This is a genomic window from Tateyamaria sp. LSS28, from assembly GCF_059611725.1.
In genome coordinates this window covers 56,355-169,143 of sequence record NZ_JCAPFI010000005.1, presented here as the reverse complement: position 1 = coordinate 169,143, position 112,789 = coordinate 56,355, and the positions used below count along the sequence as shown (strand labels likewise).

The 112,789-nt window shown below is 59.2% G+C and carries 118 protein-coding genes (2 of these 118 only partly in view); 50 read left to right on the top strand and 68 right to left on the bottom strand.

Annotated elements, in window-relative coordinates; genetic code table 11:
* The 8 genes from AC53L6_RS16485 to AC53L6_RS16450 all read right to left on the bottom strand — a co-directional run.
* Window positions 1-47 carry the beginning of an FAD-dependent monooxygenase gene (locus AC53L6_RS16485; protein ID WP_496908642.1) on the bottom strand. Its footprint begins 1,129 nt before the window's first position, so only the first 47 of its 1,176 coding nucleotides appear in the window; its start codon is at window positions 45-47; its stop codon lies off the left edge, out of view.
* Entirely contained in the window at window positions 44-1,162 is a 1,119-nt protein-coding gene (locus tag AC53L6_RS16480) for a CaiB/BaiF CoA transferase family protein (RefSeq protein ID WP_299772183.1), read from the bottom strand. The genes AC53L6_RS16485 and AC53L6_RS16480 overlap by 4 nt, the downstream gene beginning before the upstream one ends.
* The gene (locus AC53L6_RS16475) at window positions 1,159-2,397 is read right to left on the bottom strand and encodes a Tm-1-like ATP-binding domain-containing protein (RefSeq protein WP_496908641.1); all 1,239 of its coding nucleotides are present in this window, start codon (window positions 2,395-2,397) and stop codon (window positions 1,159-1,161) included. The genes AC53L6_RS16480 and AC53L6_RS16475 overlap by 4 nt, the downstream gene beginning before the upstream one ends.
* Window positions 2,398-2,580: 183 nt before the next feature.
* Complete coding sequence (locus AC53L6_RS16470; RefSeq protein ID WP_496908640.1) at window positions 2,581-3,585, bottom strand: endonuclease/exonuclease/phosphatase family protein; 1,005 nt, start codon at window positions 3,583-3,585, stop codon at window positions 2,581-2,583.
* Entirely contained in the window at window positions 3,582-4,631 is a 1,050-nt protein-coding gene (locus tag AC53L6_RS16465; protein WP_496908639.1) for an ABC transporter ATP-binding protein, read from the bottom strand. The genes AC53L6_RS16470 and AC53L6_RS16465 overlap by 4 nt, the downstream gene beginning before the upstream one ends.
* 11 nt (window positions 4,632-4,642) lie before the next feature.
* Window positions 4,643-5,515, bottom strand: coding sequence for a sn-glycerol-3-phosphate ABC transporter permease UgpE (ugpE, locus tag AC53L6_RS16460; protein ID WP_496908638.1), 873 nt, complete (start codon window positions 5,513-5,515; stop codon window positions 4,643-4,645).
* A 10-nt stretch (window positions 5,516-5,525) separates the two neighbouring features.
* On the bottom strand, window positions 5,526-6,407 hold the full coding sequence (locus AC53L6_RS16455; RefSeq protein WP_299603547.1) for an ABC transporter permease subunit: 882 nt from the start codon (window positions 6,405-6,407) through the stop codon (window positions 5,526-5,528).
* Window positions 6,408-6,474: 67 nt separating this feature from the next.
* The gene (locus AC53L6_RS16450) at window positions 6,475-7,779 is read right to left on the bottom strand and encodes an extracellular solute-binding protein (protein WP_299209148.1); all 1,305 of its coding nucleotides are present in this window, start codon (window positions 7,777-7,779) and stop codon (window positions 6,475-6,477) included.
* Between the two features lie 252 nt (window positions 7,780-8,031).
* Between AC53L6_RS16450 and AC53L6_RS16445 the strand changes: the two genes are divergently transcribed.
* The 5 genes from AC53L6_RS16445 to AC53L6_RS16425 all read left to right on the top strand — a co-directional run bounded on the left by AC53L6_RS16445 (window position 8,032) and on the right by AC53L6_RS16425 (window position 13,621).
* Window positions 8,032-9,015 carry a LacI family DNA-binding transcriptional regulator gene (locus AC53L6_RS16445; protein ID WP_299209145.1) on the top strand — a complete coding sequence of 328 codons (984 nt, stop codon included), beginning with the start codon at window positions 8,032-8,034 and terminating at the stop codon, window positions 9,013-9,015.
* A gap of 219 nt (window positions 9,016-9,234) precedes the next feature.
* A complete protein-coding gene (locus AC53L6_RS16440; protein WP_299209142.1) occupies window positions 9,235-9,699 on the top strand; it encodes a (2Fe-2S)-binding protein in 465 nt (154 codons plus the stop codon).
* Window positions 9,700-9,701: 2 nt separating this feature from the next.
* On the top strand, window positions 9,702-11,882 hold the full coding sequence (locus AC53L6_RS16435) for a xanthine dehydrogenase family protein molybdopterin-binding subunit (protein WP_496908637.1): 2,181 nt from the start codon (window positions 9,702-9,704) through the stop codon (window positions 11,880-11,882).
* 96 nt (window positions 11,883-11,978) lie between these two features.
* Window positions 11,979-12,878 (top strand): L-threonate dehydrogenase, encoded by a 900-nt coding sequence (ltnD, locus tag AC53L6_RS16430; RefSeq protein ID WP_496908636.1) that lies wholly within the window; start codon window positions 11,979-11,981, stop codon window positions 12,876-12,878.
* Window positions 12,875-13,621, top strand: coding sequence for a hydroxypyruvate isomerase family protein (locus AC53L6_RS16425; RefSeq protein WP_496908635.1), 747 nt, complete (start codon window positions 12,875-12,877; stop codon window positions 13,619-13,621). Before ltnD ends, AC53L6_RS16425 begins: the two co-directional genes overlap by 4 nt.
* On the opposite strand, the gene arsJ is transcribed toward AC53L6_RS16425, so the two are convergent.
* The 12 genes from arsJ to AC53L6_RS16365 form a co-directional block, all read right to left on the bottom strand.
* Window positions 13,590-14,852 (bottom strand): organoarsenical effux MFS transporter ArsJ, encoded by a 1,263-nt coding sequence (gene arsJ, locus AC53L6_RS16420; RefSeq protein ID WP_496908634.1) that lies wholly within the window; start codon window positions 14,850-14,852, stop codon window positions 13,590-13,592. The two genes, AC53L6_RS16425 and arsJ, sit on opposite strands and share 32 nt — an antisense overlap.
* Window positions 14,849-15,841, bottom strand: a complete 993-nt coding sequence (locus AC53L6_RS16415) for an ArsJ-associated glyceraldehyde-3-phosphate dehydrogenase (RefSeq protein ID WP_496908633.1) — start codon at window positions 15,839-15,841, stop codon at window positions 14,849-14,851. The genes arsJ and AC53L6_RS16415 overlap by 4 nt, the downstream gene beginning before the upstream one ends.
* Window positions 15,838-16,677 carry an arsenate reductase/protein-tyrosine-phosphatase family protein gene (locus AC53L6_RS16410; protein WP_496908632.1) on the bottom strand — a complete coding sequence of 280 codons (840 nt, stop codon included), beginning with the start codon at window positions 16,675-16,677 and terminating at the stop codon, window positions 15,838-15,840. Before AC53L6_RS16410 ends, AC53L6_RS16415 begins: the two co-directional genes overlap by 4 nt.
* A gap of 60 nt (window positions 16,678-16,737) precedes the next feature.
* The gene (locus tag AC53L6_RS16405) at window positions 16,738-18,651 is read right to left on the bottom strand and encodes a beta-galactosidase (RefSeq protein ID WP_496908631.1); all 1,914 of its coding nucleotides are present in this window, start codon (window positions 18,649-18,651) and stop codon (window positions 16,738-16,740) included.
* On the bottom strand, window positions 18,648-19,481 hold the full coding sequence (locus tag AC53L6_RS16400) for an SMP-30/gluconolactonase/LRE family protein (RefSeq protein WP_496908630.1): 834 nt from the start codon (window positions 19,479-19,481) through the stop codon (window positions 18,648-18,650). Before AC53L6_RS16400 ends, AC53L6_RS16405 begins: the two co-directional genes overlap by 4 nt.
* Window positions 19,481-20,083: a 2-dehydro-3-deoxy-6-phosphogalactonate aldolase gene (locus AC53L6_RS16395; protein ID WP_496908629.1), complete on the bottom strand. Its 603-nt coding sequence runs from the start codon at window positions 20,081-20,083 to the stop codon at window positions 19,481-19,483. The genes AC53L6_RS16400 and AC53L6_RS16395 overlap by 1 nt, the downstream gene beginning before the upstream one ends.
* Complete coding sequence (locus AC53L6_RS16390; RefSeq protein WP_496908628.1) at window positions 20,080-20,970, bottom strand: 2-dehydro-3-deoxygalactonokinase; 891 nt, start codon at window positions 20,968-20,970, stop codon at window positions 20,080-20,082. Before AC53L6_RS16390 ends, AC53L6_RS16395 begins: the two co-directional genes overlap by 4 nt.
* Window positions 20,970-21,740: an SDR family NAD(P)-dependent oxidoreductase gene (locus tag AC53L6_RS16385; RefSeq protein WP_496908627.1), complete on the bottom strand. Its 771-nt coding sequence runs from the start codon at window positions 21,738-21,740 to the stop codon at window positions 20,970-20,972. The genes AC53L6_RS16390 and AC53L6_RS16385 overlap by 1 nt, the downstream gene beginning before the upstream one ends.
* Before the next feature lie 23 nt (window positions 21,741-21,763).
* The gene (locus AC53L6_RS16380; protein ID WP_299603576.1) at window positions 21,764-23,848 is read right to left on the bottom strand and encodes an alpha-galactosidase; all 2,085 of its coding nucleotides are present in this window, start codon (window positions 23,846-23,848) and stop codon (window positions 21,764-21,766) included.
* Entirely contained in the window at window positions 23,845-24,693 is an 849-nt protein-coding gene (locus AC53L6_RS16375) for a carbohydrate ABC transporter permease (RefSeq protein WP_496908626.1), read from the bottom strand. The genes AC53L6_RS16380 and AC53L6_RS16375 overlap by 4 nt, the downstream gene beginning before the upstream one ends.
* 1 nt (window position 24,694) lies before the next feature.
* Window positions 24,695-25,690 (bottom strand): carbohydrate ABC transporter permease, encoded by a 996-nt coding sequence (locus AC53L6_RS16370; RefSeq protein ID WP_299603579.1) that lies wholly within the window; start codon window positions 25,688-25,690, stop codon window positions 24,695-24,697.
* 142 nt (window positions 25,691-25,832) lie between these two features.
* Window positions 25,833-27,062, bottom strand: coding sequence for an ABC transporter substrate-binding protein (locus tag AC53L6_RS16365; RefSeq protein WP_299603581.1), 1,230 nt, complete (start codon window positions 27,060-27,062; stop codon window positions 25,833-25,835).
* A gap of 203 nt (window positions 27,063-27,265) precedes the next feature.
* Between AC53L6_RS16365 and AC53L6_RS16360 the strand changes: the two genes are divergently transcribed.
* Together AC53L6_RS16360 and AC53L6_RS16355 are read left to right on the top strand one after the other, a co-directional pair.
* The gene (locus AC53L6_RS16360) at window positions 27,266-28,054 is read left to right on the top strand and encodes an IclR family transcriptional regulator (protein WP_299209102.1); all 789 of its coding nucleotides are present in this window, start codon (window positions 27,266-27,268) and stop codon (window positions 28,052-28,054) included.
* A gap of 12 nt (window positions 28,055-28,066) precedes the next feature.
* Window positions 28,067-29,128, top strand: coding sequence for an ABC transporter ATP-binding protein (locus AC53L6_RS16355; RefSeq protein WP_299209099.1), 1,062 nt, complete (start codon window positions 28,067-28,069; stop codon window positions 29,126-29,128).
* A gap of 303 nt (window positions 29,129-29,431) precedes the next feature.
* On the opposite strand, the gene ptsP is transcribed toward AC53L6_RS16355, so the two are convergent.
* The 6 genes from ptsP to AC53L6_RS16325 form a co-directional block, all read right to left on the bottom strand.
* Window positions 29,432-31,669, bottom strand: coding sequence for a phosphoenolpyruvate--protein phosphotransferase (gene ptsP / locus AC53L6_RS16350; protein WP_299209096.1), 2,238 nt, complete (start codon window positions 31,667-31,669; stop codon window positions 29,432-29,434).
* A 140-nt stretch (window positions 31,670-31,809) separates the two neighbouring features.
* On the bottom strand, window positions 31,810-32,523 hold the full coding sequence (locus AC53L6_RS16345; RefSeq protein ID WP_496908625.1) for a DUF4344 domain-containing metallopeptidase: 714 nt from the start codon (window positions 32,521-32,523) through the stop codon (window positions 31,810-31,812).
* 42 nt (window positions 32,524-32,565) lie between these two features.
* On the bottom strand, window positions 32,566-33,804 hold the full coding sequence (locus AC53L6_RS16340; RefSeq protein WP_299209090.1) for an aspartate kinase: 1,239 nt from the start codon (window positions 33,802-33,804) through the stop codon (window positions 32,566-32,568).
* Window positions 33,805-33,998: 194 nt separating this feature from the next.
* Window positions 33,999-34,640: an SDR family NAD(P)-dependent oxidoreductase gene (locus tag AC53L6_RS16335; RefSeq protein WP_496908624.1), complete on the bottom strand. Its 642-nt coding sequence runs from the start codon at window positions 34,638-34,640 to the stop codon at window positions 33,999-34,001.
* A gap of 6 nt (window positions 34,641-34,646) precedes the next feature.
* Window positions 34,647-35,087 carry a DUF1178 family protein gene (locus AC53L6_RS16330; RefSeq protein ID WP_496908623.1) on the bottom strand — a complete coding sequence of 147 codons (441 nt, stop codon included), beginning with the start codon at window positions 35,085-35,087 and terminating at the stop codon, window positions 34,647-34,649.
* A 55-nt stretch (window positions 35,088-35,142) separates the two neighbouring features.
* A complete protein-coding gene (locus AC53L6_RS16325; RefSeq protein WP_496908622.1) occupies window positions 35,143-35,604 on the bottom strand; it encodes an NUDIX hydrolase in 462 nt (153 codons plus the stop codon).
* A 189-nt stretch (window positions 35,605-35,793) separates the two neighbouring features.
* On the opposite strand from AC53L6_RS16325, the gene modA reads away from it, so the two are divergent.
* Genes modA through modC form a run of 3 tightly spaced genes read left to right on the top strand, consistent with a single transcriptional unit; the run spans window position 35,794 to window position 38,278 of the window.
* Window positions 35,794-36,525 carry a molybdate ABC transporter substrate-binding protein gene (modA, locus tag AC53L6_RS16320; protein ID WP_496908621.1) on the top strand — a complete coding sequence of 244 codons (732 nt, stop codon included), beginning with the start codon at window positions 35,794-35,796 and terminating at the stop codon, window positions 36,523-36,525.
* Window positions 36,522-37,214 (top strand): molybdate ABC transporter permease subunit, encoded by a 693-nt coding sequence (modB, locus tag AC53L6_RS16315; protein WP_496908620.1) that lies wholly within the window; start codon window positions 36,522-36,524, stop codon window positions 37,212-37,214. The genes modA and modB overlap by 4 nt, the downstream gene beginning before the upstream one ends.
* A complete protein-coding gene (modC, locus tag AC53L6_RS16310; RefSeq protein WP_496908619.1) occupies window positions 37,211-38,278 on the top strand; it encodes a molybdenum ABC transporter ATP-binding protein in 1,068 nt (355 codons plus the stop codon). The genes modB and modC overlap by 4 nt, the downstream gene beginning before the upstream one ends.
* Here modC and AC53L6_RS16305 read toward each other — a convergent pair.
* Both AC53L6_RS16305 and AC53L6_RS16300 read right to left on the bottom strand, forming a co-directional pair.
* Window positions 38,271-39,029, bottom strand: a complete 759-nt coding sequence (locus tag AC53L6_RS16305; protein WP_496908618.1) for an EcsC family protein — start codon at window positions 39,027-39,029, stop codon at window positions 38,271-38,273. The two genes, modC and AC53L6_RS16305, sit on opposite strands and share 8 nt — an antisense overlap.
* A 31-nt stretch (window positions 39,030-39,060) precedes the next feature.
* The gene (locus AC53L6_RS16300; protein ID WP_496908617.1) at window positions 39,061-39,546 is read right to left on the bottom strand and encodes a GNAT family N-acetyltransferase; all 486 of its coding nucleotides are present in this window, start codon (window positions 39,544-39,546) and stop codon (window positions 39,061-39,063) included.
* An 89-nt stretch (window positions 39,547-39,635) separates the two neighbouring features.
* Between AC53L6_RS16300 and AC53L6_RS16295 the strand changes: the two genes are divergently transcribed.
* A complete protein-coding gene (locus AC53L6_RS16295) occupies window positions 39,636-40,241 on the top strand; it encodes a flavin reductase family protein (protein ID WP_472727545.1) in 606 nt (201 codons plus the stop codon).
* Window positions 40,238-40,870, top strand: a complete 633-nt coding sequence (locus AC53L6_RS16290) for a CatB-related O-acetyltransferase (RefSeq protein WP_496908616.1) — start codon at window positions 40,238-40,240, stop codon at window positions 40,868-40,870. Before AC53L6_RS16295 ends, AC53L6_RS16290 begins: the two co-directional genes overlap by 4 nt.
* Window positions 40,871-40,892: 22 nt before the next feature.
* Here AC53L6_RS16290 and AC53L6_RS16285 read toward each other — a convergent pair whose 3' ends face one another.
* Entirely contained in the window at window positions 40,893-42,089 is a 1,197-nt protein-coding gene (locus AC53L6_RS16285; RefSeq protein WP_496908615.1) for an HlyD family secretion protein, read from the bottom strand.
* A complete protein-coding gene (locus tag AC53L6_RS16280; protein WP_496908614.1) occupies window positions 42,082-42,474 on the bottom strand; it encodes a hypothetical protein in 393 nt (130 codons plus the stop codon). Before AC53L6_RS16280 ends, AC53L6_RS16285 begins: the two co-directional genes overlap by 8 nt.
* Before the next feature lie 273 nt (window positions 42,475-42,747).
* Between AC53L6_RS16280 and AC53L6_RS16275 the strand changes: the two genes are divergently transcribed.
* Window positions 42,748-42,933 carry a hypothetical protein gene (locus tag AC53L6_RS16275; RefSeq protein WP_299209057.1) on the top strand — a complete coding sequence of 62 codons (186 nt, stop codon included), beginning with the start codon at window positions 42,748-42,750 and terminating at the stop codon, window positions 42,931-42,933.
* Window positions 42,934-43,008: 75 nt separating this feature from the next.
* On the opposite strand, the gene AC53L6_RS16270 is transcribed toward AC53L6_RS16275, so the two are convergent.
* The gene (locus AC53L6_RS16270) at window positions 43,009-44,634 is read right to left on the bottom strand and encodes a SulP family inorganic anion transporter (protein WP_299209054.1); all 1,626 of its coding nucleotides are present in this window, start codon (window positions 44,632-44,634) and stop codon (window positions 43,009-43,011) included.
* Window positions 44,635-45,075: 441 nt separating this feature from the next.
* Here AC53L6_RS16270 and AC53L6_RS16265 point away from each other — a divergent pair, with 441 nt between their 5' ends.
* From AC53L6_RS16265 to AC53L6_RS16245, 5 genes are all read left to right on the top strand, one after another.
* Complete coding sequence (locus tag AC53L6_RS16265; RefSeq protein WP_299209052.1) at window positions 45,076-45,702, top strand: hypothetical protein; 627 nt, start codon at window positions 45,076-45,078, stop codon at window positions 45,700-45,702.
* Window positions 45,703-46,038: 336 nt separating this feature from the next.
* Complete coding sequence (locus AC53L6_RS16260; RefSeq protein WP_496908613.1) at window positions 46,039-46,911, top strand: S-methyl-5'-thioadenosine phosphorylase; 873 nt, start codon at window positions 46,039-46,041, stop codon at window positions 46,909-46,911.
* A 16-nt stretch (window positions 46,912-46,927) separates the two neighbouring features.
* Window positions 46,928-47,560: a LysE family translocator gene (locus AC53L6_RS16255; RefSeq protein ID WP_299604031.1), complete on the top strand. Its 633-nt coding sequence runs from the start codon at window positions 46,928-46,930 to the stop codon at window positions 47,558-47,560.
* Window positions 47,557-48,087, top strand: coding sequence for an adenine phosphoribosyltransferase (locus tag AC53L6_RS16250; RefSeq protein WP_189368826.1), 531 nt, complete (start codon window positions 47,557-47,559; stop codon window positions 48,085-48,087). The genes AC53L6_RS16255 and AC53L6_RS16250 overlap by 4 nt, the downstream gene beginning before the upstream one ends.
* Window positions 48,088-48,201: 114 nt before the next feature.
* Window positions 48,202-48,957 carry an SDR family NAD(P)-dependent oxidoreductase gene (locus tag AC53L6_RS16245; RefSeq protein WP_496908612.1) on the top strand — a complete coding sequence of 252 codons (756 nt, stop codon included), beginning with the start codon at window positions 48,202-48,204 and terminating at the stop codon, window positions 48,955-48,957.
* Here AC53L6_RS16245 and AC53L6_RS16240 read toward each other — a convergent pair.
* The 12 genes from AC53L6_RS16240 to coxB all read right to left on the bottom strand — a co-directional run bounded on the left by AC53L6_RS16240 (window position 48,944) and on the right by coxB (window position 59,645).
* Window positions 48,944-49,681, bottom strand: a complete 738-nt coding sequence (locus AC53L6_RS16240) for an SGNH/GDSL hydrolase family protein (protein WP_496908611.1) — start codon at window positions 49,679-49,681, stop codon at window positions 48,944-48,946. The genes AC53L6_RS16245 and AC53L6_RS16240 overlap by 14 nt on opposite strands.
* 73 nt (window positions 49,682-49,754) lie before the next feature.
* The gene (locus AC53L6_RS16235; RefSeq protein ID WP_496908610.1) at window positions 49,755-51,176 is read right to left on the bottom strand and encodes an FAD-binding oxidoreductase; all 1,422 of its coding nucleotides are present in this window, start codon (window positions 51,174-51,176) and stop codon (window positions 49,755-49,757) included.
* Between the two features lie 68 nt (window positions 51,177-51,244).
* Window positions 51,245-52,084 carry an MBL fold metallo-hydrolase gene (locus AC53L6_RS16230; RefSeq protein ID WP_496908609.1) on the bottom strand — a complete coding sequence of 280 codons (840 nt, stop codon included), beginning with the start codon at window positions 52,082-52,084 and terminating at the stop codon, window positions 51,245-51,247.
* 56 nt (window positions 52,085-52,140) lie between these two features.
* Entirely contained in the window at window positions 52,141-52,725 is a 585-nt protein-coding gene (locus tag AC53L6_RS16225) for a GNAT family N-acetyltransferase (protein WP_299209033.1), read from the bottom strand.
* On the bottom strand, window positions 52,725-53,987 hold the full coding sequence (locus tag AC53L6_RS16220; protein ID WP_496908608.1) for a M16 family metallopeptidase: 1,263 nt from the start codon (window positions 53,985-53,987) through the stop codon (window positions 52,725-52,727). Before AC53L6_RS16220 ends, AC53L6_RS16225 begins: the two co-directional genes overlap by 1 nt.
* 21 nt (window positions 53,988-54,008) lie before the next feature.
* Entirely contained in the window at window positions 54,009-55,397 is a 1,389-nt protein-coding gene (thrC, locus tag AC53L6_RS16215; RefSeq protein WP_496908607.1) for a threonine synthase, read from the bottom strand.
* 13 nt (window positions 55,398-55,410) lie between these two features.
* Window positions 55,411-56,070 (bottom strand): SURF1 family protein, encoded by a 660-nt coding sequence (locus AC53L6_RS16210; protein WP_496908606.1) that lies wholly within the window; start codon window positions 56,068-56,070, stop codon window positions 55,411-55,413.
* 97 nt (window positions 56,071-56,167) lie between these two features.
* Entirely contained in the window at window positions 56,168-57,025 is an 858-nt protein-coding gene (locus AC53L6_RS16205; protein ID WP_496908605.1) for a cytochrome c oxidase subunit 3, read from the bottom strand.
* Window positions 57,026-57,035: 10 nt separating this feature from the next.
* Window positions 57,036-57,614 (bottom strand): cytochrome c oxidase assembly protein, encoded by a 579-nt coding sequence (locus tag AC53L6_RS16200; protein WP_299703443.1) that lies wholly within the window; start codon window positions 57,612-57,614, stop codon window positions 57,036-57,038.
* Window positions 57,614-57,775 carry a cytochrome c oxidase system small membrane protein gene (locus AC53L6_RS16195; RefSeq protein ID WP_299209015.1) on the bottom strand — a complete coding sequence of 54 codons (162 nt, stop codon included), beginning with the start codon at window positions 57,773-57,775 and terminating at the stop codon, window positions 57,614-57,616. Before AC53L6_RS16195 ends, AC53L6_RS16200 begins: the two co-directional genes overlap by 1 nt.
* The gene (gene cyoE, locus AC53L6_RS16190) at window positions 57,772-58,710 is read right to left on the bottom strand and encodes a heme o synthase (protein WP_496908604.1); all 939 of its coding nucleotides are present in this window, start codon (window positions 58,708-58,710) and stop codon (window positions 57,772-57,774) included. The genes AC53L6_RS16195 and cyoE overlap by 4 nt, the downstream gene beginning before the upstream one ends.
* Window positions 58,711-58,763: 53 nt before the next feature.
* On the bottom strand, window positions 58,764-59,645 hold the full coding sequence (coxB, locus tag AC53L6_RS16185; protein WP_299603651.1) for a cytochrome c oxidase subunit II: 882 nt from the start codon (window positions 59,643-59,645) through the stop codon (window positions 58,764-58,766).
* A gap of 188 nt (window positions 59,646-59,833) precedes the next feature.
* Here coxB and tldD point away from each other — a divergent pair, with 188 nt between their 5' ends.
* The 3 genes from tldD to topA all read left to right on the top strand — a co-directional run bounded on the left by tldD (window position 59,834) and on the right by topA (window position 65,311).
* Window positions 59,834-61,255 carry a metalloprotease TldD gene (tldD, locus tag AC53L6_RS16180; protein WP_496908603.1) on the top strand — a complete coding sequence of 474 codons (1,422 nt, stop codon included), beginning with the start codon at window positions 59,834-59,836 and terminating at the stop codon, window positions 61,253-61,255.
* Between the two features lie 235 nt (window positions 61,256-61,490).
* Window positions 61,491-62,642: a DNA-processing protein DprA gene (gene dprA, locus AC53L6_RS16175; RefSeq protein ID WP_496908602.1), complete on the top strand. Its 1,152-nt coding sequence runs from the start codon at window positions 61,491-61,493 to the stop codon at window positions 62,640-62,642.
* A gap of 98 nt (window positions 62,643-62,740) precedes the next feature.
* A complete protein-coding gene (gene topA, locus AC53L6_RS16170; RefSeq protein WP_496908601.1) occupies window positions 62,741-65,311 on the top strand; it encodes a type I DNA topoisomerase in 2,571 nt (856 codons plus the stop codon).
* Window positions 65,312-65,313: 2 nt separating this feature from the next.
* Here the strand turns inward: topA and AC53L6_RS16165 are convergent, their stop codons facing one another.
* Complete coding sequence (locus AC53L6_RS16165; protein ID WP_299208996.1) at window positions 65,314-65,760, bottom strand: MarR family winged helix-turn-helix transcriptional regulator; 447 nt, start codon at window positions 65,758-65,760, stop codon at window positions 65,314-65,316.
* Between the two features lie 100 nt (window positions 65,761-65,860).
* Between AC53L6_RS16165 and AC53L6_RS16160 the strand changes: the two genes are divergently transcribed.
* The 5 genes from AC53L6_RS16160 (at window position 65,861) to AC53L6_RS16140 (ending at window position 68,923) form a co-directional block, all read left to right on the top strand.
* Complete coding sequence (locus AC53L6_RS16160; protein WP_299748126.1) at window positions 65,861-66,019, top strand: hypothetical protein; 159 nt, start codon at window positions 65,861-65,863, stop codon at window positions 66,017-66,019.
* A gap of 242 nt (window positions 66,020-66,261) precedes the next feature.
* Entirely contained in the window at window positions 66,262-66,957 is a 696-nt protein-coding gene (locus AC53L6_RS16155) for a CoA transferase subunit A (RefSeq protein ID WP_299703460.1), read from the top strand.
* Window positions 66,958-66,968: 11 nt separating this feature from the next.
* Window positions 66,969-67,997 (top strand): PAS domain-containing protein, encoded by a 1,029-nt coding sequence (locus AC53L6_RS16150; RefSeq protein WP_299208988.1) that lies wholly within the window; start codon window positions 66,969-66,971, stop codon window positions 67,995-67,997.
* A gap of 16 nt (window positions 67,998-68,013) precedes the next feature.
* Entirely contained in the window at window positions 68,014-68,640 is a 627-nt protein-coding gene (locus AC53L6_RS16145) for a 3-oxoacid CoA-transferase subunit B (protein ID WP_496908600.1), read from the top strand.
* Window positions 68,633-68,923 carry a GNAT family N-acetyltransferase gene (locus tag AC53L6_RS16140; RefSeq protein ID WP_299208983.1) on the top strand — a complete coding sequence of 97 codons (291 nt, stop codon included), beginning with the start codon at window positions 68,633-68,635 and terminating at the stop codon, window positions 68,921-68,923. The genes AC53L6_RS16145 and AC53L6_RS16140 overlap by 8 nt, the downstream gene beginning before the upstream one ends.
* Before the next feature lie 55 nt (window positions 68,924-68,978).
* Here AC53L6_RS16140 and AC53L6_RS16135 read toward each other — a convergent pair whose 3' ends face one another.
* Window positions 68,979-69,788 carry a lytic transglycosylase domain-containing protein gene (locus AC53L6_RS16135; protein ID WP_496908599.1) on the bottom strand — a complete coding sequence of 270 codons (810 nt, stop codon included), beginning with the start codon at window positions 69,786-69,788 and terminating at the stop codon, window positions 68,979-68,981.
* A 367-nt stretch (window positions 69,789-70,155) separates the two neighbouring features.
* On the opposite strand from AC53L6_RS16135, the gene AC53L6_RS16130 reads away from it, so the two are divergent.
* From AC53L6_RS16130 to AC53L6_RS16065, 14 genes are all read left to right on the top strand, one after another.
* Window positions 70,156-70,359: a Flp family type IVb pilin gene (locus AC53L6_RS16130; protein ID WP_299208980.1), complete on the top strand. Its 204-nt coding sequence runs from the start codon at window positions 70,156-70,158 to the stop codon at window positions 70,357-70,359.
* A gap of 95 nt (window positions 70,360-70,454) precedes the next feature.
* Window positions 70,455-70,643 carry a hypothetical protein gene (locus tag AC53L6_RS16125; RefSeq protein ID WP_366523111.1) on the top strand — a complete coding sequence of 63 codons (189 nt, stop codon included), beginning with the start codon at window positions 70,455-70,457 and terminating at the stop codon, window positions 70,641-70,643.
* A gap of 198 nt (window positions 70,644-70,841) precedes the next feature.
* Window positions 70,842-71,699 carry a Flp pilus assembly protein CpaB gene (gene cpaB, locus AC53L6_RS16120; RefSeq protein WP_299772084.1) on the top strand — a complete coding sequence of 286 codons (858 nt, stop codon included), beginning with the start codon at window positions 70,842-70,844 and terminating at the stop codon, window positions 71,697-71,699.
* 199 nt (window positions 71,700-71,898) lie between these two features.
* Window positions 71,899-73,326: a type II and III secretion system protein family protein gene (locus tag AC53L6_RS16115; RefSeq protein ID WP_299208974.1), complete on the top strand. Its 1,428-nt coding sequence runs from the start codon at window positions 71,899-71,901 to the stop codon at window positions 73,324-73,326.
* A gap of 10 nt (window positions 73,327-73,336) precedes the next feature.
* On the top strand, window positions 73,337-74,002 hold the full coding sequence (locus AC53L6_RS16110; protein WP_299748119.1) for an OmpA family protein: 666 nt from the start codon (window positions 73,337-73,339) through the stop codon (window positions 74,000-74,002).
* 237 nt (window positions 74,003-74,239) lie between these two features.
* On the top strand, window positions 74,240-75,478 hold the full coding sequence (locus AC53L6_RS16105; protein ID WP_299703470.1) for a CpaE/TadZ family protein: 1,239 nt from the start codon (window positions 74,240-74,242) through the stop codon (window positions 75,476-75,478).
* Between the two features lie 23 nt (window positions 75,479-75,501).
* Window positions 75,502-76,932, top strand: coding sequence for a TadA family conjugal transfer-associated ATPase (locus AC53L6_RS16100; protein WP_299208966.1), 1,431 nt, complete (start codon window positions 75,502-75,504; stop codon window positions 76,930-76,932).
* Between the two features lie 12 nt (window positions 76,933-76,944).
* Window positions 76,945-77,910, top strand: coding sequence for a type II secretion system F family protein (locus AC53L6_RS16095; protein WP_299208963.1), 966 nt, complete (start codon window positions 76,945-76,947; stop codon window positions 77,908-77,910).
* 10 nt (window positions 77,911-77,920) lie between these two features.
* Window positions 77,921-78,901, top strand: coding sequence for a type II secretion system F family protein (locus AC53L6_RS16090; protein ID WP_299603674.1), 981 nt, complete (start codon window positions 77,921-77,923; stop codon window positions 78,899-78,901).
* 91 nt (window positions 78,902-78,992) lie between these two features.
* A complete protein-coding gene (locus tag AC53L6_RS16085) occupies window positions 78,993-79,562 on the top strand; it encodes a tetratricopeptide repeat protein (RefSeq protein WP_472729309.1) in 570 nt (189 codons plus the stop codon).
* 107 nt (window positions 79,563-79,669) lie between these two features.
* Window positions 79,670-80,533 carry a tetratricopeptide repeat protein gene (locus AC53L6_RS16080; protein WP_496908598.1) on the top strand — a complete coding sequence of 288 codons (864 nt, stop codon included), beginning with the start codon at window positions 79,670-79,672 and terminating at the stop codon, window positions 80,531-80,533.
* 3 nt (window positions 80,534-80,536) lie between these two features.
* Window positions 80,537-81,037, top strand: a complete 501-nt coding sequence (locus tag AC53L6_RS16075; RefSeq protein WP_496908597.1) for a prepilin peptidase — start codon at window positions 80,537-80,539, stop codon at window positions 81,035-81,037.
* Window positions 81,038-81,115: 78 nt separating this feature from the next.
* On the top strand, window positions 81,116-82,423 hold the full coding sequence (locus tag AC53L6_RS16070) for a DUF8689 domain-containing protein (protein ID WP_299603685.1): 1,308 nt from the start codon (window positions 81,116-81,118) through the stop codon (window positions 82,421-82,423).
* A complete protein-coding gene (locus AC53L6_RS16065; protein WP_496908596.1) occupies window positions 82,420-83,208 on the top strand; it encodes an NAD(P)-dependent oxidoreductase in 789 nt (262 codons plus the stop codon). The genes AC53L6_RS16070 and AC53L6_RS16065 overlap by 4 nt, the downstream gene beginning before the upstream one ends.
* A 22-nt stretch (window positions 83,209-83,230) precedes the next feature.
* Here the strand turns inward: AC53L6_RS16065 and AC53L6_RS16060 are convergent, their stop codons facing one another.
* The gene (locus tag AC53L6_RS16060; RefSeq protein ID WP_496908595.1) at window positions 83,231-83,788 is read right to left on the bottom strand and encodes an ankyrin repeat domain-containing protein; all 558 of its coding nucleotides are present in this window, start codon (window positions 83,786-83,788) and stop codon (window positions 83,231-83,233) included.
* 296 nt (window positions 83,789-84,084) lie between these two features.
* Between AC53L6_RS16060 and AC53L6_RS16055 the strand changes: the two genes are divergently transcribed.
* The 3 genes from AC53L6_RS16055 to AC53L6_RS16045 all read left to right on the top strand — a co-directional run bounded on the left by AC53L6_RS16055 (window position 84,085) and on the right by AC53L6_RS16045 (window position 87,700).
* Window positions 84,085-86,523, top strand: coding sequence for a ligase-associated DNA damage response DEXH box helicase (locus tag AC53L6_RS16055; protein ID WP_496908594.1), 2,439 nt, complete (start codon window positions 84,085-84,087; stop codon window positions 86,521-86,523).
* A 101-nt stretch (window positions 86,524-86,624) separates the two neighbouring features.
* The gene (gene pdeM / locus AC53L6_RS16050; RefSeq protein ID WP_496908593.1) at window positions 86,625-87,296 is read left to right on the top strand and encodes a ligase-associated DNA damage response endonuclease PdeM; all 672 of its coding nucleotides are present in this window, start codon (window positions 86,625-86,627) and stop codon (window positions 87,294-87,296) included.
* Entirely contained in the window at window positions 87,293-87,700 is a 408-nt protein-coding gene (locus AC53L6_RS16045; protein WP_299208941.1) for a PaaI family thioesterase, read from the top strand. The genes pdeM and AC53L6_RS16045 overlap by 4 nt, the downstream gene beginning before the upstream one ends.
* Before the next feature lie 29 nt (window positions 87,701-87,729).
* Here the strand turns inward: AC53L6_RS16045 and folD are convergent, their stop codons facing one another.
* The 14 genes from folD to AC53L6_RS15975 all read right to left on the bottom strand — a co-directional run bounded on the left by folD (window position 87,730) and on the right by AC53L6_RS15975 (window position 101,467).
* Window positions 87,730-88,632, bottom strand: coding sequence for a bifunctional methylenetetrahydrofolate dehydrogenase/methenyltetrahydrofolate cyclohydrolase FolD (folD, locus tag AC53L6_RS16040; protein WP_496908592.1), 903 nt, complete (start codon window positions 88,630-88,632; stop codon window positions 87,730-87,732).
* A gap of 18 nt (window positions 88,633-88,650) precedes the next feature.
* Window positions 88,651-89,124: a hypothetical protein gene (locus tag AC53L6_RS16035; RefSeq protein ID WP_496908591.1), complete on the bottom strand. Its 474-nt coding sequence runs from the start codon at window positions 89,122-89,124 to the stop codon at window positions 88,651-88,653.
* A 109-nt stretch (window positions 89,125-89,233) separates the two neighbouring features.
* The gene (locus AC53L6_RS16030; protein WP_496908590.1) at window positions 89,234-90,910 is read right to left on the bottom strand and encodes a formate--tetrahydrofolate ligase; all 1,677 of its coding nucleotides are present in this window, start codon (window positions 90,908-90,910) and stop codon (window positions 89,234-89,236) included.
* 302 nt (window positions 90,911-91,212) lie between these two features.
* Window positions 91,213-91,812: an MOSC domain-containing protein gene (locus tag AC53L6_RS16025; RefSeq protein WP_496908589.1), complete on the bottom strand. Its 600-nt coding sequence runs from the start codon at window positions 91,810-91,812 to the stop codon at window positions 91,213-91,215.
* 96 nt (window positions 91,813-91,908) lie between these two features.
* The gene (locus tag AC53L6_RS16020; RefSeq protein WP_299208927.1) at window positions 91,909-92,526 is read right to left on the bottom strand and encodes a ferric reductase-like transmembrane domain-containing protein; all 618 of its coding nucleotides are present in this window, start codon (window positions 92,524-92,526) and stop codon (window positions 91,909-91,911) included.
* 116 nt (window positions 92,527-92,642) lie between these two features.
* Window positions 92,643-94,562 carry an ATP-dependent zinc metalloprotease FtsH gene (gene ftsH / locus AC53L6_RS16015; protein WP_299208924.1) on the bottom strand — a complete coding sequence of 640 codons (1,920 nt, stop codon included), beginning with the start codon at window positions 94,560-94,562 and terminating at the stop codon, window positions 92,643-92,645.
* Window positions 94,563-94,639: 77 nt separating this feature from the next.
* Window positions 94,640-95,887, bottom strand: a complete 1,248-nt coding sequence (tilS, locus tag AC53L6_RS16010) for a tRNA lysidine(34) synthetase TilS (protein ID WP_472727510.1) — start codon at window positions 95,885-95,887, stop codon at window positions 94,640-94,642.
* A 3-nt stretch (window positions 95,888-95,890) separates the two neighbouring features.
* A complete protein-coding gene (ybgF, locus tag AC53L6_RS16005) occupies window positions 95,891-96,718 on the bottom strand; it encodes a tol-pal system protein YbgF (RefSeq protein ID WP_496908588.1) in 828 nt (275 codons plus the stop codon).
* A 21-nt stretch (window positions 96,719-96,739) separates the two neighbouring features.
* On the bottom strand, window positions 96,740-97,255 hold the full coding sequence (gene pal / locus AC53L6_RS16000; protein ID WP_299208916.1) for a peptidoglycan-associated lipoprotein Pal: 516 nt from the start codon (window positions 97,253-97,255) through the stop codon (window positions 96,740-96,742).
* 87 nt (window positions 97,256-97,342) lie between these two features.
* A complete protein-coding gene (gene tolB, locus AC53L6_RS15995) occupies window positions 97,343-98,659 on the bottom strand; it encodes a Tol-Pal system beta propeller repeat protein TolB (RefSeq protein WP_496908587.1) in 1,317 nt (438 codons plus the stop codon).
* Entirely contained in the window at window positions 98,656-99,789 is a 1,134-nt protein-coding gene (tolA, locus tag AC53L6_RS15990) for a cell envelope integrity protein TolA (RefSeq protein ID WP_496908814.1), read from the bottom strand. Before tolA ends, tolB begins: the two co-directional genes overlap by 4 nt.
* Window positions 99,790-99,804: 15 nt before the next feature.
* The gene (gene tolR / locus AC53L6_RS15985; RefSeq protein WP_299603726.1) at window positions 99,805-100,275 is read right to left on the bottom strand and encodes a protein TolR; all 471 of its coding nucleotides are present in this window, start codon (window positions 100,273-100,275) and stop codon (window positions 99,805-99,807) included.
* A gap of 3 nt (window positions 100,276-100,278) precedes the next feature.
* The gene (tolQ, locus tag AC53L6_RS15980; RefSeq protein ID WP_189368878.1) at window positions 100,279-100,974 is read right to left on the bottom strand and encodes a protein TolQ; all 696 of its coding nucleotides are present in this window, start codon (window positions 100,972-100,974) and stop codon (window positions 100,279-100,281) included.
* 100 nt (window positions 100,975-101,074) lie between these two features.
* Complete coding sequence (locus tag AC53L6_RS15975) at window positions 101,075-101,467, bottom strand: YbgC/FadM family acyl-CoA thioesterase (protein WP_299208860.1); 393 nt, start codon at window positions 101,465-101,467, stop codon at window positions 101,075-101,077.
* A gap of 351 nt (window positions 101,468-101,818) precedes the next feature.
* Between AC53L6_RS15975 and AC53L6_RS15970 the strand changes: the two genes are divergently transcribed.
* Complete coding sequence (locus AC53L6_RS15970; RefSeq protein ID WP_496908586.1) at window positions 101,819-102,001, top strand: hypothetical protein; 183 nt, start codon at window positions 101,819-101,821, stop codon at window positions 101,999-102,001.
* An 11-nt stretch (window positions 102,002-102,012) separates the two neighbouring features.
* Here AC53L6_RS15970 and AC53L6_RS15965 read toward each other — a convergent pair whose 3' ends face one another.
* A complete protein-coding gene (locus AC53L6_RS15965; protein WP_496908585.1) occupies window positions 102,013-103,041 on the bottom strand; it encodes a permease in 1,029 nt (342 codons plus the stop codon).
* Between the two features lie 85 nt (window positions 103,042-103,126).
* Here AC53L6_RS15965 and AC53L6_RS15960 point away from each other — a divergent pair, with 85 nt between their 5' ends.
* Entirely contained in the window at window positions 103,127-103,984 is an 858-nt protein-coding gene (locus AC53L6_RS15960; protein WP_299603732.1) for a LysR substrate-binding domain-containing protein, read from the top strand.
* On the opposite strand, the gene AC53L6_RS15955 is transcribed toward AC53L6_RS15960, so the two are convergent.
* Complete coding sequence (locus tag AC53L6_RS15955; RefSeq protein WP_496908584.1) at window positions 103,970-104,767, bottom strand: ATP-grasp domain-containing protein; 798 nt, start codon at window positions 104,765-104,767, stop codon at window positions 103,970-103,972. The genes AC53L6_RS15960 and AC53L6_RS15955 overlap by 15 nt on opposite strands.
* Window positions 104,768-105,027: 260 nt before the next feature.
* On the opposite strand from AC53L6_RS15955, the gene AC53L6_RS15950 reads away from it, so the two are divergent.
* Complete coding sequence (locus tag AC53L6_RS15950) at window positions 105,028-105,150, top strand: hypothetical protein (protein WP_496908583.1); 123 nt, start codon at window positions 105,028-105,030, stop codon at window positions 105,148-105,150.
* On the opposite strand, the gene AC53L6_RS15945 is transcribed toward AC53L6_RS15950, so the two are convergent.
* A complete protein-coding gene (locus tag AC53L6_RS15945; protein WP_496908582.1) occupies window positions 105,147-105,668 on the bottom strand; it encodes a GNAT family N-acetyltransferase in 522 nt (173 codons plus the stop codon). The two genes, AC53L6_RS15950 and AC53L6_RS15945, sit on opposite strands and share 4 nt — an antisense overlap.
* 323 nt (window positions 105,669-105,991) lie before the next feature.
* Window positions 105,992-106,201: a DUF2478 domain-containing protein gene (locus AC53L6_RS15940; protein WP_496908581.1), complete on the bottom strand. Its 210-nt coding sequence runs from the start codon at window positions 106,199-106,201 to the stop codon at window positions 105,992-105,994.
* 275 nt (window positions 106,202-106,476) lie between these two features.
* Between AC53L6_RS15940 and AC53L6_RS15935 the strand changes: the two genes are divergently transcribed.
* Window positions 106,477-107,625 carry a tyrosine-type recombinase/integrase gene (locus tag AC53L6_RS15935; RefSeq protein ID WP_496908580.1) on the top strand — a complete coding sequence of 383 codons (1,149 nt, stop codon included), beginning with the start codon at window positions 106,477-106,479 and terminating at the stop codon, window positions 107,623-107,625.
* Window positions 107,626-107,684: 59 nt separating this feature from the next.
* Here AC53L6_RS15935 and AC53L6_RS15930 read toward each other — a convergent pair whose 3' ends face one another.
* On the bottom strand, window positions 107,685-107,831 hold the full coding sequence (locus AC53L6_RS15930; RefSeq protein ID WP_496908579.1) for a conjugal transfer protein TraD: 147 nt from the start codon (window positions 107,829-107,831) through the stop codon (window positions 107,685-107,687).
* A 50-nt stretch (window positions 107,832-107,881) separates the two neighbouring features.
* Between AC53L6_RS15930 and AC53L6_RS15925 the strand changes: the two genes are divergently transcribed.
* From AC53L6_RS15925 to AC53L6_RS15915, 3 genes are all read left to right on the top strand, one after another.
* The gene (locus tag AC53L6_RS15925; RefSeq protein ID WP_496908578.1) at window positions 107,882-109,048 is read left to right on the top strand and encodes an AAA family ATPase; all 1,167 of its coding nucleotides are present in this window, start codon (window positions 107,882-107,884) and stop codon (window positions 109,046-109,048) included.
* A 172-nt stretch (window positions 109,049-109,220) separates the two neighbouring features.
* Complete coding sequence (locus AC53L6_RS15920) at window positions 109,221-110,033, top strand: hypothetical protein (RefSeq protein WP_496908577.1); 813 nt, start codon at window positions 109,221-109,223, stop codon at window positions 110,031-110,033.
* 120 nt (window positions 110,034-110,153) lie between these two features.
* Window positions 110,154-110,360 (top strand): helix-turn-helix transcriptional regulator, encoded by a 207-nt coding sequence (locus AC53L6_RS15915; RefSeq protein WP_299748068.1) that lies wholly within the window; start codon window positions 110,154-110,156, stop codon window positions 110,358-110,360.
* Window positions 110,361-110,869: 509 nt separating this feature from the next.
* Here AC53L6_RS15915 and AC53L6_RS15910 read toward each other — a convergent pair.
* From AC53L6_RS15910 to AC53L6_RS15900, 3 genes are all read right to left on the bottom strand, one after another.
* Entirely contained in the window at window positions 110,870-111,226 is a 357-nt protein-coding gene (locus AC53L6_RS15910) for an SDR family NAD(P)-dependent oxidoreductase (RefSeq protein ID WP_496908813.1), read from the bottom strand.
* Window positions 111,227-111,573: 347 nt separating this feature from the next.
* The gene (locus AC53L6_RS15905) at window positions 111,574-111,837 is read right to left on the bottom strand and encodes a hypothetical protein (RefSeq protein ID WP_496908576.1); all 264 of its coding nucleotides are present in this window, start codon (window positions 111,835-111,837) and stop codon (window positions 111,574-111,576) included.
* A 64-nt stretch (window positions 111,838-111,901) separates the two neighbouring features.
* Window positions 111,902-112,789: the 3' portion of an NmrA family NAD(P)-binding protein gene (locus AC53L6_RS15900; protein ID WP_496908575.1), read on the bottom strand. Its footprint extends 9 nt past the window's final position; the window shows 888 of its 897 coding nt (coding positions 10-897); its start codon lies beyond the right edge, outside the window; its stop codon occupies window positions 111,902-111,904.

Genomic DNA, 112,789 nt, shown 5'->3' with positions numbered 1-112,789 from the left:
GCAGTGGACAGCCCTCCTATACCACCGCCGACGATCAATGCCTTCATGTCAGCGCTCCGTCCGCCCGAAGCGCGTCAATACTTGTCTGATCGTAACCGAGCTCGGACAGTACGGCCTCAGCGTCCTGCCCGGGTGCCTTCGACGATTTTGGATTACGCGGTGGAGTGTGATTCAGACGGGGCGCGGGTGCAGCCTGCCAAACGTCGTCAACGGACAAGTAGGTACCACGGCCCGCCATGTGCGGGTCATCCCGCGCTTCCTCCATCGACAGAACCGGTGCAACGCAGGCGTCCGTCCCAGCAAAGATGCGAGCCCATTCATCGCGCGGGCGCCGTGCAAACAATGTAGAGAACTTGCCGGTCAGTGCAGGCCATCCGCTTCGATCATTCTGATCCGGCAAGCTGATCAGCTCCAGCTCAAGCCCCGCAAGCAAGGCTGCATAAAATTGCGGTTCCAAGGCTGCGACGGCCACATCGCGCCCGTCAGCACAACGGTAACAGCGATAGAACGGTGCACCGCCATCCAACCAGTTCTGTCCGGGCTGATCCGTCCAAAACCCGTTGGCCATAAAGCCGTGCAGCAGTCCCATCATGGCCGGAACGCCATCCACCATGGCAGCATCAACCACCTGACCTTTGCCCGTCCGACCCCGTGCAATGACCGCAGAAAGAACCCCGAAAATCAGGAACATGGCCCCACCGCCGTAGTCCGCAATCAGGTTCAATGGCGGGCGCGGCGGTGCATCAACTGTCGCCATCAGGCTGAGCACACCCGTTTGCGCAAGATAGGTCAGGTCATGGCCTGCGGTCTGCGCCAACGGGCCGTCCTGCCCCCACCCGGTCATGCGGCCATAAATCAACGTGTCCGGCGTGTCATCCGGCCCCAAGCCAAGACGCTCCATCACGCCCGGGCGAAAACCTTCGATCAGGATATCAGCCTGTGCAAGCAAATCATGCGCAATACCTCGGCCCGTATCTGACTTCAGATTCAAGGCAATCGACCGCTTGCCGCGCCGGTTCACGTCGTACGGATCAGCAGGACCGGAGGCGCGGTCAATCACCACAACGTCTGCCCCCATGTCAGCCAGAAGCTGCCCCGCCAACGGGGCCGGACCAAGCCCGGCAAATTCGATCACCTTCAACCCGTGCAGCGGTCCTGTCATCCATGTGCCTCAATCGTGCCATCCACAACCCAGCCATCAAAAACAGCCAGCGCTGCATCCACAAACGCATCATCATTGATGTGAGCGGCAACCTCGGTAAATCCCAACGGTTCTGTAATCACAGCGCGCATCTCGTCGCAGAAGGCGGCCAACCCCTCGGGATCATGCGCCGGTTGACCCGGGCGATCCCATTCCTCGATCCCGCCAGATGGAAGGATCACATGTGCCGGGGTGTCGCTGGCCTTAAGCCGCTTGGCAATTTCACGCGCGGTCGCGCGGCGCTCTTCCGCGTTGAATGCGGAGCATTTGATCAAGCGATTGTGCACGTGGAAGGGACGGTCGCGATATTGCTCCGGGATCTCTTGCCAGCCTGCAAAATCAATCAGGTCAAGACAACCCGGCGCGACGATCCGCGGAATGCCAGCGCGCCCTGCATTCAGCATGCGATCTTCACCGCCATTTACAACGGACCCCGCCATCAGGTTGCCCAGTTCGGACAGGGCAAAATCCATGACGCAGACAAAGCCACCCTCGCGCGCAATGCTTTCAAACGCCATGCCGCCCATGCCTGTGGCGTGAAAGATCGCAACCTCGTACCCCCGCGCCTCCAGCTCTGGTTTCAGGCGCTTCATGTATCGCAGGCAAGATGAGCCAAGCGATGTCATACCAACCATTGGACGATCAGCCGCCGGAGGCTCAACGGCGCGTGCAGCACCCAATACAGCACCCGCCGCCTGGCTCAGCGACGCCTTGCAGACCGAATTCAGACCATAGAGGCCACCCGCCCAAAGGATCATCTGTATGTCAGCCGACAACCGGTCTGTCGGGATGACTGGCGAAAAACTGACCGTGGACACCACATATTTGGGAACCCCCAAGGGCAACGCCTGACAGATATCCAGCGCCACATCCGTCCCCATGGAGCCGCCCAAGATGACCACCCCATCAAACCGTCCTTGATCCAGCAATGACCGCGCCAGCACACTCGCCCCACGCGCCATGATCTGCATGGCCGTGTTTTCATCACCGCTGTCGATCACCGCTTGAATGGTTGTGCCTGCCGCCTCCGCCACTTCAGATTTCCAGACATCGACTGGACGCTCGGGATCACCCAGAACCGAGATGTCCATTGCCAGCACGCCACCACCCATGGCGGTAATACGCTCGGCCATATAGGTCAGTTCGTCATTCTTGGTGTCGTAGGTCCCGACAACCAAAATGGTCTTGTCCGCCATGTGCGCTTTCCCTTGCCGTGCGACGACATGCAATCACAGGCAACGAAACAGGGAAACCGCAAAAGATGTCGCGATCAGCGCCATCCAGACATGAGAGTTCAGAAACGCCGTTCATGGACGGTGCACGCGACTGGTTGTGGCTGAATGCGCGCGCCAAGACTGATTGCGGCCAGCATCAGGATCCTAGTCCAAAGACACAGCGGCCCAAACAAGGTCGTGGTCTGATAGCGGTTGCCCCGCGTCTGACAGCGACGTCCTGATCCCGCACTCCTGGCACCGCAAACCCCGCCCAGCGATCCAATCCAGCTTCATTTGCCGATCCGGATGTGGCGTGATCAGGCTGGGCCTTGTTGTCGTTCCCTCAGCGGTAAATTCCCACGAGTAGCCGCGGCTTTCAGCCAAGGAAAAGAGAGTTTCCTGACGCCAGTCAAATTCTGGCGGCATGTGGTTGCCGGTATTCAAATCACCGCCGATCACCACCGGGCCGCTTGGCGCAAAATCGTCGATGGCATCCAACAAGATATCAAATTGGCGGTGACGACGTGGCGCATCCGCATTGCTTTCCAAATGCGTGGAAACAACTGTGATAGGTCCCTTCTCTGTCGGCAGTTCCGCCAACAAGGCCAGCCGACCACCGACACGCGGCTGCTCCGGGTCCGATGCTCCGCTGTTGCTCGCAAACCAGTGTCCATGATCATCGAGCCGAACCATCGCCACCCGATCGAAGGGCACGGCGGACAGGATTGCATTGCCATGCCAGCCAAGCACATTGAAGTCGTCGGTGCACAGCTGCAGTTCAGTTGGGCCGCCTAGTCCCAACTCATGAAACTCAACGCCATAGGCATAAACCATCGACAACGCGTCGGCAAAGCTTTCGGTTGTGTGGCGCTGGCTGGTACGGGCCATACCGTTGTCCACCTCTGACAACAGCACCACATCAGGCTTGATCGGTTCAAGATGATCCGCACAGGCTTCGGGGAACAGACACCGTTCAACGTTCCATGCGACCACCGTAATGTCGCTTGGCAAGCGGTCCCGCTGCGCCCTGCCCCCACATTGAACCGCGTTCATGGCAGGAATACCGTTCAGCAGCTGACGATGCGCGTCCGCCGTGCGCGGGGCAGACAGAATACGCGCGCGCTGTTCTTCGCTCACCGGTTCAAGAACCGTCCGAACATCGGTGATCATATCGCTTTACCGGTCTCCGGTTGGAACAGCCGGATCGCATCCGGTTTGATCTGCAGCCTGACCTCGCCTTCGGTTGCGGCGGCGTCCTTGCCGACATGAACGGTAAAGGCGTGCCCAGCCAAACGGCCATGCAACAGGCGATGGGCTCCCAGCTCTTCCACGATTTCAACCGTAAAGGGCGTCGAACCGGCTTCATCTATGGCAACGTCTTCGGGTCGAATGCCCATTGTGACCGGCCCGGAATAGGCTTGGTCCGAGGGAGCGGTCAGTACGGTGCTGCCGTTCATACGGATTTCGCCATTTTCCAGCTGCGCATCTATCAGGTTCATTGGCGGCGCGCCCATGAAGGACGCGACAAATTTCGAGGCAGGATTGTGATAGATCTCTGCCGGGGTGCCGATCTGCTCGATCTCGCCACCGTTCAAGACAATGATACGATCCGCCATGGTCATGGCCTCGACCTGATCATGGGTCACATAGATCGACGTCACACCAAGACGTCGCTGCAAGGCCTTGATTTCGATCCGCATTTGGTTGCGCAATTTGGCGTCCAGGTTGGACAATGGCTCGTCGAACAGAAACAACGCCGGATCGCGCACCACGGCACGCCCCATCGCGACGCGCTGGCGTTGACCACCAGACAGTTGCGAAGGCTTGCGGTCCAGCAAGGTGCTCAGATCGAGCATCTTGGCCGCATCCTGCACCTTCGCCTCGATCTCGGCGGCAGAGGTGCCACGGTTCTTGAGGCCATAGCCGATGTTCTTGCGCACGGTCATGTGCGGATAAAGCGCATAGTTCTGAAAGACCATGGCGACGTCGCGATCCGCCGGGTCCACATCATTGACCTCGCGGTCTCCTATGTTCAGCGAGCCAGCGGTTATGTCCTCAAGGCCAGCCACCATGCGCAAAAGCGTTGACTTGCCGCAGCCTGATGGCCCCACAAGGACAACAAACTCACCGTCCGCAATGTCAAAGCTGGAAGGCTTCACCGCCTCAAATCCATTCGGGTAGGTTTTTCCAACCCCGTTCAGTGTAACTTGTGCCATTGGCGGTGTTCCTACTTGTCTGACTCGGTCAGGCCCTTGACGAACCAACTCTGGAAGAAAATGACGATCAGGACCGGCGGCAGCATCGCGATGATCGCAAGCGCCAGGGCCTGGCCGTATTCCGGGATGGAGTTTGCGTCGATCATCGTTTGGTAGATCTGCTTGATGCCCCGCACGAGGGTAAACAACCCCTCGTCAGTGGTGATCAGCGTGGGCCACAGATACTGGTTCCATCCGAAGACGAACATGATGATGAAGATCGCGGCAATCATGGTTTGCGACAACGGAACCAGAATATCGATGAAGAATTTCACCGGACCTGCTCCATCAATCCGCGCCGCTTCAGCAAGCTCCTCTGGAACCGAGCGAAAGAACTGCCGGAAAAAGAACGTGCCAGTGGCGGATGCGATCAGCGGCACGATAAGGCCCGAATAAGTGTTGGCGAGGTTGAGGCGTTGAATAGCCTCGTAAGACGGCAGGATGCGCACTTCCAAAGGCAACAGCAGCGTTGTGAAGATGATCCAGAAGGCAAAGGTCGCAAAGCGAAGGCGGAAATAGACAAGCGCATAGGCGGCCAGCATCGAAATGATGATCTTGCCAAGAGCAAAGCCCAACCCAAGGATTAGAGAGTTCTTGAGCATCACCATGCCGTCGATGGTGGCAGTGAAGCCTCCCTTTTCGAACATGGCCTTTGAGTAGTTTTCCCCGAGGTGACTTCCCGGAACAAACATGATGCCTTCTCGTGCAATTTGGACTGCGCTGTGACTGGATGTGACGAATGCCAGCACCACGGGCACGAGCATGAAAAGCGCCCCGAGAATGAGAATCGTATGGTCGAATACGGGTGTCCACTTGAAGGGCTTGCGGGTCTGTGTGCGTGCCATGACGTGGACCTCAGCTATAGTGAATGCGGCGTTCGATCAGCCGGAACTGAAAGACGGTAAGAACAAGGACCAGAACCATGAGGATCACGGACTGGGCCGACGAGCCACCCAGGTCATTTCCACGGAAACCGTCCATGTACACCTTGTAAACAAGGGTCATCGGGTTGTTCCCAGGTTCACCCTTTACCAGCGTATCGATGATGCCGAAAGTGTCGAACAGCGCATATGTGATGTTGATGATCAACAGGAAGAACCCGGTCGGGGCCAGCAGCGGAAATGTGATGTCCCAGAACCTGCGAACGCCCGAGCGATTGTCGATCATGGCGGCTTCACGCACTGCTCTGGGTATGGATTGAAGGCCGGACAGAAAGAAGATGAAATTGACCGGGATTTGCTTCCAGACCGAAACGATGATGAACGCCGTTGCCGTTGAATTGTAATCAACCAGAATTTTGTAATCCCAGCCCAGCGCCTTGAAGAAATCCGTCATGGGGCCGGTGTGCTGGTGAAACAGCATTATGCCCATGAAACCCGCAACTGGCGGTGCCACAGCATAGACCCACATCAAAAGCGTGCGGTAGCTTTTTGCCCCCCGAATGACCTTGTCCGCCTTCACCGCCAACAACAGGGCGATGGACAGCGAGAAGAACGTTACAAGCACCGTGAAAACAACGGTAAACCAGGCAATCCGCATATACTCCGAATTTGCTGTCAGGTCGGTGTAGTTTTCAAAACCCACAAAGGTCGACCCGAAACCGAACGGGTCCTGGAGGTAGAAAGAAGACTGAACCGCCCAGCCCGCAGGCCAATAGAAAAATATCGCAATGATCGAAAGCTGCGGCAAAAGCAGCGCCACAGGCAGCCAAACGCTGGTGAACCCGGCTCGTTTCATTCGGAATCCCTTTTGCAGAAAAGCGGCGACCGCGAGAAACGGTCGCCGCCGATATGAAACGCGATGCTTAGCCTTGCGTCTTGGCGAAGCGCTCCAAAAGTTTATTGGATTCCGCCTCGATCGTGGCAAACCCGCTTTCGACGTCCGTTTCACCGGTCAGGATGCGGCCGTATTCACGGTTCATCACGTCACGGATCTGGACGTAAAAGCCCATCCGGTAGCCCCGGGTGAACTCGCCCGCAGGCAGTGAAAGCTGCTGGATGCCAACCTCGGCCGCCGGGAATTTCTCGTAGTGGCCATCCGCCTTGGCTGCTTCATAAGCAGCTTCCGTGATCGGCACGTAACCCGTGGCCTGGTGCCAGAAATACTGCGTATCGGACGATGTCAGGTAGCTAAAGAATTCTGCCGCTGCCTTGTTTTCCTCTGCCGATTTGCCGGACATCGCAAACAGGGCCGCGCCACCGATAAAGGTTTGTGTGGGTTCGGTTGTCACACCTTCCCAATAGGGCAGCATTGTCGCCGAGAAATCAAAGCCCAGGTCCTTGGCCAGCAATCCACCGAACGAACCCGAAGACCCCAGCCACATCGCGACATTGCCGTCCTCGAACGGCTTGGCGTTGTCACCCCATCCGGTGCCGTACCACTCAAACAGCCCCTGCTCTTTCCAATCCACCAGCGCGGAGAAATGCGCCTTGATGGCCGGGTTGTTGATCATGATCTGCGTGTCGTTGCTGTCGTATCCGTTGTTGCTGGACGCAAACTGCAGATTGTGCCGGGAAAAGAAATTCTCGGTGAAAATCCACGGCAGGTGCGATTGGCTAAGCGGAATGTAACCGGCCTCTTTCAACGCCGGAGCGGTGACATTGGCGAATTCTTCCCAAGTTGCGGGCGGCGTGACACCAGCTTTCTCAAGCGCTTGGACATTGTAGTACATGATCGGGGTTGAAGAGTTGAAGGGCATACCGATCATCTTGCCGTCGGCATCCGCATAGAAATACCGCACACCGGCGATGTAGTCGTTGATATCAAAGTCGATACCATTGTCCGCCAGCAGATCCTGCACCGGGATGGTCGCACCTTGCGCACCAATAACGGTGGCTGCACCGGCATCAAAAACCTGGATGATGTTGGGCTGTTCACCCGCGCGGAAGGCAGCGATGCCGGCAGTCAGCGTTTCTTCATACGAACCTTTGAAAACGGGCGTGATCTTGTATTCGTCCTGGCTTGCGTTGAAGCCTGCGGCAACTTCGTTGACCGTTTCTCCAAGCTGGCCGCCCATCGCATGCCAGAAGGTGATTTCGGTTTCGGCCAAGGCCGCTTGGCCTGCAAATGCGATGCTGAAAGCAGCCGCGCCCAGTTTGAAAGATTTCATTACATTGCTCCGTGTGTCGTGAGACTAATAGAGTTTGGCAACTGGTGTCGGGACGTCTCTAGAACCCGGCAAGTCCAGCTGCTGTTTGGTTACAGGGAATAAACTGCCCCATGCTGCACGGAATGTGCACACGTGTTCAGTACGAGTTAAATGTAACAGTGATGCTACGGTTTCAGTTCCGTCTTGAAAAGTTTTTCCTACAACGGGAAGGTGCACGCGGATGCCCCAAACATCAATGAAACGCTTATAAATATGGCCAAACGCAAACGTATTACTGCTCAAATGGTGGCTGATCGTGCGGGCGTTTCGCGCTCTGCGGTGTCTCGTGCCTTCACCAAAGGCAGCTATTTGGAAGAATCAAAGCGCCGTCGGATCTTGGGAATCGCGGCCGAAATTGGGTACCAGCCAAACGCACTCGCCGCGGGCCTGCAGGGCGGACGCTCCCGTTTGGTAGCGGTGATCGAGGGGGACATTCGCAACGCCCATGACACAACCCTGATCAGCCGATTGTGCAGTGCGCTCAATGCAAATGGCTTTTGGCCCATTCTTGTCAGCGGGACGCGGATCAACGGGCATACAGAGGCTCTGGCTTTTCCGCTGGATGCATTGATCGTGCGCGGCGGCAGCATGTCAAAAGACCTTGTCCACCGATGTGCCAAGCTCGGTATTCCAATGATCTGTTACGGGCGCCCGACCGAAGAGCTCAACATCGATTCAGTCCACTGCAAGAACCAGGCAGGGATGCAATTGGCGACCGAATTTCTGGTGTCCAAGGGCCGGCAAAAATTCGGTTTTCTTGGTGGACCGGACCAGTTCTATTCCTCCATGAAGCGGCGGAAAGGAGTGTTGAACGCACTCGACAACGCGGGCTTGGATTTAGAGGCGGAGGCGGCCAGTGATTTTTCAGTGGCCGGTGGTTTTGCCGCAGCAAAAACCCTGCTCACTGAAAACGGACACATAGATGCGCTCGTCTGCGCAAATGATGCCATGGCCATTGGCGCACTCGGAGCGGCCCGCGCGCTTGGGATCGCCATACCAGACGCCTTGTCGATCGTCGGCTTCGATGATGCCGACATGGCGGATTGGCAGATCACAAAGTTGACCACCGTGCGGAATCCGCTTGAGACGACAGTTCAGGAAGTTCTCAATCTGCTTGTCGATCGGATCAACAATCCGGATAGAGAGTGTCGAACGATCCGGGTCGAACCACAGCTTGTAATCCGCGGAACGCACTAATGTGGTTTGAATTTTGCCTGCCACAGCAACGTGGCTGCAACACAGCCGCCGCGACAGAAACTACGCGCCAACGCAAGGCGCGAGCACTCTTTTGACCGGTTAGCAGTCCCGCCAATCACAAACCGGCGGGCCAGGTCGCGATTTCAACTCGGAAGGGTGGCGTGACCAGTCTGCCGCCCTATCTTTTTAAGTACCCAAGTTCACCACGGAGATCTAGGCATGGCACTTTCACTCAAGATCAATGGCAAGACCCAAGAAGTGGAGGCTGACCCCGGTACGCCGCTCCTGTGGGTCATACGCGATGAACTCAATATGACCGGCACCAAATTCGGGTGCGGTGTCGCGTCCTGTGGCGCCTGCACTGTGCATCTGAACGGCGAACCTGTCCGGTCCTGCCAAACCTACATCGAGGACGTCGAAGGCGCAGAGATCACGACAATCGAAGCCATCGGGGACAACGCAATCGGGGCCGCTGTGCAACAGGCATGGGTGGAACTGGACGTGGTTCAATGTGGTTACTGCCAGTCCGGGCAAGTCATGTCTGCCGTCGGCCTCCTGTCCGAAAACCCAAAGCCATCGGCTCAGGAAATTGACGACTACATGCACGGCAATGCCTGCCGCTGCGCCACGTACCAACGTATCCGCGCGGGCATTCAACGCGCCGCAGACATCCTGGAGGCTTGATCATGACTGTGAACACATCCCGCCGCAGTTTTCTCAGGGGTGCTGCAGCCGCAAGCGCCGTATTGGTGGTCGGCATTCGCCCCGATGGCGCGCTAGCCGCCGCTGGAAATCCATCAATGCTGACACCCTTCGTGCAGGTTGGTGCCGATGGGTCGGTGACGGCCATCATCAAGCATTTCGAAATGGGTCAGGGTCCGTCAACCGGCCTCACAACGCTGATTGCCGAGGAAATGGGCCTGCTGATGGACCAGATCGGCTATGATTTTGCCCCGTCGAACCCACAGGTTTACAACAACACCCTCTTCGGCCCGATGCAGGGCACAGGCGGCTCAACCGCAATGGCCAACTCTTATCTGCAATATCGCCAAGCCGGCGCCGCCGCGCGCGAGATGCTTTTGCAAGCAGCAGCGGATGCATGGAGTGTGGACGCCAGCACACTCAGAATCGAAGACGGCATTATTTCCGGCCCGGCGAATGCCGCACCCCTCGGTCAGTTTGTGGAAGCGGCCGCCGCTCTCGATGCGCCAACAGAACCGCGCCTCAAGGATCCATCCGAGTTTCGCCTGATCGGCAACCCCGATGTCCGTCGCCTCGACAGCGCTGCGAAAGGCAACGGAACAGCGGTTTTCGCAATGGACATTCGGCGCCCGAACCAGATGGTTGCCATGATTGCCCGCCCCGAACAGCAACGCGCCACCGCCATCAGTGTCGATGCCACAGACGCCGAAGGGATCAACGGGTTCATCAGCACCGCGATCCTGCCCAATAAGGCGGGCGTGGCTGTCTTTGCCGAAAATACATGGGCCGCAATGCAGGCCCGCGATGCGCTTTCAATCGAATGGGACACCTCAAACGCGGAAACCCGCAGCTCGGACCAGATCGAGGCAGACATACGCGCCGCACTTGAGGCCGAACCGACCTATAATGTGAACAACGCAGATGTGCCTGCCGTACAAGCGGCGATTGATGGCGCGGACACCGTAGTCGAAGAAACCTTCTACTTCCCGCTCCTCGCCCACGCCCCGATGGAGCCGCTCAACTGCACCATCGAGCAGACCGAGGACGGCGGCATTCTACTGCATGACGGGTGCCAGATCCCAACGATCCCCCATGGTGCGATTGCACAAATCTTCGACCTGCCCTTCGAAAAAGTGCAGATCAAGACCGTGCTGGCAGGCGGATCATTCGGGCGCCGGGCAACGCCCAGCGCCGACTACCAGGTCGAAGCGGCGCTCGCCTTCTCGCTCACCGACCGATCACGCCCCGTGCATCTGGTCTGGTCGCGCGAGGATGACCTGCGTTCAGGCTACTACCGCCCGGCCTTTGGACACAAAGTGCGTGTCGGGTTGGACGGATCAGGTACCATCGTCGGCTGGGAACACCGCGTCGCTGGCCAATCGATCATGAAGGGCACGCCATTCGAATCCTTCGCCGTGCATGATGGCGTCGACCATTCCTCGATCGAGGGGACATCAGACAGCCCCTACCAGATTCCGGGTGGAGCCTTTGGTCTGACAGACACCGAAAAGGCAACCAGCACCTTGTGGTGGCGCGCGGTCGGGCACACGCACACGGCCTATGTCATGGAGGTCATGATGGACATGGCCGCCACCGCGGCTGGAATTGATCCCGTTGAATTCCGCCTCGCCTACCTTTCAGGTGACGGAGCTGACCAAACCCGCAAGGCAGGTGTCCTGAAACTGGTCGCCGAAAAAGCAAACTGGGGCAACCCTGCCGAGGGTCGCAGTCAGGGCATCGCTGTGCATAAATCCTTTGGCTCTTACGTAGCCGAAGTCGTGGAAATCTCCGGCAGCGCCGAAGACGGAATCAGGATCGAAAAGGTCACCTGCGCCGTCGATTGTGGTGTCGCGGTGAACCCCGACGTGATCAAGGCACAGATGGAAGGCGGGATAGGCTACGGCATCGGCCACAACATGCGTGACAAGATCACGCTGACGGACGGTGTCGTGGATCAGTTCAACTTCCCCGACTACGAACCGCTGAGGATCTCTGACATTGGAGAGATCGAGGTGCACATCGTGCCCTCGGCCGAGGCACCGACAGGCGTAGGCGAACCGGGCACACCGCCCGCGGCCCCGGCGCTCGCAAACGCAATTGCGGCGGCCAGCGACCTGCGCGTCGCAGCACTGCCCATGGAAGACAACGGCGTGTTCTTCGCCTGACCCAAAGCTCCCGGCGTCGACGCCGGGGGCCACACTCTCTTGCCCTTCTGGCCGCGATGCCCATGATGGCGCCAAACGCAGGGACAGGAGACGCATATGCCCCACACCACCGCCGTCATCGGCCTTGGCTCAATGGGCTATGGCATTGCCCAATCCTGTCTGGCTGCTGGGCATACAACACACGGATTTGACATCGCCCCGGCGCAGGTCGAACGCTTCCGCACCGAAGGTGGCGCAGCCGGGAACCTCACCAGTATTGCAGACACGCTTGATGCCGTCATCGTGGTTGTCCTGAACGCAGCCCAAACCGAAACAGTCCTGTTCGGAGAGGCGGGGATCGTCCCGCATCTGAAACCAGGCACGGTGGTGATGGCCTGCGCAACCGTCCCCCCGGACTTCGCCAAGGACATGGAAGCGCGCTGCAACGCCCACAACATCCACTACCTCGACGCGCCAATTTCGGGCGGATCGGTGAAGGCTGCCCAAGGGGCCTTGTCCATCATGGCGTCCGGCACGCCAGATGCCTTTATCGCTGCAAAACCCGTTCTGGACGCCACCGCCGAAACCGTCTTCGAACTGGGGGATCATGCAGGCCCCGGCTCGGCTATGAAAGCTGTGAACCAATTGCTGGCAGGCGTACACATCGCCACGATGGCCGAGGCGCTGACCTTCGGCATGACCCAAGGCGTCGCCCCCGATCAGTTTGTCGAGGTGATTTCGAAATGTGCAGGGTCCAGCTGGATGCTGGAAAACCGCGCGCCTCATATCGTGAACGGAGACTACACTCCGCACTCATCGGTCAACATCTGGCCCAAGGATCTGGGCATCGTGCTCGACATCGCCAAGTCGTCCAGCTTCTCCGCCCCCATCACCGCCGCAGCCCTCCAACAGTTCATTGCCGCCGCAGGGATGGGACTCGGGGGCGAGGACGACGCCGCTGTCGCAAAGGTCTATGCCCGCAACGCGAGCCTTACCCTGCCCGGAGAGGACGCATGAGGTTCTCTGCCAATCTGGGCTTTCTCTGGAACGACCACCCCCTGCCCGATGCCATCCATGCCGCCAAGGCGGCCGGTTTCGATGCCGTCGAATGCCACTGGCCCTATGACATTCCAGCGGAAGACGTGCGCGCCGCGCTCGACGCAACGGGTCTGCCGATGCTGGGTCTCAACACCTCGCGCGGAGACGTGGCTGGCGGTGAAAACGGTCTCGCTGCCCTGCCCGGTCGTACCGGCGACGCCCGCACAGCCATCGATCGGGCGATTGCATATGCCGACATCGTCGATGCTGGCGCGATCCATGTCATGTGCGGCTTTGCAAACGGCCCCAAAGCCCATGCCACGTTCATCGAAAACCTGCGCTACGCCTGCGAAGCGACCATGCGCACGATCCTGATCGAACCGCTCAACCGCCACGACGCGCCCGGCTACTTTCTGCAAACGACAGATCAGGCCCGCGCGATCATCGCCGAGGTCAACGCACCCAACCTCAAACTGATGTTCGACTGCTATCACGTTGGCCGGACCGAGGGCGACATCCTGACCCGCATCACAGATCTTGGCGATCTAATCGGGCATATCCAATTCGCCTCTGTCCCCGACCGCGGCGCGCCGGATCACGGAGAGTTGGATTACACCACCATCTTCGCCGCGCTCAAAGACTGGCCACATCCGCTGGGTGCGGAATACAAACCCGTTGATGATACCGACACTACGCTGGGCTGGATACAGGCCTATCGCTGATCCGGCCAATCGACAGCCAGCTCAGCACGATCATCACAGCCGCCACTGCAAGGCACAGGGACACGCCGGCAAGCTGGTAGGCCAGTCCTGACAACACGGTGCCGATCAACCGGCCCGCAGCATTGGCCATGTAGTAGAACCCCACATCCATCGTGACCCGTTTTGCATCGGTAAAGGCAAGGATGAGATACGAGTGCAGCGACGAGTTGAGCGCAAAAAGCACGCCGAAGACCAACAATCCGAGCACGACAAAACCCGTCAGCCAAAGCGTCGGCGTTCCCACGGACCAAACGGTCACAGCCAAAACAGCGGGCACGAAAAAGAGTGTTCCGACCCAAAACCGTGCCGCGCGTGCCAAATCCGCCTCGCTCCTCTGCGCGCTGCGCAGCATAGCTGGCGCCTTGGCCTGCACGGCACCATAGAGGATCACCCAAACAGCCATGAAAATGCCAATCATGAAGAACGCGGCACGCTGCCCTTCCGGGCTGCCATCACTCAGCACCGAATAGAAATAAATTGGAATACCCACGACAAACCAGACGTCCCGCGCCCCGAACAGGAACACGCGGGCCGCACTCAGCCAGTTCACGCGCGGGTTCTTCGAAAATACCTCTTTGAACTTCGCGTCCTTCCGACCGGCCGGCAGCCCCCCGGGCATGCGTAGCAACACCAACAGCAGGATCACGGCAAGGATCGCGGCCATCCCCAGCACGCTTGGCGCAAAGCCAAACAGCGCCAGCGCCCCGGCCCCTAGCAGAAAGCCAAAGCCCTTGACCGCATTCTTCGATCCAGTCAGCAGCGCCACCCAACGAAACAACCCATCGCCCTCGGCGGGCGCCAGCAGCTTTACGGCAGATTTCGATGACATCTTGGCCAGATCTTTGGCCACGCCCGACAGCCCCTGCACCGCCATGACGAATACAACGGACGCCGCGACGGACCACGCCGGATCAAGCTGTGCCAAGGCCAGAAGCGCAATCACCTGCAAACCCAGCCCGACATAGAGCGTCGAGGTCAGCCCAAACCGCGCGGCAATCCATCCCGCACTCAGGTTGGTCACAACACCCGCGATCTCGTACAGCACAAAGAGATAGGCCAGCTGAACCGGCGAAAAGCCCAGCGTGTTGAAGTGCAGCAGCACCAACATGCGCAAGGCGCCATCGGTCAGCATGAACGCCCAGTAGGCCGCCGTCACGGCCACATAGGCTGCAAACCCGTCCGGTCGGGTCAAAGGCTGTCACCTACCATCTGCGCCACATCGACAAGCCGGTGCGCATAGCCCCATTCGTTGTCATACCAGGCATAGACTTTCACCTGCGTCCCGTTCACCACCATGGTGCTAGGGGCATCCACGATGCTCGACCGCGGATCATTGGTGTAGTCGGTTGAAACGAGGGGCCGCGTCTCGTACCCAAGAATGCCCTGGAGCGGCCCATTCGCAGCCGCTTCAAACAGCGCATTCACCTCTTCTACGGTTGTCTCCCGCTCCACCTCGAACACGCAATCGGTCAGGGAGGCGTTCAGCAGCGGCACCCGCACCGCATGACCGTTCAACTTGCCTGTCAACTCCGGATAGATCAGCGTGATCGCCGTGGCCGAGCCAGTGGTCGTCGGGATCAGCGAGTTCAGCGCCGACCGCGCGCGCCGCAAATCCTTGGCCGGACGGTCCACGATGGTCTGCGTGTTGGTTACATCATGGATCGTCGTGATCGACCCATGCTTGATACCTAACCCTTCGTGTATCACTTTAACAACGGGCGCTAAGCAATTGGTTGTACAGGATGCAGCCGTTACAATAGGTTGCCCAGTGTAGACGTCATTGTTAACGCCGTAGACAATGTTCGCCGTCTCTCCGTCCTTGACCGGTGCAGACACAACAACCTTCTGCACACCCGCGTCAAAGTAAGGGGTCAGCTTGGCTTCGGTTTTGAACACGCCCGTGCAGTCAATCACGACATCAACCCCGTCCAGCGGCAGGTCGTCGATCGCGCGGACAGACAGCGCCGGGATGCGCGTACCATTGACCGTGATGCTGTCGGTATCCGCTGCAAAACTGGCGTCCCAACGCCCATGCACCGTGTCAAACTCCAGCAGATGCGCATGCATGGCCGGATCGCCGACCGCGTCGTTGACAAACGCAATCTCGCACCCGCGGTCAAGCAGCGGCTTCAGGGCCAGTTTTCCGATCCGGCCCAAGCCGTTCAACGCGTATGTCGTCATGTGTCTTCCTTGGTGCGGCCGATCTCATCGACCTCGTTCTGCAGTGATGCGCGGCTCAGTGTGTCAAGCGGCAGCGCGGTAAAGGCGATGATGCGGTTGCGCATCGCGCCAAAGGTGTGTTGGAAGGCAAGTCGTTTTTCGGCATCTGTGCCTTCCGCCTTGACCGGATCGGGCAGACCCCAATGGGCACTGATGGGTTGCCCTTCCCATGCCGCGCATTCCTCGTTCGCAGCCAGATCACAAACGGTAAAGACGAAATCCAGATGCGGCGCGTCCGGGCCTTGAAACTCCGAGACGTTTTTTGCCCGCAGACTACCCGTCTCGATCCCCTTCTGCGCAAGCATCTCAACGGCGAAAGGGTTCAACTCCGAAAATGGCTTCGTCCCGGCAGAATAGACGTTGAACCGGTCACCCGCTTCATGGCGCATAATGGCTTCGGCCAAGATCGACCGGGCCGAATTGCCGGTACAGATGAACAGAACGTTATGTTTATGGTCAGACATGGGCGCCATCCTTTGCAGCGGATCGACCATTGCGGGCGGGCACAAATCGGGCCGACCATTGCAACAATCCGTGAAAAGCTGCGCCACCATGTCCCGCGCCCCGTCCAACTTCACAGCATAGCGCAGAGAATTCCCATCGCGGGTGTGATGGATCAATCCAGCCTTCTGCAAAGCCGACAAATAGACCGAGGTGGTCGAGGGCTTGAACCCCAGCACCTGTGCAACCTCACCCGCTGGCACCGCATCAGGACAGCGCCGCATCAGCAGGCGAAACACGCGCATCCGCTCAGGATGGCTAAGGGTCGAGAGTTGGTCGAGCAGCATGGTCCACATCTATTTCACGATTCCATGAAATATATATGACAGGAGGTGCCCGACCCTCAATCGTAAACGTTACAGGCTCAGCCGAAGAACCCCCGCAGCGGACAGCGCATGCCCCTCTACCTGCACCGGTTGATCGGTGTAGTTGAACCAGAACCGTTCGGTCCCCGTGTCGCGGCATCGCACGCCTTCTGGCATGTGCGTTGTTGCCAGATCAGGCGCGACCGCCTCGATCAGACGCATATGCGCCTCATCATCGCCCCAGCCCGCGACATAGGTTGTCTGGGCGTCCAGACGCACAGCCACCGGCGCGTCGGCGGTGTGCAAGACAATCTCGCCACCACCCTCAACCTGCTCAAGATAAAGATGAACGTGACCACCACCCTCAATCGGGACAGGCAGATCGGGGCGCATGGATTGCACACGGCTGACAACCAGATCACTCCCGGGCCATCCGGGCGGCAGCGGGGTCGGAATATTGAAATCGGCATCCCGCGCAGCCGTGCGCGGCCCCAGAATGATTTGTGCATCAGAGGCTTGCAGCGCAACCTTCAAGTCAAGCGGCACATGTATCATACCCGGCACAATCACGGCGGCGTAGCCAGAAAACTCACGGGCCGAGGATGGCAAGATGTCAACCGACAGCCCCAGCTTCCGGCACGCCCGGTACCAGTCAAACACCAACCCGAAGTAACTCAGGGCCTCCCCATGCGGCTGCACAGACCACGCCCAATCGGCATCATAATCAAAGACGATCCCAACAGGCGCTTGAACAGGCGTAACATCAGGGGCATCCCCCAATTCTTCCATAACCTGCGCGGCTTCACCAAAGGCCTCGGCAGCAACCGAATCCGGGCGCAACAGCCCGGCATGCATCTGCTCTTGAGCAAAAGGGGCCTGCCGCCAGCGGAAGTAGCACACGGCTTCTGCCCCATGGGCAAAGGCCTCCCAAGTCCACAACCGCACTATCCCCGGCAAGGGAGACGGGTTGTACGGCGCCCAGTTCACCGGACCGGGCTGCTGCTCCATGATCCACCAGCGGCCCTTGCCAACGGCGCGGTAAAGATCGTGATGAAAGGCCTGAAAATCCGGGTCACCCTGCCGCGCATAGGCCCGCTGATGTGCGGCATCTGCACCCACTCGGTCCTCAAGAAATCCAAGCGGGTAACTGTCCCAAGATGCGATATCCAGATCATCGCCGACCTTGAAATGGTCAAACTCGGTCACGCGACCCATGTAGTTGTGCGCGATGGGTGCATCAGAATGGGCGCGAATGACGTCGACCTGCGCGCGGTTGAAGGCCACGACCTCTTCGCTGGCAAAGCGGCGAAAGGCGTGCACGTGGGCCGGGTTCGGCTCTGTCACAGTCAGGTTCGGCAGGGCGATTTCGTCGAAATCATCATAGTCCATCGACCAGAACACATTGCCCCAAGCGGCGTTCAGCGCGTCGATGTCGCCGTCATTCCCCTGCCCCGGAAACTGTCCGCGCAACCAGCCGCGGAACCGGCCCCGCGCCGCATCGGAATAGCTGATGACCGTGTCATGGCAGCCATATTCATTGTCGGTCTGCCAAGCGGCCACATGCGGGTTGCGGCCATAGCGTTCTGCGACGGCACGCACGATACCACGGCATTCCTCAAGAAAGCCCTGATGCGAAAAACAGTAGTGCCGGCGTGATCCGTAGCCGCGCGCATGGCCCTGTTCGTCCACTGCAAACATGTCCGGATGCTTCTTGCAGACCCATTTCGGTGGTGTGGCTGTTGGCGTGCCCAGCACGACCTTCAGTCCTGCAGCTCCCAGAGTCTCGATTGCGCGGTCCAGCCAGCCCCAGTCATATTCACCTTCGCGCGGCTCCATCCGCTTCCAGGCAAATTCGCCAATCCGCACCCATGTCAGGCCCAGTTCGGCCATGCGCTGCGCGTCCTCGGCCCACTGCGCCTCGGGCCAATGTTCAGGGTAATAACACACCCCCAATGTTCGTTTCATAGGATCACCCGATGTTCGCGCTGGCCTGTTGTGCCAGCGGGTCCGTAAAAGGTTTTCCCTCCCTCTACTTCGTCCAGCCCGACTGCCGCAGTTGTGACGAAAAGCGTGGTGCCATCCGGCCCGCCAAAGGCCGGACAGCTTGTTTGCGATGCGGGTGCATCAATGGCGCGCACAAACGCACCCGCCGGGCTATAACCCGCCACACGGCTGGCCCCCCACTGCGCATTCCAAAGGTTTCCATCTGCATCCACGACAGCGCCATCGGGGTTCAGCCCCTCGCCCTTCAGATCCAGAAAGACCTCTGGCTCCCCCTCGGGCCAGCCATCTGAATTCAATGCAACCGTCTGTATTTGCTTCGAAAACGTGTCGCAGAAATAGGCGCGCGTGCTATCGGGCGCAAAGCAGATCGCATTGGAAATGGTAATGCGGTCAAACAGCTTGTGCAGCTCCCCTCTGTAGAAGCGATAGATCGCCCCGGCATAGGCTTCGGCATTCAGGCCCATGGTCCCGATCCAGAACCCACCGTGCGGGTCGGCGCGCCCGTCATTGGATCGCGTCACCGGATTGTCCGCTTCCAGCGCGGTCACCAGTTCCCTATCACCCGTCGGAATGTCAAACCGCCACAGACCCGAAGCCGATGCCATCAGCAAGGTGTCCCGATCCACCCAACCGCAGGCCGAGACATGTTCGTCAAACTGCCATTCGCGGCGCTGCGCACCCTTCGCGAACATGCGCTTGCCCAGAATGTCGAACCAAAACAACTCGCCCCGCTCGGGGTGCCACATCGGCCCCTCGCCCAGAGCGCACGCCGTGTCATCAAAGACCTGCATCACGCCCCCGCGTCGTAGGCCGCCACCATGTCCACCGCGCGCGATGCCACGTCAGCCACTAACATACCGGGCTTGAACACGGCCGAGCCGATACCAAACCCGGTGATCCCGGCGGCAAACCATTCCGAAAAATTGGCCGGTCCCACGCCGCCCACGGCATAGGTCTTGGTTCCCTTGGGCAGCACGGCGCCAATCGCCTTCAAGCCTTCAAGGCCAAGCAGCGAGGCCGGGAACAGCTTCAAACCATCAGCCCCCGCGTGCAGCGCCGCAAAGCATTCGGTCGGTGTCATCACGCCGGGAAAGGACATCATACCCGCCTGCTTCGTCGCCACGATGACGGATGCATTTGCATCCGGTGACACAACCATATGCGCGCCCATCTGGTGCAGACGCTCGACGGATTGCACATCCAGAACTGTGCCTGCGCCGATCATTGCATGATCGCCGTGCGCCTCCAGCATTTTCCCAATGCTGTCAAAGGGATCGGGCGAATTCAGAGGGACTTCGATCCGCGTGATACCTGCGGCGATCAAGGCATCTGCAATCGGAAGGGCCTCGTCCGGGGTCACACCCCTCAGGATGGCAATGATCTCACGGCTCATGCGGCCTCTCCATATATCTGGGTATATGCGGCGGTCAGTCCCGCCAGTGTCATGTCTTCGGCGTCGGCCTGCTGGCACGGCACGCCCTGCGCCGCAAGGGCCGTGGCATAGGCATCAGATAAGCGATCCGCCCCGATCAGCGCCACCTGCTGGCCCAGCCAATACGGCCGCATGGACGCCAGCTCGGCCCCGATCAAAAGGCCAGACAAACGCGCCCGCGCCGCATCCTCGGCCAAGTCATCCAACAAACTTTCGGCCCGCAGCGAAAACAGGGCCGCCGCCAACCCCTCGGGTCGCGACAGGGATTGGTCAATGCCTGCCGCAAACGCATTAGCATCCCAGCCGTCGCCCATCGAATGGCGCAGCACGGATTGCTTGGACAAAAGGCCAAACATCTCGCCCGTCATGGCGGTGCGGAAACTCACGATCTCACCCGCGCTCACATGCACCCACTTGGTGTGCGTGCCGGGCAGGCAGATGACCCCGTCAAACCCCGGTGACGTGGCCAGATACCCGGCAATCTGCGTCTCTTCCCCGCGCATCACATCGGCAGGTTTGGCCTGCTTCACACCGGGCAGGATACGAACATCCAGGTCAGTGCCGGACACCCGAACAGCCTCTGCAGCCGAAGGCGGCGCACAGGGCACGGCACTGTAAGGCGCTTCTGCCCACCCCTGCCGCGAACCCACCATGCCGCAGGCCAGAACCGGCGCGGGCAACGCATCACCAACCAGATCCCGCAAGGCGGGCTCAAACCCGGCCCGGTCCAGTGTCCCCATCCCTTGCGCCGACGACCGCCGATCCAGAACCGACCCATCACGGCGCATCAACCACGCGCGCACATGCGACGTTCCCCAATCCACGGCAATCCACGCAACATCTGCCATCAGCCTGTCACCACAACACCACCGTCGATCACCATCGACTGGCCGGTCATCATGCGGCTCGTCTCCGACGCCAGGAACAGCGTTGCACCCACTATATCGCGCGGCTCCAGATGCTCTTTCAGGCACTGACGCTCCATATGGGCGGCCAACCCCTCGGGCGTCGCCCACTTGTCCAGCTGCTTCTGGGTCAACACCCAGCCCGGCGCCAGCGCATTCACCCGGATCTTGTCGGGACCGAACTCGCGTGCCAGCGACCGGGTCATCCCGTTGATGCCGCTATTCGACCCGGTATAGATCGGATAGCCTGCATTCCCCATCATGTAGCTGATGGAGGAGAAATTGATGATTGACCCGCCACCGGCGGCCTGCATCCCCGGGATCACCGCCTGACAGGCAAAGAAATACGCCTTGAAGTTGATGGCAATCATCCAATCCCAAAACTCGGAATCCACGTCCATCGTGGCATGCCGCTTGTCATTGGCCGCGTTGTTCACCAGCGCGGTGATCGGACCATGGGCCTCTGCCGCCTGCGCAATGCAAGACTTCAACAGTTCTGTATCGGTGATGTCGCATTGCATAAACAGCGGGCGCACCCCGTGCTTCTGCTCCATCTCGTCGCAGAATTCCGTGGCATCCGACCGTCCGACAAAAGCGACCCGCGCCCCCTGCTCCATGAACCCATCCGTCAGCGACGCACCAATGCCCGCGCCACCACCGGTGATGAACACCGACGCGCCTTTCAGATCGTGAAATGTGGCTGTCTCTTTCATGGCATCACTCTCAATTCAAAGGGTCAGGCAAGGTCGCCCTTGATCACCCACATCCGTTCCGGGAAACTCCATGGCAGCGTTAGGCCATGATACATCAGATACGCACCGCTCACCACGAACGGCCCGGTTTTGAGCGCATTCTGGCCGCGTGACAAATGGCTCGCGTCGGCGCGGTTTACAAGCTCAACACGATACTTCGCATCGGGTGACAAACGGGTCAGACGCAGGGGGCGCGGGGCAATCTGATCGCTGGTCGCAGCCTTGCCTGCGAATACTGCAAACTGCCCGCCGCCCTCTTCCAGATGCTGCTCGGCAAAGACGGCCGGATCAGCACTATCAAGGCGCAGGATATCGGCTCCATACATCCAATCCCGGTTCTGCTTCCACCACCCCGTCACCTCGGTCAGCACATGCTTTTCGTCATCCGTCAGCTCACGCGGATCCATCTCGAACCCCATGTGCCGCTGGGCCGCAACCCAGGCACGGAAACGGATGTCGAGGGTGCGCCCAGACGTATGGCAGGTGCGCGGCCCCACATGCGATCCAGTCACCGCCATCGGCAAGAAAATCGATGAATTGTGCTGAATGCGCAGCCGCTCGACGGCGTCATTGGAGTCGCTCAACCAAACCCGCTGCGTCCGCTCCATGATACCGAAATCAATCCGGCCACCGCCCGACGCGCAGCTTTCAATCTCAACATCCGGAAACTCACGCCGCAAGCGGTCCAGCAAGGTATAGGACCCGCGCGTCTGCGCCGCATCGGGCATGGGCAGCACACGGTTGTGGTCCCACTTGATGTATTCGATGTCGTGGCGGCTAAGAATATCGCTCATCCGCGCAAACAGGAACGATTGCACCGCAGGCAGTGCCATGTTCAGCGCCATCTGCTGACGGCCCATGATCTGATCCTCGCCCCCGAGCGCCCAATCGGGATGGGCGCGGAAGATGTCGGAATTCTGGTTGATCATCTCTGGCTCGAACCAGATGCCAAAGGTCATGCCCAGCGACTTCACATGGTCAATCAGCGGCGTCAGGCCTTGCGGGTACTTGCGCGGGTCAACCTCCCAGTCGGACAACGCCTGTGTGTCGTCATCCCGGTTCCCGAACCAGCCATCGTCGAGCACGAAGCGTTCTGCTCCCAGCTTGGCGGCGCGCTCGGCAATATCCTTCAACTCATCCAGGTTGTGGTCGAAATAGACAGCTTCCCAGCAATTATAGTGTACCGGGCGCGGCGCATCTGGGCGCGGGAACGTGACGATCCGGTCGCGCAGATGGCGCTGGAAGGCGACGGCGCAGCCGTTCAAACCATCATCCGAGAACACGGCATAGACCTTGCCCGTGGCAAAGTGTTTCTGTGCTGCCCCTTCAACACGAGCGGCATGACCGAACTGGATCTGACGGCGCCCATCGGGCAGTTCTTCGGCGACCATGCGGTGCCCGCCGGACCACCCATAGTGAAAGGCATAGGCGTGACCCGAGGCATTCGACGCCCCACGCACTGGTACGATCAAGCCGGGGAAATGCTCGTGCCCTGTCCGGCCGGTGCGGTTCTCGCGATAGCGGATGCCGGGCGACCAAGGCGTGCGGTTCATCTGGAACTCGCCGCACCAGCGGCCCGCAAAGTCGATCATCTCGTCTGCAAGCTGTGGCGCCGGAAACACCGGTGCGGACAGCCAGTGCAAGTGCATGGGTTCCAATGCATCCAACTCGGCACTCGCCTCGATCATGTGCGTGTCGGGATCGATGGCAAACCGCGCGCGATAGGTCAGCACCCGGTCCTGATCCATGTAGGTCAGGATCAGCACGTTGTCGGCCACATCCGACCGCTCAAGGCAAAACTTCGGAAGGAACGGTGTGCCGTCGCCGTGCCGGATGATCAGGCCCGGCTGTCCAGGAAAGGACCGCGTTGCCTCCGGGCAGATGCTGAGTTCGGGATTCGCATCCAGCATTCCACCTGTTACATCAAGGGTGTAGGCCTCATAAAGAGTCGTCAGATCTTCTTCGTCCGGCAGGCGCGGTCCCCAATAGACAACCTCCGCCAATCGGCCCCTGTCGGAGCCGAGGACCAAAGTCTGACGCCCGTCATCCAGGCGCCAACATCTTATCACTTAACAGCCCCCAGCGTCAGACCGGCAATGAAGTGCCGCTGCATGAGAAAGAAGCAGACAACTGGTGGGATCGCCGCCAGCAAGGACGCCGCAGACACCAGATGCCAATTATTCACAAACTGCCCGTTCAGCGCTCGCACACCCGCCGTGATCGGCTTGGCACTTTCGCCTTGGGTCAGCACGTTCGCCCAGAAGAAGTCGTTCCAGACAAAGGTAAAGATCAGCACGGCGAGCGCCGCGATGGCGGGCCGTACGAGCGGCAGAACGACGTACCAGAAGATACGCCATTCAGCGACGCCTTCGATCCGCGCAGATTCCACCAGATCAAAGGGCAAGGCCTTGATGAAGTTCCGCATGAACAGCGTGCAGAAGCCCGTCTGGAACGCCGCGTGGAACAGGAACTGTCCCGCGATCGTGTCATAGAGGCCCGTTTGGACCGACATATCCCGCACCGGCACCATCAGGATCTGGAACGGGATGAAGTTGCCCGCCACGAACAGGAAGAACAACGGCAGAGCGACCCGGAACCGGTAGATCGCCAACGCGTAGCCCGCAAGGCACGCCAGGGCGACGGAAATGATAACCGTGGGTACGGTGATCAGAACCGAGTTGATCATGTACTGCGCCGCGGCCGACTGGGTGAAGACCGCTGTGTAGTTGGCGATCAGAGCGAACTCGCTGGGCCAGCCAAACACGTTGCCCGAGTTGATGTCCGCCGCCGACCGGATCGACGTGAGGAATATCGCCAGCAAAGGCAGAAGCCACATGATAAGCGCGATGGGCAGAAACGCCTGGTAAGCCGCCTTGGCCGTAGGGCCGGATTTTTCGATGGGACGTGGAAACATCTCAGCGCCCTCCCTTCTCGTCCTGGTACATGCGCCACAGGAAATAGCTGATGAAGAACAACATGATACCGAACAGAACCGTCGCAACGGACGAGCCATAGCCGTACCGTTCACCGTATTCGGAAATCGCAACTTCGAACATGTAGTGCGACAAAACGTTGGTTGATCCGAAAGGTCCGCCCTGAGTCATAATGGCGATCATGTCGAACGAACGCAGAGCACCGATCACCGTCACCACCACAGCAATAAAGGTCGCAGGTTTCAACTGCGGCACAACCACGTACCAAAGCATCTTCCAACCCTTGGCTCCGTCCAAACGCGCCGCCTCGATCTGGTCAGCCGCCACGTTGTTCAGACCGGTGAGATACAGGATCATGCAGTACGCAATCTGCGGCCACAGACCGGCGGCAATGATGCCGTAGGTCGCCCACTGTTCACTCGATAGAATATCGGGCACGGGGCGCTCGCAAATAAAGGTTGTGTTGCCAAGGATGTTGGTCGTTTCCTCGCAGAACATCGCCTTCCACACGGTCCCCACCACACCGAAATCCGGGTTGTAGAACCAGCCAAAGATCAGGCCGACCACCACCTGTGAGATCACGAATGGAAAGAAGAACATCGACTTATAAAAGCGCATCCCCGTCACCGTCTGGTTCAGGAACAGCGCGATAAAAAGACCCAGCGGAACCGCGAGCATGTAGAGGACCAGCCACGCAATGTTATTGCGGAGGGACGTCCAGAAATTGGGATCATCCCAGAGCTTCACGTAGTTCTGGAACCCCACCCAAACGGCGGTCGAGTTGCCCTCGGCATCATAAAGACCGTTCCACTGATAAAGCGACAGCCACAGCGATTCAAAGATCGGGATGACAACGTAGATCGCGAAAAAGATCAAGGCGGGGATCAGGAAAATCCACGGGGCGATGGCCAGCTTATTGCGCCTGAGCCATCCCGGTTCAGACCGGGTTTCGGTTTCGGGTAAGACCGCATGTGTCATGGTCAACCTCCTGAGCTGGGGCATCTGTCCCCGCGGGGACAAACATAACCTTTTGAAATCACACGGATTAATATGTGTTTACAGAAGGTTAATCGATAAAATGAAGAAGGGGCGGGCACGACATGCCCACCCCGGAAAGGTCTTAGTAAACCTCGGCTTGGACTTCATCCAGACGCTGCAGGATCGCGTCTTTCTTGGACGGGTCCAGCATGAACTCCTGGAAGCCTTCCATGCCCGCCTTGGCCATGGCCGCAGGTGCGTCACGGTCATAGAACTGCGCCAGACCGGTGGCCGCGTTCAGCAGGGCAAAGCCTTCCTGGATGAACTTGTCATCCGAGATGTCCGCCTTGGAGTTGATGGGCAGCTGGCCGATGGTCTTGTTCCAATCGGTCTGCACATCGGGACGCGCGACAAAGGCCAGGAATTTCTTGGCGTCTTCAACGTTCTTGGCGTTTGTCGGGATAAAGAATGCATCCGCAGGCGCTTCTTCCGCCGGAGGCACATCCGCGCTGATCGTCGGGAACGGCATGAAGTCGATCTGGTCTTCGGTCAGGCCAGCGTTCTTGTAGCCGTCGACCGAGAAGTTGCCCATCACGTACATCGCCGCGTCACCGTTGGCGAAAGGCGCAATCGCGTCCTGCCAGGACATCGAGGCGTGGTTGTCGACAAAGCCGCACTCGTTGATCAGCTGCTCCCAGTTGTCGAAGGTCGCGACAATGCGGGGATCGGTGTACTTGATCTCGCCTGCCGTCAGTGCGTTGTGCACGTCATAGCCGTTGGTGCGCAGGTTGATGTAGTCGAACACACCGGCGGCGGTCCAAAGGAACTTGGTGCCGATGGTGAAGGGCGTGACGCCGTTCTCTTTCATCTTGCCGCAGGCCGCCAGCAACTCGTCCCATGTCTGGGGCTCTTCCAGCTCAAGCAGGCCAAAGATGTCTTTGCGGTAGTAGATGCCCCACTGGTAGTAGGAATAGGGCACACCCCAGATCTTGCCGTCGCGGCTCATGGTTGCCTTGATCGCCGACAGATCTTCGGAGAAGCCGTTTTCTTCCCACACGTCATCGACGGGCTGGAACAATCCTGCGTCAACAAAGGGGGCCATACGGTTGCCCGGGTACCAGCTGGTCACGTCAGGCGCGTCAGCGGTCAGAAAGTTGCGGATCGCCGTCTTGTGCGCTTCGCGGTCGTTGATGTTGACGATCACGTTGATGTCCGGGTTCTCAGCTTTGAACTTTTCCACGGCATCTTCGAAGCCCTTTTTCGGGCCTGGGTTCAGGTCATCGAAGTTGATGACCAGGTCGCGGGCAAAGGCCGTGCCGGCAACAGCCGACAGAGCAATGGCCGCAACCGCGGTTTTAAGATTAAGGAACATGGTTCTCCTCCCGTTGGTTCCATTACGCTTCGCCGCCGAGCCTGAAGTCTTCCTGTCGGCGACGAAATTCAGATTTTCTTTGACACCGGCCCCCGCATTGTGGAAGTTCCACATAGTGAAACCGGTTTCCAACTATTGGAACTATGCGGGGACACGACGCGCAGGTCAACATGTTTCATGCGCGTCGTCTTGGGAGGAGACAGATGAATAACGCGGCCCCCCGTTCAGGGGAGGGAACCATTGCCAAGGCGTTGGAAGTGCTGGACCTTGTCGCCCAGCTGGAACGTCCTGTGCGGTTTTCCGAGCTGCTGTCATTGTCCCCCCACCCCAAGGCCACATTATACCGGCTTGTGCAGACGCTGACCGCGCTTGGGATGCTGCGATATGACACCGATCGCCAGACCTATGCCCCCGGTTTGCGCCTTGTCCGCTTGGCCCATGCCGCTTGGCGGCAGAGTTCTTTAGCTCCTATTGCACGTCCCTTTATCGACGAACTGAGCACGCAAGTTGGCGAAACTGTGCACCTTGCGCAGATGGATGGCGGTCAGGTGCTGTATGTCGACAAACGCAACGCGGCAGAACCGCTTGAGATGTTCAGCCAGGCGGGCAAGGTCGGCCCGGGATATTGCACTGGCGTAGGCAAGGCGATGATGGCTTTTCTGCCCCCTGATGCGCTGGACATTGCCCTGTCCCAGCAAGCGTGGTTCGCGCATACGGCGCACACGCATACCAATCGCGAATCGCTTTGCGCTGAATTGGACGAGGTTCGCGCCGAGGGCGTTGCGTACGACCGCGAGGAGCACGAGCCCGGCATCATATGTGTGGCTGCCCCGATTCTTTCGGATGCGGGCCGCTCGATCGGCGCGCTGAGCGTCACCACATCCACCGCACGCAAATCCCTGGCCGATCTGGGTCAGCTTGCGCCACATCTTCAATCCACTGCGCGCGACATCGCGAGTGCCGCTGCCAATTGGCAGTTTCCAAGTCAATAAGGGAGGACCACCATGACCGGTGTGACATTGCAAAAGGCCATCAAGAGGTACGGAGCCACACAGGTCATCCATGGTGTGGACCTGACCATTGAGGATGGAGAGTTCTGCGTCTTTGTTGGCCCGTCGGGCTGCGGCAAGTCGACTTTGTTGCGCATGATCGCAGGGCTGGAGGAGACGAGCGACGGCCAGATCAACATCGGCGCACGCGATGTGACCCATATGGACCCGGCCGAGCGCGGGGTGGCCATGGTGTTCCAGACCTACGCTCTGTACCCGCATATGACGGTCGAGGAAAATATGGGCTTTGGCCTGAAAATGAACGGCGTCGACAAAGCCGAGATCAAGCGCAAGGTCGATGGCGCGTCGAAGATTCTGAAGCTGGATGATTATCTGAAGCGCAAACCCGCCGCCCTGTCCGGCGGTCAGCGTCAGCGAGTGGCCATTGGCCGGTCGATTGTGCGCGGTCCCGAGGTGTTCCTGTTTGACGAACCCCTGTCGAACCTCGATGCCGAATTGCGCGTGGACATGCGGGTGGAGATTGCCCGTCTGCACAAAGAACTCGGCACCACGATGATCTATGTCACCCATGATCAGGTCGAGGCGATGACGTTGGCCGACAAGATCGTGGTGCTGCGCGCGGGCTACATCGAACAGGTCGGCAGCCCTATGCATCTGTATCAGGATCCGGACAACAAGTTCGTGGCCGGGTTTATCGGTTCACCCGCAATGAACTTCGTCAAGGGCGTTGTGGAAGATGGCGGTGTACGGGTGCCCGGTCTGGCCGACCGCGTGATCCCCACATCTGTATCCCTGCCCGCGGCGGGGAGTGAAGTGACCGTTGGCGTGCGTCCACAGGACATGGCCTTGGATCAGGGGACGTCACCGATCAAGCTGGACATCCGCGAACGGTTGGGCGGCGTGGCCTATGATTATCTGACCACCCCCACCGGAGAACGTCTGATTGTCGAGTCGCGCGGTGACATGGCGATGGACGAAGGCACCGAGGTGACCGTCAGCTTTGAGGATGATCGCGTGATGTTCTTTGACGCCACATCGGAGCAGCGGCTGCGCTAAGCGGTTTCGGACGCAAAACAGGCCGCCATCTGCGATACAGGTGGCGGTTTTTTTGTGCTTTGCGAAGGGGTCGAGTGAGCTGTGAGTATTTCTTTGTGTTGTCCGTTTATTGAAATTTCTGACACTATATGACCGGCATAAATATAAAATAAAGTTGAAATCAGAATGTAACTTGAGTTGGCGAGCGCTGTCCCGATCCCTGACAGGAATGCGGTATCGCGAAAATCCGTATCACGGCTAGAAATGACGTAAAGCATTCAAACCCCGTCGCCAGAATTTGATTCTGGACGACTTTGCAGGGCATCAACCCTGATCGCGCAAATAGTCCATAATGGCCGGCCTGACGCTCATATCACCCCTGTGGCGTGCGTCAGCAATGACTTTGCGCACTTCGTCCAGATTTGAACGTCTTAACAAGGACTTGACCGGGCCGATGGACGCCGGGCGCATGGACAGGCTGCGCAAACCTATGGCCGCAAAGCAAAGCGCCTCAACCGGGCGACCTGCGTCTTCACCGCAGAACGACAGCGGTGTATCTGTCTGGTCGCAGCGCTCAACGATGCGCTCGATGAAGCTGAGAAACGATACATTCAGCGTGTCATAGCGCCGCCGCACGCGCTCATTCTCGCGATCGGCCGCAAAGAAGAACTGCTTGAGATCGTTGCCACCGATGGACAGGAACTCCACCTCTTCAAAGAACTTCTGAGGGGAAAAGGCGAGACTTGGGGTTTCCAGCATTGCACCCACTTTGAGGGTCTCCGGCAGCACATGGCCCAGCCGCGCCTCACGCTCCATGGCTTTGTCCACCTCGGCGTGGGCACGGGTGTATTCTTCGTATTGCGCGACAAAGGGGAACATCACCGTCAACGGACGCCCGTTTGCCGCGCGGATCAGCGCCTGCAACTGCATCCGCATCACGCCCGGTTTGTCCAGCCCCACGCGGATCGCGCGCCAACCCAATGCCGGGTTCGGCTCGTCATTGGGTTTCATGTAGGGCAATACCTTGTCCGACCCGATGTCGAGGGTCCGAAACACCACCGGCTTGCCACCCGCAGCATCCAGAACACGAGCATAAAGCGCCGACAGTTCTGACCGCTTTGGCATCTGATTTCGGACAAGAAACTGCAATTCTGTGCGGAACAGCCCCACACCTTCTGCCCCGGACCCCTCCAGTGAAGGCAGATCAGCCATCAATCCCGCGTTCATGTGCAACGACACAACCGATCCGCAGAGCGTCTCGGCTGCCTTGTCACGGATGGAGGCATAACGCTCAACCGCTGCTGCCTGCATCGCCATCTTGTCGCGGAAAGCCGTGACCACCGTGTCATCCGGACGCAGGTGAACGATCCCCTGCTCGCCATCTACCATCACATGATCGCCGTTCAACGCCTCAAGCGTTGCCCGGTCCACATGAACGATCAGCGGAATCGCCAGCGCGCGCGCAACGATGGCGGCGTGGCTGCCGACGGAACCGGCTTCCAGGATGATGGCCCGCAGGTTGCGCCCATAGTCCAACAGTTCGGCAGGTCCGATATTGCGTGCCACAAGGATGGGGTCCGCCGGCATCTCGGCCCCGGTGTCCGCCCCCTGCCCGGTCAGAATACGCAGCAGACGGTTCGACAGATCGTCCAGATCGCTTAACCGTTCCCGCAGGTAGTTGTCGGTCGCCTGCCCCATACGCGCCCGGGCCAGCGATTGTTCCTTTTCCACAGCAGCTTCCGCGCTCAGGCCATTGCTGATGTCCTCTTGCATGCGCCGCATCCACCCTTTGGAATTGGCAAACATGCGATAGGCTTCCAACACTTGGGCCTGTTCCTTGTCGGCGGCCAGCGCAAGCATCTTGTCGACACCTACGCGCAGTTCCTCAACCGCTTCGGTCAGCCGCTCAAATTCGCGATGTGGGTCATCGGCGATCGGGTTCGTGACAACGACACGTGGCTCATGCAGCCAGATATGTCCTTCGGCCACGCCTTCCTGGGCGACGGTGCCACGCAGCATCGCGGGCTGCGAATGGCGCGCGCCCATGGCAGCACCTTCCCCAACAAAGGCACCAAGCTCTGCCATTTCAGCGAGGACCATGGCGACAACTTCAAGCGCATAGACTTCATCGGCAGAAAATTCGCGTGCCTCCTTGGATTGTACGACCAGCACGCCAAGCGACTCGCCCAGCCGCTGGATCGGCACACCGAGGAAGCTGGAAAACACCTCTTCCCCCGTCTCGGGCATATAGCGGAACCCGCGCGCGCTCGGGGCATCCGCGGTGTTCACAACCTGCCGACTGCGGGCCACGCGACCCACCAAACCTTCCCCCAGACGCATCCGTGTCTGGTGCACCGAGTCAGGATTCAGCCCTTCGGTCGCACAAAGCTCAAGCGTCTCTTCATCGCGGAACAGGTAGATCGAACACACCTCACACCCGATGCTGTTCGCAATCAGATGCGTGATCTTGTCCAGCCGCGCCTGGCCGGGGTCATCCCCCGCCATCGCGTCGCGCAAGCGGCCCAGCAGCTTGCGGCTTTCAGTTTCAAGGCGTTCGGCCATTGCCGCGCTGTCCCCACGTCCATTCTGCGACATCAGCTTAGATCACAGCAACACGCAAAGAGAAACGCCAAAGCGACCTGCCAGCCGCCATTATTCCCGCTTGAGTAGCACTTGCGCTGTAATCCGCGGCAGCAAGCGGATCACTCTGCCAACTGTGCAACCATCCTGTCGACATAGGCGCTGCACAGGAAAATTCTGCGCCCATTGCGCTGCCAACCGGCCGTTCCGTCACATTGGGTCAGGTCCAGCGTGATGCGCGAGTGCCAGTCGATACGGGAAAGTATCGTCAGAGCGTTCTCGACCAGATCGCGATTGGCGATGGCAATCGCTTCCAATTCCGGGTCCGCGCGCAGGCCCACCTCGGTCACGCGCGCCTCTGGGTCGATCCACAGCGGTGCAAGGGTCCGCCGCCAGCTGCGCAACAGTTCGGGGGCAATATCGGCGCAAGTGTCCCGCACGTCTTCGTCCATTGCGTTGCGGTCAGCCAACGCGGTGTAACGATCCGGATCAAAGCCATACAGCAGGCAAATCATGCGCCCGGCCGTTTGATCATCCGGGCGGTATTCGGAAAATGGGCCAGGCCGAGCGCCATCGGCGCGATGCTGCGCGGCGCGCGCCTCGATGATCGCTTCGGCCCGGTCAGGCAGCGTGAGATAGATGAAGGTGGTGGCGAAATCCTCGGCGATGTCCTCTTCGGGGCCAAGGATCGGTAGATCGAATTCGCGCAAAACGGCGTGCCCGGCCTCATGCGCAATGACATGAAGCAGCGCGTTCCCGACCCGTTCGGGCAAAGTGTTGGCCAAGGCCGGGATCGCATAAATGGAAAGGATCAGAGCGTAGAGCATGCGCAACATAGGATCGTCCCTTGACGTCTCTGTTGCGCTCTACATGGGGGTTCAGGCGGCCTTGTCCAACTCGAACGCGTCATGCAGGGCCTGAACCGCCAATTCCATGTATTTGCGGTCGATCAGGACGCTGATCTTGATCTCGGATGTGGTGATGACCTTGATGTTGATTCCCTCGGCGCTCAGGCACTGGAACATCTTGGCCGCAACCCCGGTGTGGCTGCGCATCCCGATGCCCACGACGCTGATCTTGGCCACGTCGGTGTCGGCGATCAGCTCGTGGAAGTTGATGATCCCTTCGCCCTTGGCTTCGGCCATCGCCCTTTCGGCACGTGCCACCTGGTCTGTGGGGCAGGAAAACGTCATGTCCGTCCGCCCCTCTTCCGAGATGTTCTGGACGATCATGTCCACGTTCACGCCCGCATCGCTGAGCGCGGAGAAAATGGTAGCGGCGATGCCCGGGCGGTCCGCGACCGACACCAGCGTCATCTTCGCCTCGTCACGGGAAAAGGCCACACCGGCCACAACATTGCTTTCCATGATATCCTCCTCATCGCAGACCAGCGTCCCGGCCTCGTCGGATTGTTCTTCGAAACTGCTAAGCACCCGCAGCTTGACCTTGTAGCGCATTGCCAGCTCGACTGAGCGGGTTTGCAGCACCTTGGCGCCGAGAGAGGCCAGTTCCAACATCTCTTCGAACGCGATCTTGTCCAGTTTGCGGGCCTTGGGGCTCACACGGGGGTCAGTGGTGTAGACGCCATCGACATCCGTATAAATGTCGCAACGCTCCGCGTCGAACGCGGCGGCAAAGGCAACGGCGGTGGTGTCCGATCCGCCCCGGCCCAGCGTGGTGATCCGGCCTTCGGGGCTGATCCCCTGAAAACCTGCGACCACAGCCACGCGCATGCCTTCGCCAAACTTGGCATTGATGTTGTCAGGCGGGATCTCTTCGATCCGGGCGCTAGAATGCGAAGAGTTGGTTTTGAGCGGCACCTGCCAGCCCTGCCAGCTGCGCGCCGGAACGTCCATTTCTTGCAAGGTGAGCGCCATGAGGCCCGCCGTCACGTTTTCACCCGACGACACCACGGCGTCATATTCGCGCGCATCAAACAGGGGCGAGGTTTCGTTGACCCACCCCACCAATTCGTTGGTCTTGCCGGACATGGCGGACACGATGACGATCACATCATAGCCCTTGGCCACCTCGACACCCACACGCTTGGCAGCACGCCGAATGCGGTCCAATGTGGCCACCGATGTGCCACCGAATTTCATCACGAGAACAGGCATGAAAGGCCCCAATTTTCCGTCCGCCTGCCTTTATCCCCCCACATGAAGAGTTGCAAGGACAGCCCAGCAACACGTGACATGCAGCCTTCTTCTGACTGAAAACACCACGGGGAGCGTGAGGGGCAGTGCCCCTCACAAATCAAATCGAGCCGCGCGCCAGCGCGTCCATTGAACCACAGCTTGACGCACCGCACTCAGTACGCGTGGGCGCGCCCGTCCCATGTTTCAAAACAGCCGGTCGTTTCATGGCTCAGGGTGTCAAACCGCTCCACCAAACCCGACACTGCCTCATCCACCGTGATGTCGGCGCCTCCGCCGCCCATATCCGTTTGAACCCAACCCGGATGATAGATACCCACCGCCACCTCCCCCGCAAGCTCAGAGGCAAGGTTACGGCCAAGGTTCAGCACTGCGGCTTTGGACGCACGGTAGATATAACTGCCACCCGGCGCACGGGTGTGCGAGGCCATCTGCGACGAGATGATTGCGATACGCGGTGCGGGCGCGGCTCGAAGGTTGGGCAACAGGGTCTGTATAGTCAGAAAGACGCCCGTTACATTGGCCGCAAAACTCTGCGCCCACAGATCGGGGGCATAACCGGTCTCAAGCTCATTGCCCTTGTCCAGATAAACGCCAGCATTGCACACCAAGAGATCAATAGGTCGCCCCTCAAGCTGAGCAGCCATTGCGCGATGATCGGACGGTTGGGTGACATCCAGCGTGACCTCGGCCACAGACGACCGGCCAGTGCCGGTCACATCATGGCCCTGTGCGCGGTAGGCCTCGGCCAACCCGGCTCCAATGCCTCGCGTGGCCCCGGTGATCAAAACATGCATGAAAAATCAGTTCGCTTTGCGTGATGGAACAAAAGGAAGCGGCGCAACCGGCACGCCGTCTTCAATCAGACGCTTGGCTTCTTCGCGGTTGGCCTCGCCCCAGATCGGGCGATCGGGCTGTTCACCCAGATGCTGTGCCAGTGCCTCGGATGCAAAGTTGCCACCCACATAGGTTGCGTTCTTCTCAACCGTCTCGCGCATCTGGATCAGGGCCGCTTCCACCTCTGATCCGGGTTGGCTCAAATCAGTGCCGGTGTCAGACACGTCAGTTTCCGTCGCGCGCGCGGTGCGGACGCTCGGTGCCATGATCGCTTTGTCCACATTCGCACTGCCACAGATCGCGCAAGACACGTGCCCAGCTGCCTTGAGACCATCAAAGGCATCTGCGCTGGCAAACCAGCTTTCAAAGCCGTGCCCATCGGCACATTTGAGTGTGTATTTGATCATCGTGATTCACACATATGCGACCCGGCGGTGCCGTCAAAGGCACAAAGGTCAGAAATCAGACCAGAAACCTTGGGTCAAAGTCACGCAGGATGCGCGACAATTCGGGGGAATCCACCATTTGCGCCGCCTTTTTTCGTGTCACCCATTTGCGCTTCCGCTCTGCCGCCTCAGGGTAGTCGGCGGACAGTGACTTGACCTTCACGGCGTAGACCATGGCCGCGACAGGCAAACCGTCGTCGTCACCCATATGCTTGTTGTACGAAAACATGCCAAGCGGGCGTTGGTCAGCACGACCAACCACACCGGCCTCTTCCCACGCTTCTTGCGCGGCACTATCGCCGGGTGTTTGTCCATCGATCGGCCATCCTTTCGGAACGATCCACCGCTTGGTTCGGCGCGATGTCACCAGAAGCACCTGAACCTTGTCGTTCTTGATGCGGTAGCACAGCGCGGCGAACTGCGTCCGTACGTCTGCTTTCTTGGCGCGCCCCAGCGAAAGGGGAAGCTGTTTTATCATCGGGGCCGTCACTGCCCTGCCCTCCGTTATTCGGACTGTTATACTGGAATTAACCAAGAAAGACCAGTTTCGGCCCGTAACTACGCACCGTAACGTGAAAAAAGCGTTACATGCGCCGGGAACACTGGGGCCGAACCGCACCGTTTTTGGGCTTGAGCGCAAGCCGCCATTGCCCAATAGTTCTGCCCGATGAAAACTCCAAGATGGATCAAGGGCTTGTCCTTCGCTTGTACGGCGTGGCTCGTGGCAACCGCCAGTGCCGCAGAGACCGTCCGAGTCTTTGCAGCCGCCTCGCTGCAAGGTCCACTTGATGAAGTAGCCCACGCATGGGACGGCGAGGTTGTCATCAGCTACGGCGGCAGTGGTGCAATAGCGCGTCAGGTCAGCCAAGGGGCACCCGCCGATGCCGTTATCCTTGCGAACGTCGCGTGGTCCGATTGGCTAGTGCAAGAGGGTCATGCCCCGGATACAGCGCGGCCACTTCTATCCAATACCCTTGTACTCATTGGCCCTGCAGGGGCGCCTGCCCTGCCCGGCCCCGAACCGGAAACGATCCTCGCGCGGCTTGACGGCCGGCGGCTCGCCATGGGTCAGCACATGTCCGTGCCCGCGGGGATATATGCGCAAGCATGGTTAGAGGGCATGGGCACATGGACCGCGCTGCGCCCCAAGTTGGCCGAAACCGAGAATGTCCGTGCCGCCGTTGCCCTCGTCGCGCGCGGAGAGACACCACTGGGCATCGTTTATGCCTCGGACGCGGCCGCGAGCGATGACGTGTCCGTGGTGTTCGAAGTGCCTGCCGATGCGCACCCGCCCATTCTATATCCGGGTCTCGCCCTGAGCCCCGGCGGGTCCGCCTTCCTGGATCATGTCGCGACGCACTCCGACGTTTTCACCGCCGCCGGGTTTCGCCTGCCATGATGCTGGATGAAGCCGGATGGACCGCCCTGCGCCTGTCGCTGCTGGTTGGCGTAACTGCCACGCTGTTGGCCTTGCCCCTTGCCATCTGGATCGCGTGGCTGCTTGCCCGCCGGGATTTCTGGGGCAAATCGGTGCTGAACGCGCTGGTCCATCTGCCTCTGGTCCTGCCCCCGGTGGTCACCGGCTACCTTCTGCTTCTGTCTTTTGGCCGTAACGGCCCTGCGGGGCGCTTTCTGGAAGAGACATTCGGTCTTGTGCTCGCCTTTCGCTGGACCGGTGCGGCACTGGCCGCCATGGTCATGGGCTTCCCTCTGATGGTTCGCGCCATTCGCCTTGCCATCGAAGCCGTGGATCCCAAAAACGAGGATGCGGCCCGCACCCTCGGCGCGCCCGGTTGGGCCGTCTTCGGGTCTGTCACCCTGCCCTTGATCCTACCGGGTGTGCTGGCTGGTGCCGTCATGGGTTTTGCCAAGGCCATGGGCGAATTCGGGGCCACCATCACCTTTGTCGCCAACATCCCCGGAGAGACGCAGACCTTGCCCTCGGCCATCTACGCCCTGTTGCAGGTGCCGGGGGGCGAAGATGCGGCGATCCGGCTGGTGCTCTGGGCCTGTATCATCGCGCTGGGGGCCGTGGTCTTGTCCGAATGGCTGGCGCGCAGGGTTGCGCGCAGGATCGCGGGTAAATGACTCTGTCTGTCGCCCTCCGTCACCGCTTGGGTGATTTCGCGCTGGATGTCGCGTTCGAGGCCGGGCCGGGCGTGACCGCCCTCTTCGGCCGCTCGGGTGCAGGCAAGACGACAATCGTGAATGCCGTTGCCGGCCTGCTGCGCCCTGATCATGCGCAGATCACCCTTGATGGTCTGCGCTTTGACACGTTGCCCGTGCACAAACGCCGTGTGGGTTACGTGTTTCAGGATGCCCGCCTGTTCCCGCACATGACCGTCGCCGACAATCTGGATTACGCCAGCCGCTATGGTGCGCGGGCTTCGGATCGCCCCCGGATCATCGAAATGCTCGGGATTGGTGCCTTGCTAGACCGCCGCCCTGCAACGCTTTCAGGCGGAGAGAAACAGCGCGTGGCCCTCGGGCGCGCGCTTCTGTCGAACCCGCGCCTGTTGCTCATGGACGAACCACTGGCCGCGCTGGATGGCCCTCGCAAGGCCGAGATCCTACCCTATCTCGATCGGCTCAAGCGCGAAGCGGGCGTGCCGATCCTCTATGTCAGCCATGCCGTGGACGAGGTTGCACGGTTGGCCGATCACATGGTGCTGCTGGCCGGGGGGCGCGTGGCGCGGCAGGGGCCGATCTTTGACGTGATGGCCGATCCGGCTGCCGTGCCGCTACTGGGTGTACGTGAGGCTGGTGCAGTACTCCGAGCGCGGGTGGAGGCACATGGAGAAGATGGTCTGAGCACCCTCCAGCTTGCTGCAGGGAGCGTCCAGTTGATGGGTGTGCAAGCCCCCGTTGGGGCAGCAGTGCGCCTGCGCGTGCTGGCGCAGGATGTACTCTTGTCCTTGTCACGTCCCGAAGGGTTGAGCGCGCAAAACATTCTGCCGGTGACCATCACCGCCATTCGTGCGGGCGACGGCCCGGGCGCAGCGATCGCACTGGACGCAGGCGGTGACACGTTGCTTGCAAGGATCACAGCGCGGGCGGTCCAGACCATGGGTCTGCGCGAAGGGCAGTCTGTGTTCGCCGTGATCAAGGCAACCTCCGTTGCGCAATCGGCTATCTCAGGCGGCGCTACTTGAGCGCCAGAACCTCGCTCCGGAGCCGCTCGACCATGACCTCGTGCGGCTGATCTGCCTCGACCGCGAGACGCCGTAGTCCGAAATGCACATGCGCCATGTCGGTGTAGTAGCTGGTGTAGGCATAATTCGTCGCGGCCCCGGCCACGGCGCCCAGAACGGGCACGGTCTGTGCCGCCAGCTTTTGCCCCATCACCACGGCAAGCCTTGGGGCAACGCGTGCGACCAACGCCTGCATGGCAGCGCCGCTCAGCGCCATACGGGCGGACAGAAACGCAATGTCAGCGCCGTCATCATGCTCAAGCGGCCCAGCAGCGGCAAAGACCTGCACGCAGTCAAATCGGACGGAGTCCATGGTGGGATCGAATCCGTGTTCCACGGCCACACCTTCGATCACGCGCAACAGCAGCGTTGTGGTCACGGGCAGCTCAGCCAATGCAGTGGGCAGACCACCGAAGCCACCTGCCGCACCCATGGCGGCACTGACGGTCGCGTTTAGCCATTCAGCCTGATCCGGCACCACGCCGCGCGACTTGCTGGCCGCGCCCAGCGCCTGCACCAGCGCGGCGCGGGTCGCCCCATCCAATTGATCGCGTACGGGGCCGGGTAATCGACCCAGCAGTCCGTCGGCCCGCGTACCAAGAGTGTTGAGGACCTGAATGCCAAGACCTCCCGCAGCCTTGTAACGGCGGGCCAGTCGATCCAGTTCTGCATCTGTGTCCAAGGGTTTGGGAACAAGGATAATTTCGTTCATCCCTTCAACATGGGAAGGCACGGGCGCGTTATCAACCGAAACGCATGACGTCGCCGCGCAAACCAGTCCACGCACCGGCCGTCAGGTCACGGCCCAATACACGTTCAGGGTTGGTCGGCGGCGGCATGATGACCCCGGGCAGCTTCTGGAATCCGAAACGGCCGTAATATGGGGCATCGCCCACCAGCATTACCCGGTCCCACCCGGACTGCACCGCCTGCCCAAGCGAGGTTTCGATTAATTCGCCCCCAAGCCCCTCTCCTTGCCGTGTGGGGTGGACAGCCACCGGCCCCAGCAAAAGCGCTGTCTGAGCCGCGATCTGCACGGGCCAATACCGGATCGCACCCGCAAGGATGCCGTCGATATCCCGCGCCACATGGCTCAATCCCGCAACCGGGGGAACGTCATCGCGCAAACGGTAAGATGACAACGCCTCGCGCCCCGGTGCAAAGCACAGGTCATACAGGGCCTCGACCTCCCACCGATCGTCGGGCGTCTCTGTGCTCAGATGATACATGGGCGGTGCGTTTGGTCCGGGGTCTTATGGGCTGGAACCCGCCCTAGCATGCAGGTAACCCTTGCGCAAACGCACGAAACGGAGCCCGCATGTTTTACCGCCCCGCCGATGGCCACGGCCTGCCCCACAACCCGTTCAACGCCATCGTAACGCCCCGCCCCATCGGCTGGATTTCGACCCGGGGCAGCGATGGATCCGACAACCTTGCCCCCTATTCTTTCTTCAACGGCGTGGCCTATGTCCCACCGCAGGTCATGTTCGCATCAACCAGCACCAAGCCCGACCGCGACGGGACAAAGGACAGCGTGGCCAACATCCGAGATACAGGCGTGTTCTGCGTGAACGTGGTGGAGTATGCGATGAAGGACACAATGAACCAGACATCGGGCGAATGGTCAGCGGACACGGATGAGTTTGCGCTTGCCCAAATCGACAAGGCGGACTGTTCCGAGATCAACTGTGCACGTGTCGCCGCATCCCCGGCCTCACTGGAATGCCGCATGACTCAAATCACCAAAATCGAGGGGGAAGCCAACTATGTCGTGTTCGGCGAAGTTGTGGGCGTGCACCTGCGGGACGACTGCATCGTCGACGGCATCTTTGACGTGCTGCAATACAATCCGCTCACGCGGCTGGGATACCGCGACTATTCGGTTGTACGCGAGAAATTCAGCCTGAAACGACCCGGCGAATGACCTTTCCAGACGCCAGACGCGCCTATCCCATCACCCTGCCCGACGGGTCGGATCACCAAGGGACCGTCTTTCTGAACAGGGTCGTCGATCACCCTGGGTGGGAGATCGGTGACTACACCTACGCCTCAAACTTTGCCCCGGTAGCGGATTGGGCGGCGCATCTGGCCCCCTACATGTTCGGATACGGACCCGAAAAGCTGCGGATCGGCCGGTTTTGCCAGATCGCACACGGGGTGCGGTTCATCACATCCGGCGCCAACCACGCCATGGATGGACTGACCACCTTTCCCTTTCCCATCTTCGACCAAACGCAAATGGCGGGTTTTCAACCAGACACCCGCGACACGGTGATCGGAAACGACGTCTGGCTGGGATACGGCGCAATCGTGTGCCCCGGTGCGCGGATCGGCAACGGTGTGATCGTCGGGGCCGGGGCAGTGGTACGGGGCAGCATTCCGGACTACGCCATTGTTGCCGGCAATCCGGCACAGGTGGTCAAGATGCGCTTTTCCGACGCTGATATCGCAACGCTCAACCAGCTCCGCTGGTGGGATTGGCCCGCAGACCGCGTCGCGGAAGCAGTGCCCGCACTGCAGGCCTGTGACGTCGAAGCATTGACGACCTGCTGATCAAGCAGGTCAGCGAAGCTCTTTAATGTGCTCCGCCACCTGCCAGCCCTACGCCGGATATCAACGCGCCCCAGACCTTAAGGCGCAGCCCCACCGCCTTGACCACACCTGTGGCCGCAATGATGTGTCCGGTCACGCCGCTGAGATTGCTGGTATAGGTCTGGACGATGCACCCTGCCCCATCGACCATGATCGCCTCATGCTCGGGGTGCTCAAGCTCAAAGTAGACCAGCATCGATCCGCGTTGCAGCCCGTTTTCCGGCTCAAGCAGCCGACCACCGGGCACCACCTGCCCTGCCGCGATGGCAGGTTGGATGGACGCCACGCGCGCAGGCAGAACCGCATTGCGGAACGACAGGCCGATATTGCTGTCGCAGGCGATCTCAGCGGGCATCCCCTCGTACAACGTGGCGCGGGCGACCTGTGAAAAACCTGCAGTGATACGAAGGGGGACGCCTTTGGGTCGGTCAGGGATGATAACCATCGCCGGGCTCAGGATCAGTTGGGACGCCGGGCTGCCCACGCTCATGGCAAGCTGGGTGACGACACCATCAGAAAAGGCGCGCACCTCTGTCTGCGCCAGCGCCACCTGGGCGCGCTCCAGGGCCGCCTCGGCAGCGCGGCGCTCGGCCGGGATTGCCTGCGTGATGTCGGATTGGGCCAGATCGGCTTGCGCCTCAGCCGCGCCCTTTTCCGCCTCGGCGACAGCCACGGCGGATTCCAGTTCGCGCACCGTATCCTGCGTCCCCACATTGCGGGCCAACAGTGTCTCCGCGTTTTCCAGATCGACCCGCAGCTTTTCCAGCGATGCGGTTGCTTCGATCACGCTGGCCTGCGCCACAAGCAGTGTGTCCTGCGCCTTGACCTCAGCGGCTGCGAGGCGGTCAAATTCGGCCTCTGCCTGTTTGACGGCCGCTGCCTGGGCACTGTTTTCAATCCGAAACAGAAGGTCACCCTTCGACACGCGTTGTCCGTTCACAGTGGGCAGTTCAGTAACCGGGCCGCTGGTTTGAGCCACAACGGACACAGTGCGGAACGGCAGCAGGCCGGAATAGGATTTTGGGTGGAAATAGAAGATCACCAGAAAGAGCGTAAAGGCCATGATCGCCCACAGGAACACCGCCGTGCGCATGTTCCAGACCGTCAATGCCTCGCCTCGGCGCTTGAGTTGGAAATACCGGATAACGACCGGGAACGAAGTCAGGAGCAGTTCAAACATTCCGCGGCTCCACCTGGTCGGTCCCTGTTTGCGTCGCGGCATCGGGGTATTCTGTAAATGGTATTTCGTCGCGACGAAGGTTGAACCGCGACCAGTCCGCCATCAGTGCAATCAGGATTGCGCTGAGCGGCAACAGGATATTGAAATGCCCCAAGGGAAAAATCTCGTAGAGCAGCGCAATGGTCAGCATGGTCGGTATCGTTTTGGCCAGCGGCGTACCCTTGGACTGATGTTCAGCCCAGCGGTCGAAAGCGGCATACAAAGATACGAGCGCGTAGAGGGCCAGCGCAATGAAGATCAGTGAAATCCATGCCAGGGAATCCCCTTCCCCCGGCGCAACAAACCAAGACGGCGATGCATGCCCGCCCCCACTTTCACCCGCCATATTCCGTGCCCCCAGTCATTTCACTTCTGATCATTCTCTAGCCTGAGTTGTCCATGGGTCCAACTGCGATTGGCAGTTTGCAGAGCATACACGTATTAAGAAAGTGGTCAGGCCAGCAATCAACGATGAGTTTAGGCCGCAAAAGCCCTATGACAATGCGGCGCCGATCGGCGATTTGGCGCGCAATTCCACGCATAGGGCGTTATCGTTTCGAGCCTCAGAAAGCCGCGTGCTAGCGTAGCGCAATATTAAATAGGCTCAGGAGTTCAGCCCATGCGTAAATTTTTTGCCCTCGCTGCCATGGCAGCCATGACGACGGTTGCAGCCTGCGGCGACAGCACGCTTGAACGCGCGGTCGTTGGCGGCGCTATCGGCTGTGCAGCAGGCGAAGTGTTAACAGATGGACGCTGCGTCGAAGGGGCCGTTGTCGGCGCCGGTGTTGGCGTGATCACCAACTAGGGAAAGCCGCAGCATTTCCAAACAAGAGTGGCACGGGCCGGATGACACCGGCCCGATCCAAAAAGCCAACAGACGTCAGTGTCCGCCCAAAATACCAGTGCGTACGCCGTAATCCGTCGCGATCTCGTAATCAGGGTCATCATCACTGTCGACAATCAGGTGACCCGCCTTGGTCAGCAGCTTGTGACAATCATGCGTCAGGTGACGCAGCTGAACGCGCTTCCCAGCCTCTTGATACTTACCGGCCACGGCTTCGATCGCTTGAAGGGCGGACTGATCCACGACACGGCTATCGGCAAAATCGATGATGACCTCGCGCGGGTCAGACTCGACCTTGAACATCTCGATGAAGCCAGTCGCCGAGCCAAAGAACAGCGGCCCTTGCACCTGGTAGACGCGCGCGCCCTCGGGGGTGGTATAGGTCTTGGCGTGAATGCGGCGGGCGTTGTTCCAGGCGTAAGCCAATGCTGACACGATCACACCAACGACAACAGCGACGGCAAGGTCTTCCATAACCGTCACGACAGTCACCAGAACAATGACAAAGGCATCGGTCAGCGGCACCTTGCGCAGGATCTTGAGGCTGTTCCACGCAAATGTCCCGATTACCACCATGAACATCACACCGACCAGAGCGGCCAGCGGGATCAGTTCGATGATCGATGAGCCGACAAGGATAAAGGCCAGCAGGAACAGCGCTGCGGCAACACCGGCAATGCGTGTGCGCCCACCCGATTTCACATTGATCATGGATTGACCGATCATCGCGCATCCGCCCATGCCACCGAAGAAGCCGGTTGCGGTATTGGCGACGCCCTGGGCAATGCACTCCTGGCTCGCCCCGCCGCGCTGCCCGGTCAGATCGCCCACAAGGTTCAGGGTCAGAAGGCTTTCGATCAGACCAATGGCAGCCAGGATGACCGCATAAGGCAGGATGATCTCAAGCGTTTCCCATGTCAGCGGCACCATCGGAATGTGGAATGGAGGCAACCCACCCTGGATCGAAGCAAGGTCACCGACACGCGGCACATCCAAACCAAAGGCAATCACGATGGCGGCAACAATCCCGATACCCGCCAGCGGTGCCGGAATGGCGCGTGTCACGCGCGGCGCCAGCCAGATGATTGCCATCGTCAACGCAACCAGCCCCAGCATCAAGAAAAGCGGCATGCCCGACAGCCAATCGCCACCTGCCATACCATGCCCGGATGCCTCGGCACTGCCCGGCACTTTGAATTGCGTCAGCTGTGCCAGGAAAATCACAATGGCGAGCCCGTTCACGAACCCCAGCATCACCGGGTGCGGAACAAGGCGGATGAACTTGCCCCACTGCATCACGCCCGCAAAAATCTGCAAAAGCCCCATCAGGACGACCGTGGCAAACAGGTATTCAACCCCATGCTGCGCCACCAGCGCGACCATGACGACGGCCAAAGCGCCCGTCGCACCGGAAATCATGCCGGGACGCCCGCCAAAGATCGCGGTGATCAAACCAACCATGAACGCCGCATAGAGACCGACAAGCGGGTGCACGCCTGCGACAAAGGCAAAGGCCACCGCCTCGGGCACCAGCGCCAGCGCCACGGTCAGCCCCGACAGCAAATCCGTCTTGATCTGACCCGGTGTCAGCTTGGTGTCACCCGGCGCGATTGAGAAATCGCCGAAGCGGGTCTTGGTGTTGAGATTATCAAGAAAGGCCATTCGGAATCCGTCTGCTCGTGGGGGCGCGATCGGTGGCGTCTAAACCATCAGAGGGTTAATAACCATTGCACCAAAGGCGGGTCTGTTATGTGCGCTGCACATAGCAGGTTACACAGGAATGACACGGTATTTCTGGGTATGCAGAAAACGCTGTCCTGATCGGTGCTTAATCAACACTCAGGACCGCGCAATGCAAACTGCGCCCATCTACCCTTTGGCCAAATCACCTCTCGCATACTCCATCCGCCAAGTGGAAAACCGGCGCTCGAACAGAACCCCCACCCGATCCGACCCTCTCGGTCACACCATGGTGCAGCCCTAACAAAACCCGCGGACGGCGTGAACCAACTCCCGCGTGTAGGGCACTTACTTCCCGACAGATGCAGTCATCGGAACAACGCGATTGCGTTTGCTCAACTCGAACAGTGAAAGGACTTAGAAATGTGGAAATATGATGGGCTGACATATCCTGATGTCGGGGCGGATATGCTGAAGCACAAAAAGCTGGGGCCGATCCTGCGTGCGCACATGAAAGCGAGCATGATGGCCGAGAATTATATGTTCATCGACGCGATGGTCGCCAAGATGAAGACTAAGACACTCTATGAAAGATTCATCGACGACAACTCGAGGGAGGCGGTCAATATTTCGCACAGCATGCGCGAGCCGATGACCCGTGCCGCAGAAATTGGCGACTTTTCGTCCCCGATCTGGGTCAAAAGCCTCAAGGCCGTGTACGGCGAGGTGAACAAATTGATAGCCACGAACATCTACCCAAGTACTCTCGTGAAGAACAAGGCGTTCAGAGCCTACCACAATTCTCGGAAGTGGAAGAACAAGGCCAACCTGATCAACAAATACAAGCTGAGGAAGGAAACCAAAAAGGTCGCGAAGATTCTTGATATGGAATTGACCGATGACAATTACGAGATCATCGCAGAGGCCGCGGCTGCTCTGGAATATGAACCCAAATCGGCTCTGAAACCGATCACTCTGATTGCGAACTCGAGCAAGAAGAAACAAAACGCAAACTCGGTGAAAGCTGCAATTCGGAAGTCCTTCGGCTGATCCCAGCTGAAATTCACGCCTAGAATGGCAAACGCTCAGCGCGGTTCTCCGCGCTGAGTTCCCCTTCGGCGAAGTGGAACCTAACCGCATAGTGGTTGGTCCAATGATGCTGCATCCGTAAATCGCACTCTTCGGCACCGCCCGATCTTCACATCTCACTCGCATGATCGGCCAACGAAAAGCGCGGGTGACCAGTTTATTCCGTTGCGCCCAACCTCACCTCACCGCGCGTTGGGGGTGCATGGGGGGTGTACGCAGAGTGCACGGCTGGTGTACGGGTGGTGCTGGCCTGTTTTGGCGCATAAATTTTCTTCTGTCCCGGCACGAGAGACCCTAATGACCCAAACGAAAATCGCCGTGATTGGCGGCTCTGGTATCTACGACATCGACGGGCTGGAGGGGGCCGAATGGGTGCAAGTCGACACACCCTGGGGGGCACCGTCGGACCAGATCCTGACCGGCACACTGGACGGGGTCGGCATGGCCTTTCTGCCACGACATGGGCGCGGTCACGTACATTCTCCGACGACGGTCCCCTACCGCGCAAACATTGATGCACTGAAGCGGTTGGGCATGACGGATGTGATCTCGGTCTCGGCCTGCGGGTCGTTCCGTGAAGAAATGGCACCGGGCGATTTTGTCATTGTGGATCAATTCATTGACCGGACCTTTGCACGCGAAAAGTCGTTCTTTGGCACCGGCTGTGTCGCCCATGTTTCGGTCGCGCATCCCACCTGCCCGCGCCTGTCAGACGCCTGCGAAACAGCGGCGCGCGATGCGGAGATCAACGTACACCGGGGCGGCACCTATCTGGCGATGGAGGGGCCGCAATTCTCAACCTTGGCCGAGTCGAAAATGTACCGGGAAAGCTGGGGCGCGGATGTGATCGGCATGACCAACATGCCCGAGGCCAAACTCGCCCGGGAAGCCGAGCTGTGCTACGCCTCAGTCGCCATGATCACAGATTACGACAGCTGGCATCCCGATCATGGTGAGGTCGACGTTACCCAAATTATTCAAACGCTTATGGGAAATGCAGATAAGGGTCGCGCGTTAGTCAAACGCCTCCCCGCCCTGCTTGGTGCGGACCGTGCCCCCTGCCCACACGGCTGCGATCGCGCACTCGAATTTGCAATCCTTACATCACCCGATGCCCGCGATCCCGCCGTGGTGGCCAAGCTTGATGCCATTGCGGGCCGGGTGCTTTGACGCAAAGGAATTCATGATGCCTTTTGATCTTTGGCTGACATTCGTTGTCGCCTCCACCGCGCTACTGGTCATCCCTGGTCCAACGCTCATGATGGTGCTGAGCTATGCAATGACCCAAGGGCGTAGGGTTGCCATCGCATCCGCGCTTGGCGTCGCCACCGGCGACTTGATTGCCATGACCCTGTCCGTGATCGGTCTTGGCGCTCTGTTCCTGACGTCAGCGCTGGCATTCACCGTTTTGAAATGGGTGGGCGCTGTTTACCTTGTTTATCTGGGCATTCGTATGTTGCTAAGTGCTCGGACACCCACCGCGACAACGCTGATGAACAAACCCGATGGCCAGAGCGCCAAGCGCGTGTTTCGCGATCTCACAACGGTTACGGCGCTGAACCCGAAATCCAATACGTTCTTCGTGGCCTTCGTGCCGCAATTCATTGATCCCAGCGCCAGTTTTGCCCCGCAAGCCGCGACCCTGATTGCAACCTTTGTCATCATTGCCGGGATCAACGCGTTGATCTTTGCACTGGCCGCCAATGCAATGCGCAGCCGCATCACGCGCCCCACTGTCCAAATGTGGTTGACCCGCACAGGCGGTGCCACACTTGTGGGCATGGGCCTGCTGACCGCCACCCTTCGGAGAGCCACATGAAGACCGTTCAGGATTACATTCGCACCATCGTCGACTTCCCCCACGAAGGGATCATGTTCCGCGATGTGACCACCCTGTTTGCCGACCCGCGCGGGTTTCGCATCGCAGTGGACCAGATGCTGCATCCCTATGCCGGGCTTGAGATCGACAAGGTTGTGGGACTTGAAGCACGTGGCTTCATCCTTGGCGGGGCTATTGCGCACCAATTGTCGATTGGCTTTGTCCCGATCCGCAAAAAAGGGAAGCTGCCCGGTGCAACGATTTCCGAGGCTTACACCCTGGAATACGGTGAGGCGATTGTCGAAGTGCATGACGACGCAATCAAGGCGGGTGAGAAAATACTACTTGTTGATGACCTTCTGGCCACCGGAGGCACGGCAGAAGCCGGGATCAAGCTGGTAGAACGGCTTGGGGGCGAGATCGTGTCCTGCGCCTTTGTCATAGATCTGCCCGATCTGGGCGGACGCGCACGGCTTGAGGCTATGGGCATGGACGTGCACGCCCTGTGCGCATTCGACGGGGAATAACGCCGCGAAAACGGGCACTAAGGGCGGAGCCCGTCGGAAAACGTCCCCGCTCCGTGTGCCGATACATGCGAGATCGGCTAGGCTGACCGGATCACAGACGCCGGACCGGACACCATGCCCAAACACAATACGCGTCGCAAAATTGCACTCGTCACCGGGGGCGGCAGCGGCATAGGCCGGGCCACTGCGCAGCGCCTCGCTGCATCGGGGGCACATGTGGTGCTGGCTGGGCGCCGCGCATCCACTCTCGACAGTGCAGTGGCAGACATCACCGCACAAGGTCAAAGTGCGCAGGCCATCGTGAACGATGTCACCGACAGCGACGCAGTGTCAGCCCTGCACAGCCAGATCCTGGCCGAACATGGTCGGCTCGACATCGCCTTCAACAATGCAGGTTGCCGTGAAGAGCGCGCGCATCTGAGCGATCAATCCCTCGATACCTACACGCGCGTTTTCGATACCAATGTCCGCGGGGTACTGGCCTGCCTACACAACCAGATCGCGGCGATGCGAGCACAGGGCACAGGCGCTATCGTGGTCAATGCGTCCATCAGCGGTCTGCGCAATCCCAACCCTGGTTTCGGGCTTTACTCCGCGTCCAAGGCAGCCGTGATCTCGATGACCCGCAGTGCGGCAATTGAAGAGGCCCAGCATGGCGTGCGCATCAACATGGTCGCACCGGGGCGCGTGGTCACCGACATGATCATGGAGCCGGGGCTTGACCTTGATGCGGTCGCCGCGACGCTTCCCCTACGCCGGACAGGCACCCCCGAGGAAGTGGCTGAAGCAGTGCTCTGGCTCAGCTCTGACGCGGCGGCTTATGTTGTCGGACACGTGCTTTGCATCGATGGTGGCTTCATGGCGTCTTGACCGCTGCGGCCGAACCCAGAGCAACGGGGGGAGTAGCCCGCAGAGCATCCGCGATCCGCATTGCCCAGATATCATAAACCTGTGCCCCGGGGTGAAACCCATCAGCGGCCATGAGACCGGGTTCCAGCGGCAGATCAAAGGGCAGATGTTCCACCCCATCCTGATCGGCACACAGGTCAGCAAGGATCGTATCGAACCGCGCTGCACGTGCCCCCAACACATCGCGCAAAGGGCGTGGCAAAAGCGGGAAAGCCCCAAGCGGCGGCACGCCCGATGCATAGATACGCCGCACGCCGTGCCGTCTGCGCAATTGCTGAAGCAGCTTCACGTAGTTGGCGTTCCAGCGGGTTGGATGCATCCCGTTTTTTGTGTCATTCACCCCGAGAGCAATGACCGCCACGTCAAAGTCATGCGCAGGCTGTGTGTTCAGCATTCGCAACATGCCGGATGTCGTCAGTCCCGATTGGGCCCACAATGCCCATTGCACGTCGTAGTCCGAGTGCAGATGTGCGACCAGGCGACCCGCCAGTGCAGCATCCTGATGAGCCGCCCCGACACCAGCCGCTGAACTGTCACCCAGAATGAGTACCCTCAACGGAGGCCCTCCCCCCGACCGACCGTTTCGCGGCCCGTCGGCTTCTGGCAAGCGCGTGGCACGCGCCGCCACCCAGATGGCCTGCACCAACAGGATCGGCGTAAGGACAAATGTGGGCAACCCCGCCATCAGACACCCCCTCGGGTCGGTGGGTGGGCGCCTTTCGCGGGCACAGCCTGCGAAACAGAGCCACCCACCGACATCATGCCTGCCGCACCCGCAACACCGCGCCGGGGTTCATAATCCCAAGGGGGTCAAGGGCGTCCTTAATGGCGCGCATGGCTGTCAGTTTTGCTGGATCACTGTACCGTTCCAAGTCTTCGACTTTCAAACGCCCAACGCCGTGTTCGGCGCTGACCGAGCCGCCCATTTCATGTACCAGCGCATGGACAACCCGTTTGATTTCAGGGCGTTCTGCCTCATGGTTCGAACGGCTTTTGCCCGGAACCGGAAAGACATTGTAGTGTAGGTTGCCGTCGCCAACGTGCCCAAAGCAGTTGATGCGGAAGTTGCCAAGCCGGGCAATGCGTCGCCCACCTTCGGCGATGAACTCCGCGAGCGCCCCAAGCGGCACTGAAATGTCGTGCGAACTGATGGAGCCAATACGACGATTGGCCTCCGGGATACTTTCCCGGATCGTCCAGAAGTCACTTGCTTGCTGCGCGCTTTGCGCAATCATGCCGTCTTGCACAAATCCCGCCTCTGACGCCGCGACGAAAATCTCTTCCAGCGCAGCCATCGGATTTTGGCCGCGCGACAGGCCCAACTCGATCAAAACGGACCATTCTGGTGTCGCCGCCCACGGGTTGCGGATTTGGGGCAGGGTCTCGTTCAGAAAGGCAAAACCCTGTGCATGGATCAACTCAAATGCGGATACGCCTTCGCCGACATGATCCCGCACGAGGGACAGCAAAGACAGCGCTGCCGCTGGAGAAGCGATTTGTAGCAAGGCCGTACCCGCCGCAGCAGGTCGTGGCGACAATTTGAGAGCCGCAGCAGTGATAACGCCCAATGTGCCCTCGGCCCCGATCAGCAGGTGCCGCAGATCATAGCCGGTGTTGTCTTTGCGCAGGCGGCTCAGACCATGATAAATTTCGCCGCAGGGCAATACCGCCTCGACACCCAAACAGAGGTCCCGCGCATTGCCATAGCGCAGCACGCCGGTGCCCCCCGCGTTGGTGCTGAGATTCCCACCAATCCGCGCCGATCCTTCGGCCGCGAGCGACAACGGAAACAAGCGGTCCACCTGCTCCGCTGCTGCCTGCACATCAGCCAGAATGACACCCGCCTCGGCAATCAGCACGTTTTCCTCGGGGTATGTGGCACGGATGGCCGTCATTTTCTCAAGCGACAAGATTAGAGGAACAGGACCTTCTTCAACCACCTGGCCACCAACAAGCCCCGTGCCTCCTCCATAAGGCACAACCGGCACACGCATGTCCGAGGCTATTGATACAAGCTTGGCCACTTCATCTGTGGTTCGGGGCAAGGCAAGCAATCCAGCCTGACCGGTATAGCGACCCCGCGGCTCTTGCAGATGCGAGGCATCAGCGGCCGCAAAGCGATCTGCGGGCAAGCTATTGCGGATGTTTTCCGCTATGTCAGCTGTCAGTGAATTCAGCATGAATGCCCCCTGCCCCTACCTGCGTTTGGTGCCAGAAACCTTCAGCCCCCACAACGCGAAAGGCACGCCTATTCGCCGTCGTCGCGCAGCCATTCCGGACGCAGGACCGTGATCGTGGGACGCGCAGGCAAGCGATCCAATGACACGTCCAGAGACGGACCGCCCACTTCAACCACCTGGAATTCATCGCGCATACCGGTCAAAAAGGCATCCAATGTGAACTCTCCAAACCAGTGCATCGGAATCACGATCGAGGATTTGAGCCGCGAAACGATGCGCATCATAGTTGGCAAATCCACGGTCATGCCTCCATCAACTGCAGCCATGACAACATCCAGCCGCCCGATGGCCGCGTATTGCTCCGCACTGGGTTCGTGATGCAAGTGGCCGAGATGCCCGATGCAAAGACCGGCCACCTCAAAAATGAAAATTGAGTTTCCATTCTCTTCGACACCGGACCATTGCGACCGGATGTCGGTCGAGACATTGCGCACAAGCACTTCTCCAAGATCGACACGATGGTCGATGCCTTTGCCGAATTCTTCTCCCCAGCCCGGCAGAACGTGGGGAATGGCCGGGTCCGGAAATGCGGTCCAATGCGTTTCATGTGCATGGTTCATGGTGACGACATCCGGGATCATCGGCACGTTGCCGACAAAGCCAGTAAAATCGGTGACCATGTTCAACCCACCCGCAGTGCGGATTAGGAAAGACGCATGGGCGATATAATGGATGCGCACTGTTTCGGGGGCGACCTCCACATTGTGGCTGGCCCGCTGAATGTAACGTGCGCCGTCAATCTGATCGGCCAAGGCGATACAATGGCTCGGCGTTCGAACCTCTTGTGCTGCGGCTGCCATCGGCGCGAGCAGGAAAGCGAAAGCAAGGAATACAAAGCGCATGCACATCAGGTTAGTGCGCAATGCGATTTTTGCAAAACCTTGAGATAGGTCTGGGCCCGTTTTTAGCCTGCGTCAGTGCGTCCGCGCCTGTCCATGCGCAAAGCTGCGTAAAGAACATGCGTTCGCCAGCGCCCATCGATCTGAAGATAGCTTTGCGCGACACCTTCGTATTTGAACCCGCATGTCTCTAGCAATCCGCGCGAGGCCACATTTTCGGGTAGGCAGGCCGCTTCGATCCGGCTGAGGTCAAGCCGTGTGAACGCGTGATGCACAACCGCAAGGATCGCCTCGCGCATGTAACCTTGGCGCGCATGGGCCGCACCTGTCCAGTAGCCAAGGGTTCCGGCTTGGGCAGGGCCCCGCCGGATGTTGTCCAGCGTGATCGCGCCCAGAAGGGCGTCATCGCCACGCCGGAACAGGAATAAAGGCATCGCGGTGCCACTGGTCACCGACCGCTGCGCCCAATAGACACGATTGGTAAACGCCTTGCGCGTCAGATGATCATTTGCCCAGCTTGGCTCCCACGGGGTGAGGTGTTCAGCGCTGACGGCCCGCAGCGTGGCCCAGTCCCGAAAATCGGAATGCGTCGGCGGACGCAGCGTCATCCGCTCCGTCTCAATCCGCAGTTTCCGCTTGTTCAGGATCATCAGGCGGCGCGCTGCTCCTGCAGGGCAAAGCGTGTCGGTGCGGCGTCAATCGGACCATAAAGCGCAAGCGCCATTGGGGCTTGTGTTGCCATATGCTCCGCGAATGCGCGGACATCCTCCACCGTAACGCTGTCGATTAACGCAACGGTTTCGGTTAACGCAGGCACCCGATCCCAGATCTGCACCAGTCGCGCCAGCCGTTCTGCCCGGTTCGACGGGCTTTCGAGGCCCATCAGCAACCCGGCCTTCATCTGGGCACGTGCCCGATCGACTTCGGCGACTGTCATGTCATCAGCCGCACGCTTGATTTCGTCCACAGTAATGGTGGCCAGGTCGGCAACCTGTTCTGCTGACGTACCGGCGTACACCGTCGTCATGCCGGTGTCTGCATACGCCCCCGCTTGCGCGAAGATGGTGTAGCAAAGACCTCGGTTCTCGCGCACTTCTTGGAACAGGCGGCTGGACATGCCACCTCCCAATGCGCTGGCATAGATTTGTGCCGTGTAGATCGCATCGTCGCGGTAGCCGGGTGATTCAAAGGCCATGGCGAAATGCGCCTGTTCCAACGCCTTGCTGCGCCGTTCTTCGCCGCCTGCAAAAGTGGCAAAGTCGGCAACGCGCTTTGGCCGTGGGCTGAGATGACCGAACAGCTCCTCGGCCAATCGCACAATGGCGTCGTGATCCACCGCACCGGCCGCCGACAAGATCATCTGTTCCGGGCCATAATGCTCGTCAACGAAACGAGACAGATCAGCGCACCCGAAGGACGATACCCGTTCGGACGGGCCAAGGATGGTACGGCCCAACGGCTGTTCGGGATAGGCCTGTTCCTGCAGCCAGTCAAAGATCACGTCGTCGGGCGTATCCAGTGCCTGCCCGATCTCTTGCAGTATCACACCGCGCTCGACCTCGATTTCGCTTTGGTCAAAAACGGGATTCAGCAGGATATCTGCCAGAACGTCCAGTGCCAGTGGCACATCGTTTTCCAGAACGCGGGCGTAGTATGCAGTGACTTCGCGGCTCGTGTAAGCATTGATGTAACCGCCTACATCCTCGATGGCCTCGGCAATCTGTAACGCACTGCGCCGTTCGGTGCCCTTGAACGCCATGTGTTCCAGAAAATGGGCAATGCCATTCTGCTCGGGTGTTTCGTGGCGGGCGCCTGCGCCCACCCAGATACCGATTGAGGCCGAAGCGAGCCCCGGCATATGTTCAGTGACGATGCGAAAGCCGTTGCTCAGGCGATGGGTCTGGGTGGTCAAATTCGTCTCGCTGCTATGTTGTTACTGCGCGCGGTGCGTCATTATGTGGGCCTTGAGCGCCTCAAGATCATTCGGCACACGTGTCAGTCGTTCCGCGCGTTCATACAGGTCTGCCATCCTGGGTGGAAGGGGGGGCATGATTCCTGTCGCTGCCTCAACCGCCACGGGGAATTTAGCGGGGTGTGCGGTGGCGAGCGTGATCATGGGCGTGCCCACCTGCCGCTCGATGTCCGCGACATGTACGCCAACTGCGCTGTGCGGACACAAAAGCTCTCCGCTCGCCTTGAGTGACGTGGCAATCTGTGCGCTCGTTTCATCTTCGGACACGCGCCCCGATGCGTAGTGTTCCTGCAGCACCTGCATTGCACCTTGGCTAATGTCGAAGCCGCCGCTCTTCAACTCATCCATCAATTGCGCGACAGCGGCACCGTCACGGTCATAAGCGTCAAAGAGCGCGCGTTCGAAATTCGAGCTGACCTGAATGTCCATGGACGGGCTGATCGACGGGATGGTTTCGCCCTTGTGATAGCCCTGCCCGCTCAGACACCGGTGCAGGATGTCGTTCTGATTGGTCGCCACCACCAGCTTGTCGATGGGTAGGCCCATACGCTTGGCAATGTAGCCCGCAAAGATGTCGCCGAAGTTGCCCGTGGGAACTGTGAAGCTGACTTTGCGATGCGGTGCACCAAGGGCCAGGGCGGAGGAGAAATAGTATACGACCTGCGCCAACACGCGCGCCCAGTTGATCGAGTTCACACCCGCAAGGCCAACACCATCCCGGAACTCGAAATCGTTGAACATGTCTTTCAGCCGCGCCTGGCAGTCGTCAAAATCACCGTCCAGCGCCAACGCATGCACATTGCTTTCCGTTGGCGTCGTCATCTGGCGACGCTGCACTTCTGACACACGACCGTGTGGGTACAGGATGAACACATCGACGTTGTCGAGACCGCGGAACGCCTCGATTGCCGCCGATCCAGTGTCGCCGCTTGTGGCCCCAACGATCGTCACGCGTTGCCCGCGCCGTTTCAGCGCCGTCTGAAACAGCTGACCAATCAGCTGCATGGCAAAATCCTTGAAGGCAAGCGTGGGCCCGTGGAACAATTCAAGCAGGAAATGCCCCTGATCCAGTTGCACCATTGGCGCACGCGCTGCATGGTCAAAACAGGCATAGGCGCGATCAATGCAGGACCGGAACTCGTCATCGGTGAAGGTGTCACCCACAAACGGGCGCATGACGGTGTAGGCGATCTCTTCGTAAGGATGCCCCTCCATCTTGGCGATCTTTACCGCATCGAAGGTCGGAATCGCCTCGGGCACGTACAGACCACCATCACGGGCAAGGCCAGTGAGCATCGTGTCTTCGAAGGTCAGCACCGGGGCTTGTCCACGGGTCGAGATATAGCGCATGGGTTCGTCTTTCTCAGCGCGGGCTGCGATTGGTGCGCAGCACGAAGTAGGCGGTCATCAGCACCCAGATCGCCGCAAGCGAAAACCAGGTGATTGCGTATTGCAGGTGATCGTTCGGAATGCCAGCGGTGTCTACAGGCCAAGGCGTCACGCCAAGGTCTGTTTCCGGCGCGTCGCGCAGAACTAACATGATGGGCTGTGTATTCAGCACCTCGGCCATCGCCAGCACATCACGGGCAAACCAGATATTCGTGTCAATCTCAGGTGCGGGTGTAAACCCGTCAACCTCATTCGGGGCATCCAGATTCCCCAAAAGACTAAGTCGCTCTAGCGACACCCCTGGCACATCAATGCCATCTCGAACCCAACCTGTATCAACCAAAATGCGGCCGTAGCCTTCCACTTCAAACGGACGAATAATCCGATAAACAGCCCCTGTGTTTCTACGTGACGCCAGTGCACTCAAATACTCGTGGTCGAGACCAAAAGTCCCGACGATTTTGACAGGGGCGTAGCGCCGAAACTCGGGAGTCGTGGCTTCCGCCAGCGACACGGGCGCGGCGTTGATCTGTGCTTCAATACGCGCAAGCAGATCCTGCTTCCAAGCAAGCCGTTGCACCTGCCAGACCCCAAGGCTGATCAGGATACCCGCCCCCATCAACCCGAATGTCATCAGAAAGAGTAAGCGACGCATGCGTCCGTGTGCCCAGCCCTAAAGTGAAAAGCGCGCGGAGACCGCGCGCTTTGAACAGTGTTGCGTATGACGCGGTTTAGTGGTCGAGGCCCGGCATCGTGCCAACGCCCCAAATATAAACGGCGAAGAACAGGAAGAGCCAGACAACATCCACGAAGTGCCAGTACCAAGCTGCCGCCTCGAACCCGATGTGTTTCTCGGCCGAGAAGTGGCCCTTCATCGCGCGCAACAGGCACACGAACAGGAAGATCGTCCCGATGATCACGTGCGCGCCGTGGAAACCGGTCGCCATAAAGAAGTTCGAGAAGAACTTGTCGCCGCCGAACTCCCAGCCTTGGTACAGCAGGTAGGAATATTCGTAGGCCTGCAGCGCGGTGAACGCCACACCGAGTACAACAGAGATGGCCAGACCGTTGATCACGTCCTTGCGCGCGCCACCATGCACCAGCGCGTGGTGTGCCCATGTCACAGCGCAACCGGATAGCAACAAGATCAAGGTGTTAATCAGCGGCAGGTGGAACGCGTCCACGTGGTAAATCTCGGGTTGGATGTACTCGGTGCCGACATACTCGCTCATCGGGTACATGGCGTGCTTGAAGAAAGACCAGAACCACGCGGCAAAGAACATCACTTCCGACATGATGAACAGGATGAAGCCATAACGCAGGCCGATGCGGACCACGGGCGTGTGATCCCCGACCTTGCTTTCTGCAACCACATCAGTCCACCAGCCGAACATAGTGTAGAGGACCGCGACGAAGCCGATCAGGAACAGCCAGGGGCCGCTCAGTTCGATCGACTTGAAAAAGATGGTCATGCCGCCGGACATCCAGGCGACAGCACCAAACAGCATGGTGAAGCCGGCCAAGGCACCCAGCAGGGGCCAGGTCGATGGCGCAAGAATGTGGTAGTCGTGGTTTTTTGCGTGGGCCATTGTCCGTCCCTCAGTTCAGGTTTGTATCGTTCGTTTGCTCGAGTGCTGCAAAGCCTTCGGGCAGGTCGATTTGGTAAAAGGTATAGCTCAGCGTGATCGTATGCACGTATTTTGCGTCACGATCAGTTACGATCTCCGGATCGACATAAAAGGTGACCGGCATCATGACACGTTCACCCGGCTGCAGCACCTGCTCTTCAAAGCAGAAGCAATCGATCTTGGAGAAAAAGCCACCCGCTTCGTATGGCGCCACGTTGTAGCTGGCCGAGCCTGCGATGGGTTTGTCCGTCGGGTTGTAGGCTTCGTAGAAGGCAAGGCCCGTCTCGCCGATGCGCAACTCCATCTCACGCACTTCCGGAGTGAATTGCCATGGCATGTTGCGTTCAAGTGATGCGTCGAAGCGCACCTTGATGGTCTGGTCCAGAATCTCTTCGCTTGCAACCTCGGACACGCCCGGCGTGCCGCCAAAACCTGTCACTCGGCAGAACCAGTCGTAGAATGGGACCGAAGCCCAGGCCAGGCCCCCCATGAACACGACCAGACCCAATGTCTGAAAAACCGTCTTTTGTGGCCCAGAGAGGTGGCGCATTACTGTGTCTCCTCGATCCGGGGCAGCTCGAACGCGCCGCCAGTGATTTTCACAAAGGTCAATGCCAGTACCAAAACGACAAATGCGGCCAGCATCAGACCAACACCCACATTACGTCCCTTGCGACGTTGGTGGATCTCGTGCTCCGCCTTGATGCTCATGCCCAGATTCCCCAGGCTGTTGGCAGCATCGCTTCGACCAAGATCGCGCCAAAGTGCAGGAACAGATACAGCAGCGACAGTTTGAAGAACGATTTTTCTACAGCATAGCCATCGGCTTCGGCCTGTGCCTCGTTCCGGCGCCAGATGTCGAATGCTCCCTTTAGGAACAGTGCATTCAGAACCACAGCCACGGTCAGATAGACTGGACCACCAATGGCCGCAAATGCAGTGCCAACCGCAAGCGCGACCAACAGTACTGTATAGACAAAAATATGCAGACGGGTTGCCTTGCGCCCATGCGTGACGGTCAGCATCGGTACGCCAGCGTCATCGTAGTCAGACTTCATAAACAGCGCCAGCGCCCAGAAATGCGGCGGCGTCCACATGAAAATCAGGGCAAACATCAGCCACGCCTCAACGGACAGGGAGCCCGTGGCAATGACCCATCCGATGACCGGAGGGAATGCACCAGCAGCGCCGCCGATCACGATGTTCTGCGGTGTCGACCGCTTCAACCACATCGAATAGATCACGGCGTAAAAGAAGATGGTGAATGCCAGAAGACCTGCGGCCAGCAGATTGGCGCTCAGCGCAAGCATCATGACCGACATGCCCGACAGGGCCACGCCCAGAACCTTGGCCTCGTTTGGTGTGACTTTGCCTGCAGGAATGGGGCGCTTGACGGTCCGCTTCATCACGGCGTCGATATCCGCATCCCACCACATGTTCAGCGCACCCGACGCCCCTGCCCCGATGGCAACAAACAGGATCGATGCAAACGCGATGACGGGATGTACGGACACCGGAGCTGCCAACAATCCAACGAGCGCGGTAAACACCACAAGTGACATAACGCGCGGCTTGAGCAGCGCAAAATAGTCACCAAGGCTTGCTTCGGCCTCGTGGGTCTGATGCTGGTAGCTGACGTCCGTCATATGCGTCTCTGCCTGAAAAACCGTAAGGCGGAGGTGTCCTCCGCCCTACCCGATTAGTTTGATGCGACTTGGAAATCTTGCGGTGTGCCGGCGAATTCTGCCTTCGCACCGGACAGCCACTCAGCGTATGCTTCCTCGCTCACCACTTTGACGGTGATCGGCATGTAAGCGTGCGCAATACCGCACAGCTCAGAACACTGACCGAAGTAGATGCCTTCTTTCTCTGCGGTGAACCACAGTTCAGCCAAACGGCCAGGCACGGCGTCCTGCTTCACGCCAAAGGCGGGAATGGTCCAAGCGTGGATCACGTCAGCGCCGGTCACCTGCACAACGATGGTCTTGCCAACAGGCACGACGACTGAGTTGTCGGTCGCCAGTAGGAAGTCTTCGCGGCTGTATCCAGCATCGACAAGTGCTTGCTCGGTCTCGGGCGTCAGGGAATTGTCACCACCGGTTGCGGGTGCGCCGATCATGTAGCTGTCAAACGCAAACCCTTCGTCTACGTACTCGTACCCCCAGAACCACTGGTAGCCGGTCGCTTTGATGGTCACGTCCGCTTCGGGGATCTCTTGCTGGTGGAACAGCGTGGGCAGCGAAAACGCACCGATGAACACCAGGATAACGATCGGGATGACTGTCCAAGCAATCTCGACCGGGGTGTTGTGGGTGAAGCCGGCAGGCTCCGGGTTGCGCTTGCGGTTGTACCGCACAATCACCCAAGCCATCAGACCGGTCACGAACAGAGTGATCAAGGTGATGATGACAAGGATCATACCGTCCAGCCACTGCAAGCGGCGGGCGATTTCCGTGGCTGCAGGCTGGAAGCCCATCGCACCATCCACGGGGCGGCCAATCACCTCGAGGCCGTCCTGGGCCCAGGCCGGGGCGGCGGCAAGGGCGCTCAGCACACCCGAAATCGAGAAAAGCTTTTTCATCTGGTCGTCCTGATCTTGAGTGATCAACATTTTGGTTCGGAGAAAGGCCGCAGCACTAACTGCGTTCGCCTCCCGTTGTATTGTCGCGACTTACAATCATATCTTGGCTGCAAGATAAAGACATAAGGGGCGCGTCAAACGGACGCTTGCCGTGGCGAAATGCCCCACAGCACACCGGAGTATACCAAATGACCGACGCCCCTTTTGCACCGCTGGATCGGGATATTGACCGCACGGTGGCCTTGCAGGTGTTGCGCGACGCCACAGCTGGCGCGGACGACGGCGAATTGTTCCTTGAACGCCGCCGATCAGAGGCACTGGTGTACGATGACGGTCGCCTGAAGACAGCCAGCTATGATGCAGCGCAGGGGTTTGGACTGCGCGCCGTAAGAGGAGAAGTGGCCGGTTACGCACACTCCACCGAAATTTCCGAATCTGCGCTGCGCCGCGCGTCAGAGACTGCGCGCCTCGCTGTTGGGGACGGCGGCGGCACGCTGGCAGACGCGCCACGATCAACCAACTCGCAACTCTATACTTCGGACGATCCGATCGCCGGAGCCAGCTTTCCGGTCAAGCTGGAGACGCTGAAGGAAATCGACGCCTATGTCCGCGATCTTGATTCGCGCGTCGTTCAAGTGTCAGCCTCCCTCGCCGCATCGATTCAGGAGGTCGAGATTTTGCGTCCCGAGGGTCATTCGGTGCGTGATATCCGCCCGATGACCCGGCTGAACATCTCCGTCATCGTCGAACAGAACGGGCGCCGCGAAAGCGGCAGCGCTGGTGGCGGTGGGCGTGTGGGCCTGGATGGCCTGATCGACCGGAATGATTGGCAAGCCAAGGCACGTGAGGCACTTCGGGTCGCAGTGGTGAACCTGGATGCGGTCCCCGCCCCTGCTGGTGTTATGGACGTCGTCCTTGGTCCCGGCTGGCCCGGCATTCTTCTGCACGAAGCGATTGGCCACGGGCTCGAAGGAGACTTCAATCGCAAAGGCAGCTCGGCCTTTGCCGGCTTGATGGGCGAACGGATTGCTGCGCCCGGTGTAACGGTGCTGGACGATGGCACCATTCCAGACCGACGCGGGTCGATCACCGTGGATGATGAAGGCACGCCTTCAGGCAAAAATACCCTGATCGAGGATGGCATCCTAGTTGGCTATATGCAGGATCGCCAAAACGCCCGGCTGATGGGCGTTAAGGCAACGGGCAACGGGCGGCGGCAAAGTTACGCACACGCACCGATGCCGCGTATGACCAATACGTACATGTTGGCCGGCGACAGCACGCCAGAAGATATCGTGGCTGATCTCAAGGACGGGATCTATGCCGTGGGCTTTGGGGGCGGACAGGTCGACATCACCAATGGCAAGTTCGTGTTCTCCTGCACCGAAGCCTATCGCGTCGAAAACGGCAAGGTCGGCGCTCCTGTCAAAGGGGCAACCCTGATTGGCGACGGGGCCACGGCGCTGAAACAGATCCGCGGAATCGGAAATGACATGGCGCTCGATCCTGGTATGGGCAATTGCGGCAAGGCGGGTCAGTGGGTGCCGGTTGGCGTTGGGCAACCGACTCTGATGATTGGAGGACTGACCGTTGGGGGATCTGCGGCCTGAGCGGGCACTGATTCCAATTGTTTAAAATGCATGAAGATTTTGCGCCTTCCCGCGGCTTCGGATGCGGGAAGGGAAGCACCATGTACTTGGGGCATCAGAAGAGAAACCGTTTTGGGATATAAATTTCACAACGAATTCAAAGCATAAGCGCGCGTATTGATATGAAGCGACCAGTCTTCATGCGTTGTTAACCTTGCCGATTCTACAACGTTCTCAGCAACGGACGGAGCCTCGGATGACTGAAAAGGATACCCATCCTTCTTCCACTCACCCCCCACTCCCACCCACCTCGGAAGATGACCAGTTTGCCCGTCTCCGTCTGTTGCGCTCACGCCGGGTCGGCATTTCAACGTATAAACGCCTGCTGATTGAACACGGCACCGCGCAAAACGCGCTGGCCGCGCTGCCCCAGGTAGCGCGCGCCGCCGGCGTTGAGAATTACCAAGTTTGTCCCGAAGGTGTCGTGCACGGCGAACTGAAGGCCGCTCGCGCCATCGGCGCACGGCTCGTAGCGTTCGGCAGCTCTGACTATCCTGCTCCCTTGAAGGAGCTGAGCGATGCGCCGCCATTCCTCTGGGTGCTGGGCGAAACATCGCTGCTGAAAAAGCCGATGATTGCGCTTGTGGGCGCACGGAACGCGTCCTCGCTCGGCACCCGCATGGCACGATCATTGGCTCGTGATTTGGGCGCCGAGGGGTATGTCGTGGTTTCTGGGCTTGCGCGCGGTATCGACGCCTCTGCGCATCTCGCCGCACTGACAACTGGCACTATTGCCGTGCAGGCAGGTGGCGTTGATACGATCTACCCAGCCGAAAACACTACTCTGGCAGAAGATATTGCCGCCAAGGGCGCACGCATCAGCGAGCAGCCCATTGGCCTTCAGCCGATGGCGCGGCATTTTCCCGCCAGAAACCGCATCATCTCGGGCCTGGCCCAAGCCACTATTGTCGTTGAAGCAGCGGCCAAGTCCGGCAGCCTGATTACAGCGCGGGATGCGCTTGATCTGGGCCGTGACGTTCTCGCGGTGCCGGGTCATCCCATGGATGCGCGCGCATCAGGGTGCAATATGCTGATCCGTGATGGGGCGACATTGGTGCGTAACGCGTCCGATGTGCTTGAGGCGTTGGTGCCGATCGCACCCGCTGCTGCACCAGAACTGCCGATGCAAGCACCGACAAGGGCTCCCAAGGACCGCCGCACACTTCAAGAAACGGCGGCGCTGCACCAGCAGATTCTATCGCGCCTCGGCCCCTCCCCCTTGGCCGAAGATCAGTTGATCCGGGACCTTGGTGCACCTTCAGCGGCTGTCGCACCGGTGCTTGTGGAACTCGAGCTTGATGGCGTCATTGATCGCGCCCCGGGTGGCCTTCTGACCCGCGCCAGTTGACCGCACCCCGTTGGACCATGTTGACATTCGGGACTTGCACCCCACATGTTGCGCCGCCATAGAGCAGCAAATTATCCCGTTTGAGGTCACCCCAGTACATGCCTGTCGTCGTTGTTGAATCCCCTGCCAAAGCCAAGACGATCAATAAGTATCTGGGCGACGACTATACCGTTCTGGCCAGCTACGGACACGTGCGCGACCTGCCACCCAAGGACGGATCCGTCGACCCAGACAATGAATTCGAAATGCTGTGGGAAGTGGCCTCCGACAGTAAAAAACACATGAAAGCCATCGCGGACGCGCTGAAGGACGACAACGCCCTGATCCTCGCAACCGACCCCGACCGCGAAGGCGAAGCAATTAGTTGGCACCTGCAAGAGGCGCTGACCAAGCGCAAGTCGATCAAGAAGGACACGGACGTCAAACGCGTCACGTTCAACGCCATCACAAAGACCGCCGTGACCGAAGCGATGCAGAATGCGCGTCAGGTCGATATGCCACTGGTAGAAGCGTATCTGGCGCGCCGCGCGCTCGACTATCTGGTCGGCTTCAACCTGTCGCCGGTTCTGTGGCGCAAGCTGCCCGGTGCCAAATCCGCTGGGCGCGTTCAATCTGTTTGCCTGCGCCTCATCACCGAACGCGAGATGGAGATCGAAGCATTTCGTGCCCGAGAATACTGGTCCATCAAAGCCGTTCTTGCGTCCCCGCGGGGACAGGAATACGAGGCGCGCCTCGTCAATCTGGCAGGCAAGAAGCTCGAGAAATACGATCTGGAGAACCAGACGCAGGCGGAAATGGCCCAGCAGGCTATCACCAGCCGCGACCTGAAAATCCAGTCGGTCGAGGCAAAACCCGCCTCCCGCAACCCGTCAGCCCCGTTCATGACGTCGACCCTGCAACAGGAAGCCAGCCGCAAATTCGGTATGGGCGCACGACAGTGTATGTCGTCGGCCCAGCGGCTCTATGAGGCGGGCTACATTACCTATATGCGGACAGACGGCATCGATATGGCGCCCGAAGCCGTGCAAAACGCTCGGGACGCGATCAAAGATCGCTATGGCGCTGAATACGTGCCCGCCCAACCGCGCATGTACAAAAACAAGGCCAAAAATGCCCAGGAAGCCCACGAGTGTATCCGGCCCACTGATATGGCGCGCGACGCGGCCAGCCTTAAAATCACCGACGATGATCAGCGCAAACTCTATGACCTGATCTGGAAACGGACCCTCGCCTGCCAGATGGAAGGCGCACGGTTGGAACGCACCACGGTCGAGATCGGCAGTGATGATGGTCAGGTCGTGCTACGATCCACCGGTCAGGTTGTTCTGTTCGATGGCTTCCTGCGCGTCTACGAAGAGGGCCGCGATGATGATGTTGTGGATGATGACGACAAGCGCCTGCCACAGCTGAGCGAAGGCGAAAGCGCCGACAAGCGCACGGTCACGCCCGAGCAGCATTTCACCCAGCCCCCGCCCCGCTATACCGAGGCGACGCTGGTTAAGCGCATGGAAGAGTTGGGGATCGGCCGCCCATCGACCTATGCCAGCATCGTGACCACGATCCAGGACCGCGAATACGTCCGCAAGGATCGCAACCGCCTGATCCCAGAAGACAAGGGGCGGTTGGTGATCGCCTTCCTCGAAAACTACTTCCGCAAATATGTCGGCTACAACTTTACTGCCGGGCTTGAGGAAGAGCTGGACGACGTCAGCGCAGGGGACCGGAATTACAAGGATGTCTTGGGTCGCTTTTGGCAGGATTTTTCAGCTGCAATTGCCGAGACATCCGAACTGCGCATCACGGATGTGCTGGAAAAGATCAACGAGGTACTGGAACCGCATCTGTTCCCACCATTGGAAGATGGAGGCGATCCACGCCTGTGTCCGAATTGCGGACTTGGCCGTCTTTCGATGCGCACTGCACGTTCGGGTGGCGCATTTATCGGCTGTTCGAACTATCCCGAATGCCGTTACACCCGCCCGTTTGGCCCGCCGGATCCAGAAGCCGAAGCCAGTGCCATCCCGCCCGAGGGCAAGCTGCTGGGTGAAGATCACGGTGACGAAATCCGCATATTCAAAGGTCGCTTCGGACCTTACGTGCAACGCGGAGCGATCACTGAAGAAAATAAAAAACCACCACGCCAGTCGATCCCCAAGGATTGGACGCCCGAGGAACTGGAGCTGGACCGTGCGGTCATGCTGCTGTCCCTGCCCCGCGAACTGGGGCCACACCCCGAAGACGGGATTATGGTCTGGGCCAATATCGGGCGCTATGGTCCGTATCTGAAACATGCGGAAAGCACGTCTGATCGCGGCGGCACCAATGCAAATCTCGAAAGCATTGATGAAGTGTGGACCGTCGGCATGAACCGTGCAGTCCAATTGCTGGCCGAAAAGGTGGCTAGTCGGGGCGGGCGTGGTGCCGCTGCAAAACCGTTGCACGAATTGGGCGAACACCCGGATGAAGGCGGACCGGTCAACGTGATGAAGGGCAAGTACGGCCCTTACGTCAAATGGGGCAAGGTCAACGCCACGATACCCAAAGGGACCGAGCCAGAAAACGTGACCATGGATATGGCCGTTCAATTGATCGCAGAAAAGGCACCCAAGAAGAAGACCACGCGCAAAAAGGCTGCTCCGAAAAAGAAAACGGCCAAGAAAAGCGCCTGATCTCAGTCCTTGATTTCCAGCGCCTCGACACGGTCAGCGACCTTGCCGAGGAGCCTGATCAACTCGTCCTGCTCTGTGACTGTCAGGGCAGATAAAAAGATTCCCATGTCTGTCAGGTCCTGATCATGGATGGCATCCGCAATCACCTGACCCTCGGGCGTCAGGGTTAACTGATATGCGCGTCTGTCTCCGGTGCATTGCCTGCGTTCAATCCAACCGCGATTGATCAGGCGCCCAATCACGCTGCTGGCCGTGGTCGCTGCGATACCGAGTGATCCGGCCACAACAGATGCACGCACACCCGGATCAGCGCGCACCATGCCCAGCGTGTGAAAGTCCAATGGATTGAACTTGATGATGTGCTGATGCTCGGGCCCGGTCCGCTCACTGATCAGCATGACGCGCATCACCGTTTTCACGTGGCGCAGAAGTTCGTGTTCCTTGGTCATCCCTAAAAATTGCGCAGACCTCTTGAACCTGCAAGGGGGCTTCCTAAATACTACGATAATCGCATCAACAACTGCGAGAATCGTAGCAAAGGAAACGACCATGAAACGCTCGATCATTGCAACTGGTGTCGCACTTGCCCTGGTGTTTGGGGCAGTCACGTCTTCCGCAGCGATGACCTACACCTTCCCACCGGATGTTCCCGTCCGTGGTGATGTAGATGGTGCTATCCAGACAAACTGGGTGTTTGAAAACTCGTAATTGGCGACAAGAACACAGCGCGCCCGGTTCACCCCGGACGCGCTTGATCAGCCCTAGGACAAGTCCGCAATTACAAGTTCCATCGGCGCGATTGTGAATTATTCCACATCACCATTCCGGAGAGTTGCCAGCATGGTGTAATATATCGCGCACGCTCCCCTCTTCGTTGACTTTGACAGTGCATACATTCACATACTGAACCCAGTGCGACTGCCCTCCCACGGGCTCTCTTGGGGAATAACATGAAGAAGATTTACGGCTCAGCTTCTGAAGCGTTGGATGGGCTTTTATTTGACGGCATGTTCATTGCGGCGGGGGGATTTGGTCTGTGCGGCATTCCCGAGCTTCTGTTGGACGCAATCAAGGATGCGGGCACCAAGGACCTGACCTTTGCGTCAAACAATGCCGGTGTGGATGATTTCGGCATTGGCATCCTTTTGCAGACACGCCAGGTCAAAAAAATGATCTCGTCCTATGTGGGCGAAAACGCTGAGTTCATGCGCCAATACCTGTCCGGCGAGCTTGAGCTTGAGTTCAACCCCCAAGGCACACTGGCCGAGCGCATGCGCGCTGGCGGTTGCGGCATTCCCGGGTTTTATACCAAAACTGGTGTCGGAACCGTCATCGCCGAAGGTAAGGAACACAAGGACTTCGGCGGCGAAACATACATTATGGAAGAAGGCATTTTTGCCGACCTTTCCATCGTCAAAGCCTGGAAGGCCGATGAAACGGGCAACCTCGTGTTCCGCAAGACGGCCCGTAACTTCAACCCGCCCGCTGCAATGTGTGGCAAGGTCTGTATCGCAGAGGTGGAAGAGATTGTTCCGACCGGCAGCCTTGACCCTGACGTAATCCACCTACCTGGTATCTATGTCCACCGCCTGTTTCAGGGCGAACATGAAAAGCGCATCGAACAACGGACAACGCGCGCCGCGTGAGGAACCAGGCCATGCCTGACACCATCGAAGAACTACTGCAGGACGACAAATCCTTTGATGGGTTTTCGCGTGCACAGGTTGCCATGGTGGTGACCAATCCGCACCTCGAAGACAATCCAATTGTCTACGTGAACCAGGCATTCACCCGTTGCACTGGATATGCGCGATCTGCATCAATTGGGCGCAACTGTCGTTTCCTTCAGGGTGAGGGAACACTCAAATCTGATGTGGACAAGTTGCGCGCGGGCGTCGAATCCGAAGAAAGCGTCACCGTTGACATTCTCAACTACCGCGCAAATGGCGATCCTTTCACCAACCGTCTTATCGTTGCACCCGTTCATGATTCACGCGGCGAAACCCAGTACTTCGTGGGTATCCAGAAAGAGCTGCGTCAAAATGAGATGGCGAGCAGCGCCGAGGAAGTAAATGCGCAACTGATCGAAATTCAGAACCGCGTTGCCTCTGACCTTTCAATGATCATCGGCATGATCCGCCAGCAATCCGGATCCACGTCTGTACCAGAGGATTTTGCAGCGCTCAGCCGCCGGATTGAAACGCTCCAGCTGCTCTACGAAGAAATGAAGCTTAGCGATCAGCAATCCAACCGCGACCGCATACAGATGGGCAGCTACCTGTCCCGCCTGTCAGCCGCCATCGCGCATATCGAAGGGCGCTCCGGCATCCGGGTATCGCTGCAGATTGAATCGCTGGAAGTGCCGATCGAAACAGCGACGCGTGTCGGTTTGGTCCTGTCCGAACTGCTCACAAACGCATTTCAACACGCCTTTGATCGCATCGACATGGGTTTGGTCGAGGTGCGGATGAGCAGGCTGAGCGCCGGTGGCCTGCGTCTGATCGTGGCCGACGACGGTGTGGGCATTCCGGCAGATATGGAATGGCCCGACAGCAAGACTGTCGGAGGCCGTATTGTGTCTGGTCTAATCGAAGGGCTAGAAGGTACATTGCACCTGGGTCGTGGCGCCGCAGGAAGCTTTGTTACCATTGACGTGCCCGCTGGCGCGGCACTCACCGACGAATAGTGAATAAGGACAATCGATGCCCTGGGATCGCAACCAAATGGCGGCGCGCGCCGCGCAGGAACTTGAAGATGGCTGGTATGTGAACCTCGGGATTGGGATTCCCACCCTGGTGTCGAACTATATCCCCGACGGGATCGAGGTTACTTTGCAGTCCGAAAATGGCATGCTTGGCATGGGCCCCTTCCCCATTGAGGGAGAAGAGGACGCCGATCTGATCAACGCAGGCAAGCAAACAATTACCGAACTACCTCAGACCGCGTATTTCGACAGCGCGCAAAGCTTTGGCATGATCCGGGGCGGCAAGATCGCCATGGCGATCCTTGGCGCAATGGAAGTCGACGAAAACGGCGACCTGGCCAACTGGATGATCCCCGGCAAACTGGTCAAGGGTATGGGCGGCGCCATGGACCTTGTTGCTGGCGTCGGTCGTGTTGTGGTGGTCATGGATCACACTAATAAACATGGCGACAGCAAAGTGCTCAAGGAATGCACGCTCCCGCTTACAGGGAAAGGCGTTGTTGATCGCATCATCACGAACCTTGGTGTACTGGATGTGGTTGATGGTGGCCTAAAGATCGTCGAGGTTGCCGAAGGCGTCACCGAGGACGAATTGCGCGCCGCCACCCAAGCGACCCTTGTCTGAGTTTGACATTCTCCGGGAAGAAGATGGGTCAAAAGGCCGATATGTCCTGACCCGTGATGGCGCAGAGGCGGAAATGACCTATTCGATCCTGTCGCCTCAGACGAGGATTGCGGATCATACAGGTGTACCAGATGTCATGCGTGGCACCGGCGCCGGGCAAGCGCTGGTGAAAAGGCTCGTCGAAGATGCACGGGCGGAAGGATGGAGGATTGTCCCTCTCTGTCCGTTCGTGAATGCCCAGCGGGCAATGCACCCCGATTGGGCCGACGCGTTTAATGTCTGACAGTACAGATTTGCACTAGATAATACGGGCAGGCTTTTTGCCCGGTTCCAGCATGTCAGTTCAATGCCGCAAACACACACCCGTCTGTAACGAGTTCCGGGGGCGTCACGCACAGGCCCTTCGCGACCTGAAATGTCGCCAGCACCTTGGGCACGTAATCCCGCGTCTCTGCAAAGGGTGGAACACCCTGATGGGTCCGTACAGACCCCTCGCCCGCATTGTACCCTGCAAGCACAAGCACAGGATCACGTTCAAACGTATCCATCAGCCAATCCAGGTATTTGACACCACCTGCAATGTTCTCGGCGGGGACAAAACTGTCCTGCACCCCGAAACGCGCGGCCGTATCGGGCATCAACTGCATCAAGCCCTGCGCCCCTGCCCCGCTCAGCGCATCCGCCTTGCCCGCAGATTCCACCATCATTACGGCCAGCACCAAAGCAGGCGAGACATCCGTGCCGATGGTTGCCTTGAGAATGTCGATGCCCTGCGCCTGGGCCAAGGCTTGCATTTGTTGCAGGCGCGGCACAGGAACCGGCTGTTCCGCCCGGGCCAGCGCTCTCAGCGCCTCATCCAAACGGCCAGGGCCCGCCTTGTCCATCTCGGGCGAGATGTCCTGCCAGAACCAATCAAAGCGCGTAGTTGGCGTCTTGGGGGCGGTGGCAACATCGGATGCTTCAGGCACACTTGCTTCGGTCGCTGGCGCTTCGGGGTCGATCTGCACCGTGATCCGTTTCTTAGTTCCCGGCTGTGGCGGTTTCACGCGCTTGGCAGAGAAATCTTTGAAGGGCGGCGGATCATCAGCAAATGCATTGCCACACATCAGTGCAAGCGCTGCCAGAAGCATTACAGACAAACGAACCATGAAACTGCTCTCACTTTTGCGCCCGCTCTTTGGCCAGCTTTCTAAAATTATCGCAAAAATCCGGGTTTCAGGCCAGTCTGCACCGCGAAAAAATGGCAAAGCTGCCACATTTGCCATGCCGATTAACGAAAATTACACCAATTGCAGGTCGCCCTCAAAAATTATCCCTTAAAAAACAACAGCTTAAAAAAACACTTCGAAAAAGTCTAACCGAGACGTGAAATCCTCAATTTGCCGTCAAATTCGTGCCCCAATCCCCCGACTATATAGCGGCATACCAAGTCGGACACGGGCCAATGAGAGAGAGCGGCTCACAAAGGACGGCGAGGTTAATGTAAATCTACTGATCCTTTGGAGGGACACTATCATGATCAAATTTATCAAAAACTTCCGCAAAGACGAAAACGGTGCCGTGACTGTTGACTGGGTTGTTCTGACCGCAGCCGTTGTTGGCCTGGCGATCGCAGCCTACACTTCGATCCAGTCCGGTGCAGAAGACCTGACAGCCGCCACCGAGACGTTCTTGGGTGAGCAAACTGTTGGTTCGATCGGCGCACCTGCTGGCGAATAATAGTTCCGGCGTAATCGTCTGAACAAAGGGGCCGTGACCGCAACCGGACGCGGCCCCTATTTTAATTGAAGTCATTCGAGCATGTGTAGAGGTTGATGATGATCCAGTTCCTGAAAAACTTCGGACGCAGTGAACGCGGTGCAGTGACAGTCGATTGGGTTGTTCTGTGCGCGGCAGTCGTCGGCTTGGCAATTCTCATCGTCACCACCATGCAATCTGGCGCATTAACGCTGGCAGGCAATGTCGGAACATTCTTTGATGCTCACTTCTTCGCTGGGGAATAGTCCAGCACAAGAAGCCGTTTATGGTCAAAGGCCCGGCCGCTATATGCGCGCCGGGCCTTTGCTTTTTTAAACAAATACCGACCTGAATGCCTCGTGCCTTCCTCACCCCTTCCCAGAAATCGCCACATTCTTCCGTTAATAAAGTCGCAAGAGGTTCCGCCCGTTCCGGAGTAGGAGCCCAAGCAATGAGGTAATGAAATGCGACTGGTATTCGGATTGGTCTTGCTCGCGGGCATCGCGCTGGCGGGCGGGGCTGTTTACATGGCCAAAAACTATATCGGGAAGTATCAGGTGGCCTTGGCCGCCGAACGCGCCCAACGCGAGAAAATCGTACCGACGATTCCGGTCTATGTCGCGGACCGTCAACTAAAGTACGGTGAAGCGCTAACTGCTGAAGATGTGCGTGCCGTGGATTGGCCCGAAACGTCCGTGCCCGAAGGCGCGTTTACCGAAGACAACCCTCTCTTTCCCGACGGCGTGACCGAAAATCGCGTTGTTCTCCGAACAATGGAGAAGCACGAGGCGGTCCTTGCCGTCAAAGTGACGGAACCTGGTGAAGAAGCCGGCCTGACATCTCGTCTTGAGCGCGGCATGCGCGCATTTGCCATTCGAGTCGACGTTGCAACCGGTGTTTCCGGATTCCTGCGCCCTGGTGACCGAGTGGATGTATATTGGACCGGTCGAGTCGACAGAACCCTGGATCAAAGCCGCGGCGAAGTCACCAAGCTGATCCAGCCCGCCATCAAATTGATTGCCATTGACCAGAACGCTGCCGGAGACGTCGATGGCACGGTCATTGCGCAGACCGTGACGGTCGCCGTCGCCCCGGCACAAGTAGCTAAGCTGGCTCAGGCACAATCCACTGGACGCCTTTCACTGTCCCTCGTCGGAGCCGAGGACGACACCGTCGCAGGTGCCATCGAAGTGGATCAACGCGCCCTTCTTGGCATCGAAAGCAAAGCCGTGAAGGTCGAAGTAGAAGAAGAAAAGACCTGTTCGATCCGGACGCGCCGCGGCGCGGACGTCGTACAAATTCCGATCCCCTGCACCAACTGATTGCCCCCATTTCAATCACTTACACCGGCGTCACCTCTTGTGGCGCCGGTTTTTAACTTTACCTTCTGTTGCCAGTTATCCACATAAAAGAATCACCTGAACCCATTGATTCTTGCAAAAAAATCTAAACTGCCGCATGGTATCAAGCATCACGGGCATCAAGACCCGGCATTGAGGCGTGATCAAAAAGGCAGGTCACATGAAAATTGACGGATTCTTCAAGGCGGCCCTCCTGGGGCTGTGTTTTGCTGCAGGCCCCATTGTAGAAGTGGCGCAGGCAGAAAACTTGCGGGTGGTACGCAAGTCCACAGATTCGACCCTGAGCGTGCCGATGAACCGCGCGGTCGTGGTCGAAAGCGAAACAGCATTCGCCGAACTGAGTATCGCCAACCCGGCGATCGCAGATATCTCATCGCTCAGCGACAAGACAATCTATGTCTTGGGCAAGGCACCGGGCTTGACCACGCTCACTCTGCTGGATGCAAACGGTCGACTGATCACGAACGTAAACGTGCGTGTGTCGGCAGACATCTCTGAATTCAAAGAACGGCTACGCCAAATCTTGCCCGGCGAGAAGATTGAAGTGCGGACCGCCAATGACGGTATCGTATTGTCCGGCATAGTATCGTCCAGCGCGCGCCTGCAGCGGGCCCTGGATCTGGCGGAACGCTACGCCGAAGGACGCGTCAGCAACCTGATGAGCGTCGGTGGCATCCAGCAAGTGCTGTTGAAGGTGCGCTTTGCTGAAATGAACCGCAGCGTCTCGAAGTCACTTAGCTCATCACTGTCACTGAACGGTTCGCTGTTCTCTGGCGACATTGATGTGAACGGCGGCAGTGGAACAACTGTAGGTTCAGGCGCGCTTCAAAGATCGCTGGACAACCTCGTACCAGCCACCAACGAAAACAATGGCGCAATCGTCTTTGGCTTCAATGCCGGAAGCACACGCGTCGGCCTTTTGCTGGAAGCCCTTGAAACCAAAGGGGTTGTGCGCACTTTGGCTGAGCCAAACCTCGTTGCCCTATCAGGTCAAGAGGCACGTTTTCTGGCCGGTGGTGAATATCCGGTTCCGATTGCACAGGAAGACGGCGTTATCACCGTTGAATTCAAACCCTTCGGTATCCAGCTGAGCTTTATCCCCCGGGTTGTCGACAAGGATCTGATCAACCTGGAACTTGAAGCAGCCGTGTCCGACATCGACCCGAACAACGGCCTGTCCTTCGATGGCTTCACCATTGATGCATTCAGCCGCCGCGAAACCGCGACAACGGTCGAATTGCGTGATGGTGAAAGCTTTGCGATTGCTGGTCTACTCGAAGACAACTTTATCGACGAGAACCAGCAACTGCCATGGCTCGGTGATGTGCCGGTATTAGGCGCCCTCTTCCGGTCAGCGTCCTATCAGCGCGACCAGTCAGAACTGGTGATTATCATCACCGCACACCTCGTTTCTCCGGTTCGTGGCGATGCACTGGCGCTGCCAACGGATCGGATCAAACCTCCAAGCGAGCGGGACTTATTCCTCTTCGGTCGGACCGCCGCCGGCACACGAGCGCCCGAACAGGGCGGTGCAGGCGAGGTTGCCAAGCAGGACTTCTCCGGCTCATATGGATACGTGTTGGACTAAGGACAGGATCATGAAACCGATCTTCACCGTCGCATTGGCAAGCAGTTTGGCCCTTGGTGCCTGCACAGCATCCAATGATCCCGTCTATACACAGTTCTACCGCGAAGCGGGTGCAGTGGTAGATACGGGCCAGTTTGGAAACTCCACGGCAAACAATACGCTGATCCTGACGGGCGAACGCCAGTACACGTTCGATCTGGCGCGTCGTTTCGCATCAGAGGTCGGCACAACTGTCAATTTTGCGTTCAACTCTTCGCAACTTGATGCCGGTGCACGTGATGTTCTTAGAGAACAGGCAATCTGGATCCGCCAATTCCCTGAGATCCGGTTCCGCGTTTATGGGCATACGGATGCAGTTGGATCCGCTGCCTATAACAAACGTCTGGGTCTTGCCCGCGCAAACGCGGTTGTACAATACCTCAGCACCCAAGGGATCAGCCGGTCACGCCTTGAGGCCGTGGCTTCGTTTGGCGAAACCCAGCCTTTGATCGTGACCCAAGGCCGCGAACGGCGCAACCGTCGCACCGTGACAGAGGTGAGTGGGTTCGTACAATCGCATCCCACCGTCCTGGATGGTAAATATGCTCAAATCATCTATCGCGACTATGTTGAATCGGCTGTAGCGCCCACTGGGCTGACCGGCACAGCTGGCGCCGATCTCAGAACCGAACAGTAGAAAAACTCCTGTCCATCTACGTAGGGGGCCCGCAGACAATCCTGTCTGCGGGCCCCTTATCGTTCTGAGATACCCAACAATTGGAGCTTTTTGGCCCAAATCTCGCCTGAATTCGTTGCGACAACTGCCCCTGAGGACACGTATGCCCGGCAAAAGCACCGGGTGAGGGCCGCAGCATCCACATGCCGAAACGGCAAAACCGGATGCCACGCCCATTGAGCAAAGGACGAGTGGGCAATGAGCAGCGCAATGCCGCAACCAGAAACTGCACCAATCACGGCCTGTACCATCAGCCGTGATGTTCAGAATTTCGACTTGTTGATCGAGGACATGGAGCAAGCATTGGGCGAAGCCTGGGGCGATCTTGGTTTTGCCGAAGCCTTGGCCTTTTTTAATCAACCCGATGCCGAAGCCATGGAATTTGTGGCACTGGCACTGAATGAGGAAGACGAAGACAATCTCGTTCTTCTGGGCGAGATCATCACCCAAGCCAAAGCCCATGGCATAAAGGTGATCCTGATCGCCGAAGACGTCACGCCTGCATCCTTGCATCAGCTGCTGCGCCAAGGGGCTGACGAGTTTGTCCCCTACCCGCTTCCCGAAGGCGAATTACAGCAAGCGATAGATCGCCTGAAATCCAGTGGGCAACCTCAGCCTGCCAATGATGAGAAGACTGCAAACCTCAAATCCGGTGCGGATAAACAAGGTGCCATCTTTGTGTGTCATGGTGTGGCCGGAGGGACAGGCGCCACGACGCTGGCTGTAAACCTCGCTTGGGAATTGGCGTTGCTGTGTGACGGCGATACACCCTCAGTCTGCTTGTTGGACCTTGACTTTCAGTTTGGCTCGGCCTCGACCTATCTCGATCTGCCGCGGCGCGAAGCCGTATTTGAAATGCTGTCGGACACCGAAAGCATGGACGACGAAATCTTTGGCCAATCGCTTTTGACATTCGAAGAAAAATTGCAGGTGCTGACGGCACCGGCTGACATGATCCCACTGGATCTTGTCGCACCCGAAGACGTGAGCCGGGTGATTGAAATGGCACGTGCGCATTTCGACTATGTCGTAGTTGATATGCCTTCGACGCTCGTCCAGTGGACAGAAACCGTACTGACCGCATCGCACCTCTATTTCACCACGCTTGAGATGGATATGCGATCGGCCCAGAACACGCTGCGTTTCAAACGCGCCCTGCAAGCCGAAGACCTGCCCATCGAAAAGCTGCGCTACGTGCTGAACCGTGCACCGAAGTTCACCGATCTGGGCGGCAAAGCCAGGGTCAAACGCTTGTCTGAAAGTCTGGACATTTCGGTCGAGGTGCAATTGCCGGATGGTGGCAAGCCGATCAGCCAAGGCGCTGATCATGGCGTACCATTGGCAAGCTCGGCCACCAAGAACCCGCTGCGCCGCGAAATCGCCAAGCTGGCCGCATCCATCCACGAACTCAGCGAGGACCACGCCAAAGCGGCGTGATCCGTTAATCGGAGGATCCCTCGATGTTTTCCAAGTACAAAAAGGCCGAACCCAAGCCAGTCGCAGCGCCGGCGGAAAAGGTCGCGGAATTGCCCAAGGCCGACGAGAAGCCCAAGATTGCGCGCAAGGCGAACCCATCGCAGCCCGCGACCGTCACTCCAATGGACAAGGAACGCAAGCGTAAGGAACGCATGGGCGAGATCAAACTCGAACTGCACCGCGCGCTTCTGGACAACCTGAACCTCGCGGCCCTCGAACATGCGACCGAACAGGACCTGCGCCAGGAAATCAGCGCCATTTCGTCCGAGGTTCTGACGGAAAAGAACATCATCCTGAACCGTGAGGATCGCCAGACCCTCAACCAGGAACTGTTTGACGAAGTGACGGGGCTCGGGCCCCTTGAAACGCTTTTGAAAGACGAAAGCGTCAACGATATTCTGGTCAACGGCCCGCAGCAGATCTTTGTTGAACGGTCGGGCAAGCTGGAACTGACCGATGTCACGTTCAAGGACGAACGCCACCTGCTGCGCATCATCGACAAGATCGTGAGCGCTGTGGGTCGTCGTGTCGACGAATCCAACCCCTATGTGGACGCCCGTTTGCAGGACGGCTCGCGTTTCAATGCCATGGTGCCCCCCATCGCGGTGGACGGCAGCCTCGTCTCCATCCGGAAGTTCAAAAAAGACAAGCTGGGTATCGATGACCTGGTCAATTTCGGTGCTTTCACCGAAGAGATGGCCGCCTATCTGCAGGCTGCGGTCGCCACACGGCTGAATGTGATTGTGTCGGGCGGTACCGGGTCCGGGAAAACGACCACTCTGAATGCGCTGTCGTCCTTCATCGACAATGCCGAACGTATCCTGACAATCGAGGATACGGCGGAACTCCAGCTGCAACAGACCCATGTGGGCCGGATGGAAAGCCGCCCGCCCAACGTCGAAGGCAAGGGCGAGGTGTCCCCACGCGATTGTCTGAAAAACGCGCTGCGTATGCGCCCCGACCGCATCATCGTGGGCGAAACGCGAGGCGAGGAAGTCATCGACATGCTCCAGGCCATGAACACTGGCCACGACGGGTCCATGACCACGATCCACGCCAACTCCGCCCGCGATGGGGTCAGCCGCCTGGAAAACATGATCGCCATGGCTGGGATCGAAATGCCGCTCAAGGCGGTGCGCTCGCAAATCTCCTCGGCTGTGAACCTGATCGTGCAGGCCTCGCGTCTGCAGGACGGCTCGCGCCGCATGACGTCGATCACCGAGATCACCGGCATGGAGGGCGACGTGATTTCCATGCAGGAAGTGTTCCGCTTCCAGCGCGTGGGCCTCACGCCCGACAACAAGATCATAGGTCACTTCACGGCCACAGGCGTGCGCTCGCACTATTCCGAACGCTTCCGCATGTGGGGCTATGACCTGCCCGCATCCATCTACGAACCCGTCGCCGCCCAATAAGGATCCGAAGCCATGAGTGCAGAACCAATTATCTACGGCCTGATCTTTATCGGCGTTCTGGTACTGGTCGAAGGCCTGTACCTTGTCGCCTTTGGTAAGTCGATCAGCCTCAACAGCCGTGTGAACCGCCGCCTTGAAATGCTGAACAAGGCCGGGGGTCGCCGCGAGGAAGTGCTCGAACAACTCCGCAAGGAGATGCAGCAGCACATGGGCGCGCGGTCCATCCCGCTCTATTCGCTGCTGGCGGACAAAGCGCAAAAGGCCGCCATCGCATTCACACCTCAACAGCTGATCATGATCATGGGTGGCCTGTCAGTGGTGGCCTTTGTCGGGCTCAGCGTGGGAACGGAAACAGACACGCCCGTGCGCATCCTCATGTCCATCGGCATCGGCATCGGTGCGGTGTACTTCTGGGTATCGTCCAAGGCCAACAAACGGCTCAGTATGCTCGAAGAGCAACTGCCGGACGCTGTTGAACTCATGGTGCGTTCCTTGCGCGTCGGTCACCCGTTCAGCTCGGCCATCCAGATCGTATCGAAAGAGGTGCAAGACCCCCTGGCTTCGGAATTCGGACTTATCGCCGATGAGAGCGCCTTTGGCCGCGACGTGGGCGAAAGCCTCAAGGACATGGCCGAACGGCTCGACATGCAGGATTTGCGCTTCCTGTCAGTCGCGGTGACGATCCAACAGCAATCTGGTGGTAACCTCGCCGAAATCCTCGCTGGTCTGGCCAAGGTGATCCGCGCCCGCTTCCGCCTGTTCCGCCGGGTCAAGGCGATCACGGCCGAAGCCAAGTGGTCAGGTAAATTCCTGTCTGCGTTCCCTATCGTGGCGCTGATCGTGATCAACGTGACCGATCCGCACTATTACGACGACGTGCGCGACCATGCCTATTTCATTCCCGCCTGCTTTGCGGTGGGCATTTTCCTGGCCGCAAACCTGATGGTGATGCGCGTTCTGACCAACATCAAAGTGTAAGGAGCCTGCCATGGACGCCCTACTGCAACCCATAACGGATGCGCTTGGCCCGCTTGGCTTTATCGTGCTGGCTGGCGTGCTCGGTGTGATGATGGTCGCAATCGTGATCATCATGATGCTGCGGCAACCCGAGGACCCGCTGACCAAGCTCAAGAAGTCGAGCCAGATGGCAACCGCCAGTGGCCCGAACAAAGAACGCCTGCGCCAGGGCTCGCGCAACGAGCAGCTTGAACGGTTCTCGAAATTCCTTGAACCCGAGGATGTGGCCGAACTGTCCAAACGCCAATTGACCCTGCGTCAGGCGGGCTACCAGTCCCGTGACGCGGTGCGCATGTTCCACGCGGCCCAGTTCCTTCTGGGTGTCTTCGGCCTCGCGTTGGGTGTTGTTTACACCAACTTCATTGTTGGTACGGACAACATGACGACCCAAAAAATCATTATGTTCACCATTGGTCCCGGTGGCGCAGGCTATTACCTGCCCCAGTACTGGGTGACGCGCCGCGTCGAAAAGCGGAAGGAAGAGATCACGCAGGGCTTCCCTGACTCTTTGGACATGCTTCTGGTTTGCGTCGAAGCGGGGCAGTCTCTGGATCAGGCCATCACCCGCGTCGCCTCAGAATTGCGGGCGTCCTACCCCGCATTGGCCGATGAATTCATGATTGTCAGTCTTGAAATGAAGGCCGGTAAGGACAAGGTGACCGTGCTGAATGACATGGGCGAACGCTGCGGCGTGCAGGACGTAGCCAGCTTCGTGACCGTGCTGGTGCAATCCGCCAGCTTCGGTACGTCGATCGCCGAGGCGCTGCGGGTCTACGCGGGCGAGATGCGTGACAAGCGTGTCATGCGCGCAGAAGAGGCCGCCAATAAACTGCCAACCAAGATGACGCTTGCCACAATGATGCTGACAGTGCCGCCTTTGCTTATGATCCTCGTGGGGCCATCTGCGCACGGCATTACGCAATTTGGCAACATGAGTTCACTCGGCAACTAGGCCAACGGCCTGACCCGTGCTACAACGCTTGCACCGCGCGTCCTTTCCGGGCGGGCGGTGCAGTCAATAATGAGACGTGGCAAAGACCACCATGATCACAGGCATCCGGGTATTCCTTGCCCTTCCCCTCGCATTCGCCCTAACCGCTTGCGGAGAGCCGGGCATCGACGCTTCGCAGACCGGACCGTTTGCCCCGGGCGTCGACCGCCGCGCAAATGGGGTCGACGGTGTTGAAGTGGGCCACCGCCTCATTGCCGCGGGCGAATTTGAACTGGCCATCAAATCCTTTAATCGCGCCGCACTTGACCGGGGCGGGTTTGATGCTGAAATCCTGTCCGGCCTCGGCACTGCCAATCTCGGGCTTGGCAGATTGAACCAGGCTGAAAAGCTCTTGCGCCGCGCCACCACCGAATATGATCCTGTCCCCTCCGATCTGAACAACCTTGGGGTTGTGTTGATGGAACAGGGCAAAACGGCCGAAGCCGTACAGATCTTTCGCCGTGCATTCGCATTGGATGACGGAGAAAGCACACTTATTCGGGATAATTTGCGCTTGGCACTCGCAAAATCTGAAAATTCTGTTAGCGTAGCGCCCAATGAGAACCAGTATAAACTGGTCCGTCGAGGCAGCAGCGACTTTTTGATCCGCACTGCATCTTGATTTTTCCGCCTTCGGGTGGGTTTGAGGCTGCGCTGTCATGGGCGCAAAAGGGATGCGACCGGGCAGCAAAAAGCACGGCGCGAACGAGCAGGAAAAAGGACGCAAACATGCGCCACTCCGTATTCATGGCCGTCGCTCTTTCGAGCGCTATGGCCCTTGCCGCTTGCGATCAGAAAAACGCCGAAGAAACCGTCGAACGGGCCTTTCAGGACGTGAACGTCGTGGATGAAAGCGACCTGAACGACGTCATGCTGACTGTCGCGGACCCGAACGAAGCGGTGGCCCACTTCAGCCGCACAAGCAAAGAAAACCCGGGCCGGATTGACGCGCAGCGCGGCCTCGCCATCAGCCTCGTGCGAGCCAAACGCTATACCGAGGCCAGCTCGGCCTACACAAGACTGGTGAAACTTGACGGGGTCACGAATGACGACCGCGTGGATTTTGCGGACGCGCTCCTGCGTTCGGGCGACTGGGCCCGCGCCGAGGAAGAGCTGGACAAGGTCCCCCCGACAGTCGAAACCTTCAAACGCTACCGCCTCGAAGCACTTGTCGCCGACAGCAACCAGGAATGGAAGAAGGCCGACAGTTTCTATGAAACCGCCGTAGGCTTGACCACGCGCCCCTCCGGCGTGTTGAACAACTGGGGTTACTCCAAGCTGACGCGCGGCGATTTCGGCGATGCCGAACGGCTGTTCACCGATGCGATCCGTCAGGATCCCAGTCTGTTCACAGCCAAGAACAACTTGATCCTCGCTCGTGGCGCCCAGGGCAACTACAGCCTGCCGGTGATCCCCATGGATCAGACGGAGCGTGCGCAATTGCTGCATACATTGGGTCTCGCGGCGGTCAAACAGGGCAACCTTGAAACAGGCAAGGGCCTGTTGCGCGATGCCATCGAAACCCATCCACAGCACTTCGAGGCGGCAGTTCGGTCGTTGCGCGCGCTCGAGAACAACGTCTCGAACGGGTAAGACATGATTGCGCTTTCGGCCACGGTGGCCCTATGGTTTCTGCCGCTGCTGGTTCCGCTCTGCCTGTATGTCGCCTATACCGACCTGGCAGAAATGCGGATTACCAATCCAACGGTGCTTGCGATGGCCGCGGTCTTCGCGGCCATGGGGCCATTCCTCTACCCGATGGACGCCTACCTGTGGCAGCTCGCCCATCTGGCCATCGTTCTGGTGGTTGGCATGATCCTGAATGCCGCCGGCGCCATGGGGGCAGGCGACGCCAAGTTCCTCGCCGCAGCCGCACCATACGTGGCGCTTGGGGATATTCGTATGCTTATGGCACTCTTTGCCACCGTCCTTCTGGCAGCATACGCGGTCCACACCATCGCAAAACGCACCCCTTTACGCGCATTCGCCCCCAATTGGGCCAGTTGGAGCCAGGAAGGGCGCAAATTCCCCATGGGTTTTGCACTGGGCCCTACCCTTGCGATCTATCTCGGGCTGGCGGCGCTGTACGGCTCTTGACCTCTTAAAGCCATATTTTGGCCGAAGTGCTGCGCTACACCACACACAACAAAACGCAGCAGAACACAGGCCCGCCTCATGAACATGCAAGTCTCGGACGTGATTGCGCCCCCGGCTCCCAAACGGCTGGAAGAGATGAAACTGCCCGTCGTGATGATGCGGGACATCTTGCTGAAAACCATGTTCCGAAAGAACCTCGACATGGTGTCCGACCTCAGCCCGGCGCTGTGTTTGCCCATTCCGGTTGTCCAGGAACTCATCGACATGTGTCGTGACCAGCGGCTGATGGAGGCGACTGGTACGCTCAATGCCAACAATGGCAATGAAATGGGCTATCAACTGACGGACAGCGGCAAGGCACGCGCCCTGGATGCGTTGGCCCAATCTGAGTATTTCGGCGCCATGCCCGTCCCGCTGGAAGTTTACCGCGCACAGGTGAAACGCCAATCCATCCGCAACATCATGGTCACACGGCAACAGCTAACCGGTGCGATGGGCCACCTCGTCCTGCCCGATGACCTTCTGGACCAGCTTGGCCCAGCGGTCAGCGCAGGCCGGTCGATCCTGATGTATGGCCCCCCGGGCAACGGTAAGTCGTCCATCTCGAACGGCATCCGCGATGCGCTGGGGGACAACGTCTATGTCCCGCGTGCCATCGAATATGCCGGTCAGGTCATCACGGTCTATGATCCGATCGTGCACGTGCAGGCCCCGGAAGAGGCACAGGACCCCAACTCGCTGCGGCGCACCACGCCTTATGACAAGCGCTACGTCAAATGCGAACGCCCCACGGTGATCACAGGGGGTGAACTGTCGCTGGATATGCTGGACCTCGTCTACAACCCCACGGCGCGGACCTACCAAGCCCCTCTGCAGCTGAAGTCCACCGGCGGCATCTTCATCGTGGACGACCTTGGCCGCCAGGCCGAACCGCCACAGGCGCTGGTCAACCGCTGGATCGTCCCGCTCGAAGAATCCAAGGACATCCTCGCCCTGCAATCAGGTGAAAAATTCGAGGTGCCCTTCGACACGCTGGTCGTCTTCTCGACCAACTTCCACCCCAACGAAATCTTCGACCAAGCGGCCCTGCGCCGGATCTTCTTCAAGATCAAGATCGATGGCCCCAATCAGGCAAACTTCCTGAAAATCTTTGCCATGGTGGCCAAGAAGAAGGGGATGGCCCTGAACGAAGAGGCGCTCGTGTACCTGCTCAAGGTCAAGTACCCGACGATCGACAACATCTACGCCAACTACCAGCCAAACTTCCTGGTGGATCAGATGGTCGCCACCTGCAATTTTGAAGGCATCCCGCTTCAGATGACGCCCGAACTGATCGACCGGGCGTGGGCCAACATGTTCGTCAAGGACGAACATATCGTCAAATGATCGGCCTCGCGGGCTGCGGACGCATGGGGCTGCCCATGCTGGCCGCCCTGCGCGACGGGGGCGCGCACGTCAAAGGCTTTGATGTGGTGGACAAGGGCCTGTCCGACACCACCACCAACATCATGGCCTTTGCCCCCGAGATGGAAACCCTGTTTTCCGTTGTCCGGGACGAAGGTGAAACCAACGCTCTTTTGTTTGACACCCAGAACCTGATGGGCACCGCATCCAAGCTGCGGCGCGTCTTCATCTGCTCCACGCTGTCGCCGCGCTATGTTCTTGGCCTGCGCAACAGAGTTCCAAGCCACATCACCCTGATCGACGCGCCCATGTCCGGTGCGGTCATCGCCGCCGAAAACCGCACGCTCAGCTTCATGCTTGGTGGCACACAGTCTGACATCGACGATGCCAAGCCCCTGCTCGCGCTCATGGGCCAACACTTTCACCACATGGGCGCCTATGGCGCGGGCATGCAGGCCAAGGTGTTGAACAACCTGCTGGCCGCCTCACACACCGCCATGACCCGGCTTGTGTTGGACTGGGCGGATGAGGCGGGGCTCAACACCCAACACCTCCTGAACCTGATCGAAACGTCGTCAGGACAAAACTGGCTCGCCTCTGGCTTCGACACGATCGAGTTTGCGAAACACGGCTACGCCCCCGACAACTCCATAGGCATCCTGGTCAAGGATGTATCAGCAGCTCTCGACGCTGCCCCGGACGGCGCCGACACGTCGCTCCCGAAACAGGTGCAGGCGACAATCCGATCTTTGAAACCACGCAGTTGACCAAATCAGCAACACCTGCCGCTCAGAGCTTCATCGCTGCCTGCAGGATATCTGTTACCTCGTTCTTCCACCTGGACCATTTCGCATAGTGGATGGGCTGCACAGGCGCGTATTCGGCGTCATATGCAAGGGGATCAGCACCGCAGTCCAAAAGATGTCGGACGACCGCGGGCGATGAAATCATCGCAACTCGGTGCAATGCGGTCTCGTCCAGCGCATGACGAAAATTCACGTCCGCTCCGGCCTCAATCAGCCTGTCAATCCAGGCGATGACGTCCTTTGTGCTCAAGGCGGGCGGAAATTGCCTTTCCATTTCCAACAACGATTTCAACGGGCCGTATCCTTCGTCGTCACAAAAGTTGACCGGTACCCTTTGGGCCAGCACCCAATCAAAAACTGTGTAGTGGCACGCATGTATGGCATGAGTTATCCAGGATCGCGTGAACGTCGTGCCCTGCCCAAACGGAAAAGGTGGATACGCCTCGGCAACAAACTTTAAAAAGGCGAGGTCGCCTTCACACATCGCGGCATAGACTTCGTCGAAAAAATCCATCGTCTCACCGCGTTCAATCTCTGACATGGGCAATCACTGACACAGCCACGAACAAGCACCAAGCAAAAGCATATGTACCGACCAGAACCAGCGTCGGCGCCCCACCGCACGTTGCGTTAACCCCACCCCTGCCGCCCGATGGGGGTGCACAAGAGGTGTACGGATGCTGCACACGGGGTGACACCCCTGTCATACACCCTTAAACTCTATGATTATCGGGTAAATCACGGGTTCGAATCTGGTCCCCCTTCCCTGTTTCAAAAAAATCCCCGCCGGAGGCTCCCGCACTTCCCACGCGCGCCACACCCGCTACATTGCGTCTCATGACCACCCTCCCCCGCATCTTCACCGATTGGTTCACCTCCAAAGGTTGGAGCATCCACCCCCACCAGCAAGAGATGCTGGAACGCGCAAACGATCCCGCCCTCCTGCTCATCGCCCCCACGGGCGGCGGCAAGACGTTGGCTGGTTTCCTGCCCACATTGGCCGATCTGTCAGAGAACGATCACGAGGGGTTACACACTCTCTACATCTCCCCACTCAAGGCATTGGCCGCTGATATCAAACGAAATCTCCGTACACCTGTCGCGGAAATGGGCCTCGACATCCGGATTGAGGACCGCACTGGCGACACCTCCGCCACCCAAAAGAAACGCCAGCGGGCTGACCCGCCCCATATCCTGCTGACCACCCCCGAAAGCCTCGCGCTACTCACCAGCTACGAAGACGCGCCGCGCATGTTCGCGGGCCTCAAGCGGGTAATTGTCGATGAAATCCACGCGCTCGCGGAAAGCAAACGCGGCGACCAGATGTTCCTCGCCCTGTCGCGGCTTCAAGCCCTGCGCCCCGATCTCAAACGTGTGGGCCTTTCAGCAACGGTCGAGGATCCACAGGCTATCGCCCACCTGCTGGCGAAACACCCCGATCCCTGCGACATACTCCATGCTGACCCGGGCCCCCCGCCAGATATCCAGATGTTGGTGACAGACGAACCTCCCCCCTGGTCTGGCTCGGGGGGCAAGTACGCCATCCCTGCGGTGCTGGAAGAGGTCAAGAAGCACAAGACAACCCTCATCTTCCACAACACCCGCGCCCAGGCCGAGCTTTATTTCCACAACATTTGGCTCGCCAACGAAGACCAGTTGCCGATCGGCATCCACCACGGCTCTCTCGACCGCCAACAGCGCGAGAAAGTCGAACAGGCCATGGTCGATGGGCAGCTCAAGGCCATCGTCTGTACCGGCACGCTCGACCTCGGCATAGACTGGGGCGACGTCGATCTTATCATCCAAGTCGGTGCCCCAAAGAACGTCAAACGCCTGGTGCAGCGTATCGGTCGCGCCAACCACCGATACAACGCGCCGTCGAAAGCCCTTTTGGTACCCGCAAACCGCTTCGAAGTGGTCGAATGCGTGGCCGCCTTGGACGCCGTGAAAGAAGGCGCGCTTGACGGCGACCCACGCGGCCATGGCCCCCGCGACGTGCTTTGCCAACACATCCTGATACGCGCCTGCGCGGGCCCGTTCGATGCGGATGCCCTCTTTAACGAAATATCAACCACGGGCGCGTATACGTCTCTGTCTCGCGCAGAATTTGATGCCTGCCTCGATTTCTGTGCCACCGGTGGTTACGCCCTGCGCGCCTACGACCAATGGAAGCGGCTGCAACAACGCCCTGACGGACAGTGGCAACTCCGCGATCCCCGCAGCGCCCAACGCATCCGTATGAACATCGGCACCATTCAAGACACCGACACGCTCAAGGTGCGCTACAAGGGCCGAGGGGGCAAACCTTTAGGCGAGATAGAGGAAGGCTTCGCCGCCTCTCTTACCCCGGGCGACACATTCCTGATCGGCGGGCGAATTGTCCGGTACGATTCCTTGCGTGAAATGACCGTCCAGGTGACACGCGATGCGGCCAAGAAGCCAAAGATCGCCACCTTCCTCGGCACCAAGTTCGCCACTTCCACCCAGCTCAGCCACCGCATCATCGAGATGTTCCAGCAAGACACATGGCCTGCCTTACCGCCGCACACGTCCGAATGGCTGACCCTGCAACGCGAAGTCAGCCGCCCGCCCGAACCGGGTCGCCTGCTCATCGAAAGCTTCCCGCATGACAACCGCATCCACACCGCCGTCTATGGCTTTGCGGGCCGTAACGCCATGCAAACATTGGGACTTCTCCTGACCAAACGGATGGAGGAAACTGGCCTGAACCCCTTGGGCTTTCTCGCCACCGACTACGCCACGCTGATCTGGGGCCTGAACAAGATCACCGACCCTGCCCCGCTTTTCGACATCGACGCCCTGCGGGACGGGCTAGATCGCTGGCTTGCTGGCAACGCCGTGATGAAGCGCACCTTCCGCGCATCCGCAACCATTGCCGGGCTGATCGAACGCAACCTGCCTTCCAACCGCAAGACTGGACGACAAGCCACCTTCAGCTCTGACATCCTCTACGACACGCTGGCGAAGTATGACCCGGATCACCTCATGCTGCAGATCACGCGCGAGGAAGCGATGCGCGGCCTTGTCGACTTTGGCCGGATCGAGGAAATGTGCGCCCGCATCGGCACCCGCATCGACCTGACCGAGCACGACCGTATCACTCCGCTGGCGGCCCCCCTGATGCTCGAAGTGGGCCGCGTCCCGATCAAGGGTCTGGCGGAAGAAAAACTGCTGGCCGAAGAAGCAGAGCGGCTGATGACCACCGCAGGCTTGCCACTTGAGCCCAAGAAAAGGGAATGGCGCGTTCCGTTCTAACCTCAGCCTTCTTCCGACCCAAAATACGACGGGGTTTGAGGCAGAGCCCCAACAGTAAGGCGCATCTTGATGCGCCCTTCCCCCGGCGCTATGAACAAAATATGAACACGTGCGATCTCACTCTCGCCGGCGCAGCGCTCAAGGCGCTCGGCTCCGGCGCACTTTTCTGGCCCGAGCAAAACCTGCTCTGCATCTCAGACCTGCACTTGGGCAAAGCCAAACGCATCGCCAGACGCAGCGGTATGCAACTGCCACCCTACGAGACGCGCGACACGCTCACCCGCCTCGCCTCCGACCTCGAAGCGACAGGCGCACGCACAGTCATCTGCCTTGGGGACAGCTTCGATGACCTTGCAGCGGCACGCAGCCTGCCCGAGAAGGAACGGCTCTGGATCACCAAACTGCAGGCGGGCCGCCGCTGGGTCTGGATCGAAGGCAACCACGATCCCGGCCCGATAGAATTTGGCGGCACTCACCTGGCTGAACTGCCCATCGGTGCCCTCACCTTCCGCCATATCGCCAGACCGGGCGCCAGCGGCGAGGTGTCCGGCCACTACCATCCAAAGGCGACGTTGCAGACACGGGCACGCGCCATCTCGCGCCCTGCCTTCCTGATCGACAGCGACAAGCTGATCCTGCCCGCCTACGGAACATATACCGGCGGTCTGCGCAGCCACAGCCAGACGTTGAGCAAACTGATGCGTCCCGACGCAAGCGCCGTGCTCACCGGCCCACGGCCGGTGCAAGTGCCCATGCCCCGCGGGGCTGCATGAGGGACCGGATCAAAGCCAGCTTTGCCCGGCAAAGCATGATGCGGACCTTTGGCGCCACTCTGGACTCCATCGAACCGGGTCTCGTAACCATCTCGGCCCCAATCCTGCCCGGCAGCCGTCAGCAACAAGGATTTGCACACGCTGCACTGACCTTTGGTCTTGGAGACAGCGCAGCAGGCTACGCAGCCCTCACCACGCTCCCCGAGGATCAGGAGGTCGTCACGGCAGAGATCAAGATCAACCTCATCGCCCCCGCAACGGGCGACCGCCTCATCGCAAAAGGCCGGGTCGTCAAACCCGGCCGCCGCCTCATCGTGGTCACATCAGAGGTGTTCGTCATCAATGGCGACACCGAAACCCTTGTCGCAATCCTTCAGGGCACGATGGTTCCGGTGCAAGCGTAAGGCGGAGGTGTCCTCCGCCTCACCTGTCTTCAGGCAGTCAGCCCTTCAGGCTCCGCCAACCCGTTCGCCCGACAACACGCCGTCACGGTGTTCGCCAGCAGACACGCAATGGTCATGGGGCCAACGCCACCCGGCACAGGCGTGATGGCCCCCGCCACTTCCGCGCAGCTGTCATAGTGACAATCCCCCACCAGCCGCGTTTTACCCTCACCCTTCTCAGGTGCATCAATACGGTTGATGCCCACGTCGATGACCGTGGCACCGGGCTTGATCCATTCTCCCGTCACCATCTCTGGTCGCCCAACAGCCGCCACGACAACATCCGCACCTCGCACGACATCCTGAATGTCCTTGGTCCGTGAATGCGCAATCGTCACGGTACAGCTATCACCCAGCAGTAACTGCGCCATCGGTTTGCCCACAATATTCGACCGGCCAATGACGACGGCATTCAACCCTGACAGCGAGCCATGATGATCCCGCAGCATCATCAAACAGCCCAGCGGGGTGCAGGGCACCATCGACTTCTGCCCCGTGCCCAGCAGACCCACGTTCGAGATATGGAACCCGTCCACATCCTTGGCCGGATCGATAGAGTTGATCACCAGATCCTCGTTCAGGTGCCCCGGAAGCGGCAATTGAACGAGGATACCGTGGATCTCCGGGTCTTCGTTCAGCGATTTGACGACGGCCAGAAGATCCGCCTCGGATGTGTCGGCATCTAGCTTGTGCTCAACACTCTTCATACCGACCTCGACAGTCATCTTGCCCTTGGACCGGACATAGACCTGGCTGGCCGGGTCTTCGCCCACCAACACAACCGCAAGACCGGGCGTGACCCCGTGTGCTTCTTTCAGGCAGGCCACATGGTCAGCCACCTGGCCCCGCACTTTGGCCGCAAAGGCCTTGCCATCAATTACAGTCGCGGTCATGTCGATTGGATCTCCTACTTATCGGATGAAATTCACCTGATGCGCCCATGACTCGCCATCGCTGATCACCAGCGTGTCGAATTCCATCAGTTGCAACAGATCAAAAAAGGTCGCTACGAATTGCAGCTCTTGCGCGCGAAAGAAGTCATTGTTGCGCATGTTGGATGTCATTTGCGCCAGTACCGCGCGGGCCCGGAATAGGGTCGAAAACACTTCGTCGTCCAGGGCAATGACAGTCAGATGCTTGGCATCCGCACCCTTGGCAAAAAAGACAAAGCGGGGGCTTTCGGGGGCGGCCAGTTGGGCCACCGTCAGGTTGGTCACGAACTCGACACGCACGCCCTTGCTGGAATCGGGCGCTTGCCGGATCACACGGGTGAAGTCCTCGGTCGAGGTGACTTCTGGATAGTAATACCCTTCGTACCGCTCTTGCGCCTGGGCCGTTGCAGCGGCAAAAACGAGGGTGGCAATCAGTACAAGTAATCTGGTCATAGGTCGTCCTCCAAGTGATGGAGAGCACGCTGACCGCCGGAGCGGTGTCGGGTCAATGAGATTTCAGCCCCGTCATCGCTTTGTGACGGGGCCGAGAGGGGTTTTGCAATTAGAACAGACCTTCGATCTGACCGTCATCGTTCAGCATGATGTTTTCAGCGGACGGCACACGGGGCAGGCCCGGCATCGTCATGATCTCGCCGCAGACAGCGACGATAAAGCCGGCACCCGCACTCAGACGTACTTCGCGCACCGGCACCGAGTGGCCCGTGGGCGCGCCGCGCAAGTTCGGATCGGTCGAGAATGAATATTGCGTCTTCGCCATGCAGACAGGCAAGTGGCCATAGCCCTGCTCTTCCCACAGCTTCAACTGATCGCGGATCTTCTGGTCCATCAATGCCTCGTCCGCGCGGTAGATGCGCTTGGCGATGGTCTGGATTTTTTCGGCCAGCGGCATGTCATCGGGATAGATGGGCGCAAAGTTCGCGGTGTCAGCATCAGCCAGTTCCGCCACTTTGGTCGCCAGATCAGCCGAGCCTTCCGAGCCCAGTTCCCAGTGGCGCGACAGGATAGCCTCGGCCCCCTGTTCGGCCACGAAATCCTTGACCGCCTGAATTTCTGCATCGGTGTCGGTGACAAAGTGGTTGATCGCCACGACTACCGGTACACCAAAGGATTTCAGGTTCTCGATGTGACGGCCAAGGTTTGGACATCCCGCCTTCACAGCGTCCACGTTCTCGGCACCCAGATCGGCCTTGGCCACGCCACCGTTCATCTTCATCGCACGTACGGTCGCCACACAGACGACGACGGACGGGGCAAGACCCGCCTTGCGGCATTTGATGTTCATGAACTTTTCGGCACCCAAATCGGCACCAAAGCCTGCTTCGGTGACCACGTAGTCCGCCAGCTTCAGGGCTGTGGTGGTGGCGATGACCGAGTTACAGCCGTGTGCGATGTTCGCGAACGGACCGCCATGTACGAAGGCCGGGTTGTTTTCCAGTGTCTGCACGATGTTTGGCTGCATTGCATCCTTGAGCAGAACAGTCATCGCGCCATCGGCCTTGATGTCGCGCGCGAAGACTGGTGAGCGGTCACGACGGTAGGCCACGATCATGTCACCCAGACGTTTTTGCAGGTCCTTGAGGTCTTTCGCCAGACACAAGATCGCCATGACTTCTGACGCCACGGTGATATCAAAACCAGCCTCACGCGGGAAACCGTTGGCCACACCGCCAAGGCTGGCCGTGATCTGGCGCAGAGCCCGGTCGTTCATGTCAACCACACGGCGCCACACGACGCGACGGGTGTCGATCTCAAGGGCGTTGCCCCAGTAAATATGGTTGTCGATCATGGCCGACAACAACGAGTGGGCAGAGGTGATGGCGTGGAAGTCACCGGTGAAGTGCAGGTTCATCTCTTCCATCGGCACGACTTGCGCGTAACCGCCACCAGCGGCACCGCCCTTCATCCCGAAGTTCGGCCCAAGCGAGGCTTCACGGATACACACGCAAGCGTTCTTGCCGATGCGGTTCAGACCATCGCCCAGACCAACTGTCGTGGTCGTCTTGCCCTCGCCCGCAGGCGTGGGGTTGATGGCCGTGACAAGGATCAGCTTGCCGTTCTCGCGGCTCTGGACCGAATTGATGAAGTTCTGGCTCACCTTGGCCTTGTCATGGCCGTAGGGCAGCAGATCGGTACTTTCGATGCCCAGCTTGGCCCCGATCTCCTGGATCGGTTTCTTCTGCGCCTCACGCGCGATTTCGATGTCGGATTTATAGGCCATGGTAGCTCCCCGCAGTCCTGAATGGGCACGTCTTTCGTGGCCTGCATACAGGCGTATGCCTAGGGGAGATGCGTGCGATTCCGACATTTTGGGACGTTGCAGCGGCCCAATTGCGATCACCGGTTTCATTTCGGAAACGGTGGGCAGGAACGCGAAACCTAGCACGGGGCGCAGGACACCTGCGCCTTACGAATAGGATTTGCCGCGGTAAGGCGCAGTTCACTGCGCCCGCATGGCAGAGGACACCTCTGCCTTACCGAGTGCCGAACCTGTAAGACGCAAGTGTCCTGCGCCGCTCTTGTTCAGCCTGCGCGCGCCGCCTCCAGATGGGGCCAAACCGGCTGATCAGGCACGTGCAGGGTCAGCACATCCCCCAAGGCCAAACGGCCACCATGTTCGACCCAGGCCGTCACACCACGCCGTCCCTTGGCCGCAGGCTTGTAAAGCTTGCCCATGCCCTGTGCCTCTTCCTCGATCTCCTTACCCGGATATATGCAGGGGCGGTTTTCAATATCAACAGCAAGACCGACGCCGCTTTCCGACATCAAGCGAGACGCAGGTGGCACATGGGTAAAATTCGGAATCCCTTCGATCACCAGCGACGCACCAACCCATGCCGGATCAATGCTCTCCAAACCCATTTCAGTCGCCGTCGCCGCCAGTTCCTCAGCACTCAGGATCGACAATTGGCGCGTGTTCCGTATTTCTGTTCCGGGTGTGTATTGCGACCGCACCCGCACGCAGGACGGACGCGTCGGTCCACCATGATCCTCGCCCGGAAAGCCATCCAACGTGACGTCGACAGATTCGGCGGCTACAGCCCGCAGGCTGGCTTCCCGGCTTGGAACGTGACCCAGCCATGTGATTTTCGCCGTAAAGGATGTCGGTTTCAGTGCAGGCATTTCCACCCCTCAATCAAGTGTTTCCGAGGTCCTATCAGCGCGCTGCCTGCATGGCCAATGACGCTTTGCTACCGCGCGCGCACAATTCGTGATGACTTACGACTGGATCGGTCTGCGCACACGACGCAAGGCCGGGCGGATCACCAACGGCACCAGGCAAACACCGCACCAGAAGATGGATCGACCGACATACCAATCCAGCAAGTACCAATGCCACAGCGCCAGCGCTGCAGCAGGATAGACCAACAAGTGCAATGACTTCCATTTCCGGCCCAATCGACGCACTGACCAAGCGTTTGACGTCAGTGCAAGGATAACAAACAGCGCGAAACTCAACCACCCAACGGCAAACTCCAGTTGCCACAGATCGAATAATACGGCGGGCAGACTGCGTTCATGCGCCAAGTAGTACCACAGATGCAGCGCCGCATAGAATGCGCTGCCAAGGCCCAAATGCCGCCGCCTACGCAGCAGCCAGCGACCAAATTCCTGCCCACGGCCAACACGGCCAATCAACAGCAGGATCGGGGTGACCGACAGCGTCGCGATCAAAAACCAAACCGACCATACGCCGCTGTCATACATCAGGGCCGGATAATAGGCATCAGCGCTCCACAATCCGCGAAACGCGGTCCGTCCCGGCCACAACATGGCAAGATAGAACACAGGAACAGACTGGGCTGCCGCCTGCAAGAAAGCGATTGGGGACCACATGGTTCAGAACCTGACCACATTGATCAAATGGCACAAGCCTGCTCGCACGGACGTGATGTAGCGCCCCAAAGAAAAAGGCCCGCTCAAAAGCGGGCCTTCTTGCATCTATGTCAGTATCAGCCTGTCGGCTCGGGTTCCATCCCACCATCACCCGAAGGACCCGACTTTTTCTTGGCCTTGGGAATGGCTGTCAGGCTGGGCTTCTTGTCCTCGACAGCCGACCCACCGTCCTCATCATCGGGGGCATGGGGTGGCTCGCCGTTCATCACGCGCTCAATCTCTTCACCAGTCAGGGTCTCGTATTCCAGCAAGCCTTGCGCCAGACGTTCGAACTTCTCTTCATTCTCGGTGATGACCTTCAGCGCCCAGTCATAACCATCCTGAATGAATTTCTGAACCTCCTGCTCTACCAACTCCTTGGTGTTGGCAGAGACAGAGAAACCAGCCGTGTTGCCCTGATAGCCCTGGGCCGCTTCGGAATAGTCGATGTTGCCGACCTTGTCCGACATGCCCCATTGCAGGACCATTGCGCGCGCAAGAGCCGAGGCTTGCTGGATATCGCCAGCGGGGCCATTCGACACCGAATCCGGGCCGTATTTGTGAATCTCAGCCGCTTTACCCGCCATGGTCATGGCCAGACGCTGGTGGCATTCGTCCTTGAACATGTTCAGGCGATCCATCTCTGGCAGGCTCATCACCATGCCCAGTGCGCCACCGCGCGGAATGATCGTCGCTTTGTAGACGGGGTCACATTTGGGCAGCAGGTGCCCAACCAGTGCGTGCCCGGCCTCGTGATAAGCGGTCATTTCCTTTTGCTCAGGCGTCATGACCATGCTGCGCCGTTCGGGGCCCATCATGACCTTGTCCTTGGCGCTTTCGAAATCGAGCATGGTGACAAAACGGCGCCCGATCCGCGCCGCCATCAGCGCCGCCTCGTTCACCAGGTTGGCCAGATCAGCCCCCGAGAAACCCGGTGTACCGCGTGCGATGATGCGCAGATCAACGTCAGGGCCAAGCGGCGTCTTGCGGGCGTGCACGCCCAGAATCTTCTCGCGGCCCTTGATGTCGGGGTTGCCAACAGTGACCTGACGGTCAAAGCGGCCTGGACGCAGCAGCGCAGGGTCCAGCACATCCTTACGGTTGGTAGCCGCGATGATGATCACGCCTTCATTGGCTTCAAAGCCATCCATCTCGACCAGGAGCTGGTTGAGCGTCTGCTCACGCTCGTCGTTACCGCCGCCATAACCGGCACCCCGGTGGCGACCCACGGCGTCGATTTCGTCGATGAAGACGATACACGGCGCATTTTTCTTTGCCTGTTCGAACATGTCACGGACACGGGACGCCCCCACACCGACAAACATCTCGACGAAATCAGAACCGGAAATGGTGAAGAACGGCACACCCGCTTCACCTGCCACGGCGCGGGCCAGCAGCGTCTTACCAGTACCCGGAGGGCCCACAAGCAACGCACCTTTGGGGATCTTGCCGCCAAGGCGGGAGAATTTCTGCGGATTGCGCAGGAACTCGACAATCTCATCCAGCTCATCCTTGGCTTCGTCAATGCCCGCAACATCGTCAAAGGTCACGCGCCCATGCTTTTCGGTCAGCATCTTGGCCTTAGACTTGCCAAAGCCCATGGCACCGCCTTTGCCACCCCCCTGCATCCGGTTCATGAAGTAAATCCACACACCGATCAGCAACAGGAACGGCAACAATGACAGGATAAAGGTCTGGAACCCGGACTGTTGTTGCGGCTCGACCTGTACAGGCACCTCGTTGGCGATCAGCAATTCGGTGACCGACGCATCTTCGGGCTTGATGGTCACGAAGTCGTCGGTTCCACGGCGAAAGCGCACCTGCTCGCCATCCAGGGTCACCTGGGTAACAGATCCGTCTTGGACGGCTGAAACGAACTCGGAATACGTGACCTCGCGGCTTTGCAGCGTGTTGCCCGACCCACCAAACAGGTTGAACAGCGCGAGGATCAGCAGAAACAGAACGACCCAGAAGGCGATATTACGTGCGTTTCCCAAGGAAAATCTCCTGATAATACCGGTACGCGGCCCTCGCCCGCACCGTTTCCTCTAAGATAGACATGCTGCGCACATGTTCAATGCGATAAAAGTGCGGCGAAAAAAGCATCTTTTCCACCGTCCAGCTCGGCGCTCCACTCGTCATCGAGCCCGACAAAGGGCGCCGCGACCAGACGATCCTCGTACCAGACCGCCGGAGACGCCGCCAGTGCAGCGCGCGGAAGACCAATATCACGCCATCCTTCGATGTCCGCCAACGCTTCATACCCAAGCGGGCGCACCTCAAGATCGGGATCGTCTTCCGGACCTGAGATCATCCAACGGTCATCCCACATATCGCCCACTTCGCACACGGTATCCTTGACCGCGTTCAACTCGCGGAACACCCAGATCTTCCCGTTTTCAACGCAGATATGGCAGCCATCCAAGGTTGCGGGCTGTCCTGCCCGGACCGCCGCTAAGGTGCGCGCCACTGGGTCCTTGCGCGGAGGATAGACACTTTGCGAAGTCCAGCTCAGAGTGTGCAACATAAGCCTGCGCGCGGTTTCCTGTGGCAGCAACCGAAACTTTGCCAGATCAATGGCAATCACGCCATGGACGACTTCGGCCATGTCCCGGGCGGCCAGGAAGGTCTGCCAATCCAGCGCTTCGCGGGCGCGCGCCATGTGTTCGGCCACTTCAACAAGCTTCCCGGTTGTCACGCCCAGCGTCCCCAGGACTGTCAGAGCCTCGCGCACCCGCACACGTTCAAAATCATGTGACAGGTTGCTTGGGTCGTCACACCAGTTGATCCGGGCGTCCCGCAAAAAAGCACGCAAAGTTGCACGCTCAATCTCGAGAAAGGGCCGCACCCACGTGATGCCATGATGCACACGTCGCGCCGCCATGGCACTCAACCCGTCCACTCCGGACCCGCGGGCCAGACGCATCACAAAGGTTTCGGCCTGATCGTCAGCGGTATGGCCCAGCGCAATATGACTGATGCGGTTGGCATAGGCCCAATCCGCCATGATCTCGTACCGGGCATCCCGGGCGGCGGCCTGTAAGTTGCCCTGCCCATCCCACCCGGTCCAGTATTCCACGTGATGTGGCAAATTCCAACGGACGCACAGATCCGTGACAAGGGCGATCTCGTCCCGGGTCTCTTCCCGCAAACCGTGGTCGACGGTGATGACATGCAGTTCAACGTCTTGATCACGGCAATACTCGACAAGGGCGGCCAGCAGCGCGACTGAATCCCCTCCTCCCGACACGGCCACTGCCATGCGTTCCGGTGGGTTTGCCCCCATGTGCGCCTCAATCGCCGCGATCAGGGGGGCAATCATGGATCAGGAACAGCCGATATTGCGCATCGCGTTCTGGGCATCGGCAATAACAGCCGCGCCGGGAAAACGGACGCCGACCTCGGCCAGCGTCACACACGCTTCCTGGGTCTGGCCCAACCGGCCCAAGGCGGCCCCCAACTTGAACAAGGCCTCCGGCGCAAGCGGACCTTGCGGCGACAGGGTAAAGGCAGACAGGAATGCCCGCGCGCCCTCGCGCACATCACCAAGCCCCTCAAGCGCATCACCCCGCCGCAGCTCCGCCTCTATTGAGAGCGGTCCGCCGGGGTAGGTCTGATTAAAGGTCGCAAACTGGTCTGCGGCGGTGCGAAAGTCACCGGTGGCGAGCGCCTCCTGCGCCCGCTCGAAGTCTGCTTTTTCCTGTGTTGCCAGTTGTGGCGCATCCGTCGCGGGTTGCTGGACGACCGGCGCGGTTGCGGTCGGTGCCTCGCCTCCGCCCAATGTCGGGGTATCGCCGAGGGCGGAGATATCACAGCCCTCTTCGAGCTCACACAAACGGAACTCCAGATCGCCGACCCGGTTGGTGCCATCGGTCACGACGCTGTTGATGCGAAACTCAAGCTGCTCGGTCTTGTCCGTCAGGCGCCGCAACTCGACCTCGATCGTGTTGACGCGATCCAGTACGGATCCGCCCGCCGCGCCACCGCCAACACCACCGGTTGTCGACAGTTCGCGTTTCAGGCGTTGCACCTCGGTGTTGAGCACCACCAGCTCCTGCCGGATGTCGGCCAGGGTCTGATCCTGCGCCAGCGCCGGGCCCGTAAGACCAACCGCCAGCGCCAATGCGACAAAATACCGTTTCACCAAAGACATTCCCCGTCGTGTTTTCTTATCTTAGCTGGTCAAACCACCTGCCAACACCGTAACAGCCCGGCGGTTCTTGGCATAGCAGGCTTCTTCGCTGCACACCTCGATCGGGCGTTCTTTCCCGAAGCTCACAACCTGCAGACGGCCCGGCTGCACACCCTGGCTGACAAGGTAAGCACGGGCTGCATCAGCACGACGCGCACCAAGGGCAAGGTTGTATTCGCGCGTGCCCTGCTCATCCGCGTGGCCTTCGATGACGGCGGTGAAATCGGCATTCTGCAACAACCAAACCGCCTGACCATCCAACGTGGCGCGCCCTTCGGGCGTCAGCGTGGACTGGTCCACCGCAAACAACACTCGATCACCAACAGCCTGCTGGAAATAGGCAGGCGATGCGGGGTCGGACGCGCTGCCCGGCACCACACCACCGCTGTTTGCCAGCGGATCAGTTCCATCAGCCCCACCACCAAAGCGTGCCGGGTCGGTACATGCGGCCAGGCTCACGGCCGCACAGATCATCAGGATCGAAGATTTCAATTTCATGGCCTGTGCCTCTCTGTTTATCGCGCCCACTGCTTGGCGTCTTTCTGGTTGTCTACCACGTTCCTGTGCACAAGAAAACGTGGGCCTTTATCGTTGCAACGGTCCCCAGGACGGGTCTGATCCGCCTTCAGGTGTGCGCACAGGGCGCAGGTTACGGCCCGTAATGTCAACTGAGTAAAGCGTCGAACGCCCGGCGGCTCCTTGGGTTTCACGGGCAAACATGATGACGCGACCATTCGGCGCCCATGTCGGCCCCTCATCCAGGAAGGATGCGGTCAAAAGCCGTTCCTCGCTGCCATCGGTGCGCATCACGCCAATGTGAAAACGGCCCTTCGACTGCTTGGTAAAGGCAATCAGGTCGCCACGTGGCGACCAGACCGGTGTGCCATAGCGCCCCTCGCCAAAGGAAATGCGCTGCGCTTCACCGCCGCCAGCCGGCATGACGTAAAGCTGCTGGGTGCCGGAGCGGTCACTTTCAAATACGATCTGACTGCCGTCCGGGCTGAAGCTCGGCGCCGTCTCGATCGCCGGGGTCGAGGTCAGACGCTGCGATTGCCCCGACCCTACATTCATGGCCCAGATGTCCGTGTTCGCCCCTTGGGTCAGCGAATAAACCACCGTTTGCCCATTGGGGGCAAACCGGGGCGCAAAGCTCATCGTGCCGGGCTGGCTTTCCAGCACACGACGCTGCACGCTGCCGACATCCAGCACGTAGATGCGCGGGAACCCGGTTTCGTAACTAGTGTACAGCACGCGGTCCCCGGTCCCGGAAAAACGCGGTGCCAGAACGATATCTTCGGACCCGGTCAGGTATTGGATATTTGCGCCGTCATAATCCATGACTGCCAAACGCTTGCGGCGGCTATCTTTTGGCCCCGTTTCGCTAACAAAGACCACGCGGCTGTCAAAATACCCCGATTCACCCGTGATGCGGCTGTAAACAACATCTGCCATCTTATGCGCGATGCGGCGCCATGCGTCGGTGGTGCCCGCCAGTTGCAGGCCCTCCCCCAGCTCCGCGCCCGAGAACACGTCGTACAACCGGAACTTCACCGAAATCTGGTCGCCATTGACGGAAACAGCGCCAGCAACAAGCGCCTGCGCGTTGATCGCTTTCCAGTCGGCATATTGCACAGGTGCCGCGAAACTGCTGACCTGACTGATAAAGGCCGATGACGGGATCTCCCGGAAAAGGCCGGTGCCTGTCAGGTCTTCGGCTACTACGCGGGCGATGCGCTGGCCCCAATCACCAGTGGCTCCGCCTTCGGGCACCAGATCGGGGATGGCGACGGGTAAGGGTTCAATGACACCCTCGGTGATCTCGATCCGCAGGGGGCCGCTTTGTGCTGCAGCCCATGCTGGGGCCAGACACATCAGCATCAAAAAAAGCGCTCGAACTATCATTTGATACGCATCCTTTCGGGATTGAACGTCATCTCGATTTCCTTCCACTGCCCGTACTTCTCGGCGGGCAGGTCATATCCATCACGTGTACAGCGAATAATCGCCCGGCGCGCGGCTTCAAACGCCTGCTGCGCCGCGGTCTGGCTGCCGCCCGAGCTTGAGGCCAGGCGGATCGACGGAACCACTGGCTTGCCATCCTGCGACATATCTACTGTGACAACCACTGTGGTCTGCAATGCTTCGGACGACAGCGATCCGACATTCCAGCAATTCGAAACCGCCACACGAAGGGCGTCTTTCTCTCCTGCTGACAAGGGCGGGCCTTGCGGCACCTCTTCTTGCTCTGCGCCGCCCAGCGCCTCGCGCAGGGCGTCATTCACGTCGTCCGCGGTATCTGCAGGCTCGGCCGTCTGGGTATCGGGCTCTGCTTCTGTCTCGGGTTCAGATGCGGGTTCTGGTTCGGACGCAGGCTCGGCCGTCTGTACAGGCGGGCTGGGTCGCCGCGCAGGAGGACGCAAAGACGCCGTGGGCGCCCGTGCCGGTTCCTCGGCTTCTGTGACAATCTCGGTCGTCGCCTCTTCCGGCGCCGTGGACTGCTGCACTTCGGCCTGTGTCTCGCCATTGTCCGCTTCGGTGACGGCATCCTGCTGCACATCATCCGGCGTCGCCTCTGGCTCCGGCGGAGCGACAGGCTCGGGCGCGACACGCTCGGAGGCGCGCGGAATGGGCCGTGGCGCGACCTCGGGTACAACCACGGCCTGATCCTGCGGCACCGGCTGCACGGGCGCATCATCAACAACTTCGGGCTCAGGGTCGGGTGCGGGCGGCTCTGGCGCAACATCAGGCTCTGGCGCCGGGGTCGGTTCAGGTGGTTCCGCCTCGACCGCCTGATCGGGCAAAGGTGTTTCAACGGGATCGGGCTGCACGTCAGGCTCCGCTGGCAAAGCCACATCAGTTGCCGTATCCGGTGCAGGTCCACTGGGCAAAAGCGCCTCGAACGCGTCAGACGAGATGACAGACACCTCCGTCACCTCGAACGGCAATGGCTCGGACTGAAAGGACCCGCCAAACAGCATCCACCCGATCAGGCCTGCATGCCCGATGCCCGATATGACCTGCCCCGTGTTCATCGAGACGTTCAAGGGTTACTCCCCCTCGCCATCCAGCGTCGGGCCGCCAATATCCGTCACAAGGCCGATGTTGGAAAAACCGCCCGCATTGAGGGCTCCCATAACCTGCATCACCTGCTCATACGGCACGGCGCCGTCAGCGCGTAGGAACACCCGGTCGCTGTCGCGCTCGGCAGCGATGGCCCTCAGACGACCGACCAGATCGGCACGCTCAACTGCGGTGGTCTGGATTTGCACCTCGCCCGTTGAAGTCACCGTGATGGTCAGCGGCTCTTCCTGATCGCTGGGCAGCGCATTGGCTGCCGTCTCGGGCAGGTTCACCGGCACACCCACGGTCAACAAGGGGGCAGCCACCATGAAGATGATCAAAAGCACCAACATCACGTCCACAAAAGGCGTGACGTTGATCTCGGACATCGGACGCGCCCGGCTGTGCTTGCGCCGCCGGGACCCGCCGCCATCCTTTTGAATGACACCTGCTCCCATGGCTCAGCCGTCCAACTGGCGGCTCAGGATGGTGGCAAACTCGTCCGAGAATGCCTCGTATCCCGCCACGATCCGGTCACTGTCCGCGCTCAGCTTGTTGTAGAAAATCACCGCCGGAATAGCGGCCAGCAGACCCAGACCGGTCGCCAGAAGCGCCTCGGCAATACCCGGGGCCACGACCGCAAGGTTGGTGTTCTGCTGCTCTGCAATCTCGATAAACGCGTTCATGATGCCGATCACAGTGCCGAAGAGACCGATGAACGGGGCGGACGACCCCACGGTCGCCAGAACGGTCAACCCGCCCTGCAAACTCTCCGCCTCTTTCGCAATCGCAACGTCCATGCTGCGGTCAATCCGGCTGGTGGCCCCTGCAATCAGCCCGCCATCCTCACGATGGGACCGCTGCCATTCGATCATGCCCGAGGCGAAGACCTTCTCCGAGGCCCCATCCGGCTCCGGCCCAATCTTCTCGAACAAGCCATCCAACGGCTCACCTGACCAGAACGCGCGATCAAATCGATCCGCTTCGGCCCGTGCACGACGGTAAACTAGCAATTTCTGAATGATGATGCCCCACGCCCAGAACGATGCAACGATCAGCACGATCATCACCAATTTCACCGTAAAGGTCGCGCGCAAGAAAAGCCCCCACATCGAGAAATCAACCTCGTGCGCCAGGGCGAGCGTTTCTGCTTCCATACTGCCTGCTCTTTTTGTTTGGCCGCTATTCGGCTCTTTCTTGGGCAGATTTATAGGGCAGACCCAAGGGGAAAGCTATCACTTCGGCGTCAGAACGCGTTTATTTCGCCTGCATTGCGCGGATTTCCGCGGGCAACCGGACGGGTTTTCCGGCTGTCGTCATGGTCACGGCAATGACATGCGCCCGAAAAAGCACCTGCCCGTCCCGCTGCACTTCCTGGTCAAATGTCCATCGTGCGGGGCTCACAGCCTGATGCGTGGTGACCACCTCCAGCCGATCCGCCATGCGGGCGGGGCTGATGTAGTCGGCCTCAACCCGCGTGATGACAAAGACTATGCCTCTTTCCCGCATCTCATTCTGGTCCAGCCCCATCTCCTCGACAATGGTTGATCGGGCGCGCTCAATGTAGCGCAGGTAGTTCGCATAATAGACGACACCGGCCAAGTCGGTGTCTTCATAATAAACAATGATAGGAAAGCGGTGCGGGGTCATGGGGCCTGCTCAAATTGGGTAACGCCATAGATACCGACCGACGAAAGGCGCGCAAGCCCACCCGGGACCAGGGATGGGGCAGTTGCTTGGGCGACAACCGAAGACGCGTTGTCGCTTTATCTCGAAGCGGACATCAGCACGCGCTGCGGGTTGCCCGCCCTGCTGGACCAAGCCACCATAGATCAATGTTCGCATTTCGAAAATCTGAGCCTGCAGAGGTCTCCAAGAAGCCAGGAACCCCCCGATGAAATAGGGAGCGATGTATCCACCTTCTGTCGAATTGAGGAAAAGGCCGCAAAGTGCATTGGGCCACCACCCACCAGACCCGGAGAGAGTATTTAGGGCGCAATCTTGGCATATGTGGTTCTCTTTCATTCCATCGCTGGGCTTAGGAAAGCAAAGCGCGACATCGCATCTTCTTACGAGGAAGATGGGCATATTGTGTCACTGCCGGGTATCTTCGCTGGGGAAACCGCAAAAACCTATGAAGACGGTTTTGCGCTGAAAGATGCACTTGGGGACGACCTCATTTAAGCGGGCATTCGCTAGCTGTGAACCGCCCATCCGAAAACGTACCCTGCAGCAAGCGATCCTAGAACTGCAAGAAACAGATAAAGTAGAAATGGTTTCAGTTTGAGGACCGGGGCAATGGCCATGGCACCCCAAATACTGACCACACCACCCGAGATCAAAAACGCCATGGCAGCGCCCTCGGACATGCCATTGTCAATCAATCCACGCGTCAAGGGCAGCGCGGCATATCCGTCGATGTACGCGGGTGCGCCAACAAATACCGCAGCGGGGATAGCCCACCACTGATCCTTGCCAACATACGCTGCAAGCGCCCCTGGGGTCAGTGCGGCGTTCAGGGCATATTCAGCGGCGAAGGCAGGGATCAGGCAAATCAGGATGAGCCGCCCAGTTGCTCGGAACTGTTTGCCGAAGGACTGCCGCCGCACCTTTGTTTGCCAGACCCATGGATCAAATGTCTTATCCCCGCCACAGCGTGCAGCGCTCAGTTGGCGCGCAAAGCCGTTGTCGCGAAGCGCGTCTCGTGCCCAAGGTGCCTTGGCGAATAGGACGGTCGCTGCGCCACCGAACAAACCCAACCCAATTGCTGCGAGCGTCTTGCCGACAGCAAAACCTACACCAAGCGTTGCAGCCGTGGTTGCGAGCATTGCAGGGTCGGTGATCGGTGATGACAGCCAGAACGCCATGATCGGGGCAAGCGGCACGCCAGCCGCCAACAACCCAGCCATCAAGGGCAGTACGGTAACACCGCAGACCGGCGTAATGGCCCCGATCAATGATGCGGCCACCACCGTTCGCAAAGTTCTGCCCTCGAACGCACTGGCAATATACGTGTCCGCGCCGCTGGCGATGATCCAAGCCGCCAGAAGAATGCCCGGAATGACAATGGGGGCGACAACAACCAACCCCAATACCACGAACTTGGCCGCGTTCATGGTGTGTTGCGGCCAAACAAAAGCGATGACAACTGACAGAGAGAGGCACATCCCCCAAACCAGATATCTTTTGTTTGTTTGTCGGCGGGCAATTGTCTGATCGGTCATCGCAAACTCCTCTGTCCTTGAAAGTTAGTGACGGGAAAGGCATGTGTGAAACGAATAGTTTTAATATCTGACATTGGAAAAACAGATGGATGATCTGGATAGCGACCTACTGCGCACCTTTGTCGCCGTGGCTGAAGCTGGAAGTGTCACGGAAGGCGCAGCGCGCATCTACCGTTCCCAATCTGCGACCAGTCTTCAGGTCAAACGTCTCGAAACCATCCTGGGCCAATCCGTTTTTGAGCGCCACGGGCGCGGCGTTGTCCTGAGCGACACAGGTCGTCGCTTGTTGCCAGTTGCAAGAGAGGTGACTGCCCGCCTCGACGCAGTACTACGGGACATCTCCCAAGATGCGGTGGCAGGCAAACTACGCCTGGGTATTCCCGACGATCACGGACGATCCAAGCTGGCGCAGATCATTGCAGCATTTGCGCACAACCATCCGAAGGTCGAACTGGACGTGACCTGTGCATTGAGCACAGATTTCCCTGAGGCGCTGGACAAGGGCGCGCTGGACCTTGCGATTTATGAGGTGGAACAGCCGAAAAAGCATGAAGAGGTGCTGTTTGAAGACCCAACCTGCTGGGCGTCGTCCGCACATCGCAGTTTCATAGCCGATAAAACCCTGCCAGTAGCCCTATTCGATCATGCCTGCTGGTGGCGCGACGTTGCAATCGCGTCCCTGAAAACTCTTGGGAAGCCATACCGTATTGTCTACTCTAGCCAAAGCGTGTCTGGCGTGATTTCAGCCGTTGAAGCCGGGATCGCAGTCGGCCTGCTGGGCCGGTCATCGCTACATTCGGGCTTGTCGATAGTCGGAAATGAGCTTGGCCTCAGAAGCACGCCCACTTCGAAACTTGTGATGGTCGGAAATGAGCTCGCTGACGTGGAACCGCTGAGCGCAATGAAAACAGCTATTCGCGCCGCATTTTCATCCAAGCTCTAAACGTTCCAGAAGGTGATGAACAACGGCTGAATGGGCTTCATCAATTCCCCTAAAGCCGGGGAAGACATTGACGTCCACGATCTTTGGCCCTTGTGCTCCCAGAAGCACGTCAACTCCGAATATCTCCAGTCCTGTTTCTACTCCCACGGCCATTGCCAGATCGACCAATTCTGGCAATGCATCGAACGACTGTGCAGGCACGTCCGGGTTCCGAGGCCAAGGTTTGATAAGACCGAAACAGCGCGATCCGGCCACATACAACTTTCGATCCAGACCGTCGTTTTCAATGTATTCCTCTACAAGATACGGTCCAGAAAATGGGGCTACCTTAGGCAAGGTGTTTCGTATGGCGATCACAACCTGTGTCCCCCTGCCGACTGTGCCGTCTGCCGCTTTGACGACCACGGATCGCTCAGTCCCTATTCGAATGACATCCGCCCAGTCCGGCAGTCGCTGCCATTTCGGAACTGGCAGACCCGCGTTTCGCAAACGGCACATCAACGTGTTGCGATCTCTTGCCAGAACACTTGATGTCGGGCTGTTGCAGAAACGCCATCCTTCCACCTCCTTCTGCGCGAGTTGATCAAGCATTTCTTTATTAAGGCCCCGATGAACAACCAAGGTATTTTCGGGCCATTGCTCGGTGCCAAGAGTGCGAGAAACATGTGGCAAAAGCACCTGCACCGCCACCTTCCTCGCGATCAGGCTATCGTGGACCAGATCGAAAATTGTGCCTGGTTTGGGCGATTTGCCAAGCAGGCAAGTTACAGAAGGGCTCATCATTCCATCATAGATCCTCGGGTTTGGGCTCGGGCTCGGGCTCGGGCTCGGGCTCGGGCTCGGGCTCGGGCTCGGGCTCGGGACAACGCGGCTTAGATCTCAATTGGACGCAAACCAGACCTGCAGCAGCGTAGCACAACTAACTGCAGCAAACGGGTCGCAACGTCGGGAGAGCAGACAATTCGGTCTTTCGCCAGATGCGTGCGAACGACCTAAGTTGAAAGTTGCGTCTGCCATTGCACCACTTGTGCGGTTGTTCCGCCATGCTCGTGGAAGAAACCATCCATAGCGGCGACAGCCTAATCGACCTCATCTTCGCAGACATCCAAGAGCGCGGCTTTGCAATGTCTCGGGCGCGGGCCACGGTTCTCGCCCGCTTGGCTTAATGGCTGTCCATTGAGTGAACCCACACCTCCGCTTCCGGTTCATGCGGAGCCCGCGTTCCGTCCGTGACGGCGCCGAGCCTCTTCGCCACAGCCTGTGAACGCGTATTTTGCGTGTCTATGTAGCTGTATAGCCGATCTAACCCCAGATCCTCACGAGCCCATTTCTTGACGGCCCAAGCAGCTTCCGTGGCAAAGCCTTTTCCCTCCGCGCCTTCGAACAAATGCCATGCCAGCTCTATGTCCGGCCATCCCAAATGCTTGATCAGGCCCACGCGGCCGACGGGATGCTCCGTCTGCTGTTCTACGACCGTAAAAAAGCCGAAACCGTGCCAATGCCAATGACCAATGCCAGATAGAAACCCGAACCAGGCCTGTTCCGCTGTGATCGTCTCGCCCTGCGCTTCCATCGACAGGGCACTGGTCATGAAACGGGTGAACTCCGGTAAATCATCCCGTTCGGGTCCACGCAAAACCAACCTTTGCGTCGTCAGCATGGGTGCAGTCGAGAGGCTTTGCATGCGCCGCCTTTCCGTTCGCAGGCTTGGGTTTCAGCCAGGTTCAGCATACCGAACGGTCGCGCATAACTGAAAGTAGCCATTCAAACATACCGCAGTATTCTTCAGTAATGGCCCAAAGCCCCATTTGCTGCAACTCGCACAGGTGTTCGCTGTTCGAAGAGGCGTTGCCCGAAGGCAATAGGGCGTCCCATTATCATCGCCGCCTAAAAAGCACATGAATGCTCTTTAAAAGACCAAGCGTGGGATTTCCGGCGAACCATTCAGCCTTGCAGTTTTGCAGCCCTAACGCCCGGCTCGAAGGGTATTCACGCCACCTCTGACGTTTAGGGTATGTTGCCGCGCAGCCAATTTAACAGAAGGCGATGCTCGGGTTGAACTTGTTCTGCCATGCCTCCGCTAAATTCAAGGAATGCATTCGTGTTCAATTCATTGCGGCCAACCAATACTGGCAGGCCAAGATCAACTGCGTCTGCGACAACCGGACGAAACCCCCGCCCATATGCCAAAGGTCCAGAGTTGGGAATCAGCCGCACTGTCGTTCCGAGCTACCACGTGGAAACCGTATCCTAGCCCAGCTTATGAGGGCGCAATTCCGGCTGGGCGGGCTTGACGTCTAAATCGCCAAAAGTAACTGTAAACTAGGTGAAATGGTGCCCCCACACGGCATGGCGATCTAGTCTCAGATGACCCCATATACTACTTTACACTCTTGGAATGAATAGGTTTTCCTGGCACAGCGCTCTCAGGAGTTCTTGCGCTATCCCAGTAAATCCCGTAACCTGTGGGGGATAATTTGGGGGATACAATCTTGGGGAACCTAACAGCCCTCTTCATCAAATCCGCGCCACCCGGCAAACATGAGGATGGCGATGGCCTGCGACTGATCAAGCGCAAGGATGGCGGCGGTCAATGGGTCTTCCGCTACACCCTGTACGGGCGGCGTCGGGAGATGGGCCTAGGTGGACTGAAGGCACTCCCCCTGAAGGATGCTCGGGAACTGGCTTCCGAGTATCGGACTTTGGTCGCCAAAGGCAAAGACCCCATCGAACATCGACGCCGACAACGCCAGGACGCCATGCGTAATCGGTATCTTCTAAAGGATGTCGCGTTGGACGCCTTCGAGAGCCGCAAAGCCGATCTCAAGGGGGACGGGACTGCGGGACGATGGTATAGCCCGTTGGAACATCACTTGCTGCCCAAACTTGGACGCATGCCCGTCACCGAGATCACCCAAAGCGATGTCCGGGACGCCTTGGCACCGATCTGGCATGCCAAGGCTGCAACTGCCACGAAGGCCACCAATCGCCTCAAGATCGTTCTGGATCACGCAGCCGCTCTGGGCCTCGATGTCGATTTGCAGGCGGTTGCCAAGGCGAAGCAACTCCTCGGTCGGCAGCGGCACGAGGTCACGTCGATCCCGAGTATGCCGTGGGAGGATGTCCCGGCGTTCTACGCCTCCATTGATGAGCCAACGATCACGCATCTCGCGCTGCGACTGCTAATCCTTACAGGGCTTCGCTCACGGCCCGTGCGGTTTGCGCGGCTGGACGAGATCGACGGCAATATCTGGATCGTACCCGCAGAGAACATGAAGGCACGTCTCGGCGCTGCGGAAGAGTTCCGCGTTCCTCTCAGCGAAGAGGCACAACGTGTTATCGAGATTGCCCGTCCCTACGAACGCGATGGGTATCTATTTCCGTCTGTCCGCAAGGGGGTCATCAGCGATGCGACGATGGCGCGGCTGATGGAGCGGAGAGGGTTGGAAGCACGTCCGCACGGCTTCCGGTCCAGCCTGCGGACTTGGCTTGCCGAAGAGACGGACGCCCCGCATGAGGTGGCCGAGATGGTCTTGGCGCACGTATCCGACAGCAAGGTGGTCCGGACCTATCGCAAGACCGACTTCCTGGATCAGCGGCGGCCGCTGATAGAGAGGTGGGCTCAGCTGTGCATGGAGTGACGCCTCCAGAAAACTGTGTCGGGCCGCAGGCCTTTTGAGGATTACTGGCCCGTAGGTAATCATTCTTGCCGATCCGCCTCGAACGCGCTCTTCCCCTTCTCGGTCCAGACCTCCCGTGCATGTGCTCCCTGTTCGCTCTCGAGCTTCTGTGCCGTCCAGAGCAGCGCGCCGTAGATCAGCGCGCGATCATCGCCGGTGATCTCCACGATCCTGGCTTTGACGACGAGACAGCGATGGGATCGATCAGTTCAATGCGGTGAACAACGCAATCCGACGCGCGCCCGATCTGGTTGGGCTGGGCCAAGATGGGTGCGGCGAGGACCGTTTCACCACCCGCGCGATGATCGAGGCCGAACAGCGTCTACATCGCGCCGCCGAAGTCTTGGCCAAGAAGCAACGTCATGACGTGCGGGATGCGGATCGCAAAGCAGCCTTGGCGCGTGCGGAAGCGCGCGGTCTGGTTCTATCGCGCGAGCAGGCTGACGCTCTGACGCAGATTACCGATGGGCGCGATCTCGGCGTTGTCGTCGGCCATGCCGGGACAGGGAAGAGCGCGATGCTGGGCGTGGCGCGGGAGGCCTGGGAGGCGGCGGGGTATCAGGTCCGGGGCGTTGCCCTGTCCGGCATCGCGGCGGACGGTCTCCAGAGCGGATCGGGCATCGCGTCGCGCACCATCGCCAGCCTCGAACATGGTTGGGCGAACGACCGCGATCACCTCACCGCGCGCGATGTGCTGGTGATCGATGAGGCCGGCATGGTCGGCACGCGGCAGCTGGAAGGCCTGCTGTCACATGCGGCAGATGCTGGAGCCAAAGTAGTCCTAGTAGGCGATCCGCAACAGCTGCAATCCATCGAGGCGGGCGCAGCCTTCCGGTCGCTTCATGAACGTCACGGTGGCGCCCGGATTGAAGAGGTGCATCGCCAGCGCGCGGACTGGCAACGGGAAGCTACTGGTGATCTGGCGACTGGCCTGTCCGGGGCGGCGATCGAAGCTTATGACAGCCATGGCATGGTGCATGCAGCGGCGACGCGGGAGCAAGCGCGCGCCGACCTGATCGATCACTGGGACCGCGACCGTCAGGCCGCACCAGATCAGAGCCGGATCATCCTGACCCACACCAACGTTGAGGTGTACGCCTTGAATGATTTGGCGCGGGAGCGGAAACGCGCGGCGGGCGATCTGAGCGAGGACGTCTCCTTGACGGTCGAGCGCGGTGACCGTTGCTTTGCCAGCGGCGATCGGGTGATGTTCCTGCAGAACGACCGCGGCCTTGGCGTAAAGAACGGCACGCTCGGGACCATCCATGAGGCCAGCACACAGTCCCTGTCCGTTCATACCGATGATGGGCGCTCCATCGCCTTCGACCTCAAGGACTACGACCGCCTCGACCACGGCTATGCCGCGACCATCCACAAGGCCTAGGGCATGACGGTAGACCGAACCCATGTTCTCGCGACACCGGGCCTGGACGCCCATGGCAGCTATGTCGCCCTGTCGCGGCATCGGGACGGACTGAACCTGCACTACGGTCGCGACGACTTCGCCTCGCAGGATCAACTGATCCACACCCCTGTCCCGCGACCGGTCCAAGGATATGGCGCTCGACTGCGCCGAGACCGATCCGGCGCAGGACTTTGCCGAGCGGCGCGGAATTGCATTCCGGGAGCGTGTCATCGAGGTCCTGCGCAAGATCGTGCCGGAGAGACTCCGCGATAGGATTGATGGGTCGCGCCCTGCCAGAAACGGCGCGCTTGGCTCGGATGTCGCGCAGAGGCCGGGAAGGGAAGAGGCGAGGAAGGATATCCGTCCCAGCGCGGATGCGCTGCAAAAAGCCGTGGTGTATGACCCGGAAGCGGCAATGCGAAAAGCCCGCACCGAAGCCCTCAAACGCCATGCCCGCGCGGTGGATGCGATCTTCACGGCTCAGGAGAGGGGGAATTCGGGCACGCCTGACCGGTTGCGCGACCTCGCCGAGTCTCGCGCGTCCTTCGAAGAGGTCCGGCCTGACGGCTGGCGCGATGCCGAAGCTGCCTATGCCAAGGACCCGTCCCTTGCCCGCGAGGCAGGATCGGGCCAAGCCAACCGCGCTATCCGGGCGCTTCAACTTGAGACGCAGTTGCGCACCTCTCCAGAGCGCCGGGCCGCGCAGTTCGTAGAGCGCTGGCAGCACCTTGATCGGACCAGCCTGTCGCACTACCGGTCGGGCACGATGTCCGACTACCGCGCGACACGAGCGGAGATGGGCGAGATGGCGAAAAGCCTGCAGCGCGCTCCGCAACTGGAATCTCTCCTTGCCAACCGCAAGGCCGAACTGGGTATTCGAATGGACTCGGGCCGCCGACTCGGTGCGGAGTTGGCTTATTGTCACGGCATCGACATCACCCGCGGACGCGGACTCGGGCTCTGACACCCGTCCGATCTGCCGCCCATTCCACGCCCTGCTGCGACGATGGGCCGGACGGTCTTGCGCCAACAGCTCGCGGCGTTCTGTCTGGATCAAGAACATCCAGCAGGAGGCAATAAACCCATGTCCGACCCAGATCGTATCATCCGCCTGAACACCGTCCTCGACCGAACCGGCCTGTCCCGGTCCACCATCTATCGCAAGATCGCCGAGGGCACCTTCCCGGCTCAGCTCAGGATCAGCGTGCATGGCGCAGGCTGGCGGGAATCTGACATCAAGCGGTGGATTGAGAACCCAGTAGGCTGGCGATTGGCGCGAGAGGAACGCTGACAGCCGCGAGGGCTTTACAGTGTTGCTGGGTCGCCTCGCGCATCAGCCAGCGATGTCTGGCGAAGGACAGGCTGCAAGACGAGGCGGTTGCTCTTCCTGGTGCCAGCAACTGGCTTGAACGGGCAAATGCCGACATTGCCGTCGACATCCGACGCTACGGTGCGGCCCGTATTTGCTGACTTCCGCTGCTGTCGCAAATCCAGTTGGTTGCTGGACTCACACAATGCGGACGAAGCGGTCATTGGACCGGGCTGGTGGAATGTCCGCTTCATAAAAAACGACGAAGTTGGAGGTACAAATCATACAACCTAATTTCACATCGTCGCACCACCGTTTGCGAGCATATGCTGGCCCGTAATCCAGGCGCGACCATCATGTGCGACGACTTCGGCAGTGTCTTGCGGCGTACCAAGGCGTCAAAGAGGGGAAGCGGCGGCGGCCCCCCTCGCGCAGATCAGGCCAGGCTAAGCTGAACATGCCCGGTAATGCCGGGTCAGGAGAGACAGCATTCACGGTCGTCTGTAGCGGTCGCAGTTCCTCTGCCAGCACCTTTGCCAGGTGCGCACGATGGCCGTGCTACTGGCATAATTCACCATGCCAGTACTGGGGAAATCGACAATGGAGGATGAGATCGCGATCATCCTGCCGTGATCGGCAACTGTCTTTGCTTGCTGCCGCAATGTTTTGAGCGTGACCTTGAAGTTGGTGTCTATAGCCGCGTTCAAATCCTCGTAAGCGATATCCTGGAAGGTGGCAGGCCGCGCTCCAGCGCCCACATTCGCGACGGCAACATCCAATTGGACAAAGCGGTTCAGCACGATCTGGAACAGGGCCTCCCCTTGTTCGGTCTGGCGGAAGTCAGCCAGAGCGGAAGTGGCTGTCCCTTTTCAGTTCCCGATTTCCGCGACACCGTCTTCGGCCCCGGATCTTTTTGTGCTCCAATGGACCGGCACCGCAATGGAATCCGCCGCAAGTTTCTGAACCATGACAAAGCCGAACCTCGGATGAATCCCACGACTGTCGGATCCAACACAAAGACCCACCACCCTGAGACAGCGCAGCATCAACGCCTAGACTGTCAGACCTTTTGCCGGACCTGATGGCGCATTCTCTGCAGCACCTTCTGTCGCGTGTTTATAAAGCACGGTCGCGCCCCCTTGGATGCCGCGCAACATAGCCAAGGCCAGATGCGAATTTTCTACGGCGAGTTCTGTCAGTAGTGGTGCGGGAACAAAAACAACCTCGCATTGTGTTTTCGCCTTAACATGTGCTGGTGCAACCGCATCGAACAGGGCGACATCCACCAGCGCCCCTCAATCAGGAAGGTGAAGCCCGCTCGCGGAGTTTTCGGATCAAGGATGACCTCGTCGGCATCGTATGTCGTGAACTCCGATTCTTCGACGAGCGTGGCAAGCGCCGCTTGGTCGAGCTTGGAGAAGTGGTCGATTCCTCTCAGTTTCTGTTCGTTCGCGTTCATGGGTTGTCCTGTCTTCTAAAAAAGGAAGGAGTGGCCGATCTGTCGCCGACCACTCCCTGCGGCGTTACGCTGCGGCGGAAGTAAGGGCTTTGCTGTCACGGGCGATGTAGTCAGCCCAGGACGCAGGCGGCCTTCCGACGGCGCGTTCAAAGGCAACGGCGTCGAACGTCGCATCTGCATTGGGGATCGCGCCTGCAGAGTTGAGCCGGAACTGGTCGCGGATACAGGCCATGTAGGCGGGGTCCGCCCCAGCCCCGACAGCACCTTCATAGAAGACCTGCGGGTCAAGCGGCGCGACCTCGACCAGGCGCGCAGCATGATCGCTGATCTTACCCGCTACATCCGAGATCGTTGCCGCATCATATCCCAACCGCCAGACCTGACCTGCAAACGCATCTGGGTCCTTGAGGGCAGCGGCTGCAATCGCCGCGACGTCTTTTGCGTCGACCCAGCTCCAACGCGCATCGCCAATCAGATTGGTCAGCGCGCCGCTTTGCAACCACCCGAAGGTCAGCACGTTCTGCATGAAGGCTTCCGGACGAATATGGGTGAAGCGGAAGCCCTGATCTTCGATGTACGCTTCGATCATCCGGTGCCAGCCCCAATGCGCGACCTCGGCCGTGTCGGCACCCGACGCACCGATATGGACGATATGATCGACACCGGCCCGCTTGGCCGCGTCAATGACCCGCTTCGATTGCTTGATAAGGTCGACGGAGTATCCCCCAATCAAGAGGAGTCCGTCGACACCAACGACAGCTTTTTCAACCGTCTGCATGTCATCTAGGTCAAGATGCACGGGCTTTGCGCCAAGCTTTTGCATGGCTTCGGCCTGGTCGTCGCGGCGGACGGCCGCAAGCGTTTCGACATTGGTCGCCTCGGTCAGTGCGCGGACGACGTCCCCGCCAACCTGGCCTGTGGCACCAATAACGAGAAGGCGGCGTTGTTTGAG

Coding starts and splice junctions, on each gene's coding strand:
- AC53L6_RS16110 (WP_299748119.1), top strand. CDS start 73,337: ATGAAACCGATCTTCACCGTCGCATTGGCAAGCAGTTTGGCCCTTGGT.
- AC53L6_RS16095 (WP_299208963.1), top strand. CDS start 76,945: ATGAGTGCAGAACCAATTATCTACGGCCTGATCTTTATCGGCGTTCTG.
- AC53L6_RS16385 (WP_496908627.1), bottom strand. CDS start 21,740: ATGAAAGAGACAGCCACATTTCACGATCTGAAAGGCGCGTCGGTGTTC.
- AC53L6_RS16475 (WP_496908641.1), bottom strand. CDS start 2,397: ATGGCGGACAAGACCATTTTGGTTGTCGGGACCTACGACACCAAGAAT.
- AC53L6_RS15920 (WP_496908577.1), top strand. CDS start 109,221: ATGGCGCTCGACTGCGCCGAGACCGATCCGGCGCAGGACTTTGCCGAG.
- AC53L6_RS15905 (WP_496908576.1), bottom strand. CDS start 111,837: ATGAACGCGAACGAACAGAAACTGAGAGGAATCGACCACTTCTCCAAG.
- AC53L6_RS16295 (WP_472727545.1), top strand. CDS start 39,636: ATGTTTTACCGCCCCGCCGATGGCCACGGCCTGCCCCACAACCCGTTC.
- AC53L6_RS16100 (WP_299208966.1), top strand. CDS start 75,502: ATGTTTTCCAAGTACAAAAAGGCCGAACCCAAGCCAGTCGCAGCGCCG.
- tolA (WP_496908814.1), bottom strand. CDS start 99,789: ATGAACACGGGGCAGGTCATATCGGGCATCGGGCATGCAGGCCTGATC.
- AC53L6_RS16240 (WP_496908611.1), bottom strand. CDS start 49,681: ATGGCGGGGTTGCCCACATTTGTCCTTACGCCGATCCTGTTGGTGCAG.
- AC53L6_RS16020 (WP_299208927.1), bottom strand. CDS start 92,526: ATGTGGTCCCCAATCGCTTTCTTGCAGGCGGCAGCCCAGTCTGTTCCT.
- AC53L6_RS16115 (WP_299208974.1), top strand. CDS start 71,899: ATGAAAATTGACGGATTCTTCAAGGCGGCCCTCCTGGGGCTGTGTTTT.
- AC53L6_RS16340 (WP_299209090.1), bottom strand. CDS start 33,804: ATGCCTGTTCTCGTGATGAAATTCGGTGGCACATCGGTGGCCACATTG.
- tldD (WP_496908603.1), top strand. CDS start 59,834: ATGACCGACGCCCCTTTTGCACCGCTGGATCGGGATATTGACCGCACG.
- modB (WP_496908620.1), top strand. CDS start 36,522: ATGATGCTGGATGAAGCCGGATGGACCGCCCTGCGCCTGTCGCTGCTG.
- AC53L6_RS16055 (WP_496908594.1), top strand. CDS start 84,085: ATGACCACCCTCCCCCGCATCTTCACCGATTGGTTCACCTCCAAAGGT.
- modA (WP_496908621.1), top strand. CDS start 35,794: ATGAAAACTCCAAGATGGATCAAGGGCTTGTCCTTCGCTTGTACGGCG.
- tilS (WP_472727510.1), bottom strand. CDS start 95,887: ATGATTGCCCCCCTGATCGCGGCGATTGAGGCGCACATGGGGGCAAAC.
- AC53L6_RS16285 (WP_496908615.1), bottom strand. CDS start 42,089: ATGTTTGAACTGCTCCTGACTTCGTTCCCGGTCGTTATCCGGTATTTC.
- AC53L6_RS16355 (WP_299209099.1), top strand. CDS start 28,067: ATGACCGGTGTGACATTGCAAAAGGCCATCAAGAGGTACGGAGCCACA.
- AC53L6_RS16200 (WP_299703443.1), bottom strand. CDS start 57,614: ATGCGCCACCTCTCTGGGCCACAAAAGACGGTTTTTCAGACATTGGGT.
- AC53L6_RS16435 (WP_496908637.1), top strand. CDS start 9,702: ATGACTGTGAACACATCCCGCCGCAGTTTTCTCAGGGGTGCTGCAGCC.
- AC53L6_RS15950 (WP_496908583.1), top strand. CDS start 105,028: ATGCTCGTGGAAGAAACCATCCATAGCGGCGACAGCCTAATCGACCTC.
- AC53L6_RS16225 (WP_299209033.1), bottom strand. CDS start 52,725: ATGATCCTGAACAAGCGGAAACTGCGGATTGAGACGGAGCGGATGACG.
- AC53L6_RS15955 (WP_496908584.1), bottom strand. CDS start 104,767: ATGATGAGCCCTTCTGTAACTTGCCTGCTTGGCAAATCGCCCAAACCA.
- AC53L6_RS15945 (WP_496908582.1), bottom strand. CDS start 105,668: ATGCAAAGCCTCTCGACTGCACCCATGCTGACGACGCAAAGGTTGGTT.
- AC53L6_RS16360 (WP_299209102.1), top strand. CDS start 27,266: ATGAATAACGCGGCCCCCCGTTCAGGGGAGGGAACCATTGCCAAGGCG.
- AC53L6_RS16370 (WP_299603579.1), bottom strand. CDS start 25,690: ATGACACATGCGGTCTTACCCGAAACCGAAACCCGGTCTGAACCGGGA.
- AC53L6_RS15965 (WP_496908585.1), bottom strand. CDS start 103,041: ATGACCGATCAGACAATTGCCCGCCGACAAACAAACAAAAGATATCTG.
- AC53L6_RS16075 (WP_496908597.1), top strand. CDS start 80,537: ATGATTGCGCTTTCGGCCACGGTGGCCCTATGGTTTCTGCCGCTGCTG.
- ltnD (WP_496908636.1), top strand. CDS start 11,979: ATGCCCCACACCACCGCCGTCATCGGCCTTGGCTCAATGGGCTATGGC.
- AC53L6_RS16300 (WP_496908617.1), bottom strand. CDS start 39,546: ATGTATCATCTGAGCACAGAGACGCCCGACGATCGGTGGGAGGTCGAG.
- AC53L6_RS16255 (WP_299604031.1), top strand. CDS start 46,928: ATGCCTTTTGATCTTTGGCTGACATTCGTTGTCGCCTCCACCGCGCTA.
- AC53L6_RS16440 (WP_299209142.1), top strand. CDS start 9,235: ATGGCACTTTCACTCAAGATCAATGGCAAGACCCAAGAAGTGGAGGCT.
- AC53L6_RS16250 (WP_189368826.1), top strand. CDS start 47,557: ATGAAGACCGTTCAGGATTACATTCGCACCATCGTCGACTTCCCCCAC.
- AC53L6_RS16390 (WP_496908628.1), bottom strand. CDS start 20,970: ATGGCAGATGTTGCGTGGATTGCCGTGGATTGGGGAACGTCGCATGTG.
- AC53L6_RS16090 (WP_299603674.1), top strand. CDS start 77,921: ATGGACGCCCTACTGCAACCCATAACGGATGCGCTTGGCCCGCTTGGC.
- AC53L6_RS16405 (WP_496908631.1), bottom strand. CDS start 18,651: ATGAAACGAACATTGGGGGTGTGTTATTACCCTGAACATTGGCCCGAG.
- AC53L6_RS16280 (WP_496908614.1), bottom strand. CDS start 42,474: ATGGCGGGTGAAAGTGGGGGCGGGCATGCATCGCCGTCTTGGTTTGTT.
- AC53L6_RS16125 (WP_366523111.1), top strand. CDS start 70,455: ATGATGATCCAGTTCCTGAAAAACTTCGGACGCAGTGAACGCGGTGCA.
- AC53L6_RS16025 (WP_496908589.1), bottom strand. CDS start 91,812: ATGCCTGCACTGAAACCGACATCCTTTACGGCGAAAATCACATGGCTG.
- AC53L6_RS16045 (WP_299208941.1), top strand. CDS start 87,293: ATGAGGGACCGGATCAAAGCCAGCTTTGCCCGGCAAAGCATGATGCGG.
- tolB (WP_496908587.1), bottom strand. CDS start 98,659: ATGATAGTTCGAGCGCTTTTTTTGATGCTGATGTGTCTGGCCCCAGCA.
- AC53L6_RS16205 (WP_496908605.1), bottom strand. CDS start 57,025: ATGGCCCACGCAAAAAACCACGACTACCACATTCTTGCGCCATCGACC.
- AC53L6_RS16070 (WP_299603685.1), top strand. CDS start 81,116: ATGAACATGCAAGTCTCGGACGTGATTGCGCCCCCGGCTCCCAAACGG.
- ybgF (WP_496908588.1), bottom strand. CDS start 96,718: ATGTCTTTGGTGAAACGGTATTTTGTCGCATTGGCGCTGGCGGTTGGT.
- AC53L6_RS16415 (WP_496908633.1), bottom strand. CDS start 15,841: ATGACGACATACGCGTTGAACGGCTTGGGCCGGATCGGAAAACTGGCC.
- AC53L6_RS16470 (WP_496908640.1), bottom strand. CDS start 3,585: ATGATCACCGATGTTCGGACGGTTCTTGAACCGGTGAGCGAAGAACAG.
- dprA (WP_496908602.1), top strand. CDS start 61,491: ATGACTGAAAAGGATACCCATCCTTCTTCCACTCACCCCCCACTCCCA.
- AC53L6_RS16105 (WP_299703470.1), top strand. CDS start 74,240: ATGAGCAGCGCAATGCCGCAACCAGAAACTGCACCAATCACGGCCTGT.
- AC53L6_RS16395 (WP_496908629.1), bottom strand. CDS start 20,083: ATGAGCCGTGAGATCATTGCCATCCTGAGGGGTGTGACCCCGGACGAG.
- AC53L6_RS16450 (WP_299209148.1), bottom strand. CDS start 7,779: ATGAAATCTTTCAAACTGGGCGCGGCTGCTTTCAGCATCGCATTTGCA.
- AC53L6_RS16065 (WP_496908596.1), top strand. CDS start 82,420: ATGATCGGCCTCGCGGGCTGCGGACGCATGGGGCTGCCCATGCTGGCC.
- tolR (WP_299603726.1), bottom strand. CDS start 100,275: ATGGGAGCAGGTGTCATTCAAAAGGATGGCGGCGGGTCCCGGCGGCGC.
- AC53L6_RS16345 (WP_496908625.1), bottom strand. CDS start 32,523: ATGTTGCGCATGCTCTACGCTCTGATCCTTTCCATTTATGCGATCCCG.
- topA (WP_496908601.1), top strand. CDS start 62,741: ATGCCTGTCGTCGTTGTTGAATCCCCTGCCAAAGCCAAGACGATCAAT.
- ptsP (WP_299209096.1), bottom strand. CDS start 31,669: ATGGCCGAACGCCTTGAAACTGAAAGCCGCAAGCTGCTGGGCCGCTTG.
- AC53L6_RS16325 (WP_496908622.1), bottom strand. CDS start 35,604: ATGATAAAACAGCTTCCCCTTTCGCTGGGGCGCGCCAAGAAAGCAGAC.
- coxB (WP_299603651.1), bottom strand. CDS start 59,645: ATGAAAAAGCTTTTCTCGATTTCGGGTGTGCTGAGCGCCCTTGCCGCC.
- AC53L6_RS16230 (WP_496908609.1), bottom strand. CDS start 52,084: ATGTGCATGCGCTTTGTATTCCTTGCTTTCGCTTTCCTGCTCGCGCCG.
- AC53L6_RS15915 (WP_299748068.1), top strand. CDS start 110,154: ATGTCCGACCCAGATCGTATCATCCGCCTGAACACCGTCCTCGACCGA.
- AC53L6_RS16035 (WP_496908591.1), bottom strand. CDS start 89,124: ATGACCAGATTACTTGTACTGATTGCCACCCTCGTTTTTGCCGCTGCA.
- AC53L6_RS16365 (WP_299603581.1), bottom strand. CDS start 27,062: ATGTTCCTTAATCTTAAAACCGCGGTTGCGGCCATTGCTCTGTCGGCT.
- AC53L6_RS16330 (WP_496908623.1), bottom strand. CDS start 35,087: ATGATCAAATACACACTCAAATGTGCCGATGGGCACGGCTTTGAAAGC.
- AC53L6_RS16305 (WP_496908618.1), bottom strand. CDS start 39,029: ATGAACGAAATTATCCTTGTTCCCAAACCCTTGGACACAGATGCAGAA.
- pal (WP_299208916.1), bottom strand. CDS start 97,255: ATGAAATTGAAATCTTCGATCCTGATGATCTGTGCGGCCGTGAGCCTG.
- AC53L6_RS16445 (WP_299209145.1), top strand. CDS start 8,032: ATGGCCAAACGCAAACGTATTACTGCTCAAATGGTGGCTGATCGTGCG.
- AC53L6_RS16135 (WP_496908599.1), bottom strand. CDS start 69,788: ATGGTTCGTTTGTCTGTAATGCTTCTGGCAGCGCTTGCACTGATGTGT.
- AC53L6_RS16085 (WP_472729309.1), top strand. CDS start 78,993: ATGATCACAGGCATCCGGGTATTCCTTGCCCTTCCCCTCGCATTCGCC.
- AC53L6_RS16455 (WP_299603547.1), bottom strand. CDS start 6,407: ATGAAACGAGCCGGGTTCACCAGCGTTTGGCTGCCTGTGGCGCTGCTT.
- AC53L6_RS16060 (WP_496908595.1), bottom strand. CDS start 83,788: ATGTCAGAGATTGAACGCGGTGAGACGATGGATTTTTTCGACGAAGTC.
- AC53L6_RS16080 (WP_496908598.1), top strand. CDS start 79,670: ATGCGCCACTCCGTATTCATGGCCGTCGCTCTTTCGAGCGCTATGGCC.
- cyoE (WP_496908604.1), bottom strand. CDS start 58,710: ATGACGGACGTCAGCTACCAGCATCAGACCCACGAGGCCGAAGCAAGC.
- AC53L6_RS16210 (WP_496908606.1), bottom strand. CDS start 56,070: ATGACATTCGGGTTGATGGGGGCGGGTATCCTGATCAGCCTTGGGGTC.
- AC53L6_RS16030 (WP_496908590.1), bottom strand. CDS start 90,910: ATGGCCTATAAATCCGACATCGAAATCGCGCGTGAGGCGCAGAAGAAA.
- AC53L6_RS16130 (WP_299208980.1), top strand. CDS start 70,156: ATGATCAAATTTATCAAAAACTTCCGCAAAGACGAAAACGGTGCCGTG.
- AC53L6_RS16155 (WP_299703460.1), top strand. CDS start 66,262: ATGAAGAAGATTTACGGCTCAGCTTCTGAAGCGTTGGATGGGCTTTTA.
- AC53L6_RS16410 (WP_496908632.1), bottom strand. CDS start 16,677: ATGTGGACCATGCTGCTCGACCAACTCTCGACCCTTAGCCATCCTGAG.
- AC53L6_RS16235 (WP_496908610.1), bottom strand. CDS start 51,176: ATGCTGAATTCACTGACAGCTGACATAGCGGAAAACATCCGCAATAGC.
- folD (WP_496908592.1), bottom strand. CDS start 88,632: ATGACCGCGACTGTAATTGATGGCAAGGCCTTTGCGGCCAAAGTGCGG.
- AC53L6_RS16275 (WP_299209057.1), top strand. CDS start 42,748: ATGCGTAAATTTTTTGCCCTCGCTGCCATGGCAGCCATGACGACGGTT.
- modC (WP_496908619.1), top strand. CDS start 37,211: ATGACTCTGTCTGTCGCCCTCCGTCACCGCTTGGGTGATTTCGCGCTG.
- cpaB (WP_299772084.1), top strand. CDS start 70,842: ATGCGACTGGTATTCGGATTGGTCTTGCTCGCGGGCATCGCGCTGGCG.
- AC53L6_RS16265 (WP_299209052.1), top strand. CDS start 45,076: ATGTGGAAATATGATGGGCTGACATATCCTGATGTCGGGGCGGATATG.
- AC53L6_RS16290 (WP_496908616.1), top strand. CDS start 40,238: ATGACCTTTCCAGACGCCAGACGCGCCTATCCCATCACCCTGCCCGAC.
- AC53L6_RS15975 (WP_299208860.1), bottom strand. CDS start 101,467: ATGACCCCGCACCGCTTTCCTATCATTGTTTATTATGAAGACACCGAC.
- AC53L6_RS16245 (WP_496908612.1), top strand. CDS start 48,202: ATGCCCAAACACAATACGCGTCGCAAAATTGCACTCGTCACCGGGGGC.
- AC53L6_RS16375 (WP_496908626.1), bottom strand. CDS start 24,693: ATGTTTCCACGTCCCATCGAAAAATCCGGCCCTACGGCCAAGGCGGCT.
- tolQ (WP_189368878.1), bottom strand. CDS start 100,974: ATGGAAGCAGAAACGCTCGCCCTGGCGCACGAGGTTGATTTCTCGATG.
- AC53L6_RS16150 (WP_299208988.1), top strand. CDS start 66,969: ATGCCTGACACCATCGAAGAACTACTGCAGGACGACAAATCCTTTGAT.
- AC53L6_RS16270 (WP_299209054.1), bottom strand. CDS start 44,634: ATGGCCTTTCTTGATAATCTCAACACCAAGACCCGCTTCGGCGATTTC.
- ugpE (WP_496908638.1), bottom strand. CDS start 5,515: ATGGCACGCACACAGACCCGCAAGCCCTTCAAGTGGACACCCGTATTC.
- AC53L6_RS16400 (WP_496908630.1), bottom strand. CDS start 19,481: ATGCAGGTCTTTGATGACACGGCGTGCGCTCTGGGCGAGGGGCCGATG.
- pdeM (WP_496908593.1), top strand. CDS start 86,625: ATGAACACGTGCGATCTCACTCTCGCCGGCGCAGCGCTCAAGGCGCTC.
- AC53L6_RS16465 (WP_496908639.1), bottom strand. CDS start 4,631: ATGGCACAAGTTACACTGAACGGGGTTGGAAAAACCTACCCGAATGGA.
- AC53L6_RS16195 (WP_299209015.1), bottom strand. CDS start 57,775: ATGAGCATCAAGGCGGAGCACGAGATCCACCAACGTCGCAAGGGACGT.
- AC53L6_RS15960 (WP_299603732.1), top strand. CDS start 103,127: ATGGATGATCTGGATAGCGACCTACTGCGCACCTTTGTCGCCGTGGCT.
- AC53L6_RS16480 (WP_299772183.1), bottom strand. CDS start 1,162: ATGACAGGACCGCTGCACGGGTTGAAGGTGATCGAATTTGCCGGGCTT.
- thrC (WP_496908607.1), bottom strand. CDS start 55,397: ATGCGCTATATCTCGACCCGTGGACAAGCCCCGGTGCTGACCTTCGAA.
- AC53L6_RS16335 (WP_496908624.1), bottom strand. CDS start 34,640: ATGCATGTTTTGATCACCGGGGCCACGCGAGGCATTGGAGCCGGGTTG.
- AC53L6_RS16145 (WP_496908600.1), top strand. CDS start 68,014: ATGCCCTGGGATCGCAACCAAATGGCGGCGCGCGCCGCGCAGGAACTT.
- AC53L6_RS16425 (WP_496908635.1), top strand. CDS start 12,875: ATGAGGTTCTCTGCCAATCTGGGCTTTCTCTGGAACGACCACCCCCTG.
- AC53L6_RS16165 (WP_299208996.1), bottom strand. CDS start 65,760: ATGACCAAGGAACACGAACTTCTGCGCCACGTGAAAACGGTGATGCGC.
- AC53L6_RS16260 (WP_496908613.1), top strand. CDS start 46,039: ATGACCCAAACGAAAATCGCCGTGATTGGCGGCTCTGGTATCTACGAC.
- AC53L6_RS16160 (WP_299748126.1), top strand. CDS start 65,861: ATGAAACGCTCGATCATTGCAACTGGTGTCGCACTTGCCCTGGTGTTT.